Annotated in this window: 103 protein-coding genes, 3 tRNA genes and 1 pseudogene (2 of these 107 running past the window's edge); 58 read left to right on the top strand and 49 right to left on the bottom strand. The window is 68.9% G+C overall.

Annotation, left to right across the window (positions count from 1 at the left end; genetic code table 11):
- From CK500_RS09425 to CK500_RS09405, 5 genes are all read right to left on the bottom strand, one after another.
- Positions 1-249: the beginning of an SLC13 family permease gene (locus tag CK500_RS09425; protein ID WP_095636974.1), read on the bottom strand. Its footprint begins 1,593 nt before the window's first position; the window shows 249 of its 1,842 coding nt (coding positions 1-249); it begins with the start codon at positions 247-249; its stop codon lies beyond the left edge, outside the window.
- 54 nt (positions 250-303) lie between these two features.
- Positions 304-2,103, bottom strand: coding sequence for an oligoendopeptidase F (gene pepF, locus CK500_RS09420; RefSeq protein ID WP_095636973.1), 1,800 nt, complete (start codon positions 2,101-2,103; stop codon positions 304-306).
- A 73-nt stretch (positions 2,104-2,176) separates the two neighbouring features.
- Positions 2,177-2,659, bottom strand: coding sequence for a ribosomal protein S18-alanine N-acetyltransferase (gene rimI / locus CK500_RS09415; protein WP_095636972.1), 483 nt, complete (start codon positions 2,657-2,659; stop codon positions 2,177-2,179).
- A gap of 114 nt (positions 2,660-2,773) precedes the next feature.
- The gene (locus CK500_RS09410) at positions 2,774-4,375 is read right to left on the bottom strand and encodes a PAS domain-containing protein (RefSeq protein WP_095636971.1); all 1,602 of its coding nucleotides are present in this window, start codon (positions 4,373-4,375) and stop codon (positions 2,774-2,776) included.
- 135 nt (positions 4,376-4,510) lie between these two features.
- Positions 4,511-5,317, bottom strand: a complete 807-nt coding sequence (locus CK500_RS09405; RefSeq protein WP_095636970.1) for a TrmB family transcriptional regulator — start codon at positions 5,315-5,317, stop codon at positions 4,511-4,513.
- Positions 5,318-5,534: 217 nt separating this feature from the next.
- Between CK500_RS09405 and CK500_RS09400 the strand changes: the two genes are divergently transcribed.
- The 4 genes from CK500_RS09400 (at position 5,535) to CK500_RS09385 (ending at position 11,306) form a co-directional block, all read left to right on the top strand.
- Positions 5,535-7,319 carry a COG1361 S-layer family protein gene (locus CK500_RS09400; RefSeq protein WP_095636969.1) on the top strand — a complete coding sequence of 595 codons (1,785 nt, stop codon included), beginning with the start codon at positions 5,535-5,537 and terminating at the stop codon, positions 7,317-7,319.
- Entirely contained in the window at positions 7,320-9,998 is a 2,679-nt protein-coding gene (locus tag CK500_RS09395; RefSeq protein WP_095636968.1) for an efflux RND transporter permease subunit, read from the top strand.
- 27 nt (positions 9,999-10,025) lie between these two features.
- Positions 10,026-10,098: transfer RNA gene (locus CK500_RS09390), tRNA-Arg, on the top strand.
- Positions 10,099-10,268: 170 nt separating this feature from the next.
- The gene (locus tag CK500_RS09385; RefSeq protein WP_095636967.1) at positions 10,269-11,306 is read left to right on the top strand and encodes a restriction endonuclease; all 1,038 of its coding nucleotides are present in this window, start codon (positions 10,269-10,271) and stop codon (positions 11,304-11,306) included.
- 15 nt (positions 11,307-11,321) lie between these two features.
- On the opposite strand, the gene CK500_RS09380 is transcribed toward CK500_RS09385, so the two are convergent.
- Positions 11,322-12,191: a DNA adenine methylase gene (locus CK500_RS09380; RefSeq protein ID WP_095636966.1), complete on the bottom strand. Its 870-nt coding sequence runs from the start codon at positions 12,189-12,191 to the stop codon at positions 11,322-11,324.
- 443 nt (positions 12,192-12,634) lie between these two features.
- Between CK500_RS09380 and CK500_RS09375 the strand changes: the two genes are divergently transcribed.
- Both CK500_RS09375 and CK500_RS17205 read left to right on the top strand, forming a co-directional pair.
- Positions 12,635-13,585, top strand: a complete 951-nt coding sequence (locus CK500_RS09375) for an HTH domain-containing protein (protein WP_233139009.1) — start codon at positions 12,635-12,637, stop codon at positions 13,583-13,585.
- Positions 13,582-14,427 (top strand): DUF6036 family nucleotidyltransferase, encoded by an 846-nt coding sequence (locus CK500_RS17205; protein WP_158224037.1) that lies wholly within the window; start codon positions 13,582-13,584, stop codon positions 14,425-14,427. Before CK500_RS09375 ends, CK500_RS17205 begins: the two co-directional genes overlap by 4 nt.
- A gap of 70 nt (positions 14,428-14,497) precedes the next feature.
- On the opposite strand, the gene CK500_RS09365 is transcribed toward CK500_RS17205, so the two are convergent.
- On the bottom strand, positions 14,498-15,508 hold the full coding sequence (locus CK500_RS09365; RefSeq protein ID WP_095636964.1) for a tyrosine-type recombinase/integrase: 1,011 nt from the start codon (positions 15,506-15,508) through the stop codon (positions 14,498-14,500).
- 647 nt (positions 15,509-16,155) lie between these two features.
- On the opposite strand from CK500_RS09365, the gene CK500_RS16850 reads away from it, so the two are divergent.
- Together CK500_RS16850 and CK500_RS17855 are read left to right on the top strand one after the other, a co-directional pair.
- The gene (locus CK500_RS16850) at positions 16,156-16,878 is read left to right on the top strand and encodes a hypothetical protein (protein WP_144049540.1); all 723 of its coding nucleotides are present in this window, start codon (positions 16,156-16,158) and stop codon (positions 16,876-16,878) included.
- Between the two features lie 430 nt (positions 16,879-17,308).
- Positions 17,309-17,359 (top strand): annotated as a pseudogene (locus tag CK500_RS17855) (DUF7386 family protein); the annotation flags it as partial.
- Positions 17,360-17,365: 6 nt separating this feature from the next.
- On the opposite strand, the gene CK500_RS09350 reads toward CK500_RS17855, so the two are convergent.
- The gene (locus tag CK500_RS09350) at positions 17,366-17,833 is read right to left on the bottom strand and encodes a type IV pilin (RefSeq protein ID WP_233139004.1); all 468 of its coding nucleotides are present in this window, start codon (positions 17,831-17,833) and stop codon (positions 17,366-17,368) included.
- 486 nt (positions 17,834-18,319) lie between these two features.
- On the opposite strand from CK500_RS09350, the gene CK500_RS09340 reads away from it, so the two are divergent.
- A complete protein-coding gene (locus tag CK500_RS09340) occupies positions 18,320-19,750 on the top strand; it encodes a hypothetical protein (RefSeq protein WP_095636960.1) in 1,431 nt (476 codons plus the stop codon).
- 147 nt (positions 19,751-19,897) lie between these two features.
- Positions 19,898-21,259 (top strand): aspartate aminotransferase family protein, encoded by a 1,362-nt coding sequence (locus tag CK500_RS09335; RefSeq protein WP_095636959.1) that lies wholly within the window; start codon positions 19,898-19,900, stop codon positions 21,257-21,259.
- A 26-nt stretch (positions 21,260-21,285) separates the two neighbouring features.
- Here CK500_RS09335 and CK500_RS09330 read toward each other — a convergent pair whose 3' ends face one another.
- Together CK500_RS09330 and CK500_RS09325 are read right to left on the bottom strand one after the other, a co-directional pair.
- Positions 21,286-21,879, bottom strand: coding sequence for a type IV pilin (locus CK500_RS09330; RefSeq protein WP_095636958.1), 594 nt, complete (start codon positions 21,877-21,879; stop codon positions 21,286-21,288).
- Between the two features lie 175 nt (positions 21,880-22,054).
- Complete coding sequence (locus CK500_RS09325; protein WP_095636957.1) at positions 22,055-23,722, bottom strand: aldehyde ferredoxin oxidoreductase family protein; 1,668 nt, start codon at positions 23,720-23,722, stop codon at positions 22,055-22,057.
- Positions 23,723-23,852: 130 nt separating this feature from the next.
- Here CK500_RS09325 and CK500_RS09320 point away from each other — a divergent pair, with 130 nt between their 5' ends.
- Together CK500_RS09320 and gdhB are read left to right on the top strand one after the other, a co-directional pair.
- Positions 23,853-25,034, top strand: a complete 1,182-nt coding sequence (locus CK500_RS09320) for a M24 family metallopeptidase (protein WP_095636956.1) — start codon at positions 23,853-23,855, stop codon at positions 25,032-25,034.
- A gap of 183 nt (positions 25,035-25,217) precedes the next feature.
- On the top strand, positions 25,218-26,540 hold the full coding sequence (gene gdhB, locus CK500_RS09315) for a glutamate dehydrogenase GdhB (protein ID WP_095636955.1): 1,323 nt from the start codon (positions 25,218-25,220) through the stop codon (positions 26,538-26,540).
- A gap of 60 nt (positions 26,541-26,600) precedes the next feature.
- On the opposite strand, the gene CK500_RS09310 is transcribed toward gdhB, so the two are convergent.
- On the bottom strand, positions 26,601-27,605 hold the full coding sequence (locus CK500_RS09310; RefSeq protein ID WP_095636954.1) for an NAD(P)-dependent oxidoreductase: 1,005 nt from the start codon (positions 27,603-27,605) through the stop codon (positions 26,601-26,603).
- Positions 27,606-27,740: 135 nt separating this feature from the next.
- On the opposite strand from CK500_RS09310, the gene CK500_RS09305 reads away from it, so the two are divergent.
- Both CK500_RS09305 and ilvA read left to right on the top strand, forming a co-directional pair.
- Complete coding sequence (locus tag CK500_RS09305; RefSeq protein WP_095636953.1) at positions 27,741-29,066, top strand: amidohydrolase; 1,326 nt, start codon at positions 27,741-27,743, stop codon at positions 29,064-29,066.
- A complete protein-coding gene (gene ilvA, locus CK500_RS09300) occupies positions 29,059-30,333 on the top strand; it encodes a threonine ammonia-lyase (RefSeq protein ID WP_095636952.1) in 1,275 nt (424 codons plus the stop codon). The genes CK500_RS09305 and ilvA overlap by 8 nt, the downstream gene beginning before the upstream one ends.
- Before the next feature lie 110 nt (positions 30,334-30,443).
- Here ilvA and CK500_RS09295 read toward each other — a convergent pair whose 3' ends face one another.
- The 5 genes from CK500_RS09295 to CK500_RS09275 all read right to left on the bottom strand — a co-directional run bounded on the left by CK500_RS09295 (position 30,444) and on the right by CK500_RS09275 (position 37,246).
- The gene (locus tag CK500_RS09295; RefSeq protein ID WP_095636951.1) at positions 30,444-31,805 is read right to left on the bottom strand and encodes an aminotransferase class III-fold pyridoxal phosphate-dependent enzyme; all 1,362 of its coding nucleotides are present in this window, start codon (positions 31,803-31,805) and stop codon (positions 30,444-30,446) included.
- A 69-nt stretch (positions 31,806-31,874) separates the two neighbouring features.
- Positions 31,875-33,566, bottom strand: coding sequence for a BCCT family transporter (locus CK500_RS09290; RefSeq protein WP_198951538.1), 1,692 nt, complete (start codon positions 33,564-33,566; stop codon positions 31,875-31,877).
- A 419-nt stretch (positions 33,567-33,985) separates the two neighbouring features.
- Positions 33,986-34,633: a hypothetical protein gene (locus CK500_RS09285; protein ID WP_095636950.1), complete on the bottom strand. Its 648-nt coding sequence runs from the start codon at positions 34,631-34,633 to the stop codon at positions 33,986-33,988.
- 108 nt (positions 34,634-34,741) lie between these two features.
- Complete coding sequence (locus CK500_RS09280) at positions 34,742-36,022, bottom strand: amidohydrolase (RefSeq protein WP_095636949.1); 1,281 nt, start codon at positions 36,020-36,022, stop codon at positions 34,742-34,744.
- Positions 36,023-36,076: 54 nt separating this feature from the next.
- Positions 36,077-37,246 carry a hypothetical protein gene (locus tag CK500_RS09275; RefSeq protein WP_095636948.1) on the bottom strand — a complete coding sequence of 390 codons (1,170 nt, stop codon included), beginning with the start codon at positions 37,244-37,246 and terminating at the stop codon, positions 36,077-36,079.
- 98 nt (positions 37,247-37,344) lie between these two features.
- On the opposite strand from CK500_RS09275, the gene CK500_RS09270 reads away from it, so the two are divergent.
- The 3 genes from CK500_RS09270 (at position 37,345) to CK500_RS09260 (ending at position 39,626) form a co-directional block, all read left to right on the top strand.
- The gene (locus tag CK500_RS09270) at positions 37,345-38,151 is read left to right on the top strand and encodes a DUF7857 domain-containing protein (RefSeq protein WP_095636947.1); all 807 of its coding nucleotides are present in this window, start codon (positions 37,345-37,347) and stop codon (positions 38,149-38,151) included.
- The gene (locus CK500_RS09265; protein WP_095636946.1) at positions 38,148-38,798 is read left to right on the top strand and encodes a nucleotide-binding protein; all 651 of its coding nucleotides are present in this window, start codon (positions 38,148-38,150) and stop codon (positions 38,796-38,798) included. Before CK500_RS09270 ends, CK500_RS09265 begins: the two co-directional genes overlap by 4 nt.
- Before the next feature lie 108 nt (positions 38,799-38,906).
- Entirely contained in the window at positions 38,907-39,626 is a 720-nt protein-coding gene (locus CK500_RS09260) for a peptidase (RefSeq protein ID WP_095636945.1), read from the top strand.
- A 33-nt stretch (positions 39,627-39,659) separates the two neighbouring features.
- Here the strand turns inward: CK500_RS09260 and CK500_RS09255 are convergent, their stop codons facing one another.
- The gene (locus CK500_RS09255; RefSeq protein ID WP_095636944.1) at positions 39,660-39,977 is read right to left on the bottom strand and encodes a HalOD1 output domain-containing protein; all 318 of its coding nucleotides are present in this window, start codon (positions 39,975-39,977) and stop codon (positions 39,660-39,662) included.
- Positions 39,978-40,265: 288 nt separating this feature from the next.
- Between CK500_RS09255 and pheS the strand changes: the two genes are divergently transcribed.
- Positions 40,266-41,774 carry a phenylalanine--tRNA ligase subunit alpha gene (gene pheS / locus CK500_RS09250; RefSeq protein WP_095636943.1) on the top strand — a complete coding sequence of 503 codons (1,509 nt, stop codon included), beginning with the start codon at positions 40,266-40,268 and terminating at the stop codon, positions 41,772-41,774.
- Entirely contained in the window at positions 41,774-43,510 is a 1,737-nt protein-coding gene (gene pheT, locus CK500_RS09245; protein ID WP_095636942.1) for a phenylalanine--tRNA ligase subunit beta, read from the top strand. The genes pheS and pheT overlap by 1 nt, the downstream gene beginning before the upstream one ends.
- A gap of 380 nt (positions 43,511-43,890) precedes the next feature.
- Here the strand turns inward: pheT and CK500_RS09240 are convergent, their stop codons facing one another.
- Positions 43,891-45,024 (bottom strand): aminopeptidase, encoded by a 1,134-nt coding sequence (locus CK500_RS09240; RefSeq protein WP_095636941.1) that lies wholly within the window; start codon positions 45,022-45,024, stop codon positions 43,891-43,893.
- Between the two features lie 164 nt (positions 45,025-45,188).
- On the opposite strand from CK500_RS09240, the gene CK500_RS09235 reads away from it, so the two are divergent.
- Complete coding sequence (locus tag CK500_RS09235) at positions 45,189-45,857, top strand: DUF7119 family protein (RefSeq protein WP_095636940.1); 669 nt, start codon at positions 45,189-45,191, stop codon at positions 45,855-45,857.
- Here the strand turns inward: CK500_RS09235 and CK500_RS09230 are convergent.
- The gene (locus tag CK500_RS09230; RefSeq protein WP_095636939.1) at positions 45,830-47,221 is read right to left on the bottom strand and encodes a M20/M25/M40 family metallo-hydrolase; all 1,392 of its coding nucleotides are present in this window, start codon (positions 47,219-47,221) and stop codon (positions 45,830-45,832) included. The genes CK500_RS09235 and CK500_RS09230 overlap by 28 nt on opposite strands.
- 111 nt (positions 47,222-47,332) lie before the next feature.
- Here CK500_RS09230 and CK500_RS09225 point away from each other — a divergent pair.
- Positions 47,333-47,406, top strand: a tRNA-Lys gene (locus CK500_RS09225).
- 174 nt (positions 47,407-47,580) lie between these two features.
- Here the strand turns inward: CK500_RS09225 and CK500_RS09220 are convergent.
- From CK500_RS09220 to CK500_RS09190, 7 genes are all read right to left on the bottom strand, one after another.
- A complete protein-coding gene (locus tag CK500_RS09220) occupies positions 47,581-48,402 on the bottom strand; it encodes an alpha/beta fold hydrolase (RefSeq protein ID WP_095636938.1) in 822 nt (273 codons plus the stop codon).
- A 144-nt stretch (positions 48,403-48,546) separates the two neighbouring features.
- Positions 48,547-49,203 (bottom strand): lactate utilization protein, encoded by a 657-nt coding sequence (locus CK500_RS09215; protein ID WP_095636937.1) that lies wholly within the window; start codon positions 49,201-49,203, stop codon positions 48,547-48,549.
- A gap of 350 nt (positions 49,204-49,553) precedes the next feature.
- Positions 49,554-51,203: a thermosome subunit alpha gene (gene thsA / locus CK500_RS09210; protein WP_095636936.1), complete on the bottom strand. Its 1,650-nt coding sequence runs from the start codon at positions 51,201-51,203 to the stop codon at positions 49,554-49,556.
- A 706-nt stretch (positions 51,204-51,909) separates the two neighbouring features.
- Positions 51,910-52,452: a KH domain-containing protein gene (locus CK500_RS09205; RefSeq protein WP_095636935.1), complete on the bottom strand. Its 543-nt coding sequence runs from the start codon at positions 52,450-52,452 to the stop codon at positions 51,910-51,912.
- A gap of 100 nt (positions 52,453-52,552) precedes the next feature.
- On the bottom strand, positions 52,553-53,503 hold the full coding sequence (rio1, locus tag CK500_RS09200) for a serine/threonine-protein kinase Rio1 (protein ID WP_095636934.1): 951 nt from the start codon (positions 53,501-53,503) through the stop codon (positions 52,553-52,555).
- A gap of 97 nt (positions 53,504-53,600) precedes the next feature.
- Positions 53,601-54,152 (bottom strand): Holliday junction resolvase Hjc, encoded by a 552-nt coding sequence (hjc, locus tag CK500_RS09195; RefSeq protein ID WP_095636933.1) that lies wholly within the window; start codon positions 54,150-54,152, stop codon positions 53,601-53,603.
- Positions 54,153-54,332: 180 nt separating this feature from the next.
- The gene (locus CK500_RS09190; RefSeq protein WP_095636932.1) at positions 54,333-54,881 is read right to left on the bottom strand and encodes an NADPH-dependent FMN reductase; all 549 of its coding nucleotides are present in this window, start codon (positions 54,879-54,881) and stop codon (positions 54,333-54,335) included.
- Between the two features lie 130 nt (positions 54,882-55,011).
- Here CK500_RS09190 and CK500_RS09185 point away from each other — a divergent pair, with 130 nt between their 5' ends.
- From CK500_RS09185 to CK500_RS09165, 5 genes are all read left to right on the top strand, one after another.
- Positions 55,012-56,412, top strand: a complete 1,401-nt coding sequence (locus tag CK500_RS09185; protein ID WP_095636931.1) for a phosphoglucomutase/phosphomannomutase family protein — start codon at positions 55,012-55,014, stop codon at positions 56,410-56,412.
- Between the two features lie 137 nt (positions 56,413-56,549).
- Positions 56,550-56,921: a hypothetical protein gene (locus CK500_RS09180; protein WP_095636930.1), complete on the top strand. Its 372-nt coding sequence runs from the start codon at positions 56,550-56,552 to the stop codon at positions 56,919-56,921.
- A gap of 92 nt (positions 56,922-57,013) precedes the next feature.
- A complete protein-coding gene (locus CK500_RS09175) occupies positions 57,014-57,457 on the top strand; it encodes a hypothetical protein (protein WP_095636929.1) in 444 nt (147 codons plus the stop codon).
- A 29-nt stretch (positions 57,458-57,486) separates the two neighbouring features.
- The gene (locus tag CK500_RS09170; RefSeq protein WP_095636928.1) at positions 57,487-57,690 is read left to right on the top strand and encodes a hypothetical protein; all 204 of its coding nucleotides are present in this window, start codon (positions 57,487-57,489) and stop codon (positions 57,688-57,690) included.
- A gap of 189 nt (positions 57,691-57,879) precedes the next feature.
- Entirely contained in the window at positions 57,880-58,623 is a 744-nt protein-coding gene (locus CK500_RS09165) for a DNA polymerase sliding clamp (RefSeq protein WP_095636927.1), read from the top strand.
- A gap of 86 nt (positions 58,624-58,709) precedes the next feature.
- Here CK500_RS09165 and CK500_RS09160 read toward each other — a convergent pair whose 3' ends face one another.
- Entirely contained in the window at positions 58,710-59,159 is a 450-nt protein-coding gene (locus tag CK500_RS09160) for a zinc ribbon domain-containing protein (protein ID WP_095637064.1), read from the bottom strand.
- A 229-nt stretch (positions 59,160-59,388) separates the two neighbouring features.
- Here CK500_RS09160 and CK500_RS09155 point away from each other — a divergent pair, with 229 nt between their 5' ends.
- The 14 genes from CK500_RS09155 (at position 59,389) to CK500_RS09090 (ending at position 75,257) form a co-directional block, all read left to right on the top strand.
- The gene (locus CK500_RS09155) at positions 59,389-61,656 is read left to right on the top strand and encodes a BGTF surface domain-containing protein (protein ID WP_198951537.1); all 2,268 of its coding nucleotides are present in this window, start codon (positions 59,389-59,391) and stop codon (positions 61,654-61,656) included.
- 123 nt (positions 61,657-61,779) lie between these two features.
- Positions 61,780-62,136 carry a chemotaxis protein CheY gene (gene cheY, locus CK500_RS09150; RefSeq protein WP_008008138.1) on the top strand — a complete coding sequence of 119 codons (357 nt, stop codon included), beginning with the start codon at positions 61,780-61,782 and terminating at the stop codon, positions 62,134-62,136.
- Complete coding sequence (locus CK500_RS09145; protein ID WP_095636926.1) at positions 62,136-63,335, top strand: chemotaxis protein CheC; 1,200 nt, start codon at positions 62,136-62,138, stop codon at positions 63,333-63,335. Before cheY ends, CK500_RS09145 begins: the two co-directional genes overlap by 1 nt.
- Positions 63,332-63,850, top strand: coding sequence for a chemotaxis protein CheD (locus CK500_RS09140; protein ID WP_095636925.1), 519 nt, complete (start codon positions 63,332-63,334; stop codon positions 63,848-63,850). The genes CK500_RS09145 and CK500_RS09140 overlap by 4 nt, the downstream gene beginning before the upstream one ends.
- A gap of 115 nt (positions 63,851-63,965) precedes the next feature.
- Positions 63,966-65,795 carry a FlaD/FlaE family flagellar protein gene (locus tag CK500_RS09135; RefSeq protein WP_095636924.1) on the top strand — a complete coding sequence of 610 codons (1,830 nt, stop codon included), beginning with the start codon at positions 63,966-63,968 and terminating at the stop codon, positions 65,793-65,795.
- Positions 65,785-66,243: a flagellin gene (locus CK500_RS09130; RefSeq protein WP_095636923.1), complete on the top strand. Its 459-nt coding sequence runs from the start codon at positions 65,785-65,787 to the stop codon at positions 66,241-66,243. Before CK500_RS09135 ends, CK500_RS09130 begins: the two co-directional genes overlap by 11 nt.
- Positions 66,244-66,741, top strand: coding sequence for a flagellar protein G (locus CK500_RS09125; RefSeq protein ID WP_095636922.1), 498 nt, complete (start codon positions 66,244-66,246; stop codon positions 66,739-66,741).
- A gap of 1 nt (position 66,742) precedes the next feature.
- The gene (locus CK500_RS09120) at positions 66,743-67,492 is read left to right on the top strand and encodes an ATPase domain-containing protein (protein WP_095636921.1); all 750 of its coding nucleotides are present in this window, start codon (positions 66,743-66,745) and stop codon (positions 67,490-67,492) included.
- 76 nt (positions 67,493-67,568) lie between these two features.
- Positions 67,569-69,242: a type II/IV secretion system ATPase subunit gene (locus CK500_RS09115; RefSeq protein WP_095636920.1), complete on the top strand. Its 1,674-nt coding sequence runs from the start codon at positions 67,569-67,571 to the stop codon at positions 69,240-69,242.
- Positions 69,243-69,244: 2 nt separating this feature from the next.
- A complete protein-coding gene (gene flaJ, locus CK500_RS09110) occupies positions 69,245-70,981 on the top strand; it encodes an archaellar assembly protein FlaJ (protein WP_095636919.1) in 1,737 nt (578 codons plus the stop codon).
- An 81-nt stretch (positions 70,982-71,062) separates the two neighbouring features.
- Complete coding sequence (locus CK500_RS09105; protein WP_095636918.1) at positions 71,063-72,355, top strand: alanyl-tRNA editing protein; 1,293 nt, start codon at positions 71,063-71,065, stop codon at positions 72,353-72,355.
- The gene (locus CK500_RS09100) at positions 72,352-73,353 is read left to right on the top strand and encodes an AIR synthase family protein (RefSeq protein ID WP_095636917.1); all 1,002 of its coding nucleotides are present in this window, start codon (positions 72,352-72,354) and stop codon (positions 73,351-73,353) included. Before CK500_RS09105 ends, CK500_RS09100 begins: the two co-directional genes overlap by 4 nt.
- An 87-nt stretch (positions 73,354-73,440) precedes the next feature.
- Positions 73,441-74,601, top strand: coding sequence for an acyl-CoA dehydrogenase family protein (locus CK500_RS09095; protein WP_095636916.1), 1,161 nt, complete (start codon positions 73,441-73,443; stop codon positions 74,599-74,601).
- Positions 74,598-75,257, top strand: coding sequence for an HAD family hydrolase (locus CK500_RS09090; protein WP_095636915.1), 660 nt, complete (start codon positions 74,598-74,600; stop codon positions 75,255-75,257). The genes CK500_RS09095 and CK500_RS09090 overlap by 4 nt, the downstream gene beginning before the upstream one ends.
- Before the next feature lie 18 nt (positions 75,258-75,275).
- Here the strand turns inward: CK500_RS09090 and CK500_RS09085 are convergent, their stop codons facing one another.
- A complete protein-coding gene (locus tag CK500_RS09085; RefSeq protein WP_095636914.1) occupies positions 75,276-75,656 on the bottom strand; it encodes a DUF5822 domain-containing protein in 381 nt (126 codons plus the stop codon).
- Positions 75,657-75,832: 176 nt separating this feature from the next.
- Between CK500_RS09085 and panB the strand changes: the two genes are divergently transcribed.
- Positions 75,833-76,639 carry a 3-methyl-2-oxobutanoate hydroxymethyltransferase gene (panB, locus tag CK500_RS09080; RefSeq protein WP_095636913.1) on the top strand — a complete coding sequence of 269 codons (807 nt, stop codon included), beginning with the start codon at positions 75,833-75,835 and terminating at the stop codon, positions 76,637-76,639.
- Between the two features lie 27 nt (positions 76,640-76,666).
- Here the strand turns inward: panB and CK500_RS09075 are convergent, their stop codons facing one another.
- The 3 genes from CK500_RS09075 to CK500_RS09065 form a co-directional block, all read right to left on the bottom strand.
- The gene (locus CK500_RS09075) at positions 76,667-78,595 is read right to left on the bottom strand and encodes a sensor histidine kinase (RefSeq protein WP_095636912.1); all 1,929 of its coding nucleotides are present in this window, start codon (positions 78,593-78,595) and stop codon (positions 76,667-76,669) included.
- Between the two features lie 80 nt (positions 78,596-78,675).
- Positions 78,676-80,148 carry an MFS transporter gene (locus tag CK500_RS09070; RefSeq protein ID WP_394338253.1) on the bottom strand — a complete coding sequence of 491 codons (1,473 nt, stop codon included), beginning with the start codon at positions 80,146-80,148 and terminating at the stop codon, positions 78,676-78,678.
- Between the two features lie 74 nt (positions 80,149-80,222).
- Entirely contained in the window at positions 80,223-80,816 is a 594-nt protein-coding gene (locus CK500_RS09065) for a DUF7474 family protein (RefSeq protein WP_095636911.1), read from the bottom strand.
- A gap of 119 nt (positions 80,817-80,935) precedes the next feature.
- Here CK500_RS09065 and mdh point away from each other — a divergent pair, with 119 nt between their 5' ends.
- Positions 80,936-81,850, top strand: coding sequence for a malate dehydrogenase (mdh, locus tag CK500_RS09060; RefSeq protein ID WP_095636910.1), 915 nt, complete (start codon positions 80,936-80,938; stop codon positions 81,848-81,850).
- 511 nt (positions 81,851-82,361) lie between these two features.
- Entirely contained in the window at positions 82,362-82,634 is a 273-nt protein-coding gene (locus CK500_RS09055; RefSeq protein WP_095636909.1) for a glutaredoxin family protein, read from the top strand.
- A 74-nt stretch (positions 82,635-82,708) separates the two neighbouring features.
- Here CK500_RS09055 and CK500_RS09050 read toward each other — a convergent pair whose 3' ends face one another.
- Positions 82,709-84,394, bottom strand: coding sequence for an HVO_2922 family protein (locus tag CK500_RS09050; protein ID WP_095636908.1), 1,686 nt, complete (start codon positions 84,392-84,394; stop codon positions 82,709-82,711).
- Positions 84,395-84,537: 143 nt separating this feature from the next.
- Here CK500_RS09050 and CK500_RS09045 point away from each other — a divergent pair, with 143 nt between their 5' ends.
- The 3 genes from CK500_RS09045 (at position 84,538) to ligA (ending at position 88,991) form a co-directional block, all read left to right on the top strand.
- Positions 84,538-85,713: a metal-dependent hydrolase family protein gene (locus tag CK500_RS09045; protein ID WP_095636907.1), complete on the top strand. Its 1,176-nt coding sequence runs from the start codon at positions 84,538-84,540 to the stop codon at positions 85,711-85,713.
- Positions 85,714-85,768: 55 nt separating this feature from the next.
- Complete coding sequence (locus CK500_RS09040) at positions 85,769-86,476, top strand: hypothetical protein (RefSeq protein ID WP_095636906.1); 708 nt, start codon at positions 85,769-85,771, stop codon at positions 86,474-86,476.
- Positions 86,477-86,840: 364 nt separating this feature from the next.
- Complete coding sequence (gene ligA / locus CK500_RS09030; RefSeq protein ID WP_095636904.1) at positions 86,841-88,991, top strand: NAD-dependent DNA ligase LigA; 2,151 nt, start codon at positions 86,841-86,843, stop codon at positions 88,989-88,991.
- 66 nt (positions 88,992-89,057) lie between these two features.
- Here ligA and CK500_RS09025 read toward each other — a convergent pair whose 3' ends face one another.
- The gene (locus CK500_RS09025; RefSeq protein ID WP_095637061.1) at positions 89,058-90,473 is read right to left on the bottom strand and encodes a GntP family permease; all 1,416 of its coding nucleotides are present in this window, start codon (positions 90,471-90,473) and stop codon (positions 89,058-89,060) included.
- A 323-nt stretch (positions 90,474-90,796) separates the two neighbouring features.
- On the opposite strand from CK500_RS09025, the gene CK500_RS09020 reads away from it, so the two are divergent.
- Both CK500_RS09020 and CK500_RS09015 read left to right on the top strand, forming a co-directional pair.
- Positions 90,797-91,750, top strand: coding sequence for an ABC transporter ATP-binding protein (locus tag CK500_RS09020; protein ID WP_095636903.1), 954 nt, complete (start codon positions 90,797-90,799; stop codon positions 91,748-91,750).
- A complete protein-coding gene (locus tag CK500_RS09015) occupies positions 91,747-92,577 on the top strand; it encodes an ABC transporter permease (RefSeq protein ID WP_095636902.1) in 831 nt (276 codons plus the stop codon). The genes CK500_RS09020 and CK500_RS09015 overlap by 4 nt, the downstream gene beginning before the upstream one ends.
- Before the next feature lie 27 nt (positions 92,578-92,604).
- Here CK500_RS09015 and CK500_RS09010 read toward each other — a convergent pair whose 3' ends face one another.
- Positions 92,605-93,909 carry an O-acetylhomoserine aminocarboxypropyltransferase/cysteine synthase family protein gene (locus CK500_RS09010; protein ID WP_095636901.1) on the bottom strand — a complete coding sequence of 435 codons (1,305 nt, stop codon included), beginning with the start codon at positions 93,907-93,909 and terminating at the stop codon, positions 92,605-92,607.
- Between the two features lie 166 nt (positions 93,910-94,075).
- On the opposite strand from CK500_RS09010, the gene CK500_RS09005 reads away from it, so the two are divergent.
- A complete protein-coding gene (locus CK500_RS09005; protein ID WP_095636900.1) occupies positions 94,076-95,305 on the top strand; it encodes an SPFH domain-containing protein in 1,230 nt (409 codons plus the stop codon).
- Between the two features lie 64 nt (positions 95,306-95,369).
- Here CK500_RS09005 and CK500_RS09000 read toward each other — a convergent pair whose 3' ends face one another.
- The 3 genes from CK500_RS09000 to CK500_RS08990 all read right to left on the bottom strand — a co-directional run bounded on the left by CK500_RS09000 (position 95,370) and on the right by CK500_RS08990 (position 98,550).
- Positions 95,370-95,969, bottom strand: coding sequence for a hypothetical protein (locus CK500_RS09000; protein ID WP_095636899.1), 600 nt, complete (start codon positions 95,967-95,969; stop codon positions 95,370-95,372).
- Positions 95,970-96,064: 95 nt separating this feature from the next.
- Positions 96,065-96,595 carry a hypothetical protein gene (locus CK500_RS08995; protein WP_095636898.1) on the bottom strand — a complete coding sequence of 177 codons (531 nt, stop codon included), beginning with the start codon at positions 96,593-96,595 and terminating at the stop codon, positions 96,065-96,067.
- An 83-nt stretch (positions 96,596-96,678) separates the two neighbouring features.
- Positions 96,679-98,550, bottom strand: a complete 1,872-nt coding sequence (locus tag CK500_RS08990; RefSeq protein ID WP_095636897.1) for an ATP-binding protein — start codon at positions 98,548-98,550, stop codon at positions 96,679-96,681.
- A gap of 140 nt (positions 98,551-98,690) precedes the next feature.
- On the opposite strand from CK500_RS08990, the gene CK500_RS08985 reads away from it, so the two are divergent.
- Complete coding sequence (locus CK500_RS08985) at positions 98,691-98,939, top strand: hypothetical protein (protein WP_095636896.1); 249 nt, start codon at positions 98,691-98,693, stop codon at positions 98,937-98,939.
- 207 nt (positions 98,940-99,146) lie between these two features.
- Here the strand turns inward: CK500_RS08985 and CK500_RS08980 are convergent, their stop codons facing one another.
- The gene (locus tag CK500_RS08980; protein WP_095636895.1) at positions 99,147-99,470 is read right to left on the bottom strand and encodes a hypothetical protein; all 324 of its coding nucleotides are present in this window, start codon (positions 99,468-99,470) and stop codon (positions 99,147-99,149) included.
- Positions 99,470-101,014: an acyl-CoA carboxylase subunit beta gene (locus CK500_RS08975; protein WP_095636894.1), complete on the bottom strand. Its 1,545-nt coding sequence runs from the start codon at positions 101,012-101,014 to the stop codon at positions 99,470-99,472. Before CK500_RS08975 ends, CK500_RS08980 begins: the two co-directional genes overlap by 1 nt.
- A gap of 268 nt (positions 101,015-101,282) precedes the next feature.
- On the opposite strand from CK500_RS08975, the gene CK500_RS08970 reads away from it, so the two are divergent.
- The 4 genes from CK500_RS08970 to CK500_RS08955 all read left to right on the top strand — a co-directional run bounded on the left by CK500_RS08970 (position 101,283) and on the right by CK500_RS08955 (position 103,635).
- Entirely contained in the window at positions 101,283-101,921 is a 639-nt protein-coding gene (locus CK500_RS08970) for a 50S ribosomal protein L1 (RefSeq protein WP_095636893.1), read from the top strand.
- Positions 101,918-102,958, top strand: coding sequence for a 50S ribosomal protein L10 (locus CK500_RS08965; protein WP_095636892.1), 1,041 nt, complete (start codon positions 101,918-101,920; stop codon positions 102,956-102,958). The genes CK500_RS08970 and CK500_RS08965 overlap by 4 nt, the downstream gene beginning before the upstream one ends.
- Before the next feature lie 18 nt (positions 102,959-102,976).
- Positions 102,977-103,318 carry a 50S ribosomal protein P1 gene (gene rpl12p, locus CK500_RS08960; RefSeq protein ID WP_095636891.1) on the top strand — a complete coding sequence of 114 codons (342 nt, stop codon included), beginning with the start codon at positions 102,977-102,979 and terminating at the stop codon, positions 103,316-103,318.
- A gap of 125 nt (positions 103,319-103,443) precedes the next feature.
- On the top strand, positions 103,444-103,635 hold the full coding sequence (locus CK500_RS08955; protein ID WP_095636890.1) for a hypothetical protein: 192 nt from the start codon (positions 103,444-103,446) through the stop codon (positions 103,633-103,635).
- Here CK500_RS08955 and CK500_RS08950 read toward each other — a convergent pair.
- Entirely contained in the window at positions 103,616-104,140 is a 525-nt protein-coding gene (locus CK500_RS08950) for an SWIM zinc finger family protein (protein WP_095636889.1), read from the bottom strand. The genes CK500_RS08955 and CK500_RS08950 overlap by 20 nt on opposite strands.
- Before the next feature lie 324 nt (positions 104,141-104,464).
- On the opposite strand from CK500_RS08950, the gene CK500_RS08945 reads away from it, so the two are divergent.
- On the top strand, positions 104,465-104,683 hold the full coding sequence (locus tag CK500_RS08945) for a DUF7472 family protein (RefSeq protein WP_095636888.1): 219 nt from the start codon (positions 104,465-104,467) through the stop codon (positions 104,681-104,683).
- 24 nt (positions 104,684-104,707) lie between these two features.
- On the opposite strand, the gene CK500_RS08940 is transcribed toward CK500_RS08945, so the two are convergent.
- The 5 genes from CK500_RS08940 to CK500_RS08920 all read right to left on the bottom strand — a co-directional run bounded on the left by CK500_RS08940 (position 104,708) and on the right by CK500_RS08920 (position 108,803).
- A complete protein-coding gene (locus CK500_RS08940; RefSeq protein WP_095636887.1) occupies positions 104,708-105,895 on the bottom strand; it encodes a DNA primase in 1,188 nt (395 codons plus the stop codon).
- A gap of 49 nt (positions 105,896-105,944) precedes the next feature.
- Positions 105,945-106,418 (bottom strand): DUF5518 domain-containing protein, encoded by a 474-nt coding sequence (locus CK500_RS08935; protein ID WP_095636886.1) that lies wholly within the window; start codon positions 106,416-106,418, stop codon positions 105,945-105,947.
- 7 nt (positions 106,419-106,425) lie between these two features.
- Positions 106,426-107,106: an HVO_2922 family protein gene (locus CK500_RS08930; protein WP_095636885.1), complete on the bottom strand. Its 681-nt coding sequence runs from the start codon at positions 107,104-107,106 to the stop codon at positions 106,426-106,428.
- A gap of 80 nt (positions 107,107-107,186) precedes the next feature.
- Entirely contained in the window at positions 107,187-108,368 is a 1,182-nt protein-coding gene (locus CK500_RS08925) for a Fic family protein (protein ID WP_095636884.1), read from the bottom strand.
- Positions 108,369-108,729: 361 nt separating this feature from the next.
- Positions 108,730-108,803 (bottom strand) — tRNA-Val (locus CK500_RS08920).
- A 61-nt stretch (positions 108,804-108,864) separates the two neighbouring features.
- Here CK500_RS08920 and CK500_RS08915 point away from each other — a divergent pair.
- The 3 genes from CK500_RS08915 (at position 108,865) to CK500_RS08905 (ending at position 110,606) form a co-directional block, all read left to right on the top strand.
- Positions 108,865-109,344: a DUF192 domain-containing protein gene (locus tag CK500_RS08915; RefSeq protein WP_095636883.1), complete on the top strand. Its 480-nt coding sequence runs from the start codon at positions 108,865-108,867 to the stop codon at positions 109,342-109,344.
- A 59-nt stretch (positions 109,345-109,403) separates the two neighbouring features.
- Positions 109,404-109,823: an SHOCT domain-containing protein gene (locus CK500_RS08910; protein WP_095636882.1), complete on the top strand. Its 420-nt coding sequence runs from the start codon at positions 109,404-109,406 to the stop codon at positions 109,821-109,823.
- Between the two features lie 102 nt (positions 109,824-109,925).
- Positions 109,926-110,606 carry a hypothetical protein gene (locus CK500_RS08905; protein ID WP_095636881.1) on the top strand — a complete coding sequence of 227 codons (681 nt, stop codon included), beginning with the start codon at positions 109,926-109,928 and terminating at the stop codon, positions 110,604-110,606.
- A gap of 40 nt (positions 110,607-110,646) precedes the next feature.
- On the opposite strand, the gene CK500_RS08900 is transcribed toward CK500_RS08905, so the two are convergent.
- The 4 genes from CK500_RS08900 to CK500_RS08885 all read right to left on the bottom strand — a co-directional run.
- Positions 110,647-111,798 carry an ABC transporter ATP-binding protein gene (locus tag CK500_RS08900; protein WP_095636880.1) on the bottom strand — a complete coding sequence of 384 codons (1,152 nt, stop codon included), beginning with the start codon at positions 111,796-111,798 and terminating at the stop codon, positions 110,647-110,649.
- Positions 111,799-111,966: 168 nt separating this feature from the next.
- Complete coding sequence (locus tag CK500_RS08895; protein WP_095636879.1) at positions 111,967-112,914, bottom strand: carbohydrate ABC transporter permease; 948 nt, start codon at positions 112,912-112,914, stop codon at positions 111,967-111,969.
- Positions 112,911-113,933 (bottom strand): carbohydrate ABC transporter permease, encoded by a 1,023-nt coding sequence (locus tag CK500_RS08890; protein WP_394338252.1) that lies wholly within the window; start codon positions 113,931-113,933, stop codon positions 112,911-112,913. The genes CK500_RS08895 and CK500_RS08890 overlap by 4 nt, the downstream gene beginning before the upstream one ends.
- 30 nt (positions 113,934-113,963) lie before the next feature.
- A protein-coding gene (locus CK500_RS08885; protein WP_233139050.1) for an ABC transporter substrate-binding protein crosses the window boundary here: on the bottom strand, positions 113,964-114,464 show its 3' portion. The gene runs 657 nt beyond the window's last position; the window shows 501 of its 1,158 coding nt (coding positions 658-1,158); its start codon lies beyond the right edge, outside the window; it ends in the stop codon at positions 113,964-113,966.

Genomic DNA, 114,464 nt, shown 5'->3' with positions numbered 1-114,464 from the left:
CACGAGTCCGGTGGCTTGGACGCCCGCGCTGAGCATGTACATCGCGATGATCGTGACGGTCGCGGGGTTCGCGAACCCCGAAATCGCCGTCCGTGACCCGACACCGGTCCACGGCTCGAGGATCGCCAGCGTGGCGACGACGCCGATCGCGGTCACGTCGTTCGGAACCACCTCGGTGATAAACGCCGCCAACACGACGAGAATGAGGAGGAAGACGATGGCGGCTCCTGACACCTCGACGCCGAGCATACCGTGACGACTCGCGTCGGCGTCTTCACTATTTCCCCGAGGGGCCCTCGCCGCCTACTCCAGGTCGAGCAGCGCCGCGACCTCGTCGAGGTACTCGTCGTAAATCCCGACGGCCGACTCGATCGGGTCGGGCGAGGCCATGTCGATCCCCGCGAGCTCGACGACGTCGAGGGGGTAGTCGGAGCCGCCCGCCTTCAGCATCTCGCGGTAGTCGGCGGCGGCCGCCTCGCCCTCCTCTAAGACGCGCTCGACGATCGCCGCGGCGGCCGAGATCCCGGTCGCGTACTGGTAGACGTAGAAGTTGTAGTAAAAATGAGGGATCCGCTCCCACTCGCGCTCGATGCCGCCGGTCAGCTCCGCGGGCGCGTAGTAGTCGCCCTTGAGGTCGGCGTAGATCTCGTCGAAGGCGTCGGGCGTGAGCGCCTCGCCGGCCTCGACGCGCTCGTGGATGCGCTGCTCGAAGGCCGCGAACATCGTCTGGCGGAAGAGCGTCGAGCGGAAGCGTTCGAGGTACTCGTCGAGGACGTGGGTACGGAGCGCGTCGTCCTCGACCGTGTCGAGCAGGTGGTGGGTGAGCAGCGTCTCGTTGACGGTGGAGGCGATCTCGGCGACGAAGATCTCGTAGCTCGCGTCGTGCCACGGCTGCGCGTCGCCAGCCAGCTCCGAGTGCATCGAGTGGCCCAGCTCGTGGGCCAGCGTGAACATCGAGGAGATGTCGTCCTGGTAGTTCATCAGGATGAACGGCTGGGTGTCGTACGTCCCCGAGGAGAACGCGCCGGAGCGCTTCCCGCGGTTCTCGTACACGTCGACCCACCGCGAGTCGAGCCCCTCGGCCATCCGCTCCTGGTACGTCTCGCCGAGCGGCGCGACCGCCTCGATCACCCACTCGCGGGCCTGCTCGTACTCCACGTCGGGGCCCTGATCGCCCGTCAGCGACATGTAGAGGTCGTGGCTCTGCAGCTGGTCGACGCCGAGGGCCTCCGCCTTCAGCTCCGCGTGGCGGTGGAGCACGTCGAGGTTGTCGTCGACGCTGTCGACGAGGGTGTCGTACACCTCGACCGGGACGTTCGAGCCGTCGAGCGCGGCCTGCCGCGCGGAGTCGTAGCCGCGGATCTCGGCGCTCGTCGCGTGCTCGCGGACGGCCTTCTCTAAGGAGGTGCCCACGGTGTTGCGGACGCCCGCCCACTCGTCGTAGAACGTCTCGTGGACGCGCTCGCGGAACTCGCGGTCCGGGTTCTTCTGGAGCTTCGTGAAGTTCGCCTGCGTGATCTCGACCTCCTCGCCGTCGGGGTCCTCCACGACGCCGTAGGTCATGTCGGCGTTCGTCAGCATCGAGTAGATCTCGCTCGGGGCGTCGGTGACCTCCGACAGGTCCGCGAGCACCTCCTCGACCTCCGCCGAGCGCGTGTGTTCCTTCATCCGCAACACGTCGTCGAGGTAGTGCTCGTACTCGGCGAGGTCGGGCTCGTCGTCGACGAACGAGTCCACCGCCGCCTCGGAGAGCGACTGCAGCTCCGGTTCGAGGTAGGAGATCGCGCTCGACGCCTCGGAGCCGAGCGCCGACGCCTTCGCGGACATCGCCTGGTACTCCTGGTTCCGTGTGTCCTCGGCGCTGCGGAGCCGGGCGTACGTCGTCACCTGCTGAAGTTCGCGGAAGATCTCCTCGCGGAGTTCGAGCAGTTCGAGGAGCGTCGCGGCGTCGTCGGCGACCCGTCCCTCGTACGCCGCGAGCTCCTCGATCCGGTCCGAGACCGCCTCGTAGGCCGCCTCCCACGCCTCGTCGTCCGCGTAGATGCTCTCCAGATCCCACTTGTACGTCTCGTCGATGTCGGACCGCTCGGGAACCGAACTCATGTCGGTCCGGTCGGTCTCGCGGGCACTAAGCCTTGTCAAACCCCGCCCGGCGAGCCGCTTCGTCGCCCGGCGGTCAGCCGGCGTCGACCCCCGCGCTCCACTCCGCGAGGTCCACGACGAGCACGAGCGCGTCCTCGCCGTCCCGGTAGTAGTTCGAGACGCGGCGGATCGGGTCGAACCCCTCGTCCGCGTACAGCGAGCGCGCGGCCGCGTTGCTCTCGCGGACCTCCAGCCGCACGACGGCGACGCCGACGGCGCGGAGCCGCGCGAGCGCGGACCGGAGCAGGGTCCGCCCGATCCCCTGCTCGCGCGCCTCGGGGTGGACCGCCAGGTCCTTGACGTGGCCGATGTCGCGCCCGTGGTTCGGGGTCGAGTCCGCGACGACGTAGCCGACCACCGCCCCCTCCCGCTCCGCGACGAGGAACGCCGGCTCGTCGAGCAGCCGCTCGAAGGCGTCGTACGGCCACGGGTCCGAGAAGCACGCGCGCTCGATCCGCACCACGGCGAGGAGGTCGGCGCGGTCGACCGGCCGGACGGTGGCGTCGACGGGGGTCACGGGCCGGATTGGCGGGCGAGAGAAATAAACGCGACGGGACGGCCCGGCGTCGGCGCGCGGGTCAGCTCCGCGCCGCCCTCACGCCGCGCTGCCCTCACGCCGCGCCGCCCCTGCTCACCCGTCGATCCACGGCTCGCCCGCCTCGGCCGCGTCGGGGTCGGGGCCCCGGACCACGAAGCACGCGCCGTCCGGGACCGGCACGTCGTCGGGGGCCGCGGGCTCGGTGTCGTCGCCCCGGAGGCCGATCGCCCAGCCGTGCGACTCGACGACCTCGCGGACGATGTCGAGCCCGTATCCCGTCCCGTCTTCGCGGGTCGTGAAACCGGGGTCGAAGACGTCCTCGCGGTGCGCCGGGTCGATCCCGGGCCCGTCGTCGGCGACGAGGAATCCCCCGTCGGTCGCGGTCACGACCACGGTGAGTGGGAGGTCCTCCCCGCCGTCGGTCGTTCGGGCGTCGTTCGAGCCGCCGGGAACCGCGTGTTCCGTCGCGTTCCGGAACAGGTTCTCGAGCGCCTGCCGCAGGCGGCCGCGGTCGCCGCGAACCGTCGCGTCGGCGCCCACGACGAGCCTCGCCCGCTCGCATCCGGCGGTGTCCCACGCCTCGCGGGCGACGGCGCCGAGCGCGAACTCGGTCGGTTCGTCGATCCCCGAGCCCTGCCGGGCGAGCGTCAGCAGCTCCGAGACCAGCTGGTCGATCCGGTCGACGGCGCGCTCGCCGCGCTCTAAGGGCTCGGTGTCCTCTTTCAGCCGCGCCATCTCCATCGACCCCCGGATCACGGACAGCGGGTTCCGGAGGTCGTGCGAGACGATGCTGGCGAACCGGTCGAGCCGCTCGTTGCGGTCGGTGAGCCGGCGCTCGCGCGCCTTGCGCTCGCTCACGTCCCGCGAGTTGATGAGCAGGTCGCCGACCGCGGCGTCGGCCGGCAGCGACCGGGTTCGCGACTCCAGCCAGACCCAGTCGCCCTCGGCGGTGCGGTAGCGGTACTCCATCGTGGGGGTCGCGTCGGGGTCGTTGAGCGCGCGGTAGAAGCGCTCGGTCACGCGCTCGCGGTCGTCCGGGTGGACGTAGCCGAGCGGCGAGCGCCCCACGGTCGACCCCTGCTCGTAGCCGAGCACCTCCTCGACGGAGGGGCTCTCGTACCGGACCCGGCCGTCCGCGTCGACGACGGTGACCAGGTCGGTCCCGTACTCTAAGAACTCCCGGAACCGCTCCGGGAACCTCGTCTCCGCGTCGACGCGGCGCGCCGTGACGACGCGCCCGCCGAACTCGGGGGCCAGCTCCTCGTCGACGACGGACTCGACCCAGACGAATCCGCCGTTCGCGTGGCGGAGCCGGTGGGTGACGACGCGGTCGGTCGCGACCGCCGAGAGCGCGTCGGAGACGGGCTCGCGGTCGTTCGGGTGGACGCGCTCCAGCAGGTCCTCGCCGACGAGGGCCGCCCGATCGACCCCGAGCACCGCGGGCACCGAGGGGCCGGCGAACAGCACCTCGCCGTCGACCGCGACCGCCGCGACGAACCGGTCGGCGCCCGGGACGGACGGACCGGTCGACGCGGCGGAGTCGGACGATTCGGCCCCGTCGGCCCCGCTCCCCGCACCCGCGTCGCCGTTCCGGCCCGCCGGCGGGGGAGCGGACCCGTCGCCTGACCCGTCGCCCGATTCCCGTCGGTCGTCGCCGGGGGCGGTCGACGGGCGGTCGGTCGGGCGGAGGGTCACGGTGGTTCGGTCTCCCCTTCGGACGCGATCGGATAAAGCTGCGCCCCGAAATTATCGGAGAAGATAATTGGTGTCGGGGCCCGATTGCTTCGGGCGATATCCCGTCATCGGATCGGTGAGCCGTTCCGCCCGTTTTTAAACGTCCTCGACGATCTCGGCCGACTCCCACGCCTCGGCGAAGCCGTCGCTCACGCGGGTCGCGAAGCCGCGGTCGCGCAGGTCGAGCATGCCGAACAGCCGGTCCGGCGCGAGCGGGTCGGCGACCTCCAGGCACACCTCCTCGTCGTCGATGAGGTAGAAGTTCCCGTACACGTCGTCGGTCACGCGGAGCGCGAACGCCCCCTGCGCCATCGCGAGCACGGCGCGGTCCTCGTCGATCGCGGTCAGCGCCTCGTCGAACATCGCCGGCGACAGCAGCACCGAGACGTCAACGCCGCGCCGGATCGCGGAGAGCAGCCGGTCGAGGAGGACCGGCCCCTCGCGGTCCACCTCGAACTGCGAGGAGACCTCGGTGGCGACGACCACGAGCGACTCCGACGCGGCGTCGATCCGCTCGAAGAGGAGGTCGAGCGAGTCGTCGGCGCCGACCGCGGCGGTCCAGAACCGGTCGTCGGTCGTCTCCGCGTCGGCCAGCTGGTCGATCAGGTCGTCTTTCCCCGACTCGTACGTCTCGATCCGGCGCTCCAGCTCCCGGCGCTTCGCTCCGACGAGCCGGTCGACGGCGACCGCGGGCTCGACCGGCGCGTACCGCTTCGGCTCCCGGTCGCTCTGGACCCGGACGAGCCCGCGGGACTCCAGCCCCCCGAGCGCGTCGTAGATGCGCCCCTTCGGCACGTCGCTCTCGGCGGCGACGTCCGCGGCGGTCCCGGTGCCGAGCGCGAGCAGCCCGCGGTACGCTCGGTCCTCGTAGCTCGACAGCCCCAGGTCGCGAAGCGACTCCATGCGACGGGCTACGTCGAGTATATATAAATGAGTGGCGCTGAAACCGGAGCTAGTTTCGCCACGCCCGTCTCGATTTCGGGACTGAATCCGGATCGAGGCATCGAGGACCGGTATTCGTCTCCCGATCGGTTCGCGATCTATTTCTGAAAACTGATACGATGTTTTCTCAGGTTCCCGAAGGGTATTACGTCGGCGCGGCCTATCGCGGACAACCGATATGAGTCGCATCCGGAGGGTCGCGGTCGTCGCGCTGGTCTGCTGTCTGCTGGCGGCCGGCACCGCCTTGGTCGCCGCCAACGACACGGTCAGCGGCGATCCCGACATCGAGGCGTTCGCGCCGGAGACGGCGTTCGTGCCCGGCGAAGAGTCGACGCTGCAGGTGAGCCTGAACAACCGCGGTGACGTGGACGAAGAGGGGTTCGACGACCTCGAGACCGAGGTGGTGACCGCCCACGAGACCACCGCGCGGATCCTCACCGGCGACGAGACCGACCGCGAGGTCCCCTTCGACGTGCGGACCGGCGAGCAGACCGTCGGCGACGTGGGACGCGGCACGGCGGGACCGATCGACTTCACCGTCGTCCCCGACGAGGACGCGGAGCCGGGCGTGTACCGGGTCCCGATCGAGCTGGAGTACCGGAACGTCTACAACGCGGAGGACGACAACGGCGCGACCCTCCGCGACGAGCGCGTCGAGACCGAGACCGTGTTCGTCGACGTGGAGATCACCGACCGCGCGCAGTTCGCGGTCACCGCCGTCGATGGCGCGGTGCAGGCCGGCGACACCGGCGTGGTGAACGTGACGATGCGGAACGTGCAAAACGAGAGCGCCCGCGAGGCCTCGGTGACGGCGACGCCGGTCGACGCCGACCTCACCTTCGCCACCGACGCCGAGAGCACGGAGACGTACGTCGACGACTGGGCGCCTGGCGAGAACCGCACCTTCACCTACCGGCTCGACGCCGCGGCCGACGCGACGCCGCGGGCCTCGACGCTGGAGTTCGACGTGGAGTACCGCGACGCCGAGCGCGCCGACGCGACCGCCCGGACCGTCCGGACCGGCGTGACGCCCCTCTCGCGGCAGACGTTCGACATGACCGGGCTGAACAGCTCGCTGGAGGTCGGCAAGGACGGCTCGTTCACGGTCGAGGTCCGCAACGACGGCCCCCGGCCGGTGGAGAACGCGGTCGTCGCCTTCGACAACGAGGCACCGGCGCCGGAGGGCATCGGCGCGGAGACGGTCCCGGCCGACGAGAACGTCGTCCCCCGCGAGACGCGGGTGACCGTCGGCGACCTCGGGGTCGGCGAGACCGCGACGGCGACGTTCGACGCCGGGATCCGCAGCGACGCGACCCCGGGCAACCGGACGCTCAACCTCGCGGTGCGCTACCGCGGGCTCGACAACGACGTGGTCGTCTCCGACGCGTACGACGCCGTCGTCGACGTGCGCCCGGAACAGGAGGCGTTCGCCGTCTCGCCGGTCGCGCCGAGCGGCGACGACGCCGGCGAGGGCGGTAACGGGACCGACGCCGGCGGCGTCGCGGGGTCGGTCGAACCCGGCGGGACCGCCCGGTACGACGTGGTCGTCCGCAACACGGGCTCCGAGCCGGTCACGGACGTGCAGGCGAAGCTGTTCGTCGACGAGCCCATCTCCTCGGACGACGACGAGGCGTTCGTCACCTCGCTGGACCCGGGCGAGGAGACGACCCTCTCCTTCGAGGTGAGCGCCGACGGCGGCGCCGCGCGGAAGACCTACTCGGCCGCGGTCGACTTCCGGTACGACGACGCCGACGGCGACGAGCAGCTCTCCGACACCTACCGGCTCCCCGTCGTCGTCGCGACCGACGACGGCGGCAGCGTGCTCCGGTCCCCGGTCGGGATCGTCGCCCTGCTGAGCGCGCTCGCGCTCGGCGCCGCGGCGGTCTGGAAGCGCGGTCGGGTGAGCCGAGAACTCTCGCGGCTCCGCGACCGGGCCCGCGAGCGGTTCGGCGGCGACCGGTAGATGCCGGGGGTCGAGCGCCTCTTCCGGGCGATCACGGACCGTGTGGTCGACCGGCCGAAGCGGGTCGTCGTCGCCTGCCTGCTCGTCACGGCGCTTTTCGCGCCGGGGATGGCCCTGCTGGAGTCCGAGGCCGGCAGCGACCAGTTCACCGAGGGGATCGACGAGGCCGACGCGCTCGACCGGGTGAACGAACAGTTCGAGCCCGCGTTCGGCGGCGACGAGCCGACGACGCAGCTGATCCAGCGCGACGGCAACGTGCTCGACCGGCGCGGGCTGCTCGCGATGCTGGAGACCGCGGAGCGGCTGGAAGAGCGGGACGACCTCCGGGTGACCGAGGTGTCCGCACCGGCGATGGACGTGGCGACCGAGCTCGACGAGGACGTCGAGACCGCGGCCGACGCGCGCGACGCGGTCGAGCGCGCCAGCGAGGGGGAGATCGACGAGGCGGTCGCCGCGGCCGCCGAGGACCCCGCGTTCGACACGCTGCTCTCGGACGACTACAACCGGGAGTCGCAGACCGCGTCCGCCGCGCTCGGCGTCGTCACCCACTCGTTCCCCGCGTCGGCCGACGCCCAGGCGCTCCAGCTTGAGGCGCGCGACGTCGCCGAGCGCGGGCCGGGCGACGTCACCGCCTTCGGGGGCGGCATCGTCGACAACGAGTTCGCGCAGGTGATCTTCGACTCGCTCGCGATCGTCGTGCCGGCGGCGCTCGCCGTCATCCTCGGGCTCTTGGCGTACGCGTACCGGGACCCGTTCGACTTCGTGCTGGGCGGGGTCGCGCTGCTGATGACCGTCGTCTGGACGTTCGGGTTCACCGGCTACGCCGGCATCGCCTTCTCCGACGTGCTGATCGCGGTGCCCGTGCTCCTGCTCGCGATCGGGATCGACTTCGGGATCCACACGGTGAACCGCTACCGCGAGGAGCGAGCCGACGGCGTCGAGCCGACGACCGCGATGCGCGACGCGCTCGGCCAGCTGACGGTCGCGTACTCGATCATCGCGGGGACGACGATCATCGGCTTCCTCGCGAACCTGACCAGCGCGCTCGACCCCCTCCGGGAGTTCGGGCTCGTCGCCGGCATCGGCATCTGTTTCACCCTCGTCATCTTCGTCGGCTTCCTCCCGGCGGCGAAGCTGCTCGTCGACCGCTGGCGCGCGGAGCGCTCGCTCCCCGAGTTCGGCTCCCGCCCGCTCGGATCCGAGGACTCGGCGCTCGGGCGGCTGCTCCCGTCGCTGACCGCGATCTCTCGGCCGGCCCCCGCGGTCTTCCTCGCCGTCGTCCTCCTCCTGACCGCCGGCGCGGCCGGCTACGGCGCGGGCGTCGACACGACGTTCGACGACGACGACTTCCTGCCGCCGAGCGAGCAGCCCGGCTACGTCGACTACTTCCCCGCCCCGATGCAGCCCGGCGAGTACACCGCGACCGAGACGATCGACTTCCTCTCGGAGAACTTCGCCACCAGCGAGGACGACACCGTGACGATATACGTCGAGCGGCGGATGACCAGCGACGCGGCCCTCCGGAGCCTCGACCGCGCGGAGCGCGACCCGCCCGACACCTTCGTCGAGAGCGACGGCCGCGCCAGCGCCACCGGCGTCACCGACGCGATCGACGGCTACGCCGACCAGAACCCCGAGTTCGAGCGGCTCGTCGACGAGTCGGCGCTCGACGACGGCCCGCCGAACCGGAACCTCGACCGGATCTACGGCGAGCTGCGCGACTCGGGGTACGCCGGCTTCACCGGCGAGTACCTCGCGGACGACGACCGGTCGACGCGGGTGGTGTACGACGTGGAGTCGGACGCCTCCGACGCCGCGATCACCGCCGACGCCCGCGCGGTGGCCGACCGCTACCGCGGGGACGCCACCGCGACCGGCCAGATCGTCGTCTTCCAGGCCGTGAGCGAGACGATCTTCGAGTCGGCGATCGTCTCGCTGTCGGCCGCCCTGGGGCTCTCGGCGCTGCTGTTGATCGTCCTCTTCCGGCTGTTCCTCGACAGTCCGGCGCTCGGGCTCGTCACGCTCGTGCCGGTGGCGGTCACCGTCGCGGCGCTCACGGCGACGATGCGGCTGGCGGGGATCCCCTTCAACGCGCTCACCGCGACGATCCTCTCTATCACCATCGGGCTCGGGGTCGACTACACGGTCCACGTCGCCCACCGCTTCCACGACGAGTACGTCGAGTGCGGCGACGCCGACGCCGCGGTCGAGACCACCCTCCGCGGCACCGGCGGCGCGCTCACCGGAACCATGGCGACCACCGCGCTCGGGACGGGCGTGCTCGTGCTCGCGATCACTCCGATCCTCGGCCAGTTCGGCCTCCTGACCGCCGCGAGCATCTCGCTCGCCTACGTCGCCTCGCTCGTGGTGCTGCCGCCGGCGCTCGTCGTCTGGGCCGCCGCCGTGGAGCGCCGCCCCGACCTGCTGTGGGTCGGCCGGCTGGTCGGCGCGATCGGGTCCGGAAGCGAGGACGGTAGCGGCGCCGGCGCCCCCGACGGCGTCGACCGCGCCGCGGAGGACGCCCGCACCGACGGCGGGGTCGTCGGCGAGGGGGACCGCTTCGAGTGGCGCCCGCCCCTCGAGGCGTCCCCGCGAGACGACGGCGCCGCCCCGGATCGCACCGATCCCCCGTCGCCGGCCGATCCGGACGACCCGGACGACCGCAGTCAGAAGCGTTAAACGCTCGCCGCGGATACCCGGTCGTGAGGGCGCGTAGCTCAGCGGACAGAGCACTTGGTTCCGGACCAAGATGCCGCGGGTTCAAATCCCGTCGCGCCCGTTCCTTCGCTTCGCTCAGTCACGGGCGCGACTGACCCTCGCTCGTTCGCTCCGCTCACTCGCGAGGGTCCCGTCGCGCCCTTGCGTTTTTGTGTGTTTAACGGTACCTGTCCGACCGTGATTCTGTCCCGCAAGAGGATTTTTGTTCAGCCGTGAAAACCTCAAAGTTGAATGAGAGCATCGACGGCGAAAGAGGAACTGCTCGATAAGGGGTTACAGATTGATCACGAGCAGTTTGAACAGCTCTGTAAAATGGTGATCGAGCGTGCAGAGCCGACTCGTGAGCTTGAGCTAACACCGTTCCGCGGCGATGGTGGGATCGATATTCACGCTGTCATCGATCGAGAACTGTTCCACGCGAGACTCGGTGTACAAGCAAAACAATACGCTATCGGGAACACCGTCGGCGCTCGAACTCTCCGCGGATTTAAAGGCGCACTCTCAGAGCAACAGTATCACATCGGGACGGTGATCACGACATCCTCGTTCACGTCTGGAGCCGAGACGAGCGCAGACCAAGATTTCATCCGATTGATCGACGGTGACCGGCTCACGGATATCATGATCGAGAGCAGTATCGGCGTCGTTACAGACGGCGAATCATATGAACTCGATCCCACGTTCTGGAGTGCGTTCGAGAAGCCGGAGCGCACCGACACGATCCCGTCGCTAGAGGTACCACAGGCTGACAACTTTGACGTGATACGCACCGTCATCCGAGCGGTAGATACGGGTTCGGATATCAAGCCCGATATCGCGGCATACGTTCAAAAACAGATGGATACAGATACGTTCGATCCACGGCAAGCAGATTATTACGGTATCGCCGCGTGGCTTCTCCAGTTTCTCCACAAAGAACAGGAGATCGAAATCGACAACCGCACCATCCGTCGTTGGGGACTCACTCGGCTCGGCGAGGAATACGTCACACATCTCGATCGTGGCAATCGAGAATCCGCGGATGACCTTCTCACACAGCAGATCCGTGATGTCGAGATCATTTCCCGCGTATACGCTCAGCTAGAAGCAGACGGTACGCTTTTCCGACATGATATTACGGAGATTCTCGCCGCCGAAACAGATCTCTCGGATTCAACTACTCGTCGACGCGCTCGAACCGTCGGACAGTGGCTCGTCCGCCTCCCTGAGATCACTACAACCGGTCGAGGATCCGAGCAACAATACGTCCTATCTTCGACGCCACGTTAAGCGATCTTCGACGACTCATTCAGTAAAGTCAGAGAGAGTCTTTCGCCTTTGGTCATCCGGCGGAACGTTCGTGATGAGTACTTCCGAGACTTCCCCGCGACTGGTGGCATCACTATTTATCGCACGAGCGGCGTCTACGTAGCTGATCGAGAATACGTCGTGGTCTTCGTACAATTCCGTGACTGGGGGTGAATTCGAGAGGACCACGGAAACATTCATCTCGGTGAGTTCTATGACGATATCACGAAGTCGCCGTTGGTCCTCTCGGTCGAATCCGCCTGCCTGATATGAATTGAAATCCGCCGTTTTCGACACCGGTTCGTACGGCGGATCTAAATATACGAGATCACCAACTGAAGCCTCATCGACGACGTAGCTAAAATCCGTATTGAATACCGCCGTGTCTTGGAGAACACGTGATGCCTTCCGAATTCGCTGCTCTTGTATCCAATCTGGATTGGAATATCGTCCGAAAGAGACGTTGAATTCACCGTCACTGTTCTCTCGATACAATCCGTTGAAGCATGTCCGATTCAGGTATAATAGTAGGCTTGCCTCCCGAACTCGATCGTCCTGTGTGAGAGTCGACTGTGTAAGGAGCGCATTGAACTCGGAGCGAGCGTTGTAGTAGTATTCTTCCGTATGCTCATGCGTTTTGTTCTCGGTAATAAGGGCGTCCGGTTGGTCCCGAACGATCTCATAAAACGTTGTTAGCCGCGTGTTCAGATCGTTAATCGTTCCATCGTCAGGATCCTGATCGAAAAAGACAGCACCACCACCGACGAACGGCTCATGATACGCCTCATACGAGGTCGGAAACAACGCCGTGATTTCTGAGAGAAGCTGGCGCTTTCCACCCGCCCATTTCAATATCGGCTCCACCATTCAAGATAGAGTTCCTCGGTATTAGCAAAAAACTGTCTCGTTGGACCTCTCTCGTCTTCTGTCGTGTCTGGTAGAAGACTGTGTTCTCTCGTCCCCCAAACGCCTTTCTGATGAGTGGCGCCTTTCTGAGCCGTCGCCGTCCGTATACGACGACGGCGATCTCCGCGTTCTTCGAGTCAAATGGCTGTGAAGCCGATCTAGCTTCTCTGACCCGTTCACGAAGTCTCTCATAGCGCTGATTTAGAGGGTACTGAATAAAATACTCTGAATAATCATATTCTGAAATATCATATTTCGGAGTACCGGTGATCGAGAATTCTTCTAAATCAAAATTAGAGTAGATCCGAGATTAGTCAGATACGGTGCCAATTATATTAGAAAATCTACCTTTCGTCTCAAATCGCAAAACTGTTTTATAATATACTTGCGTTATTTGAGACAATATGATGTCGGAGAGTCACTTGCGGGTAATCTCTCAGCTCATAGATGGGGGTGACCCGGAAGTGAGTATCAGTACACTCGCTGACCAACTCGAGTGGAGTACCAGTCACGCCTCACGGGTTATCACCGAATTAGAAGCCTACGGCTGCGTCCAAACCAAACAAAGCGGTCGAGAAAAGCTGGTTTCTCTTACTGAAATCGAACCGATAGAGCAGCTCGAAGGACTCCTCACGGAATATCGCCATATGGACCTACCGGCACTCCTCGCCGGCTCCGGATTACAAATCCTCTATTATCTTGACCGAGGACGGACGGCTACCGAATTAGCCGAGCGAAGTGGCGTTAGTCGGGCAACAGTCTACCGCCGGTTAGATGATCTCCAGCTAGTCGGTGTCATCGGGAAATCGAAATCTCGGTATCGTCTCAACGAGCCATTCACCGTATTGGCCTCGATCGCACGAGGACTGTTCCATCAGAAGCATCGCCGTGAAACAAGAGAGCACGTCGTTGGACTCAATTTCCTCTGGGAAACACACGACGAGTATCTTTTTGCATGCGACAGCGACATCAGCACTGAAGGGTTTCATCTAACTGGACCAGCACTGTTCGGTGAGTTCGGCGTTCCACTGCTCACCCGCGACCGCCGCCACTACTTCCGGACAGATCGACTCACAGAGGTTGACCCTGTTGAGCTAGTATGCCATACTCTCTTAATCGATGATGGCTCTCGGTACCGAACGTACTGTCTGTTACTGATACAGAAACAGGATATCGATCGAACGGAACTACGAGAGCGCGCTGAACACTATCACCCTGAGGCGACGATCGATTTACGCACTATCGTCGACGGCCTCATTGAATACTTGGAGACCAGTGGAGAAACGACGGCTGAGCACCTCCCCGAATGGGAAGAGTTCAAGCAAACAGCTAGGGAGTATGAGGTCACTCTATGAGCTCTCGTGAACGATTCGGCCGTGGTTATATCGAGGCCGAACTTCAGAAGATCGCGGATCACCTCCGAACAGAGGTGGAGGCGTATCTCATCGGTGGTGGCGCGATGGCACTTCACCAGCCATCTCTCAAGGACACGACCAAGGACATCGATCTCGTTGTTGTAGATGAGACGGCCCTCAGCCGCCTGATGGGCGTACTCGACGAGCTCGGCTATGAGGAGGTCACCGATCTCGGTGACGAGTACGATCGGCTGGGCGCACGCCATTGCGTACGGAACGATGCCGGCTGCCAGTTCGACGTCTTTTATCGCCAGATTGCCGATAAGCTGTTCTTCAGCGACGGGATGCAAGCACGGAGCCAACAGTTTCTCTCTTCAGAGAGCTTCTCCGTCGGCCTCGTCTCGTTCGAGGATATCTTCCTGTTCAAAGCCGTCGCAGAGCGTCCGGACGACATCGGTGACATGGCTACGCTCGTCCAAACGGAACTCGACTTCGATGTCATATCAGACGAACTCGAACGCCAAGTAGAGCTCTTGGGTGGGGAGTTCTTCGTCACGGTTGTCTCTGCGTCTCTGGAGCGACTCGATGAGACCGAGGGCATCCAAACGCCACTTGATGATGTCGTTCGGGAGTACTATCAGCGGTACATGGAAGGATATGAGCTCCGAATACAGTTGGACGAGAAAGCACCCAGATCTGTAAGCGAACTAGCCGCTGAGTTGGGCGTTTCAGAAGAGGAGATCGAACGTCGATACGAGTATCTCGAGGAATACGGATTCGCTGAGCGAACTTCTGAGGGGATTCAAGATACTGGCAAGCACGACGAATTTACGCGATCGTAGGTATTGTCGATGTTGTTACCGACTACCCGCATCGGCTCGACGACAACAAGTGGCAGTCACTGAGTACGTCTTAGATGTTATCGAGGTACCCCCGTCGCTGCTCCATTTTCTCACGCTGACTCCGCCGGTCGTAGTGTTCGTCGAGAACACCTGCAGTCACGTTTGCACGGTCACTGACGATGTCTTTCGGAACATCACTGTTCAGATGGTGAGTGATGCCACCACGCCGAAGGGCGTGTGGACTGACGCTCGAGGGACAGTCGAAGGCGGCGGTATACACCATCGCCTCGCAACTCTCCGGATCGCGGTCGTGTGGACACTCTCCAGTAGAAACACAGGGCCTTGTGTATCTGTAACAATCTCCTCGGAGCGTCGATCGATGCGCACGCCCGTCTACCGTCGATACGAGTGGTCGCCTGCCGAACTCGTCGTCGACATCGGGTCTCCGATCTGCGATCCAGTCGTCAAGAACCTGGCACACGTCGTTCGATAACGCGATCAGCCGCTCTCCACCTTTTCCGTTCTTGATCGTCGTTCCCTCCCCAGGTCGATGGATGACAGCGATGTACTGCGCATCCGGGTCGTAGTCGTCGACGTCCAGCGAGTGGACTGCACCGGTTCGCATCATCGTGTGCCACATCAGCGTGAGAACGACGTGAGGACGCGAGGCATACTCGTACTTCGAGAGGTGGTCGAGAACCTCCTCAGCACGATCGGACTCGAGCATCACGTCACGGACGTTCTGCCCGTCTCGTAAGACGGGCGACCGGACCTTCGTATGGAGGTCGTCGACGACGGCGTCGATGCTCTCGAGCCACTTCACGAAGACGCGGAGCGTGTCCATCTGCGTCTTCTCGCTAGCGGGTGCGAGGTCACCGTCACGACGTCGCCAGAGGCGGTACTCGTGTAGCGTCCGTCCGCTGAGCACGTTCAGATTGTCTATCTCTTCCTCACCACACCAGCGAACGAAGTGACCGAGGCGAGAGCTGTGCGAGTACAGCGTTGCCTTGGAGACCTCGGCTTCCCGATCGGCGAGGTACAGTTCCACGGCTGTTTCCGGGTCGATTGGTTCGAGACTCATCGCTCTTGGGTGCGCGAATCGTAGTCAGAACCCCGATCTGAAGTCCCCGATTTCGGTCGGTACAGGCCCGAAAGGACGATCCGTTCTCAGTGTGAACTCGCGCCCGTCGCGCCCTCGCGATCGTCGATTTCTCACCGGGAGCGCGGCGTACGGCGCTCCGCGGATCGCGGACCGTCGCGGGCGAGTCGGGTTCGCAGCCGGCGACGCGGCTGGAACGGCACCGGATCGACGCGGGTCGCGATCCGGAGCGGCTCACGGAGGCGGTGGCGCACGACCGCGACGCGGCGGGCCCAACGATCTGGCCAGCGTGAGGTGCGTGGACGGGTGGTTGGATCCTCTGGTAGCGTGGCCCTCGTGAGTAGTAACTCTACTTCGACCCGCTTTCTGTGGTCGTTCTCGTCCTGATCGACTCGGATCGGAACATCGAGCAGGGTCGATCGCGACCGCAATACAAGGGGGATCTTGTCGTCGACCGACGGGATCGGATCGACTCTAGGAGGTCGGTTGGCAGCTAGGGAGGTGGTGAAGGGTGCAGTAGCTACGGTATCACACCGTTTTCGCGGCGGTTGTACGTGTGTGGCGCACCAAAATCTTGGACAACGTCTAATTTATCCAGCATTTATTAGAATAGAATATATTTCCAAGATATGGTTGTCATTCCGATCTTGGAATCCGCTGCTACTTGGCTGATGAATTGGGCTCCTGTAATTACTGGGGTCGGGTCTTTCGTCCTAACTGCGGGACTTGTATACCTTTATAAAATACAAACTGAGATACAAGAACAACAGAAATCGTTATCAGAAAGCTCTCATGAAGCTATTCTGAGAATTGAAGACTACGGCTTAGCATCACAATACGATATAACAGATATCCGGGAGGAAGCTGGGCTCGGAAGAGATGATAGTATCAATTCTGGCGTTGTGATTGTGAGACTATCAAATTTTGGCAAGGCAGCCGCAGATGATTTAAGAGCAGAATTATATTTTGACGGAGGTCAGTCCTATCTGAGTATCAACACAATATTGAGCTATGGAAGTCATTTTGATCCGCTCGCATTCACCGGAGAAGGTGGAGTAATTGGCGCAGAAGAAAAGGATGTCCGATTTCATAGCGAATTCTCTGTATCAAAAGACGAATTGCCGGAGAGATGGGATCTGGAGGGTAGTGAGCCAGATATGTTATCTCCGACAGAAGTAATGTGGCTGATACAGGATTCTGGAGAACAAGAAATAGAAGTTGGTCTGAAAATACACTACCGAGATGGAGTAGGGTACGGTGAGCCAAAGACATTGTTCCGCTCAAGAGTCGATTTGGGAGATATTCAGGATTTTAGATCAATTGAGCATGTGGGAGAGCCAATCTTTGATTAAAAGAGAGGTATACAGCACAATTCCGTGACTTAGTCTCCTCGCCAGGACTTGAGACCCCGGACTGTCAGACCGATAGTACGCCTCACCGGCATTCATCCAGTTAGTGATCTCCCAGTCCCGAGCGCGGATCGCCCGTGACGTCGCGACCGTAATCTCCCGCCCCTCCTCTTGTACCACACGAGCGCGTCCCACCGTCAACATCGGTAAGCGCCGCATGCTGGTCTCCCTAGAACTTGAACGTCGATCGGACGGAGTTCGGCATCGACTCGATCGACCCCGTCCGCCGTCGTCGACGGCGAGGGTATAAAAACGAATCCGGTCAGTCGATCGAGATCGACGTTGCGGTCGCGCACTTGGTAGAGAATGACGTGAGCATTCGCGAGGGACGTGCAAGTACGACTTCGAGACGGTTCAGCAGCGCTGTAACACGTCGGCTCTCGGGCTTCAGTATCGCACGCGAATAAAAAGCCGCTGGCGGTAACTCTGATTAGCTGAACGTCAGAGTCTGATCGCCGTCAATGGTTCCAAGTCCTTCAATTTCGGTAGTCCGATCAAGAAGGATGGAATCACTGGGCTTGTGGATGATCCGGATACGAACCTCCTCAGCATCAGTCCCACTTGTGGTGAAATCTGCAGAGGAAGTGTCACCAACTGAGAAACGACTCGGGAAGACAGACGTATTCTCTGCTGTATTGTCATTCGAATCTGTAACAACCACTCTCAGAGCATCCGTGTCAATCGAGTCACCACCGCTATGCTCGACCGAGAGTGTTGCAGTTGTGTCGTCCACAATAGAAATGTCTGCGTCGATCTGCGCTGTCGGCTGACTGTCTCCGAGCGAGTCACCGAGCCCGAGCACGAACGTCCCGATGACGGCGGCCAGTATGACGGTGATCGCGACCATCAGAATGACCCCGATCACGGGGCTCACGGCACGGTCGTCCGTGTTGAACATGTTGCTTGGTTTCATGGTTTGAACCCAGCGGTTCACCGAGGAACGTCGACTGAGGGGCTCTCAAGCCGGTATAGGCGACGTTGAAACCCCGAGCACGTTCCGATCGGTTGCTGGTTACCTCTACAAACGGAGACCAGACTTATGTACTTAGTGGCGGGAATATCACCGCCGAAAATTAGGCGAGACCCCTCAATCCAGCCGGTTGACACGTGATGGCCGCACGGCCCGCGCCCCGACCGCTCGCTCGCACCGACAGCGATCGGGTGTCCCCTGACCCGCGGCAGGAGGTCCTCGATCACCACCGCGTCCTCGAGTACGCGGCCAGCAAACCGAACGCGGGGCGGACTCGCGTCGGCAACGCATCGGTCCCGGCCGACCCGCGACCGTCGCGGTCCGTCACACCGATGGGGCCGTCGCCGCCGATCTCGGGCTCCCGATCAGCGAGTACGAATTTATATTCCCCCGGCGAATCCACGGGGACACGACATGGGATCCGGTCCGGCTTCGAACGACCGCGCCGACGTCGCGGGCGGTGACGAGGGAGCGACGCCCGCCACGGTCGAGGACCTCCTTTCGGACCTCCGCGATCTGATGGAGAGCACGTCCGACGCCGACACGCACGACGAGGTGTGGGACATCAAACACCTGCTGGCGGAGGCCCACGATCGGGGACTGATCGAGTCGGGAGTGCGGGACCTCGACGCGCGTGACGCCGCGGAGGCGTTCGTCGGGAGCGTCATCTTCGCCTCGCCGCTCCTCGTCGAGGACGGGATCTTCGACATCGCCGACTTCCTCTTCGCGTTCACGATCGCCGAGGTTCCGGTGTTCCTGATAGCGAACACGCTGTTCGTCGTGTTCATGACCTACGCGCTGCTCGAGTGGACCGGTCGGAACAAAGAGGAGACGCGGACGCTGTTCGGCGTCGTGCCGGTGCGCGTGTTTATGATCCTGACGGTCTCGTTCGTCGTCGCGACGGTCCTGATGACCGTCTGGGGCCGAGTGGACGGCTGGGGCTCACCGATCGAGGCGATCGCCCGCATCAACGTCATCTGGACGGTCGGATCGCTCGGTGCGGCGCTCGGGGACATCCTCTCCGACGGCGACCCCGCGCCGGTCGCCGCGTCGAGCGTGTCGAGCGCGTCGACGCGGGAGGCTCTCCGGGAGGGCGATCCGCGGGGGGACGATCCGCGGCGCGGCGATCCGCGGCGGGAAGCCGATCCCGTCGACGCCGCGGGGACGGCGGAGCGACCGGAGGACGTACAGCGCATGAGCGACGGCGCACTCGTCGACGCGCTTCACGAGGAGTTCGACGACCTCGAGGCGGTCGTCGACGACACCGCCGACCAGCGCGAAGTGACCCGGCTCAGAGAGGAGGCGATTCAGGCGACGATCGACGACGCGTTCGGAGACCGGATCCAGAAGTACACCTCGCGGGACATCGCGGAGGCGTTCGTGGGAAGCATCTTCTTCTCGATCCCGTTCCTCGTGGAGGACGGCGTCTTCGACGTGGCCGACTTCTTCCTCTCGTTCCGGATCGGCCTCGTCCCGATCTTCTTCCTCGTCAACACCGCCTTCGTCCTGGTGATGATCCTGGCGCTCGTCTACTGGGCGGGACCGCAGGACGTGCGGGTGTCGCGGCCGATCTTCGGGTTCATCCCCCGGCGACTGGTCGGGACCGCGCTGGTCTCGTTCCTGACCGCAGCGGCGCTGATGACGATGTGGGGGCGCGTGGGGAACTGGCAGGAGCCGGTCGTGGCGCTGGCCCGGATCAGCGTCGTCTGGACCGTCGCCTCCTTCGGCGGCGCCCTCGGCGACATCCTCCCCGGGGAGAGTTCCGGGGCCGACATCAACGACAACCTGGCCGCCCTCGGCGACCCTGCCGACAAGGACGCCGTCGACGAAGACGCCGGACGCTGACCGCCGCGGGCCGACCGGTCGCCCCGAACGGAGTCTCGAGACCGGTGATCGCCCCTCTCCGCGACCGATCGGAAACGGATTTCGTATACACTGTCATGGATTGCTGGTTGCACCAACCATATGTGGGCGTGTCGTATCGGTTGGGCCATGGCGGGACCGCCCATCCACGACTTGCACTTCGCGGAGGAGCCGAGCGTCGACCAAGTCCCCGGCCCGAACTCGCGCCGCCTCCTCGACAGACAGGAGGCGATCGACAGCAGCGCGGTCGCGTACCCGAACGACATTCCGCTCGCGTTCGAGGAGGGCAAGGGGGCGTCCCTGAAGGACGCGGACGGCAACCTGTTCCTCGACTTCTTCGCCGGCATCGGCGTGTACAACGTCGGCCACGCGAACCCGTACGTCAACGAGGGCGTCCACGAGCAGATCGACAAGCTCACCCACACCGTGGACTTCCCGACGGAGCCGCGCCTCGACCTCATCGACAAGCTCGACGAGATCGCGCCCGGGAGCCTCGCCGGCAACAGCCGCTTCGTCTTCGGCGGCCCCACCGGCAGCGACGCCGTCGAGGCGTCGATCAAGCTCGCGAAGTACAACACGGGCGGCAACGGGCTGCTCGCGTTCCGCAACTCCTACCACGGCGCGACGACCGGCGCGATGAGCATCACGTCGAACAAGAAGTTCAAGAAGCCGTACGCGCCGCTTTTACCCGACGTGGTGCACGCGCCCTTCCCGTACCCGTTCCGCGAAGGCCGCTCCCCCGAGGAGTCGGTCGACCGCGCGCTCGAAGAGGTCAGAGCGATCGTCGAGGAGCCGTACGGCGGCCTTACGGACCCGGCGGGCATCTTCGTCGAGCCCATCCAGGGTGAGGGCGGCGTCGTCGTCCCGCCCGAGGGGTTCCTCTCGGGGCTGCGCGAGATCGCCGACGAGAACGACCTCCCCTTGGTGTTCGACGAGATCCAGGTCGGCATGGGGCGCACCGGCGAGTGGTGGGCCTCCGAGCACTACGACGTGACGCCGGACGTGATGACGACCGCGAAGGCGCTCGGCGGCAACGGCCAGCCGCTCTCCGGGACGATGTACCACGAGGACCTCGACACGTGGGGGTCGGGCGACCACGCGGGCACCTACCGGGGGCACGTCCCCGCGATGGTCGGCGGCCTGCGCGCGATCGAGTACATCGAGTCGCACGACCTGCTCGACCACGCGACGGAGGTCGGCGCGTGGATCCGCGACCGCCTCCGCGACGCGGGCGAGGGCGATCCGGGGCTCGGCCAGGTCCGCGGCAAGGGCCTCTTCGTCGGCGCCGAGTTCGTCGACGCGGACGGCGAGCCCGACGACGACCGCGTCGACGCGATCCAAGAGTACTGCTACGAGCACGGCGTGCTCGTCTGGACGGCCGGCCAGTACGGCAACGTCGTGCGCCTGCTCCCGCCGCTCGTACTGACGCAGCGGCAGGCGGAGGTCGGCACGGAGATCATCGCGGACGCGATCGCGGCGACCGCGGAGTAGGGCCGCGCGACGGGGTCGGACACGCGTTACGCAAACGTCAGCGTTTCATCTGTGATGTCAATATCACTCGGGTTTCCGTTGAATATCCCGTACTCACCGGAGATGCCGATCTCTTCTCGGTAGAGAATCGAATTCGATGGCTCGTGTATCATCTGGAGTCGGACCCGGTCGTCCTCGGGATAGTTGTCCTCATCACCGGCCAACCGACACGCCACGTTGACGTCTGAACAGCTGAGACCATCCGGAATCGTCTCGCCGTCTTGGTTGTTATGGACTACCGTGAGCTCGACCGTTTCGCCTGATCTGAGCGATCTGTTGAGCGTTCCAGTAACCCGCTGGTCTCCGTGATCGAGGTAGACAACGATTTCGTCAGCCTCCACCGTCTCGCCTCCTCTGTTGGTGAGTTTGAGGTCCCAGCGAAACTCGTCGTAATCTGGTGCCGAAGCGGGTTCCTCCTCAAATGTCAAGTCGAGCGCAGCAAAGGTGGGCCTCTCTCCGAGATCGTCGACGATCCCAAACGCGAACACACCGATTACTCCCGCGAGAACAACAGTAATCGCGACAATTAGCACGACTCCGACGGCCGGCGTAACCGCGCGTTCGTCTCCCGGCGCATCCATTATTGATACTGTATTACCATGATTGAAATAACAATTGCGCCTCATCTCACACCGTCGACGGCGGAGACGATTCGGTACTCTCTCCTCCGTCTCACCGCACACGCTCCGTCGGAGGCGAGGCCGACGAGGACGCAACGGGATCCGGTGTGCCGTAGTCGGGCAGCGCGGACGGTCCCTACGCCGGCAGCGCCGCGTCGGGCACCGTCCCGTCGTCGTTCCACCCGCGGAGTTCGTAGTACGAGTTGATGGCGTCGTCGAGTCCGGGGAGCTCCTCTTCGTACGGGAGCCGATCGTCGTCGCCGTCGATCCCGCGCCGGTTGTTGAAGTGGCGCTCCAAGGTCACGGTCCGCGCGCCCGCCGCGAGCAGCTCCTCGAAGTCGGCGTCGAAGAGCAGCTCGTAGCGCTCGGGGGTCATGAAGTCCCGCGAGAACTTACAGACGACGCCGCTGTCGTTGAGCGCCATCAGGTTCTCGCGCTGCACGAGCCGCTCGGCCTTCCCCTCGAACCCTGCGGGCTCCATCGCCTCGTCCTCCTCGACGAGCGGGTACTCGACCGAGTAGAACGTCGCGTACATGTGGTCGGCGCCGCGGTTCGCGACCGCGTACGAGAGCGCCTGCCCGTGGAGCAGCCGCCCCTCGTGGGCCGCGAAGTCCATGTTCTTCACCGACCAGTTGCCGACGCCGAGATCGTCGTGGATCCGGCCGATCCCCTCCGCGAGCTGATCGCCCACGCCGTCGCGGTGGGCGGTCTTCTCGACGAGGTCCCAGACGAGCTCGCGGTTGCCGAACTCGCCTTCAGCGGCGAGGTACGCGGCGATCGTGTTGCCCGCGGAGATGGCGTCGAGCCCGTACTCGTCGCACAGCCGGTTCGACTCCATCACGTCGACGATGTCGTCGATCCCCGAGTTCGAACCGAACGCCATCGCCACCTCGAACTCCGGCCCCTCGGTCTCGACGCCGCGGGTCTCGTCGCGGGTCGGGAGCTTGCAGGCGAACGCGCAGGCCGAACAGGTCCCCTTCTTGTACTTCTTCTCCGCGACGGCGTCGCCGTTGATCCCATCGACGCCCGCGAAGGAGCGCTCGGAGAAGTAGTACGACGGGAGCCCGTCCATCTCGTTGGCCAGGTCCATCACGGCCACCGTCCCCTGCTCTTTCATGATGTGGTCCTCGGTGGCGGCCTCGCGGTGGATCTCGCCCGCGGTCGCCGGGATCTCGATCTCGGGCGCCGAGTCGCCGCCGAACGTGACGGCCTTGACGTTCTTCGAGCCGAGGACCGCGCCCAGCCCCCCGCGGCCGAACGCGCGCTCCTCGGTCGTCATCACCGACGCGAACCGGACCTCGTTCTCGCCCGCCGGGCCGATCACGGCCGTCCGGTCGCTGGAGATGTCGCGTTCGGCCTCCAGGTAGCCGGTCGTCTCCGAGACGGTCGCGCCGGCGAGCTCCGGCACGGCCTCGAACTCGACGCCGTCGTCGCGCACGTGGACGACCACCAGCTCGTCGCTCGCGCCGGCCAGCTCCACCGCCCCGTACCCCGTCGCCGCGAGGTGCCGGGAGACGAACCCGCCCGCGTTCGACGAGAGGAGCCCGTCCGTCAGCGGCGACACCGCGGTGCAGTTCGTCCGGCCCGTGAAGCTCATCTGGGAGGCCTGCATCGGTCCGGTGGTGAACACCGCCCGGTTCTCGGGACCGAGCGGGTCCGCGTCGAACGGGATCCGCTCGTGGGCGAGCCGGGTCGCCACGCCGCGCCCGCCGATATACCGCTCCTGAACCTCCGTGATGTCGGTTTCCGTCGTCGTCCGCTCGCCCACGTCGATCGACAGCAACGGTCCGGTACTGTGTAGCATGTGCGAGTGTCCGCGGGGGCGGTACAAAAATCCCGGCCGAAGAGGCCAAACTGTACACAGTATGTGTTTTCAATATACACGATAAATTTATACTGCTGCTGGATAATCGCCTTCGTAGACACCTGTTGTCATGCCACGGGAACACATCTTCGACGAGTCCGAGTACGAGCGCCGGGTGGCCCGGACGCGGGAGCGGCTGCGCGAGCGCGACCTCGACGCGATCGTGGTCGCCGACCCGGCGAACATGAACTACCTGACCGGCTACGACGGCTGGTCCTTCTACGTCCACCAGGCGGTCGTGGTCACGCCCGACCGCGACGAGCCGGTGTGGATCGGGCGCGACATGGACGGCGACGGCGCGCGGGCGACGACGCACCTCTCCGACGACAGCATCCGCGCGTACAGCGACGACCACGTCCACTCGCCGCACGACCTCCACCCGATGGACTACGTCGCGGGCGTCCTCGACGAGCTGGGCGTCGCGGACGGGCGCATCGGGCTGGAGATGGACGCCGCCTACTTCACCGCGAAGTCGTACACGCGCCTGCAGGGGAACCTCCCGGACGCCGAGTTCGAGGACGCGACCCTGCTCGTCGGCTGGCTCCGGATCAAGAAGTCGGACCAGGAGCTGGAGTACATGCGGCAGGCCGCGCGCATCTCCGAGAACGCGATGCAGGCCGGCCTCGACGCCGTCGGCGAGGGCGTTCCGGAGTACGAGGTCGCCGGCGCCATCTACCAGCAGCTGATCGACGGGACTGACGAGTTCGGCGGCGACTACCCGGCTATCGTCCCCCTGATGCCGTCGGGCGACCACACCGGCACCCCCCACCTCACGTGGACGGATCGGGAGTTCGAGGACGGCGACCCGGTGATCATCGAGCTCTCCGGCTGCCGGCACCGCTACCACTCGCCGCTGGCCCGGACCACCTTCGTGGGCGACCCGCCGGCCGAACTGCAGGAGACCGCCGACATCGTCGTCGAGGGGTTGGAGGCGGCACTCGACGCCGCGGCGCCCGGCGTGAAATGCGAGACCGTCGAGAAGGCGTGGCGGACCACCATCGAGCAGTACGGGCTCGAGAAGGAGGACCGCATCGGCTACTCGATGGGGCTCGGCTACCCGCCGGACTGGGGCGAGCACACCGCGAGCATCCGCCCGGGCGACGAGACCGTCCTCGAGGAGGACATGACGTTCCACATGATCCCCGGCATCTGGACCGACGAGATCGGCATGGAGATCAGCGAGACGTTCCGCGTCACGTCCACCGGCGCGGAGACGCTCGCCGAGTTCCCCCGCGAGCTGTTCACGGCCTGACCGTCGGCGTCGGGGGTACCAGCCCCGCGCCGACTGTGCGGCCACGACGCTGACCACTGCTGCGCTGACCACCGCCGCGCTGACCACCGCCGCGCTGACCACCGCCGCGCTGACCACCGCCGCGCTGACCACCGCCGTACCACCGCTGCGCCGACCACCACCACACTACGGCCGACACCCACTATGAGCACGACACCCACCGCCGACGACGAAGCGACAGACGAAACGCCCGACGAAGCGACCACCGCGGCGACCGACGAAACGTCCGAATCAACGCTCGCCACCGCGCGCAAACAGCTCGAGCGCGCGGCGACCAACGTCGACGTCGACCCGGCGATCGTGGAGCGCCTCAAACACCCCACGCGGGTCCAGCAGGTCTCCGTCCCGCTCGAACGCGACGACGGCACCGTCGACGTGTTCACCGGCTACCGGGCCCAGCACGACGACGTCCGCGGCCCGTACAAGGGCGGGCTCCGCTACCACCCGGAGGTCTCCGCCGCCGAGTGCACCGGGCTCTCGATGTGGATGACCTGGAAGTGCGCCGTGATGGACCTCCCGTTCGGCGGCGGAAAGGGCGGGATCGCGGTCGATCCCAAGTCGCTGAGCGAGGACGAGCACGAGCGACTCACCCGGCGCTTCGCCGAGGAGCTGCGCGACGTGGTCGGGCCGACGAAGGACGTGCCCGCGCCGGACATGGGGACCGACGCCCAGACGATGGCGTGGTTCATGGACGCCTACTCGATGCAACAGGGCGAGACGATCCCCGGCGTCGTCACCGGGAAACCCCCCGTCATCGGCGGGTCGTACGGCCGCGAGGCGGCGCCGGGACGGTCGACGGCGATCGCCGCGCGGGAGGCGGTCGACCACTACGACCGCGACCTCGCGGAGACGACCGTCGCGGTCCAGGGGTTCGGGTCCGTCGGCGCCAACGCGGCCCGACTGCTCGACGACTGGGGCGCGACCGTCGTCGCCGTCAGCGACGTGAACGGCGCGATCTACGACCCCGACGGGCTCGACACCCGGGACGTTCCCACGCACGAGGAGGAGCCCGAGGCGGTGCTCTCCCACGAGGCCCCGGCGACGCTGTCGAACGAGGAGGTCCTCGAACTCGACGTCGACGTGCTGATCCCCGCGGCCGTCGGCAACGTGATCACCGCGGACAACGCCGATGACATCGCCGCGGACATCGTCGTCGAGGGCGCAAACGGGCCAACGACGTTCGCCGCCGACGAGATCTTAGCAGAGCGCGGCGTGGCGGTGATCCCGGACATCCTCGCGAACGCGGGCGGCGTCACCGTCTCGTACTTCGAGTGGCTCCAGGACATCAACCGGCGGACGTGGTCGCTCGAACGCGTCAACGAGGAGCTCGAAGAGCAGATGCTGGAGGCGTGGGAGAACGTGCGCGACGAGGTCGTCGACAGCGACCTGACGTGGCGGGACGCCGCCTACGTCGTCGCGCTCTCGCGGATCGCCGAGGCGAAGGGCGCGCGCGGCCTCTGGCCCTGAGCGGCGCGTCGGGCCGACGACGGCAACCGTCTGATCAGTCGTTCGAACCCGGCGGTCCGATCAGTCGTCGTCCGGCGTGACGACCGCGTTCTCCAGCTCCTCGCCCGCGTCGAGCGCCGCGACGTTGTCCGCGACGATGTCGGCCAGCCGGTCCCAGTGTTTGGGCGTGTGACCGCCGGTGTGCGGGGTGATGAGGCAGTTCTCCAGGTCCCAGAGGACGTGGTCCGACGGGAGCGGCTCGGGGTCGGTCACGTCGAGGGCGGCACCGCGGATCCCCTCGGTCTGGAGCGCGGCGACGAGCGCGTCGGTGTCGACGAGCCCGCCGCGAGCCGCGTTCACGACGACCGCGTTCGGCGGGAGCGTCGCCAGCTCCGCCTCCCCGACCAACCCGCGAGTCAGGTCGTTGAGGGGGCACGCGAGCACGACGTAGTCGCTCCGCGCGAACGCCTCGTGGACGTCGTCGTCGTCGAAGCCCAGCACCTCGTCGGTCGGCCCGCCCTTCTCCGGCGTGTAGCGGATCCCGATCGTCTCGACCTCGAAGCCGGCGAGCCGCTGGACGACCGCCTGCCCGATCGACCCGAGCCCCACGACCGTCACCGTGCTGTCGGTGAACTCGCGCGACTGGAAGTGGCGCCACTCGCCGTTCGCCTTCCGGCGGAACCCCTCGTGGAGGTTCCGCGCGAACACGAGCATGTTGGCGATCGTCTGCTCGGCGATGCCCGGCGCGTGGATCCCGCCCGCGTTCGTCACGGCCACGCCGTGCTCCCGGAGCGCGTCGGTCGGGACGTGGTCGGTGCCGGCGAAGGTACAGGCGAACAGCTCCAGCCGGTCGGCGCGGTCGAGCAGATCGGCGTCGAGCGTGATGCCGGTCACCGCGCGGGCCCTCGGCACGAGCTCGCGCTCCTCCGCGGGCGTCCGGGCGAGCGCGACCGTCCGGTCCGGGAGCCGCTCGCGGAGCGCGTCCGCGTACGACGCCATCGACAGGCCTTCGGTCCCCTCTCGCAACACGACCACGTCGGGATCGGCCGGCTGCTGTCCGTCGGAGTCTGCGGGCTGTTGTGTCATGGGTATGCGCGCGTCGAGACGACGCGTTGGCCGATCAATGCGAGGGGGGTGCCTTATCCTTTTGTGTATCTCACGTACACGACAATCGTGTACAATGGACTACTGTTAAGACGGTCGAGTGAGAGAGCCACTCGCATGAACGAACCGATCCGCGATCGGCTCGCCAGCGTCCGCCGACGATTCCACCGCCACCCGGAGCCCGCGTGGCGCGAGTTCCTCACGACGGCGACGCTCGTCGAGGAGATCCGGTCGATCGGCGTCGACGAGCTCGCGGTCGGACCGGACGCGTACGACCCGGCCGACCGCATGGCCGTCCCGGAGACGGAGCTCGGCCCGTGGATCGACCGCGCCCGCGAGCACGGCGCGGACGAGGAGCTGCTCGACCGCATGGCCGGCGGCAACACCGGCGCCGTCGCGGTGCTCGACCGCGGCGACGGCCCCGCGATCGGGCTCCGCGTCGACATCGACGGCCTGTTCATCGAGGAGTCGACCGACCCCGACCACGACCCCGTCGACGAGGGGTTCCGCTCGGAGATCGACGGGACGATGCACGCCTGCGGCCACGACGCCCACATGACGTGGGGGCTGGCGGTCCTCGAGGCGATCGCCGAGAGCGACTTCGGCGGGCGGCTGGTCGTCTTCTTCCAGCCCGCCGAGGAGACCGGCGGCGGCGGCCGGCCGATGGCCGAGAGCCGCTTCGCGGACGACCTCGACTACCTGCTCGCGGTCCACGTCGGCTTAGATCACCCGACCGGCGAGGTCGTCGCCGGGATCGAGAAGCCGCTGGCGATGGCGCACCTCGACGCGACGATCGAGGGCACGTCGGCGCACGCCGGCAAGGCCCCGAACGAGGGCGACAACGCGATGCAGGCGATGGGGACGGCGATCGTGAACGCCTACGGGATCGCCCGCCACGCCGACGGGATGACCCGGGTCAACGTCGGGAAGGCCGAGGCCGGCACCGCGAGCAACGTCATCGCCGAGCGCGCGCGCATGGAGGCCGAGGTGCGCGGCGAGACGACCGAGCTGATGGAGTTCATGAAACGCGAGTTCGAGCGCGTCATGCGCGGCGCCGCGACGATGCACGGCTGCCGCGCGACCGTCGACCTGGTGAGCGAGTCGCCGCGCGCGGACAGCGACCCGGAGCTCCAGGCGCTGGTGAGCAACGTCGCCGAGGGGGTCGACGGGATCGACGCCGTGCTCCCGGCGGCGGACTTCGGCGCGAGCGAGGACGCGACGTTCCTGATGGAGCGCGTCCAGGGGGACGGCGGCCTGGCGACGTACCTCATCGTGGGCACGGACCACCCGACGAGCCACCACACCCCGACGTTCGACGTGGACGAGCGGAGCCTCCGGCACGGCGTGGACGTGCTCGTGGGCGCGGTCCGCGACCTCGAACGGAGACATCCCGTTCCGCAGGTGGAGGACCCGGCGGCCGACCGCCAGAGCGCCGATGACTGACGGGGATTCCGCGAGTGACGAGGCCGAACGGGGTCCGGCCCTCACGGTCGACGACATCGAGGCCGCCCGCCGCCGGCTCGCGAACGTCGTCCACCGGACGCCGCTCGACACCTCGCGGACCTTCGCCGACATGAGCGGGGCCGCGTCGCTTGGGCTCAAGCTCGAACAGCTCCAGCGGACCGGCTCGTTCAAGATCCGCGGGGCCTACAACGCGATGGCGCAGCTCTCGCCGGCCGAGCGCGAGACCGGGGTGATCGCCGCCAGCGCGGGCAACCACGCGCAGGGCGTGGCCCTCGCGGGCGACCTGCTCGGGATCGACACGACGATCGTCGTCCCCGAGGTGACCCCGGCGGCGAAGATCGCGGCGACGCGGGAGTACGGGGCGACCGTGCTCGTCGAGGGCGACATCTACGAGCGCTCCTACGAACACGCCCTGGAGCGCGCCGAAGAGACCGGCGAGACGTTCGTCCACCCCTTCGACGACGCGGCCGTCGTCGCCGGACAGGGGACGGTCGGGCTCGAACTGCTGGCGCAGTACCCCGCGATGGACACCGTGCTCGTCTCGATCGGCGGCGGCGGGCTCATCTCCGGTATCGGGACGGCGACGGCGGCCGCGGACCGGGAGGTCCGTGTCGTCGGCGTTCAGCCCGAGGGGGCGGCCCACGCCGGACCGTCGCTGGAGGCCGGTGAGATCCGACCGCTCGACGGCGTGGACACGGTCGCCGAGGGGATCGCCGACACGCGCATGCTGGAGACCACGTTCGCGATCGCGAGCGAGGTCGTCGACGACGTGGTGACCGTCTCCGATCGCGAGATCGCCGCGGCCGTGACGCTGCTGGCCGAACGCCAGAAGACGGTCGCCGAGGGCGCCGGCGCCGCGCCGCTCGCCGCCGCCCTCTCGGACCGGCTGGACCTCGCCGACGCCAACCCGGCCGTCGTCGTCTCGGGCGGCAACGCGAACCTCACCGATCACGCCGAGCTCGCGCGCACCGGGCTGTTCGAGCTCGGGCGCTACGCCGAGGCGCGGCTCGCGCTCGCGTCGTGGCCGGCGCGAGTCGGCGAGGTCGTGGAGGCGGTGACCGCCGAAGGCGCCGAACTCGACGCCCTCGAGCGCGCGCGCCGCACGGCGGCCGATCACCCAAACCGCACGCCGGTGACGATCGGGATCGAAGGGCGCGGCCCCGATCACCTCGACGCGGTGTTGACGGCGGTCTCGGCGCTCGACGGGGTCTCCGTGGTCGAACGGTCGGTGCGAGACGACGGCTGAGTCGTCGTTCGAAAACGGACCGCGTCGTCGTCGGAAAAGGACTGCGTCGTCTCGAAAACGGGACCGCGTCGACCGTCGAAACCGGCGAGCGAACGCCCGCCCCCGGCCGTTCAGTTCGCCGGCGCGCTCGCGCTGACGGCGTCGATCGCGTCGAGGAAGATCCCGGTGCCGAGCGCGATCTCGCGTTCGGTCGCGTCGAGCGGCGGGAGCAGCCGGATCGTCTTCTTCCCGCAGCCGAGCGTCAGGAGCCCGCGGTCGAGGGCGGCCTCCACGGCCGCGGAGCGGCGCTCGGGCGTGTCAAACTCCACCGCGAGCATCAGCCCCTTGCCGCGGACGTCGACGACGGTGTCGGGCGCGTCGTCGCGGAGGAGCTCCCGCGCCTGCCGCCCGCGACGGGTCGCGTTGGCCAGCAGGTCGTGCTCCTGGATCGCCTCCAGCGTGAACGTCCCCATCATCGAGCCGAGGACGTCGCCGCCGCCGAACGTCGAGCCGAGCCGGTTCTTCTCCGAGGGGAACACGTCCGACCGGGAGATCGTCGCGCCGACGCGAAGGGCCTTCGCGCTCGCGATCACGTCCGGCTCGATGGCGTAGTGGTCCGCCGCCCACATCTCGCCGGTCCGGCCGACGCCCGACTGGATCTCGTCGACGACGAGCGGGATGTCGTACTCCTCGGTGACGGCCGCGACCTCCTCCATGAACGCCTCGCTCGGGAAGCGGTAGCCGCCGACGCCCTGGACCGGCTCCAGCGTCAGGAAGGCGATCTCGTCGGGGTCGACGTGGCCGCCCTCGGGCGCGAGCATGTTCCGGAGCCGCGAGCCGCCGCCCGCGAAGAAGCCGCAGTCGCAGCTCGCGGCGTCGCAGCCGCGGTCCGCGCAGAACGGTACCGTCTCGATGCCGCTGATCTCGGGGTAGTGGCGGGTGTACACGTCCTTCGACTTCGTCAGCGAGAGGGTCCCGAGCGTGCGGCCGTGGAAGCTCCCCTCGAACGCCACGCCGTACTTCGCCGGCGCGCGGTGGTCGTGCGTGATCTTCATCGCGTTCTCCATCGCCTCCGCGCCCGAGTTCGAGAGGAACACGGTGTCCATCCCGTAGTGGCCGGACACCTCGGTCAGCTTCTCCATGAGGTGGCTCGATCCGGGGAACGAGGCGTCCTCCGGCGTCGCCCCCGAGCCGAAGTACATGTCTTGGCCGGCGATCTTCATCGGCTCGACGAGGTCGAACTCCCGGAGCTTCGAGAGCACCTTCTCGTTGTTGTACCCGAGCGGCGCGGCGCCGATGTGACAGGTGAAATCGAGGAGGACGTTGCCGTCGACGTCCGTGACGAAGGGACCGTCCGCCTCGCGGGTCACGTCCCAGACGAACTCGTGGGAGTACTCGCTGGGTGCGGCGTTCTCCTGGTGGAATTCGACCCAACGCCGCGCGTTCGGGCCGGGGAGTGCGTCCGCGGTGGGTTCCGCCGTGTCCCTATCCATACACGGATAATGTGTACAACGTACATTAAAACTTGTTATAAATCGGTTCGCCCCGGGAACGCGAGCCCGTCAGTCGTCGTCCGAGCCGGCGGCCTGTCCGGACCGCGAGTCCGCCTCGTCGCTCCGGCCGTACAGCACCGTCTCGTCCTGTAAGAGCACCTGGTCGTAGTGCTTGCCGAAGTCCCTGATCAGCGCCACCATCGCGAGGAAGCAGACGAAGGCGAACGGCGTGCCGGTGATGATCGCCGCCTGCTGGAGCGTGTTCGCGCTGCCGCTGCCGCCCAGGATCATCAGGATCGCCGCGGTCATCCCGAGGACGACGCCCCAGAAGACCCGATTGATGTTCGACGGCTTCGCCTTCCCGCCGGTGGTCATCATCGAGACGGCGAGCGTCGAGGAGTCCGCCGACGTGACGAAGAACGTCGTCACGAGGATCATGAACGCGTAGATCAACACCGACCCGACCGGGAGGCTGACGGACGCCCCACCGAGGTTCAGCGTGAAGTTCAGCGCCTCGAAGAGGATGAATCCGGACACCTCCGCTCCGGCCTCGCCCGACATCACCGCGCCGAAGTCGGCGATCCCGTTGTGCTGCGCCCAGACAGCGGTGCCGCCGACGAAGGTGAACCACGGGATGGTGGCGCCGGAGGTCGCGACGATCCCCGTGAACGCCACCTCGCGGACGGTCCGTCCCTTCGAGATCCGGGCGATGAACAGCCCCGCGAACGGCGACCACGAGAGCGCCCACGCCCAGTAGAACACCGTCCACGCGTTCATCCAGCCGGTCGCGCTGGCGTCGCCGCCGCCCATCGGCCCGGCGCCGGTGAAGAGGCTCATCGAGACGAACTCGGTTATCATCCCGCCGAACGCCTGCGTGCCGAGCAGCACGAGGAACAGCGTCGGGCCCACGACGAACGTCACGAGCATGAGCGCGACGAACAGGATCATGTTGAAGTTCGACAGCCGCCGGATCCCCTTGTCGACCCCGAGCACCATCGAGGTCGTGAACAGCAGGGTCATCATGGTGACGACGAGCAGGATCCCCAGATCGCCCATGTTGATCCCCCACTGGTAGTCGAGGCCGGTGACGAACTGGCTCCCGATGAACCCGAGCGACGTGGCGACGCCGCCGATCGTCGCGAAGACGGCGAGGATGTCGACGACCTTCGCGGCCGGACCGTCGAGGTTGTCGGCGCCGAGGATCGGCGTGAGCGCCGAGGAGACGCGCAGCGGAACGTCCTCGTAGTTGTACGCGAAGTAGCCGATCGCGATCCCCATGATCGTGAACACCGCGAGCTGCGGCAGCGCCCAGTGGAACAGCGTCTGCTGGACGGCGACCGTCATCGCCTCGGCCGTTCCCCCTTCGACGCCGCTGAACAGCGGCGAGGGGTTGTCGTAGTAGAACAGCGCCTCGGTCGGCCCCCAGAACACGACGCCGGCCGCGAAACCGGCGGAATACAGCATCGCGAAGAAGGAGAGGAAGCTGTACTCAGGCGGCTCGTCGCCGAGCTTGATCCCGCCCCACGGCCCCACGATCAGGAACAGGAGGAACAGCACGATCAGGAAGACGATCAACAGCAGCGCCCAGTTGAACGCGCCGAGCAGCTGGTCGTTGAGCGACGAGATCCCGTTCTCGACGGTCGACGGGCTGATGAAGAACGCGGCGATCACGCCCAGCGTTATCAGGGCGCCGAACGCGAAGACGATCGGGTCGATCTCCTCGCGGAACTCCGCGATCACGCCCGACTCGGAGCCGCTCATCAGGTGACACCTCCGCGACGGCGACGACTACTTGACCCACGCTGCCTCCGCCCGCCGAGTACCATGCCACGTGCTGGCATGCACGGTGGATCGAAATTATACACAATAAGTGTTTCTCAAGGAGCCGGTTTCTACTCGGATTATGTATTGTGTATGGATGATCAACGCAATTCGTGTCTTGGTTCGGATGCGACGGGATACACACCGATAGCCGCAGTGTAGTAGACGATCAGCGAGAAACGAGCGACAATCCTTCAATCATTCCACCGAACGACGTGCTATCCGACCGTTCTCGATCCGCCTCCGCGCTACTCCCGCGCCACCGCCGCCGCGGGGGATCGGCGCCCGCGTGTCCGCGCGTCATCGATATTCGTTACCGCGCGGAGCGGCGACCTCGGCCGTTTCGGCCCGCCGGTCCGCTAGTTCGTCAGCTCTTCGAGCGTGCGCTCGTGGGAGGCGGCGCTCTCCGTCAGCTTCTCGGCGAACTCGTCGACGCGGTCTTTGATCTCCTCGCCGGCCTCCTCCGGCGAGAACGACTCCGACATGGTCAGCAGGCGGACGAACGCGCGGAGCTCCTCGTCGGTGAGCTCCGCGAACTCGTCGTTTTCGAGCTTCCCGACCACCTCGTCGACGTCGATCTGGCCGACCGGCTCGACGTTGAACTCCACGTTGACCATCCGGTAGTTCGACCCCGCGAGCCGCTGTTCCGCCTTCCCGACGCCCTCCGAGAGCATGTCCTTGAACGGCGTGTGGTACCCCATCGTGCCGAGGTGGAGGAACGCGAGCATGTCCGTGATCCCCTGCGTGTACGCCTCGCGGTCCTCGTCGTCCGGGTCGAACACCGTCTCCCGGTCGCGCTCTTCCAGGCATTCGAAGAGGATGCTGAAGTCTAAGATCGCGTTCCGGACGCGGCGTCGGATCCGGTTCCGCTTCTGCTTCCGGGAGTGATCCGTGTAGTCCGTCTTTCGTCCGAGCAGAAAGTCACGGTCGGAGGGCGTGAGAATTCCGCGAGGCCGGTCCGACTCGGCAGCCGCCTCCAGCGACTCCGGCACGTCGTTCTGGCTCATGGCCGATATAGCGGGTGCCACCGGATTAACAGTACTGATCGCCCCAACCGACGCCGCCGACCGAGCCGGATTTCGCGGCCCCGCTCCCGCCTCGCGGCCCCGCTCCCGCTACGGCCGGCGTCGCGACAGCTCGACGAACGCGTCCGACAGCAGCCCGACGCCGATCGCGAGGCTCTCCTCGTCGACGTCGAAGGTGGGCGTGTGGTGGCTCGTCGGGTGGTCCGTGCCGACCAAGACGTACGAGGCCAGCCCGCCGGCGTCCTGCACCCGCCCCATCAGATAGGTGCCGTCCTCGCTCACGCCGAACTCCTCGGACGGGATCACGCGCTCGACCCCGTCGACGTCCCACGCCACGTTCCCGACGAGCTCCCGGAGCGCCGGGTGGCTGTCGACGCACGGCGACTCGCTGATCACGCGCGGCGTCACGTCGCAGTCGTGGAGCTCCGCGGCGGCGTACAGCACCCGTTCGAGCTCGGTGCGCGCGTACGTCATCAACGCGGTCGTCTCGCCGCGCACCTCGGCCTCGATCGTCACCTCCTCGGCGATGACGTTGCTTGCGGAGCCGCCCTCGATGCGGCCGACGTTCACCCGCGTCGCGCCGTCGCGGTGGCGGGCGATCCCGTACGCGTTCTGGATCGCGACTGCGGCGGCCTGCATGGCGTTCGCCCCCTCGTTCGGCGCCTTCCCGGCGTGCGCGCTCGCCCCCTCGAAGGTGGCCGTCAGGTGCGCCATCGCCAGCGGGCTCTCCACGCCGGCGACGATCTCGCCGGTGGGGTGGCCGAGCCCGACGTGGAGCGCGAACAGGTAGTCGACGCCGTCGAGGTGGCCGCTCTCGGCCATCGCCTTGCCGCCGCCAGAGATCTCCTCGGCCGGCTGGAAGAACACCTTGAGCGTCCCCTCGAAGTCGCTATCTTTGACCGCCTCCAGCGTGCCGAGCGCGATCGCGAGGTGCGCGTCGTGACCGCAGGCGTGCATGTACCCGTCGTGTTCGGACCGGAACCCCTCCGCCGCCGGCCGGTGGTCGCTCTCGTCCGACTCCCGGATCGAGATCGCGTCGAGGTCGACGCGGAGCCCGATGCACGGGCCGTCGCCCTGCGAGAGCGTCGCGACGACGCCCGTGTGCCCGCCCGCGGTGCATTCGAGCAGGTCCTCGTCGACCCCGGCGCGACGGGCGCGGTCGATCCACGGCCGGATCTCGTCGTCGTCCGGGACGGCCATGCGCTCGCCGGTCGCGAGCGCGTCGCGGCCGACCGCGATCTCGTCGACGCCGATCCGCTCCAGCTCCTCGACGACGCGGGCGGTCGTCCGAAACTCGCGCCATCCGGGCTCCGGGTGGCGGTGGAACGCCCGTCGAAGTTCGGTCAGTGTGGATCGCGCGTCGTGGGGCATCTGTCCGAAGGGGAAGCGGTCAGGCTACTTAACCGTAGCCGATGACTCACCGCGTCAGTCGTCCCCGCCCCCGACGACGATCCACGGCTTCGCGTCCGGGTCGTAGTCGGCGATCGCGCCGCTGTGGCTGCGCGTCTCGGGGGCGAGGACGCCGACGTGTTTCAGCTGCTGGACGAAGTTGAACAGGACGTTGGTGCGTATCACGTCGGTCCAGACGCCCCGGTCCCGGTAGAGCCGGGAAGTCTCGCCGCGCTCGATCAGCTCCCGGGCGCGGGCCGCGCCGCGGGTCGTACAGAACGCGCTCAGGAAGACGTTCGGGTACTCGCGGACCAGCCGCTCGACGAGATCGAGGAAGTGGACCCGCGGCCCCTCCTTCCGGAGCGCGTCGAGCAGCAGCCCGAACTCGGGGTGTCTGACGAACGAGTTCTTCAGCAGGACCGCGAGCGGGGGGTGGACCTCGGCGACCGTGCGTCGCCCCACGTCCTCCTTCGTCAGGCGGAGGTCGTCGAGGTCCTCGACCCCGTAGCCGCGGAGCACCGTCGCGGCCAGCTCCCCCTGCTCGGTCAGCTCGTGCGGCGAGCCGGCCGTGACCAGTCCGAGCGTCTGCGCGCTCGCGACGGTCTCGCCGCCGGCGCCGAACCCGTACTCGTCGGCGATCGCGTCGACGATCTCGTCGCGGGCGCGGGGGCCGTCCCGGTCGAGCGCGACGACCGGCGCGAAGTAGTTCAAGGGCTGCGCGAGGCTCAGCGTCGTAACGTCGCCGCCGAATTCGTCCCCGCGGAGCCGCAGGGAGAGCTGCCCCTCCACGTCCGTGACCTCCGCGGTCGACTCCGCGCTCGGCGGCGAGCGCCACGCGGTCGCGCCGTCGTCGTCGACGCCGATGACGCCGATCCCCTTCGACCGGAGCAGGTCGGCGTGCGGCCGCACGGCGTCGCCGTGGCCGGCGAGGTAGGACACGTGCGCGCCCTGCTGGTAGGTGAGCGCCTGCCCGATTCCCCGCAGGAGGTTCGAAGAGCCCTTCACCTCGATCGCGAACACGCGGTTCGCGTCGGTGAAGCCGAGCACGTCGGGGTACCGCCCGCGGATCGCGATCCGGTGACGGCGACAGCGGTCGAGCACGTCCGCGTACGCGTCGGCATGCGCCTCGGGAACGTGGACCAGCGGCTCGTAGTTCCGCTCGTCGAGCGCGGTCACCACCCGGTCGAACACCGCCGGCTCGTCCATGTCGGACGCGACTCGCCCGCAGCTAATAAGCGATTCTCCCGTCGCGCCCGCCGGTCTTCCGCCCCGCAGTTTAAGTGCGATACCGCGGCACCCGCCGTATGGACTTCGCGTGGGACGTCGATCGGGAAGGGGACGTGTCGCTCGTCCGGTGTCGCGTGCGCAACGACGACGCCGTCCCGCGGCGCGTCCGGGTCGAGAGCCGGCTCGACGCGCCCGTGCTCCCGCCTCGGCGGGGCGGCGTCCCGGAGGACGGGTGGGACGAGTCGGGCGCGACGCTTCGTCTCGATCCCGGCGAACGGCGGGCGCTCGGCTTCGCGGCCCGGGCTCCCCCGACCGAGCCGCCGGTCGAGATCGCCGAGGTGGCGGCGGTCGATCCGACGGAGCGGTCTGGGGACACGGACCCCGGCGAGGGCGACGAATCGACCGCGTCGGCGACGGCCGCCGCCCTTCGGCGGCTCGGAGACCACCGTCCGCCGAGGGACGCGGTCGCAGACGGCTCTGACCGCCTCGCCGACGCGGATCCGGTGGTGGCGACCGGATCCGCCGGCGACGGCGGCGGGGAGCCAGAGCCCGGACCCGCCGTCGCTGACGGGGCCGAACCGGAGCCCGACCCCACCGCTCCCGCGCCGCCGGGAGCGACGACGGAGTGGTTCGACGCGGTCGACGCCCGACTGAACGCGGTCGAGGAACGGATCGACCGGGCGGAGCGGCTGACCGACGCCGACCTGGCGACCGCAACGGAGGCGGTCGCGGAGGCCGACGGCGTCGACGGGCTTTCCGGGCTCGACGAGAGTGTCGCCGCGGACGCCGACCGGCTCCGCGAGCTGAGCGACCGCGCGTCGGCGCTCGCGGCGCGCGCGGAGGCGACCGACGCGCCGATCGAGGCGCTGGAGCAACTCGCGTGATCCTCGCGGTCGCCGGCGGAAAGGGCGGCGTCGGGAAGACGACGCTCGCGTACAACGTCGCCGCCGCGCTCGACGCGGTCGTCGTCGACGCCGACCTCGGGATGGCGGACCTCCCCGGCGGGCGCGGCCCGGACCTCCACGACGCGCTCGCGGGCGCGGCCGACCCGCGCGAGACGCTGCGGGCCGGCCCGGTCGACGTCGTCCCCTGCGGCCGGACCCTCGCCGGCGCGCGGGCGGCAGACCTCCGCCGGCTCGAGTCCGCGGTGGCGGCGATCGAGCGGGAGCGCGGCACCGTCGTGCTCGACTGTCCCGCGGGGCGTCGCGCGGACGCCGGCGTCCCGCTCGCGGTCGCGGACGCCTGCCTGCTCGTCGTGTCGCCGCGGGCGTTCGCGCTGGCCGACGCGATCCGGACGCGGGCGCTCGCCCGCGAACTCGACGCCGGGCTCGTCGGCTGCGCGGTCAACCGGGTGACGGAGGAGCCGCCGACCGACGCGATCGCCGACGCGCTCGGCGCGCCGGCGTCCGTCGTCCCCGCGGACCCGCGGGTCGGTCGCTCGGTCGCCGAGGAGCGACCGGTCGTCGACGCCGCGCCGGACAGCGCCGCGGCGGAGGCGGTCCGCGAACTCGCTCGGCGGGTTCCCCGCTGACGGGGGCGGGCCCGCGGCGCCCTCCCTTCCTTTCCTTTCTTTCCCTTCCCCTCCCCGGCGACCCGCGAACTCCCGCCTTTTTACCGCTCGGGGACGGACCCGCGGACGATGCTCACGCCCGTCTTCCTCGTCGGCGTCGCCGCCGTGGCGTTTCTCGCCGTCGAGATCGGGCCCCTGTACGCGGTCGACCGGTTCCGCGACCTCCGGGAGCCGACCGACGCCGAGCGCGGCCGCCTCGACTACCTTCGCGAGACGGCCGGGCTTGACGTGGATCGGGTCGCGATCGAGCGCCGCAGCGCGGACGGGGCCGAAGGGGAAACCGGCGACGACGCCGGCGAGAACGCCGGATCCATCGAGGTCGCGGTCCGCGGGCCGCCCCGCCGGCGCGTGCTGTTCCTCTCCGAGGCGGTGCTCGACGACCTGGACGACGACGTCGCGATCGGCCTTCTCGCCGCCGAGGCCGGCCGCGTCGAGACGTACTACGGGGAGTTCCGGGCCGTCGCGGTCGCGGCGGTCGTCGGCGTGCTGGCCGCGATCGTCACCGCGACGGTCCCGTTCGACGCGGGGTTCGCGTCGCTCGTCGCCGTCGGGCTCGCCGCGTTCTGGGTCGGCCGGCGGGTGCAGTACGCGGCCGACGACCGGGCCGCGGACGCGGTCGGCGCGGACCGGGTCGCCGACGCGTTCGAGCGCGCGGCGGCGCTCCGCGGGGTCGAGCCGGCGACCGGCGACTGGTCGACGTGGTTCGAGGTACAGCCCCCGCTCGGCGATCGGATCGCGGCGCTGCGGGAGCGCGACGGGGCGGAGAACGCGTCGGAGGACGCTTCGTAAGTCCGCCTCTCGACGAGCCCGGGGTCGGTATCGCTATCGCGCGCGCTCGGCGACGACCGCCGTCGCGTCGACGGTGACCTCGTAGCCGGCGACGGAGAGGGTGACGTCGATGTCGCCTCCGTGACGGCTGGCCACGAGCGCGTCCAGTGCGTCCAAATCCACGTGATCGTAGAGGACGATCCCCGCCTCGTCGGCCAGATCGACCGGCTCGACGCCGGCGGCGCCGGCGACGGCCTCGACGACGGCGCGGCTCGGCGCCGGACCGTCGTCGCCGTGCTCGACGCGGACCGTCTCCGAGACCGTTCCCGAGTCCGCTCCGTGCCCCCGCGATCCCGCCGGTGCGCTGCTCATGCTCGTTTCGGCGTCGAACTCACATATAACTCTCCGGGCTCGTTTATCGTCGCTGAAATTTGGCCGGGCGAAACGACTATTACCGTTCGCTTGCCACGCGACACCATGGCACTCGAACGCGCCGGAGCGGGCATCGCCACCGGAGCCGACGGCGACGCGTTCGGGTTCTTTTTCGCCTGATCCGCGCGCGGCGGATCCGCCCCGCGGCGGGGCGGTGAAACCGGGCGGATCGGCGGCGACGTGCCGGAACCGTTACCAACCAGCCAGACGCGTATACAGACAACTCGAATGCGACTCCCGGAACGACAGCTCGCGGTCCTCGAGGCCGCGAGCGCGACGGACGAACGGACGATAGACGAGATCGCGGCGGAGACCGGACTGAAGCCCGAGACGGTCACCGGCGCGGCCTTCGACCTTCGCGACGAGGGACTCCTCTCCGTCGTCGAGACCGCCGCCGAGACGCTCGGCCTCACCGACGAGGGCCGGCGGTACGTCGACGACGACCTCCCCGAGACGCGGCTCTACCGCGCCGGGCTCGCGCTCGGCGCCGACGAGGCCGCGGTCTCGATGGGGCGGGTCATCGGCGAGGCCGACCTCGACGGGCCCGAGGTCGACATCGCGCTCTCGAACTTCGCGCGCAAGGGACTCGGCTCGATCGACTCGGGCGAGCTCCGGATCGCCGCCGACGCCGACCCGGACGCCGACCGGGAGGCGGCCGCGCTCGCGGCGCTCGCCGACGGCGACGACCCGGCGGTCGACGACGCGGTCCTCGACCAGCTCGACTCCCGCGGGCTCGTGGACCGCGGCGAGTCGGTCACCCGGTCGGTGACGCTCACCGACGACGGCGTCGACGCCCTGATGACGGGCGTTGAGGCGACCGAGACCGTCTCGGAGCTCACCCCGGAGCTGCTCGCCAGCGGCGAGTGGCGCGACGTGGAGTTCTCCGAGTACAACGTCGAGGCCGACGCGCCGACGGCGCAGGGCGGCCGGAAACACGTCCTCCGCCGCACCGCCGACCGCGTGAAGGACGTTTTAGTCGGCATGGGGTTCCAGGAGATGGAGGGCCCCCACGCCGACAGCGACTTCTGGATCAACGACTGCCTGTTCATGCCGCAGGACCATCCGGCGCGGACCCACTGGGACCGGTTCGCGCTGGACGTGCCGCCGATGGAGGGGATCCCGGACGAGCTGATGGCCCGCGTCGAGGCGGCCCACCGCGACGGCTGGGGGATCGACGGCGACGGCTACCACTCGCCGTGGTCCAAGGACTTCGCCCGCGAGGTCGCCCTCCGCGGACACACCACCTCGCTGTCGATGCGGTACCTCTCCGGGATCGCGGGCGCCGAGCTCGAACCGCCGCAGCGCTACTTCTCCGTCGAGAAGGTGTACCGCAACGACACGCTCGACCCGACGCACTTACTGGAGTTCTTCCAGATCGAGGGGTGGGTGATGGCCGAGGACCTCTCGGTGCGCGACCTGATGGGCACCTTCGAGGAGTTCTACCGGCAGTTCGGGATCACGGACATCCGCTTTAAGCCGCACTACAACCCGTACACGGAGCCCTCCTTCGAGCTGTTCGGCGAACACCCGGAGACGGGCGAGGAGATCGAGATCGGGAACTCCGGCGTCTTCCGCGAGGAGGTCACCGGCCCGCTCGGCGTCGACTGCGACGTGATGGCGTGGGGGCTCGCCTTGGAGCGGCTCGCGATGCTCACGACGGGCGCGGAGGACATCCGCGACCTCCACGGGACGCTGGCAGACATCGAGTTCCTGCGCGACGCGGAGGTGAGCTACTGATGCCCGTCGTCGACATCGACACCGACGAGCTGCGCGGATTGACGGGTCGCACCGACACGAGCGACGAGGAGTTCAAGGAGGACCTGTTCGGGCTCGGCTTAGAGTTCGAGGGGGAGACCGACGACGGCCTCCTCCAGTTCGAGTTCGCGCCCGACCGGCTCGACCGGCTCTCGGTCGAGGGCGTCGCGCGCTCGCTGCGCTACCACTACGGCGACGACCGCGGCGTCTACGTGCCCGACACGAACGACCCCGAGTGGACGATCGAGGTCGACGAGTCGGTCCCCGACGAGCGCCCGTACGTCACTGGTGCCGTGGTCCGCGGTGTCGACCTCGACGAGGGGGCCTTGGAGTCGCTGATCCAGCTGCAGGAGAAGCTCCACGCGACGATGGGGCGCGGCCGCGCGAAGGGCGCGATCGGCATCCACGACCTCGCGATGGTCAAGGGCGCGCCCTTACAGGAGGGCGCGGAGCCGTCGATCACCTACCGCGGCGTCGACCCCGACGGCGACACGTTCGTCCCGCTCGATTCGAACGACGAGCTGACGCCGAACGAGGTGCTCGACGAGCACGCCACCGGAGAGACGTACGCCGACCTCGTCGAGGACCTCGACCGGTACCCCGCGATCTACGACGAGCTCGGCCTCTTCTCGTTCCCGCCCGTCATCAACGGGAAGCGGACCGAGGTGACGACGGGCTCCCGCGAGCTGTTCGTCGAGCTCACCGGCACCGACCAATGGACGATCGACCGGATGTGCAACATCATCTGTTACGCCCTCTCGGCCCGCGGCGCGACGATCGAGGAGGTCGAGGTGAACTACGCCGACGGCGCGACGCACCCGAGCGAGTACGGCGCGGAGCTGGTCCGTCCGAACTTCGACACCGACGAGAAGGCGGTCGGCCACGACCGGATCGAGACGCTCCTCGGCGTCGACTTCGAGCCCGAGGAGGTCGTCGACTGCTTCGAGCGCGCCGGCCTCGACGCCTCCTACACCCTCGACGAGGACGTGACCTACGAGGTCGAAATTCCCCCGTACCGCGTCGACGTGCTCCACCCCCTCGACCTGGTCGACGACGTGGGCCGCGCGTACGGCTTCGACAACCTGGAGCCGCGCTACCCCGACGTGGGGACGGTCGGCGGGCGCCACGAGCGCTCCCGGCTGGAGGACGCGGTCCGGACGAGCCTCGTCGGCCTCGGCTTCGAGGATCTCCTGAACTTCCACATGACGAGCGGGACCGAGAACTACGACCGGATGAACCTGGGGTCCGGAAGCGACGCCTTCGGCGGCGGCGACCCCGTCGAGATCACGGAGCCGTACAGCGAGGAGTACACCCAGCTCCGCACGTGGGCGACTCCCTCGCTGCTGATGCTGCTGGAGCGGAACACCCACAACGCCTACCCGCAGGACGTCGCGGAGGTCGGCTTCGCGGCCGAGCGCGACGAGACCGAGGACACCAACGTCGCCGAGCGCCGCCACGTCGCCGGCGCGGTCGCCCGGCGCGACGCCTCCTACGAGGCCGCCAAGGGCCGCTTACAGGCGCTGTGCGACGACTTCGGCGCCGAGCTGGAGACGCCGCGCACGGAGCACCCCTCGTTCATCGACGGCCGGACCGCCGCGGTCGTGATCGACGGCGAGGAAGTCGGCGTGATCGGTGAGATCCATCCCGCCGTGCTCGTCGAACACGACCTGGAGGTGCCCGTCGCCGCCTTCGAGTTCCACCTTAACGCGCTGCAGTAATTCGGAGTCGGTCTTTACACTGCCGTCAGGCGTTTATACGGCGTTGACTCCAGATCGACGGTGAGGATCTCCAAAGCCCCAGTCGCGCTCGGCTCCCACAGCTCGCTGTGCTCCTCAGTCGCTCGCGTTGCTCGCTCCTTGCGGTGCTTACGTCGCTGGGGTTCGCCGAGCGCGACTGCCCCTTTGAGTCCCACCCGACCGCACGGCACCGCAGCCTCAGGCCTCCCCAGCCTCGTCGCTCGCTCGGGGCTCCCTTCGGTCGCCCCCTCGCGTCGCGACTCCCTCGCGCGTGCTTCTCGGCCGCGGGGCGGCCTCGAAGGCACGCGCCACCGCACCGTTTGTCGTTTATATACCGTCTCTCCGCCGCCGAGCCTCCCCGATCAGCCCTCGAAGCCGTCCTCCCACCGGAACGTCCCGTTCCGCTGGACGACCTCACCGTCGATCTCCAGCCGGGAGTCCGCGCTCACGTCGCTGATCATGTCGACGTGGACCGCGCTGTCGTTGCCGGACTCGCCCTCCGGCAGGCAGGCGTCGTAGGCGCGGCCGACCGCGAGGTGGATCGTGTCGCCCATCTTCTCGTCGAAGAGGATCGAGTCGGTGAACCGGTCGATCCCGCGGTTCATCCCGATGCCGAGCTCGCCGAGCCGCCGGGCGCCGGCGTCGGTGTCGAGCACGCTCGCGAGCGCGTCCTCGCCGGCGCCGGCCGAGAAGTCGACGACCTCGCCGTCCTCGAAGACGAGGTGCACGTCCCGGACGCGGGTCGCGTCGATCGTCATCGGCACGTCGAAGAACGCCTCCCCCTCGGTGTCGTAGGGCGCGGTGAACACCTCGCCGGAGGGGAGGTTGTGGGAGTCGTACGCCACGGAGGCGGCGGAGTTGACCGCGGTGCGGCCCGCGATCGACATCGTGATGTCCGTGTCGGGCGCGTCGTCGCGCTCGGTGACGATCCGTACCTCGTCGCCCCGATCGAGGGCGTCTTTCATCGCCGCCATCTCGTCGGCGAGCGCCTCCCAGTCGCGGAGCACCGCGTCGTAGACGAACTCTTGGTACTCCTCGTAGGCCATCCCGGCCTGCTGGGCGAGCGAGCGCGTGGGATGGACCGTCGACACCCAGTCGGTGTCCATCCGCGCCTCGCGCACGCCCCGCCGCGCTTTCGCGTACGCCTGCCGCGTCTCGCTTTCCACGTCCGCGGTCGCGGTGGTGTTGCGCCCGCCGCCGATCCGGAGGTAGGCGTCCGCGGCCTCGAACAGCGCGCGCTCGACGGCCGGGTCGTCGTCGAAGGAGGGGACGTCGCCGTCGGCCCCCGCCTCGGCGCCTTTCAGGTACGCCCGCGACAGCTCCGCCGACCCGTACAGCGTCGTGACGTTGGCCCCTCGCTCGCCGAGCGCCTCAGCGACCGCGACGCCGAGGTCGTGGGCGTCCTCGGCGACGCTCACGACCACGTCGTCGCCGGCCTCGACCCGCGCGCTCCAGTCGACGAGCACTTCCGCGTGTTCGCGTACGCGTTCGTCCATGCCGTGAGGTGTCGGTCCCCCGGTAAAAATCCCTCCTCGTCGGCCGCACGCGCCGGGACGCGGTCCCGACCGCCCGCCGAACCGGCCGTCTCGGCCGTCGCCGTCGTCAGCGAAACCTGCCCCGGTGCCGGCCGCTTATGTGCGCGCACCCGAAGTGGTAGGACATGAACGAGGAGTCACCCGCGGACAGACGCTCTCCCGTCGGCGAGCCCGTCGTCCGGGCGGACCCGGAGGTCACGGGCGAGCGCGCCGCCGAGGCGGTGGGGTTCGACCCCGACGACCCCGAGAGCGTCGCCGAAGCGGCCGAGACGGTCGCCCGCTTCGCGGCCGGCGACGTTGGCGACGACGACCACGTGCTGATGCTCCGGGGGGCGGCCGCCTGCGCCGCGCTGGTCCGCGGCGTCGGCTCGTACAAGGCGGCCGCCGAGCGCGCCGGCGACGGCGTCTCGGTGGCGTTCATCCGCAAGTGGGCCCGCGTCCACGACCTCCCGCAGGCGATCCGCCGGCAGGTCGCGAGCGGGCAGATTGCACCGAGCGCGGCGAAACACGTCGCGCGCCTCGGCGGGACCGACCGCTACCTGCTGGCCTGGGCGACGATCGACGGCGACCTCACGGTCCGGGAGGTGCGCTCCATCGCCTCCGCCGTCAACGACGGCGAGGACGTCGAGGCCGCGGTCCGCGAGGCGGGCGTCGAGCTCGGCCGCGTCGAGATCGGGCTCCCGCTCGACGCCTACGTGGAGCTCAGGCGCCGCGCCTCGAACCGGAACGTCGACCCCGGCGACCTCGTCGCGGAGGCGCTCGCCGACTACTTCTCCGAGTCTGACGCGGCGTAATCTCCCGATCTGGCCGCGGAGTGTCCCTCCGGTCCGGCCGCGTACCCCGCCGCGAACCGGCCGACCGCGGCCGCGATCGCCTCGCGCCCCCGTTCGACCTCCTCCCACGCGATCGTCTCGTCCGGGTAGTGCGCCTCCGTGATCGTGCCGGGACCGAACAGGACCGTCGGGATCCCCGCCGCGACGTAGTGTCTGGAGTCGGCGCCGTAGGTCGCGCCGGTCGGCTCCGCGTCGGGGAGGCCGGCGTCGGCGATCCCGGCGCGGACCGCCTCGACGATCGGCTCGTCGACGGCGATCTCCGCGGGCTCGAACTGCACCGAGAACCGCTCGAACGACGGCGGGTGCTCGCGGAGCCACGGGTCGTCGTCGGCCACCTCTGCGAGTCGCTCGCGGAACGTCTCCTCCACCTCGTCGACCGTCTCGCCGGGCGCCACGCCGATCCGGAACTCCGCGGAGAGCGTCGCCGGCACCGTCGACGCCCACGAGCCGGCCTCGACCGTCCCGCAGACGACGGGCCACGGGACCGGGAACTCGCCGTACAGGGGATGGTCGACCGCCTCGCCGCGCTCCGTCTCCAGCTCCGTGAACGCCTCCCGGATCGCCTCGAACCGCGGGAGCACGTCCTCGCCGCGCCAGCGCGTGGCGGCGTGCGCGCTCCGCCCGGTCAGCTCCAGCCGCGCCATCAGCGACCCCTCGCAGGCGACCACGGGACGCAGCTCGGTCGGCTCCGCGACGATCGCGGCGTCGCGCTCGAAGGGGTAGGGGTTCGCGAGCGCCGCGGTCGCGGCCCCGTACCCGCCGTCCTCCTCGCCGGCGACCGCCTCGACGACGACCCGGAGCCCCGCGTCCGGGAGGTCGATCGCGCCGGCCGCGACCGCCTCTCGCACGTCGACGGCCGCGCCGACGCACGCCGCGACCCCCGACTTCATGTCCGCCGCGCCGCGGGCCGTGAGGGTCTCGCCGCGCTCGTCGCCTGCGATCCCCTCCTCGGCCTCTCCCCACGCCGGTTCGAACGGATCGATCGACCACTCGGCGGGCTCGGCCGGCACCACGTCGATGTGACCGTTCAGGACGACCGTGGGGGCGTCGTCGGTCGCGTCCTCGCCGTCGCCTCCTCCTTCCTCGGTCCCGCCGAGTTCGAGCACGCCGGCGACGCTCCGGCGGCCCGCCACGTCGGACTCGTCGAGGTCGTCCGGGAAGGAGGGGTGGTCGGCGAGCAGGTCCGGGTCGGCGTCCCACGCGTACGTCTCGAAGCCGAGCGCGTCGAGCTCGCCTTCGACGAAGTCGGCGGCGGCCGCCTCCTCGCCGGCCGTGGAGGCGAACCGGCAGAGGTCGGCGGCGAACGCGCGCATGTCGAAGTCCATGCCGTCGGCGACGGCGGGGGCTCGGAAACCGTTTCGGATCGACGGGCGATCGCCCCGCCGCACGCGGTTTCTAAACGTTTATCCGTGGTCTCGCCGTACGGATTCCTGTCTGGGCCGGTAGCTCAGTTAGGGAGAGCGTCCGGCTTTTAACCGGACGGTCGGGGGTTCGAATCCCTCCCGGCCCGTTTTCCTGCGACCAACGGGAGCAGTGAAAACGCCAGAGGGATTCGAACCAGGGAGCACGCAGCGCCGAGCGGAGCGAGGCGACCGTGCGAGTGGGGTTCGAATCCCTCCCGGCCCGCTGTACCGCCGCGAGCAAACTGTGAGCCGCGAGGCCGCCGACCGCGTCGAGGCCGCGGTCACCGCGTCTCGCCGACCCACTCCAACGCCGCCCGCCGGCGGTCGAGCAGCGTCCCGAGGTGATCGGCGTCGACGGTCTCCAGCGTCCCGCCGCTTTCCTGGACGAGCGACCGAACCGGCGGAAGCGGCGTGTTCTCGTCGCCCGTGCCGTGCCAGGCGCGGAGGGGGACGCCCGACGGGTTGGGATCGAGCGTCGCGCTCGCGAACGACCGGTTTTCGCGCTCGACCGCGCGGGCGCCGCGGTCGAGGGCCTCGTGAAAGTCGGCCGCGACCGCCTCGGCGACCGCGTCGGATACGGTCCGGCCCGTGTACTGCGAGACGACCGCGTTCGGCCCGGAGACCGACGCGAACGCCTTCGAGAGGCGGAACATCGCGCGCAGCGCGAACGGGACCGACGCCAGCGTGGCGAGGGCGTTCTCGGCCGGGGGGACGACGGTGCTGATCAGGCCGACTCGGGTCACTCGATCGTCGGCCGCGGCCGCGAGCGCGAACGGACCGCCGCCGGAGAAGCCGAGCGCGCCGGCCAGGTCGATCGATTCCGCGTCGAGGAGCTCGGTCACGTCCGCCGCCCACTCTTCTCTCGACCACTCGCTCGGTGGCGGCGACGACCGACCGTATCCCGGCCGATCGGGGACGAGGAGCCGGACGCCGGCCTCGGTCGCGGGCGCCGACAACAGCGCTCCGAACAGCCGCGACCCCGGCGTGCCGTGGTGAACGACGACCGGGTGACCGTCCGGGTCGCCGCCGGTCGCGTACGAGAGGGTACGTCCGTCGGAGAGGGTACACGCGTCCGTCCGGAGATCGGTTGGGCGGGGCGTCATGATGGGACCTACGCGCCGCTTCTCGGAGGGGCGGCAAACGGGTTGCGGTCTCGCGGCCTCGACGCCGCGAACCGCGGCGCTCACGGCGGTGAAAACCGGGGGAAAGGGGAGCGTGTCGCCGTCGACCGACGGCGTATTCGTGTTTCAGTACCCGAGCTGTTCGCGCACGAGGACGACCGTCGTCCGGCCCTCCTCGGTCTCGCGGCGGTAGATGAGCTGCTTGGCGATCGCCGACTCGACGCCGTACGCCTCCTGCGCGCGCTCGTTCTCGAGCGGGTACGCGACGGACTCGAGGCGGTCGAGCGCGTCGTCGAGCGAGGGGACGATCTTGTTCGTCCCGGAGACGATGACGACGTTGCCCGCGGCGAACGGGTACGCGCCGATCCGGCTGCCCGAGAGGTCGGCGGCGACGAGCTCGCCGGTCTGCGCGATCGCGTTGATGCCGCCGAGGAAGTAGTCGGCCGTCTGTGACTCCCGTCGCGCGGTCTGTCGCTCGTCGTCGTCGTCGATGCTCCAGATCTGGTCGGGGAGGCTCTCCCATTCGTGGTCGCCCTCGCCGAGCAGGTCGTCGAACCCGATCTCCTCGAGCGTCGTCGAGTGCCCGTTCATCACGGAGACGCCCGCCGGAATCTGCGACTGGACCGCCTCCAACGCCTCGTCGGCGTCGTCGACGACGACCACGTCGAAGCCGCGCTCCTCGAGGCTTTCGACCGTCGCCTCGACCGTCTCCTCGTCCGGAAGCTCGTCTAGTTCCGCGTCGATCTCGGCGTCGTCTGCGTAGTCGGCTTTCTGCTGTGGCATGGTGAACGTGAGAACCTCGTCTACCGATCGGAGGGCCGGGAGCCACTTAATCGCTCGCGGACACCGCTGTCCGGTGGTTACGCGGGTGTTACCCTCGTGTCGCCGCCGACGAATGTGCGGGTCGATACCGATGATCGCGGTCGATCGACGAGCGCGTCGCTCTCCGGTCGAGTCGTCGATAAAAATCGCGTGTCGTCGGGGCCCGAAGGGGCGCGCGACGGTCGGTCGGAAGGCGGTTCGGTGAAGCGGCTGCGGTCGGGATCAGGGGGCGTGTGAGTTCTCGCCGAACTTCACACCTCGCGGGTCGCGTGCGCTCCCCGCTCGGTATCGAGGTTCTTTCAGAACCTCGCTTACATCGCGCCGCCCATGCCGCCCATGCCGCCCATGCCGCCCATGCCGCCGGGCGCGCCGCCGGGACCGCCCTCGTCGCCGCCGTCGTCGGAGCCGCCGCCCTTGAGGTCGCCGGCCGCGATGACGTCGTCGATGCGGAGGATCATGACGGCCGCCTCGGTGGCGGACTCGATGGCCTGGGTCTTGACGCGGAGCGGCTCCACGACGCCTTCGGCCTCCATGTCGATCACGTCGCCCGTGTAGGCGTCGAGACCGGCGCCGAACTCGCCGCCGTCGTGGCGGGAGCGGAGGTCGACCAGCGAGTCGATGGGGTCGAGACCCGCGTTCTCGGCGAGGGTGCGCGGGATGACTTCCAGCGCGTCGGCGAACGCCTCGACGGCGAGCTGCTCGCGGCCGCCGACGGAGTCGGCGAAGTCGCGAAGCTGCAGCGCGAGCTCGGCCTCGGGGGCGCCGCCGCCGGGCAGCACCTTCCCGTCGAGCAGCGTCGTGCGGACGACGCCGAGCGAGTCGTCGATGGCGCGCTCGACCTCGTCGACGACGTGTTCGGTGCCGCCGCGGAGGATGAGCGTGACGGACTTCGCCTCTTCGACGTCCTCGACGAAGATGCGCTCGTCGCCGCCGATGTCCTTCTGGGCGACGGAGCCGGCGAAGCCGAGGTCGTCCTCCTCGATGTCGTCGAGGTTGGAGACGACGCGGCCGCCGGTCGCGCGGGCGAGGCGCTTCAGGTCGTCGGACTTCGCGCGGCGGACGGCGAGGATGCCTTCCTGCGCGAGGTAGTGCTGGGCCATGTCGTCGATGCCGTCACCGACGAAGACGACGTCGGCGCCGATGTCGACGAGGTGGTCGACCATCTCGCGGAGCTGCTCCTCTTCCTGGTCGAGGAACTGCTGGAGCTGGTCGGGGTCCGTGACGTTGACCTCGGCGTCGATCTCCGTCTCCTTGACCTCGATAGCGCCGTCGAACAGCGCCACGTCGGCGTCCTCGACCGCGAAGGGCATGTTCTCGTCGACGCGCTCCTTGTCGACGATGACGCCCTCGACGAGCTCGGACTTGTCGATCGAGCTGCCGACGACCTTCTCGACGGAGACGTTCTCCGTGTCGATGCCGTCCTCGTCTTTGACCGCGAGCACGGAGTCGACGACGAGCTCGGCGAGCAGGTCCTTGGAGTTCTCGGCGCCCTTGCCCGTCATCGCCGTCTCGGCGATCTGGACGAGGGTGTCGTAGTCGTCCTCGGAGACGTCGATGGCCTCGTCCTCGATGATCTCCTTGGCCTTCTCGGCGGCCTGACGGTACCCCTGCGCGAGGGTCGTCGCGTGGATGTCCTGGTCGAGGAGCTCCTCGGCCTGATCGAGGAGTTCACCGGCGACCACGACCGCGGAGGTGGTGCCGTCGCCGACCTCCTCCTCCTGCGTCTCGGAGACCTCGACGATCATGTTGGCCGCCGGGTGGTCGATGTCCATCTCCTTCAGGATGGTGACGCCGTCGTTCGTGACGACGACGGACCCGCCGGAGTCGACGAGCATCTTGTCCATCCCTTTCGGGCCGAGCGTGGTGCGGACGGACTCCGCGACCGCCTTGCCGGCCGTGATGTTCATGTTCTGAGCGTCCTTCCCGGAGGTACGCTGCGACTCCTCGGAAAGTACGATCATGGGCTGATTGCCCATCCGCTGGCGCTGTGACATTACAGCCATTGATTGATTGTGATTCTATATAAATGTGTCGTTCAGTTCGTGCGAAACCGCAACACGGTGGGGGAGTATCGGACGGTATGCGGTGCGTTCACATAGCCCTTTTTATAGAACTCTAGATCAACTGCTGGACGCAAGATGCTTATAAACGGACCGCGGTGGCGCGTGCCTGCGAGCGGCGCGAAGCGCCGCGAGACAGCACGCGCGAGGGACGCCGCGAGCGACGCGGGCGACCGGAGGGAGCCCCGAGCGAGCGGCGAGGCTGGGGAGGTGTGAGGTGCGGTTGCTGTGCGGGGTGGGACTCGAAGGGGCAGTCGCGAGGCGGGCGCAGGCGACGCAAGCACCGCAGCGAAGGAGCGGTAGCGACCGAGTGAGGAGCGTGGTTCGAGACGCCTCCGGCGTCTCGTCATCGCCAGAAATCGGAGATTTCTGGCTAGCAGTCAGAACGCTTCGCGTTCTGACGACATCACGAAAGGCGCTTCGCGCCTTTCGAACGACAGCGAGCGTGCGCCCGCCTCGTGACTGGGGCTTTGGGGAGTTCGCCGTCGATCTGTGGTCAGGTGTTTATAAGTGAGCGCCTGGGGCTTTGGAGGAGTTCTCTACATCACAAATAAAAGCAATATAAACAAAAAGCGACGCCGCCCGCAAGACCGAGAAACTCTGCCGATTACTGCGGCGCGTTGAAGCTCACGTCGTCGTCGAGCTCGTTCGACATGCGCTCTAGGTACGAGTACACCGCGCCGTGGGGGGCCCCGTCCAGCAGCATCCCGACGGCCCGCCGAACGACCTCGATCTCCTCCGGCTGACCGACGGCGCCCACGGTGGAACCGTAGACAACGACGTTCGCGCCCGACAGCTCCTCGATGAGCTCCCGCGTGCGCCCGTTCTCGCCGATGATCCGGCCCTTCTTGCGCTGGAGGTCGTTGTCGTTGCGGGTGTGCTCGGACAGGTCGATCAAATCGAGCGTCCGGAGGTCGTGGTCGAGGATCGAAAGCGCCGTCTCCGGCTTGAAGCCGCGCCCGATCGCCTTAATGATGTCCGGCGCCACCATCGCGGCCACCGGGTCGTCGCGCTCCTCGATGGCGACGCTGCCCGACTCCGAGTCGATGTCGAGCCGCACGTTCGCCCGCTCTTCGATCTCCCGCATCGTCTCGCCGCCGGCGCCGATGACGACGCCGATACGGTCCTGCGGAACCGTCACGTGTTGCATACGCCGAACTACCCGCCCGAGCCTTTTAAGCGTGTTCCGCCGTCGGCGGTGTGCGCCTCAGTACCGGGCGGTTGCGGCCTGCTCGCGGGGGTTCCGCCCCTCACGTCTCGTCGGGAGAGCCGTCGGGTGCCTCTCCGCTCGGGTCCGGTTCCGGCTCCGTCACGTACGCGCGGAGGTCGTCGGGGTCGACGTCGATCCCCTCCCGCGTGAAGAAGGCCGCCACGTTCTCGCAGTCGCGCGCTAAGAACTCCCCGGCGTTCGGGTGGTGGACCGTCACGGCCTGGCCCAGGTCGATGATCACCAGCTCGCCGTCGTGGATGATCATGTTGTACTCGGAGAGGTCGCCGTGGATCAGCCCGGCGCGGTAGAGCCGGCGCATGTACTCGCGGACGACCTCGTAGGCGGTCTCGGGGTTCTCCACGTCGACCTCGTTCAGCCGTCGCGCCCGGTCCTCGGCGTGCCCGACGAGCTCCATCACGAGGACGTTCCGCTGGACCGCGATCGGTTCGGGCACCCGCACGCCCGCCTTGCGCGCGCGTTCGAGGTTCGCGAACTCCTTGCGCGTCCACGCCAGCACGACCGCCTTCTTGTCGCTCGCGATCCCCTCGAAGCGGGGGTCGCCCTCGAGGTACTCGCGCATGTGCCGGAAGTTCGAGGAATTGATCCGGTACACCTTCACCGCGACCTCGCGCTCGGGCGTGACCCCCTCGGGGCCGCCGCCCGCGGCCGCCGACCCCGGCTCGGGACGCTCGCCCGCCTGCCCGCCGAGCGCCTCGAAGACGCTCGCCTCTTTCCCGGTCGACACCGGCCCACCGAAGGCGTCGACGTAGCCGTCCTGCACGAGCTTGTAGATGGCCGCCAGCGTCGCGTCGTCGAACACCGACTCCTGGAGTTTGAACTGCTCGGTGTCTTTGATCCGCTTGCGGAACTCGTCGAACTCCCGGTCCTGTCGGCGGGCGATCCGGTCCGCCTCCGTGTCGGAGACGTCCAGCTGTTCCCACTCGTCACCGGGCTGATCGTCGGGTTCGAGCAGGACGAACTCCTCGCTCATTCGCGTCGATGTTCGACGCGACGAGGGATAAGCGAGGGGGTCCGCGGTTCCCGCCGACCGCCGCGGACCGCGGCTGCCGGGACCGCGGTCGTCGTCCTCACAGCACGTCGAGCGCGTCTTCGACCGGCATGTGGCCGTCCCGGACCGCCTCCAGAATCCCTCGGCGCTCCTCCGTCTCGGGATCGATCGGATCCTCGCCGCTGTCACCCTCTTCCCCGACCTCGCCGAGCGTCACCTTCTCGGTCTCGCCGACGAACTCGGGGAAGTCGGTGCCGTCCGCGAGCGCCGTCTCCTTTTTCACCCGGTACGACCCGGCGTCGGTGGTGTACAGGTCGCCGGGGTGGAAGAAGTACCAGTCCTCGCGGTCGAACCGCACCGCGATCCGGGCCTTCGCGCCGAAGTTCCGCGCGAAGAAGAGGAGCGCCTCCACCTCCTCGCCGGTGAGGTAGATGGGGTCGCCCGCGCTCGACTTCGCCTCGATCGCGTAGAACGTCTCGCCGTCGCCCGCGAGCACGTCTGGCAGCTCCCGCTCCGTCGCGGCGCCGCTGGCCGGGGCGCGCATCACGGCGAACCCCGCCTCGTCCAAGGCGTTCACCAGCTCGCGCTCGCGGCGGTCCCCCTTCCGGTTAGCGGACACGGTCGTCGTCACCCGGTTCGGTCATGGACGCCGTAGGCGTGAGGCGTTCAAAAGCCCGGCGGGTCGCGCGGCCCCCGATCCGTGGCCTGGGGCCGCCTCACTCGCCGGAGGCCTCCTCACTCGCCCGGGACCGCCTCACTCGCCCGGGGCCGCCTCACTCGCCCGGGGCCGCCTCACTCGCCCGGGACCGCCTCACTCCCGCAGCCGCTCCGCGTGCTCGACGACGACCCGCCCCAGCGTCTCCGTGCGCCGCCGGATGTCGTCGTCGGTGATCCGCGGTCCGGCGTCGGCGTCGCCCGTCTCGACGACCGACGAGGCGCCCCGGATCCCGACCTCGTGCGGGACCGTCCACGCGTGGACGTTCCGGAACGTCGACCGGAGGTGTTCGAGCGTCCCGCCGTACGACCCCCCGCCCGCGGTCGCGAGCAGTCCGACGGCGGTGTTCGCGTACTCGTCGGAGCCGCAGAAGTCGTGGAAGTTCTTGAACGTCGAGGAGTACGAGCCGCGGTAGACGGGGGTGCCGGCGAGCACGCCGTCGGCCTCGCGGACGCGCCGTGTCAGCGCCTCGCTGTCGCCCTGTCCGTCCTCGTCCGGGTGATACAGCGGGAGGTCGACCGCGCCCAGATCGATCAGGTCGGTCTCGGCGCCGGCGTCCGCCGCGGCGTCGAGCGCGACGCTGAGCGCCGCCCGCGTGGTGCTCGCCGTTCGGCGGCTGCCGGACACCGCCACGATTCGGGTCATGCCTCCGCTTCGCGTGCCGGGCGCAAAAGCGCGGCGAGTCCGGCGACGGCCGGAGCCGACGGGAGCCGACAACCGACTCCGTCCGAGGAGGACACCGGTCATTATTGTCCTCGCCGCCGACGTGGTCGACATGGATCAGATTGCCTTCGGCACGGACGGCTGGCGGGCCACCCTCGACACGTTCACCGACGAGCGCGTGCGGATCGTGGGGCAGGCGGTCGCCGACCACCTTGAGACGGCCGGCCGCGACGAGCCGGTCGCGGTCGGTTACGACGCCCGGGAGACCTCGGAGGGGTTCGCGGAGAGCCTCGCGGAGGTCATCTCCGGCAACGGCTTCGACGTGCTCCTCCCCGAGCGCGATGCGCCGACGCCCGTCATCGCGCACGCCATCGTCGACCGCGGGCTCGCCGGCGCCTGCATGATCACCGCCTCGCACAACCCGCCCGAGTACAACGGCGTGAAGTTCATCCCTGACGACGGCGCGCCCGCGCTCCCCGAGGTCACCGAGGACATCGAGGAGCGGCTCGCGGAGCCCGACCTGCTGCCCGCGGCCGAGCGCGGCGAGGTGTCGCGGGTCGACCTCGTGAGCGACCACGCCGACGCGGCCCGCGCGGTCGTCGGCGCCGCGACCGGAGGGGCGGGGATCGACCTCGACGGCGTCACGGTCGCGTACGACGCGATGCACGGGAGCGGACGGGGGGTCACCGACGCGCTCCTCGAGTCGGCCGGCGCCGAGGTCGTCCGGCTGCGCTGCGAGCGCGACGTGACCTTCGGCGGCGACTCCCCGGAGCCGTCGGCCGAGCACCTCGGCGAACTCACCGCTCGCGTCACCGATCCCGACAGCGACGTGGACCTGGGGATCGCCAACGACGGCGACGCGGACCGGATCGCGGTCGTCACGCCCGAGCGCGGCGTGCTCAACGCGAACCTCTTCTACGCCGCCTGCTACGACCGGCTCCTGGAGCACGACTCCGGGCCCGCGGTCCGAACCGTCTCCACGACGTTCCTCGTCGACCGCATCGCGGAGGCGCACGGCGAGGAGGTGTACGAGACCCCCGTCGGGTTCAAGTGGGTCGCCGAGGCGATGGGCGAGCGCGACGCGCTGTTCGGCGGCGAGGAGTCGGGGGGGTTCACCCTCCGCGGCCACGTCCGCGAGAAGGACGGCGTGCTGATGGCGCTTTTGGCCGCGAACACCCACGCCGCGGAGCCGTTCGACGACCGCGTCGACCGCCTGCTGGACGAGCACGGGGCGATCGCCTCCGGGCGGGTGTCGCTCGACTGCCCCGACGACCGCAAGGCGGCCGTCCTCGACGACCTGGAGGACCACATCCCCGAGTCGGTCGCCGGGCACGGCGTCGCGAAGGTGGTCACCCTCGACGGCTTCAAGCTCCTCTTGGAGAACGGCTCGTGGCTGCTCGTCCGTCCCTCGGGAACGGAGCCGAAGCTCCGGGTGTACGCCGAGGCCGACTCGGAGGCGGCGGTCGACGACCTGCTCGCCGAGGGCCGCGAGATCGTCGACCCGCTGATCTGAGCGGTTTCGGAGCACCGGGCGGCGTCCGGGAGACCGACCGCTCGACGACTTTCAGTTCCGCCTTGCATTCGGCTCGAATACTTATGAATTAACTCCGTATCGTCGCGTGCGGTCGCCGAGTCGGCCGCAGTCGTTCCATGTCCGACGAGATCCCCGCACCCCCGACGCTCAACGAACCGACCGGTGCACCGATCGACGAGCCGAGCGCGACCCGCGGAGCGAACTCGCCTCGGAACCCACGAGACAACAGCGATCGAGACGAGAACGGCCGAGACGAGAGCGGCCGAGACGACGACCGCCCCCGCGACGGCGTCGACCCTCCCGAGGAGGGGGAGCGCGATCGGTCGGGCCCCGATCGGTCGGAACGCGACCGGGCCAAGACCGACCCGTCCGAGACCGACGACGAGTGCGACCCCGAGTCGGTCGAATACCGGATCGAGCGCCTCCGACTGTTGCGGATCGTGGTCACGCTCGCGGTCGTCGTCGCCCGGCTGATCCGGTCGTTTTGAGCGTTTCCGTGCCGGTCCGATCGGGTGCCTTTTTAGGTGATTCGCCGTTATCCAATGCCATGTCAGACAGGGCTGTGGAGGTGAGCGGCTGAATGGCAGCCCTTGCTCTTACCGTCCTCGAAATCGCCGCGATCTCGGTCCCGCTGATCGCGATCGTCGTCTATCAGCTTTTCAATTCCGACCTAGCCGACCAGATGCAAGACGACGTCTTGGAGTACGTCGCTCAACTCCTCATCGGAACCGGATTCCTGTTTCTGATCAGTATCGTGGCAGCGCTTCGATGGGCATTGGGCCTCTCGCTCTCCGATCCCGCGTTCATCGCCGTCACCACACTGTCGTTTGGGCTGTCTGCTCTCACCGTCTCTGTGCTCGTACTACCGATGAACCTGCTGGCGATCACGAGGAAGGACGGGGGACAACAGACTCTCTCGGATACGGCCACCAGCTCCGATAAGACAGAGGAAGATTTAGGAGCCCAGCGGAAGGAGTTAACAGACGAGAACGACCCCGAACGGGAACCAAACGACGAAACGTAGCGGTTTCCGCTCGACGAGTTCGAGAGACCATGGCAACGAGAGCCCTGAATAGACAGGATGTCGATCGGCTGTTCAAAGGCGTCACCGCAGCCATCATCAGCCTCGGCGTCGGGATGTTTCTCCTGGTGGCGGCCGCAATCTCAGGAAGCGGCATTTTCAACCTGATCGGGTACGCCGCACTCCTGTTCGCGTTCCTCTCGCTCGCGTGGATGAGCTGGCCGGCGTTCAAATAACTCATCCGCAAGGCGGATCCGAGATATCGGGCCGTACACTGATGTCATCGGGTCTGATCTCCCGATCTTGTGATCTCGTCGTCGGAAACGACTCGGCGGTCGTCGCCCGGCTGATCCGGTCGCTTTGAGCGTTTCCGTGCCGGTCCGATCGGGTGCCTTTTTAGGTGATACCGCCCTAGCCGAACGTATATGTTCAAGGCCATCGTGGGCGCGTCGACGCTACAGGACGCGCTCGATTCGGTGAGCGTGTTGGTCGACGAGTGCAAGATCCGCCTCAACGAGGAGGAGCTCTCCATCCGCGCCGTCGACCCCGCCAACGTCGGCATGGTCGACCTCACCCTCGAAGCCGCGGCGTTCGAGTCCTACGAGGCCGACGGCGGCGTCATCGGCGTCAACCTCGCCCGCCTCGAAGACATCGCCGGCATGGCCAACTCCGGCGACCTGATCCACCTCGAGCTCGACGAGGAGACCCGCAAGCTCCACATCGAGATCGACGGGCTCTCGTACACCCTCGCGCTCATCGACCCCGACTCCATCCGCCAGGAGCCGGACATCCCCGACCTCGACCTCGCCTCCGAGATCGTCGTCGAGGGCGCGCAGATCGACCGCGGGATCAAGGCCGCCGACATGGTCTCGGACCACATCCGCCTGCGCGTCGACGAGACCGACGAGGCGTTCTTCATCGAGGCGGAGGGCGACACCGACGACGTCGACCTGCGGCTCGACCGCGAGGACCTCATCGCGCTCACCGCCGGCCCCGCCGACTCGCTGTTCAGCCTCGACTACCTCAAGGACATGAACAAGGCGATCCCCTCCGACGCCGAGGTCACCGTCGAGCTCGGTGAGGAGTTCCCCGTCAAGCTCCACTACGGGTTCGCCGAGGGGCTCGGCCATGTGACCTTCATGCTCGCCCCGCGCATCCAGAGCGACTGAAACGTCGAACTCCGAGTTTTGGAACCGTTACGGGCTGAACCGGTCGCAGAACGTCACAATTCGCCGACCCTCCTGCCCGACGAACCTCACAACAGCACGAGCAGCGCGACGCCGAGGAGCGCCAAGACCGCGTACAGCCCGGCCATCACCTCGCGTTTCAACGGGCTCCCGAGCGGTTCCGCGGTCAGCCGACGGACGGGCGGTAAGATCGCGATTCCGGCGAGGACGAGGAGGAAGGCCCCGATCTCCGGGATCAGCGTGAGCGCGACGACGGTGGTCCCGTACCCGGCGACGTAACACCCCCGGCGCCAGAGCTGCTCGCGGTCGGTGAGCTCTTCTGTCGGGACGAATCCGGATCCGCCGCCGTCGTCCCCGGCGTTGTCGCCGCCGCCCGAGCCGCCCCCTGTCTGCTGGGCCTGCCGCCGCACGTACTCGTCGAGTTCCTCGGCGGCGTCTTCCGTCTGCGGGGCGCCGCACTCGACGCAGTAGCGGGCCTCGTCGTCGAGCGACGAGTCACACCGGGGGCAGGTCTTCATCTCCATCGGAACGGCACCGCGGGCGGACTTAACTCTTCGGAGCTTTCCCGACGGCCCGACCCCGACTCCGTCAGCCGATTCGTTCCGCGGTCCGCCCGTGACGGGACGTTCCGGTTCTCCGACGCGATAATCGGGAGGGTACGCTTTAGTCGCTGAGATCCCGAGGACGTACCAACTGACGGCGGACCGTCCGCGCGATTCGGTCCGTCACGACGACACGAACACCACGATGACCTCCAGACTTTCACCGGACGACGCGGAGACGGACACGGCGGGGACGCCCCGCGCTCGACTCTCGGATCTCCGCGTCGTGTTCGTCGCGCTCGCGGTGCTCCTCTCGTTTCTCGGCGCGGGGGCCACGGGTCCCGCCGCGGCGACGCTCGCGGGAGGGGACGCGACGGGGATCGGTGACCCGGCGTCGGCCGGCGGGGACGAGGTTTCCCCGGCGATCGCGACCGAATCGGACGGGGTCGTGAGTAGGGAGATCGACGGCTCGTTCGTCCGACCGACGTACACCGGAACTGCGGGAGATCCGGTCGAGATCAGGTACAGTAACGTCGACGACAGCGCGTACCTGTTGATCGGTGGCAACCGCCTCACCGACTCCGGGGAGACGGTCGGGTTCGTCGACGTGGTTAGGGTGAGCGGCACGGGATCGACGACGATCAACACGCGCCTCCTCGGGACGAACCAGAGCAATGTCGAGAGCTGTGGCGCTCCCGATGTCGACTGCGACCTCCGGTTCGAAAACGAGGACGGCGATGTGATCGCGAAGAACCTCTCGGAGCTGCCCGGGGCGACCGGCGCCGGCGGGCTCGCCCGCCCGCTCGTCCCGCAGCGGTACCGGCTCGCGATCACGAACGGGACGTTCGTCGTCCGCGACTCCGGCGCCGTGGACCCATTCGAAGTGTCCTCGGAGTCCGACCTCGTGTTACGGAAGCCGACGTTCAACGACAGCGTCGAGGCCTTCACGACCGCGGACAGCGAGGTGACAACCGACGGCGAGGGCGGGACCGAGTCGCTCGGCGCGCTCAGGGACAACGGGCTGGACCGCGCGGCGGTGACGAAGGGCGACCGGGTCGTGCTCGGCTTCGAGTCGACCGGGATCTGGGGCGCCCTGTCGCACTTCGCCGAGCGGCGGTCGGGCGAGTCGATCGAGTCCGGAACCCAGATCAATCACACCGCTCTCGCCGCCCTCCTCGAAGCGGAGGAGGGGGTCTCGCTACGAGTCCGGCAGACGAACCCCGGCCGAAACGAGCGCGCGGCGGAGCTCGACCTCGCGAACGCCGACCCGGACGACGTCTCGCTCTACCTCGCGGAGGCCGAGTCGCTCGAACGCGGCGACAGCGATCGGGCGCCCGGCCGGTTCTACCTCGTGATCGACACGAGCGACGGGGGACCGTTCACCGACGACCCCGAGCCGGGCGACGAGTTCGCGGTCGAGTTCGCGCTGGAGGGAACCGAGGGCGATCAGTACGGGTTCCGCGACGGCGAGGGAGCGCCCGACGCGTTCGAGCCGAAGTCGATCGCGGACGACCGGCTGTCCGAGCAGTACCCGTACCACGAGAGCGCCGACGGTCGCGTGAGCGCCGAGGCGTCGTTCAGCGTCCGCGAGCGCTATCTCCGGTACGACCACGCCACCGCCGACGGCGACCTCCTCGTCGAGGCCGACAACGGGACCATCGCCGGGACGACCTCGATCCTCCCCGTGACCGACCTGTCGGCGACGATCGTCAGGGACGACGACGGCTCGCCGTCGCGGACCGAGTCGGAGCTGGCGATCGCGGATGGGAACTTCTCGGTCGACAGCGGGCTCACGAACGTGACGCCGGGGACGCGAGCGACCTACCGGCTCTATCGGGGACAGTCGCTGCAGGACAGCCGGACGATCGTCGTCGTCGACGACGCGGAAAACCCCGCCCGCCTGCGGCTGGGAGCGGAGACGACGACGAACCTCACGGTGACCCGGGGCGACTCGCTGTCGAACCTCTCCGCGACGGTGCGAAACGTCGGGCAGCTCCGGACCCGGGAGCGGCTGTCGCTCGACGTCGCCGACGGGGAGATCGTCGAGGAGCGCCACGTCACGGTCGATCCGGGGGCCCCGAACGAGGAGACGTTCGGCGAAATCGACGCCGACCTGGAGCCGGGCGAGTACCCGTACGTGCTCGCGATCGACGGCCAGCGCGTGGAGGGAACGCTGACCGTGGAGGCGGACCCGTCGGTGACGCGCGTCGACGAGCCCGGCGCCGAGGAGGAGGGGTCGGCGGCGGCCGACGGAGCGGCCGGAGACGGGGAAAGCGATGAAGGGGACGGCGAGGCGAGCGGCGACGAGTCGGACGACGGCGGGTCGGAAGGCGGGCCTTCCGAGACGGGGGGCGACGACGAGGCGCCCGACGGCGAGCCGGCGACGCTGCTCCCCTTCGGAATCGGGACGCGGGAGACGTTCGGCGGGACGGTCCTCGTGGGCGCGACGTATCTGCTCGGCCACTGGGTCTGAGCCCCTCGGCCACTGGGTCTGGCGGGCTCGAGTCCTCGGTGACTCGTTCCGCCGTATCGGTTCTCAGCGCTGAGAACCGCGGGGGAGTCGTTAAGTGACCGCTGTCCCGCCTTCCAGATAACCATGGCAACGCGCGTGCTTATCGCGGACGATTCGGAGTTTATGCGGAACCTCCTCCGGGAGATCCTCGAAGGGGAGTTCGAGATCGTCGGCGAGGCCGAAAACGGCGTGGAGGCGGTCAACATGTACGAAGAACACGGGCCGGACCTCGTGATGATGGACATCGTGATGCCGATCCGAGACGGCATCGAGGCGACGACGGAGATCCTCGAGGAGAACCCGGAGGCGACGGTGATCATGTGCACCAGCGTCGGGCAGGAGGAGAAGATGAAGGCGGCCATCAAGGCCGGCGCCGAGGGGTACATCACGAAGCCGTTCCAGAAGCCGAACGTGCTCGACGCCATCGGATCGGCGGTATAATGCGCGTCGACGTCCGGGCGCTCGGCGCCTGCAACCGGTTGGCTGAGCGGGGGGCCGGACAGGCCGCCGGCGCGCTCACCGACCTGACGGGCACCGACCTCTCCGTGGAGGTCACGGGCGCCAGCGTCGCCAGCGGCGAGGACCTCGCCGAGGCGTTCGCCGGCCGGGAGTCGATCGGCGTGAGCGTCGGGCTCCGCGGCGGGCTGGAGGGCGAGGCGGTCCTCGCGTTCGACGCGGACAACGTCGACGCCCTGCTCTCGCTTCTCCCCGGCGGGTCGTCGATGGGCCGCAGCGCGGTGACGGAGGTCGGCAACATCGCGCTCGGCGGCTTCCTCGACGGTTGGGCGAACTACCTCGGGAAGGCGATCGACATGACGCCGCCCCGGTACTTCGAGGCCGACGGCGCCGCCGTCCTCCCCGACGGGGCGCTCGCCGGTGACGGCGTGTTCCTCTTCGAGAGCCGGCTCGACGCGACGACGACGGACTTGGACTTCTCGATCTACATGCTCCCCGACTCCGGGCAGTTCCGCGACCTCGTCGTCGGCAAGACCGCACCGGCCGCCGCGCCGGGCGCGGACGGCGAGGCGGGCAACGACGGCGCCGACAGCACCGCGGTCCCCTACGAGTCGCTGTCGACGTTCGCGTCGCTGGCGAAGCGGGGCTCCGCGAACGCCGCCGACAACATCGCGATGATGACGGGGCTCGACACGAGCGTCGACGTGAGCCGGCTGCGGTTCGTCCCGCTCGCCGACGTGCCCGCAGAGGTGGGCGTCGAGCCGCACGCCGGGACCGTCTTCGAGCTGCAGGGGGAGCCGAGCGGCTACCTCGCGATCCTCTTCGAGGAGGAGTCCGCGGCGAAGATCGCGGCCTCGATGCTCCCCAGCGAGCCGGACGAGCCGCTCGGCGGGATGGCCGAGAACGCGCTCTGCGAGCTCGGCAACGTGATGACGAGCGGATTCATCGACGGCTGGGCGAACGTGCTCGGCACCTCGATCACCCACTCGCCCCCGGAGTTCGTCCACGACATCGGCTCGGCCACGATCAGCCCGCTGGTCGCGAAGCTGAGCCGGCGGCAGGACTACGGGTTCGTGATCGACGCCGCGATCCAGACCGAGGGGATCCAGACGCGGTGTGACGTGTACGCGCTCCCGGACGAGCGCGAACTGGCGCGGGCGCTCGAACGGCTCTCGGAGCCGTGAGTCACCCGCCGTCGTCTCGCGAGCGAACGCACTCTCCCGCCCCCGACGCCGGCCGGATCAAGGTCGGGGTCAGCGACCTGTCGGTCGCGACCGGCGGTGAGACCCTGACGACGAGCGGTCTCGGCTCGTGCGTCGCCGTGGCGCTCGTCGATCGGTCGGCCGGCGTCCGCGGGCTGTTACACGCGATGTTGCCGAACGGAACCGGGAGCGACACCGGCATCGAGCGACCGGGGAAGTACGTCGACACCGGGATCGAGACGCTGATCGCCGAGCTGGAGGACGCCGGCGCGTCCGCCGGCCGGCTCGAAGCGCGCGTCGCCGGCGGCGCGGAGATGCTCGATCTCACGGACGCGGTCGGGCCCCGAAACGTCGCGCGCGCCGAGCAGTGCCTCGACGCGGCCGGGATCCCGGTGGTCGAGCGCGCCGTCGGCGACGGCGTCGGGCGGACCGTCCGGTTCAGGGCGGACGGCCGACTGGTCGTCCGCGCCGCTGACGGGTTCGAGCGGACCCTCTGACCCGTCTCGCTCGAAAGCGGCCGCACCGTCGCCGGATCTCCGGCGACCGGATGCCTTCTCACGGCTGATATTTTGAGGGGTGAATTGAAGTGTGTTCTGGGGGTGGTACACGGTAATGGGCCTCGAACTACCGGTGTGGGGAGCTCCAACGGCCGCATGGATAGTCGCCACGCTGGGGCTCGTCGGTGCGAGCGTCCTCGACAGATTCCTCGACGATGACGGCTCCGACGACGACGATTCCGGGGGCATGGGCGGCGACGACGACCCCTTCGGCGGCGGAGGGATGGGCGGCGGCGGCGGTGGCGGAATGGGCGGCGGGATGGGCGGCGGCGACGACTTCGACGACTTCGACGGGATGGACGAGTGGGACGACGAGTTCGACGACGGCGGCGGTGGCGGCGGCGGAGCGAACACCGACGAACTCGAAAAGCGGCTCGACGACCTGGAGAACGAGGTCGCCTCGCTCTCTTCGACCGTCTCGACCGTCCGATCGGAGAACGAGGAGATCTCGGCCGCCGTCGACGACATCGAGGAGGACGTGCGGAACCTCCTCGACATCTACGAGATGGTCACCCGCGGCATCAACCCGTTCGTCGACGACTCCAGCGGCTTCGACGGGGTCGACGGCGGCGGCGAGGGCTCGTTCGGCCTCTTCGACGACGACGAGGGGGAGGACGCGGGCGACGACGACCTCGACGAAGACGTCGCGAACGCGGACGCCGACGGGTTCTTCGACGACGACCTGCTCGACGACGACTTCGAGGACGATGACGACGACGAGCTCGCCGAGCTGGACGAGGAACCGGGCGACGAGCACACGGACGACGGCGACCCCGCCGACGCCGCGTCCGAGACCGCGGCGGCGGACGACGGAGACGACATGAACGACGATGGAAAGAGTTTCAGCGAGCTGAAAGAGGAGTACGACGCCGGGGAGGCCGACTGGGCCGACGAGGACGGCGCCGAAACGGACGCGGGCGCGGAGGAGGACCCGTTCGACGACGGAGGTGACTCCTTCGAGGAGGAGCTCGGCGACGAGCCGGACCCGTTCGACGACGGCGCCGACGACGGCGTCGACTTCGACGACGGGATGGACTCGTTCGACGACGAGCCCGTCGACGACGGGCCGGCGACGAACGGCCACGCGCCGGAGCCGGAGCCCGAGCCGGAGCCGGAACCCGAACCGGAACCCGACCGCTCGCGCGGCCAGCAGCCCGGCGGCGACCCCGCCGAGGCGAACGGCGGCGGCTTCGAGTACGTCCAGCAGGACGACCTCTCGGGGACCCGCGGCAAGCCGTACCTCACGGAGCTGCCCGGCGACTACGTGGGTGACCTCCTCGTGATGGAGTGGCTGGAGTTCCTCGTCTCCGAGAGCGACGTCACCGACGCGGTGCGGGCGATCAACTACTACGAGCGCATCGAGTGGGTCGGTCCCGAGGCGGCCGCGCGGCTCCGCGACTTCCTCTCCGGGTTCGGTACGATCGACCGCAACCTCGTCGACCGGCCGGGGACCGACCGGCTGGTCCGCGAGCACCACACCCGCAGCCTCCGGTACGTGACCCAGCTCAACGGGACGAGCGGCCACCTCCTGCTGCTCGACCGCTGGGACGACCTGGCCGGCGGATCGCTGGTCGGCGGCGGTCCGCCGCGGGCCGGGTCCGGCGGTCGCGGCGGCTACGGGCGACGCGAGGGCGGCCGCGACCGCCGCGCGCCCGACCGCTCCGACGACCGCCGCAACGGCCACCGCGAGCGGCGCGCGAGCGAGAACGGACACGACGGCGGCGCGGAGCGCGACGGGCAGGCGGAGCGCCGGGGCGGCCGCGAAGACCGCCGGGGCTCCGAGGGCCGCGAGCGCAACGGCGGCTCCCCGCGGCCGATGAACGACCCGAACCCGCGTTCCGACCGCGCCGACCCGGCCGACGGAGGGTGGGGCGATGGGCGTTAGCGTCTCCGCGTCGACGGCCATCATCGTCGCGGGGCTGTTCTTCGCGTTCACGACGTTCTACCCCGTCGCGGCCAACGGCTTCGACCGCGTCGGCGACGCGCAACACGGGATGAACGAGCGCGCGCTCGAGCGACAGAACACCGAGTTCGCCGTGACGAACGCGACGTTCGACGGGACGACCCTCACCGTCAACGCCACCAACGACGGCTCCCTCGGGCTCGTCGCCGGCGACGCGACGCTGGTCGTCGACAACGAATACGTCGACGTGGGCGGGCCGAACGCGACCACGACCGTCGACGGCGACGGCGACACCGAGCTGTGGCTCGGCGGCGAGACGCTCACCATCGAGGTCGACGAGACCGACCTCTCGACCGAGGTCACGGGCGAGACCCGCGTCGTCCTCGTCGTCGAGTCCGGCGTCCGCGACGCCGCGGAGGTGAGCGCGTAGATGGCCAGCGTCCCCGTCTCGCACCTCATCCTGTTCATCGCGAGCCTCGTGATCGCCGCCGGCGTGGTCGGCACGATCACCACGGGGGTCGACCGCGTGAGCTCCGCCGTCGACGACGCCGGGCTCGACGCGACCGAGCAGCTCCGGACCGACGTGACGATCATCTCCGACGCGAACGCGGGGGTGTACAACGCGAGCGGCGACCAGAACGTGACCCTCTTGATAAAGAACACCGGCACCTATCGGCTCGCGCCCGACGGCTCGGGCCTCGACGTCGTCTTCGACGGCCAGTACGTCCGGCCGGACGCGATCGACGGCGAGCTCGTCTCCGCCGACGGCGCGACCGCGTGGAGCCGCGGCGACGTGTTGCGGCTCACGATCGACACGAACGCGCTCGGCGACACGAACGACGGGCTCGACGACGGCGACCACCGCGTGTTCGTCACCGCCAGCGGCGACGAGGAGCTGTTCCAGTTCCGCGTGGAGGGGGGTAACTGAGATGCCCCGCGACAACCTCCTCTCCCTCGGCCTCGGCGAGCGCGACCGGCTGAACAAGGAGCTCGGCGGCGGGATCCCCCGCGGTAGCATCGTCCTCATGGAGGGCGACTACGGCGCCGGGAAAAGCGCCATCTCCCAGCGGTTCGCCTACGGGCTCGTCGAGGAGGGCGCGTCGGTGACGATGATGTCGACCGAGCTCACCGTCCGCGGGTTCATCGACCAGATGCACTCGCTGGAGTACGACATGGTGAAGCCCCTCTTACAGGAGGAACTGCTCTTCCTCCACGCCGACTTCGACTCCGGCGGGGCGTTCTCCGACGACGACGGGGAGCGCAAGGAGCTGCTCAAGCGCCTGATGAACGCGGAGGCGATGTGGAACTCCGACGTGGTGTTCCTCGACACGTTCGACGCCATCTTCCGGAACGACCCCACCTTCGAGGCGCTCGTCCGGAAGAACGAGGAGCGACAGGCGGCCCTGGAGATCATCTCCTTCTTCCGCGAGATCATCTCGCAGGGGAAGGTGGTGGTGCTCACCGTCGACCCCTCGGCCGTCGACGACGACGCGATCGGTCCGTTCCGGTCGATCGCCGACGTGTTCCTCGAGCTGGAGATGATCGAGGTCGGCAACGACATCCGCCGCCAGATCAACGTGAAGCGCTTCGCGGGGATGGGCGAACAGGTCGGCGACACGATCGGGTTCTCCGTCCGGTCGGGAACCGGAATCGTCATCGAGAGCCGGAGCGTCGCCTGAACACATGAGCGAGCCGACGCACAGCCGTCCCGCCGACCGGGACGCGACCGATCAGACAGGAGACACGGAGTAGACCATGACCGAACACGGCACAGCGAAACCGTCGGAAGAGCTCCGGAAGGCCGCGATGCGGCGCCCGCACCTCCGCGAGCACCTGCGGGAGTTCAAACAGATCACCGGGGAGTTCCCGCAGTTTATCGAGGAGCCGAAAGACGAGTACGAGTCGAACCGCCCCAACGTCATCTATCCCGTGGGCGGGCCGATCTACAGCCACATCTACGGCGACCTCGGGCAGGACACCAAGTACTACGCCATCGAACCGGAGGTCTCCGGCCCGCAGGCGGAGGTCCTCAACGAGGTGAAGAGCCGGCTCCTCACGGTGAGCGGCCAGCACAGCGCCCCCGACTCGGAGGCCGAGTACGACGACCTCATCGAGGAGCTGTTAGAGGAGGTCACCCACATCGACGAGCAGAACCAGGGGTTCCGCGGCAGCCTCTCGAAGGTGCTCAACATGGGGAAGCTGTCGGTCACCGAGGAGACCTACGAGAACATCCGGTACCGGCTCAACCGCGACATCGTCGGGCTCGGACCGCTGGAGCCGGTGATGCGCGACCCGGCCAACGAGGACATTCACGTCATCGGCCCCAAGGAGTGCCACGTCGACCACGGCACCTACGGGATGCTCGAGACGACCGTCGACTTCGGGACGCCCCAGGAGTTCGACAACTGGCTGCGCAACATGGGCGAGCGGATCGGCGACCCCCTCTCCGACTCCGACCCCATCGTCGACTCCACGCTGCCCGACGGGTCGCGTATCAACATCATCTACTCCGACGACGTGTCGCTGAAGGGCTCCTCGCTCACGATCCGGCAGGGCGAGGAGGTGCCGCTGTCGATCAACCAGATCACCAACTGGGGGACGCTGTCCCCGCAGCTCGCGGCGTACCTCTGGCTCTGTCTGGAGAACGAACAGACCGTGTTCGTGGTCGGGGAGACGGCGTCCGGGAAGACGACGACGCTGAACGCCATCCTCTCGTACATCCCGGACGACTCGAAGATCTACACCGCGGAGGACACCGCCGAGGTCATCCCGCCGCACAACACCTGGCAGCAGCTGTTGACCCGCGAGGGCGGCGGCGAGGGCTCCTCCGACGTGGACATGTTCGACCTGGTCGCCGCCGCGCTGCGGTCGCGCCCCGACTACATCATCGTGGGGGAGGTCCGTGGCGCCGAGGGGCGCATGGCGTTCCAGGCGGCCCAGACGGGCCACCCGGTCATGCTGACGTTCCACGCCTCGGACATCGTCTCGATGATCCAGCGGTTCACCTCCGAGCCGATCAACGTCCCGGAGACGTTCATGGACAACGCCGACGTGGCGCTGTTCCAGAACCGGGTGAAGCAGGGCGATAAGGTCCTCCGTCGGGTGACGAGCGTCCAGGAGATCGAGGGGTACTCCAAGGAGATGGAGGGGGTCGTCACCCGCGAGGTGTTCAGCTGGGACCCCGTCGAAGACGAGATCGTCTTCCAGGGGATGAACAACTCCTACGTGCTCGAAGAGCAGATCGCGACGCTGCTGGGGTACGCCGACACCCGTGACATCTACGACGACCTGGAGTTCCGCGCCGAGCTGATCGAGCGGATGATCCAGGAGGACATCCTGGGCTACCACGAGGTGAACGACGCGATCAACTCCTTCCAGCGCGACGGCGTCGAGGGGCTCCCCTTCGACATGCACCGGAACGTCAGATAGCCATGGCGGTGAAGGAGGTCGGAAACGGGCTCGCGACGGCCGCGCAGCTGACCTCGGACGTGCTGGAGTCGTACGAGAAGCTCGACATCTCGAAGCGCAAGTACGTCGGGCTCGTGTTGATCCCGGCTGTCCTCGTCTTCCTCGCGAGCGTCGTCGGGCTGTTCGTCCTCCCGCTCCCGTTCGCCGCGCGGGTCCCCGTCCCGATGTTCGGCGGGCTCGTGTTAGTCGCGGCGGTGATCTACCCGAAGATCTACCTCTCCAGTCTGGAGACCAAGATCGACAACCAGCTGCACCTCGTGATGACGCACATGACCGTGCTGTCGACGACGAACATCGACCGCATGGAGGTGTTCCGGACGCTGGCGAAAGAGGAGGAGTACGGCGTCGCCGCCGAGGAGATAAACCGGGTCGTCCACCTCGTCGACACCTGGAACCAGAGCCTCGACGACGCGTGTCGCCGGCGGGCCGAGGAGGTCCCCTCGGACGCGATGGCCGACTTCTTCGACCGGCTCGGCTACACGATGGGCGCGGGTCAGTCGCTGGAGGAGTTCCTCGTCTCGGAGCAGGACGTCATGCTCGCGAAGTACGAGACGGTGTACGAGTCCTCACTGTCGAACCTGGAGGTGATGAAGGACCTGTACATGTCGATGATCCTCTCGATGACGTTCGCGCTGGTCTTCGCGATCGTCCTCCCCATCCTGACCGGGAACGACCCGACCGCGACCGTGGCGGCGGTCATCGTCCTCTTCGTCTTCGTCCAGCTCGGCTTCTACGCGATGATCCGGGCGACCTCCCCGTACGACCCGATCTGGTTCCACCCGGACGAGCGCGCCCCCGGCGACCTGAAGCTGTGGGCGTCCCTCGGAATCGGGGGCGGCCTCTCCTTCCTCATCATCGGGATCACGGCCGCCGGGATGTTCGGGTACGGCCCGGGGCTCCCCGGGCTCCTCTTTTTCATGGACGACGTGCGGCTCCCGCTGTACCTCGCGGTGCCCATCTCGCCGCTCTTCATCACCGGCGTGATCCTGCGGCAGGAGGAGCAGGCGATCACGGCCCGCGACGGGGAGTTCCCCTCGTTCATCCGGGCGCTCGGCGCGACCGAGAGCGCCAAGCAGTCGACGACCACCGACGTGTTGACCACGCTGCGCGACAAGAACTTCGGGGACCTCTCGCCGTCGATAGAGCGGCTCTACCGCCGGCTCAACATGCGGATCAGCACCGAGGGGGCGTGGAAGGCGTTCACCTACGACACGCGGTCGTACCTCATCCAGAAGTTCTCGGAGATGTACCTCGTCGGCCGGCAGATGGGCGGGGACCCGAAGATGCTCGGCGAGCTGATCTCGAAGAACATGAACGCCGTCAACCAGCTCCGCGAGCAGCGGCGGCAGGCGGCGATGACCTTCATCGGCCTGCTGTACGGGATCACGGCGGCGGCGACGTTCGCCTTCTTCATCGGGCTGGAGATCGTCGCCATCCTCGCCGAGCTCACGTCCGACTTCCAGCTCGACCAGATGGACATCGGGCAGATCGTCTACCCCGGGGCGTACGACATCCCGCTGATCGAGTACCTGCTGCTCACGGTCGTGCTGTTCAACGCGGCCCTCTCCTCGCAGATGATCCGCCGGATCGACGGCGGCAACCCCGCGAACGGCTACATTCACTTCGTCCTGCTGACGTGGCTCGGCGCGGCGACCGCGGTCGCGACGCGGACGCTGGTCAACGCGATCCTCTCGATCTGACCGGCGCGCCGGTCCGGGGGTCGGGTCCGTCGGGGCGACGAGGCGCCCACCTATTTATCCGACCGCCTCCACGCACCGTCAATGACTGCGTCACGCGCGCCGGCGGAGCCCGACGTCCGGGAGTTCGAGGCGACGGTCGAATCGGTCGACGGCCGGGAGGTCGTGCTGAGCGAGACGTACTTCTACGCCGAGTCGGGTGGCCAGCCGGCGGACCGGGGGACGATCGACGGGATTCTCGTCGCGGACGTGGTCGAGCGCGACGGCGACGTGGTCCACGTCCTCGACGCGGACGCCGAGGCGCTCCCCGAGGCCGGCGAGACCGTCTCGGCGGTCGTCGACGACGCGTTCCGGACCTACTGCGCGCGCGCACACACCGCCTCGCACGTGCTCTACGGCGCGGCGCGCCGGACCTGCGAGGAGCTCGGCTACGCCGGCTTCGACATCTCGGAGACGAAGGTGCGCGTCGACCTGACGACCGCGGAGCCCCTCGACGACGGGGACCTCGTCGAGTTGGAGCGGCTCGCCAACCGCGCCGTCTGGGACTCGCTGCCGGTGTCGTGGGAGACGCTGCCCGAGGACGAGGCCCGCGCGCTCGACGGGATCGCGTTCAACACGAAGACCGAGGAGGGCGCGATGAGCGGGAGCGAGGCCGTTCGCGTCGTGACGGTCGGCGAGCGCGGCGGGGAGCGCGACGGTGACGGCTCGGACGGTTCGGCCGCGCCGACGTGGGACGTGGCCGCCTGCGGCGGGACCCACGTCCGGAACACGAGCGAGATCGGCCCCGTCTCCGTGCTCGACCGGTCGAACCCCGGCGAGGGCGTGACGCGCGTGGAGTTCGCGGTGGGACCGACCGCGATCGACCACGAGGCCGCGGTCCACGCCGCCGCGCTCGACGCGGCGACCGCCCTCGACGCGCGGGTCGGCGAGCTCCCGGACGCGGTCGACCGGCTCCGCGAGCGCGCCGACCGGCTGGAGGCCGACCTGCAGGCCGCCACCGCCGACCTGCTCGCCGCGCGCCTGCGGGAGTTCCCGACGGGCGAGGCCGACGCGGACGGCGCGACGTGGGCGGTCGGAACCGTCGACGACGCCGACCCGAACGACCTGCGCGAGCCGGCCCAGCGCGTCCTCGCCGCCGATGGCTCGCCGGACGCGATCGCCGCGGTCGGGACCGGCGACGCGCCGTTCGTGGTCGTCGCGGTCGCGGACGAGGCGATCGGCGAGGAAGACGACGACGGCTCCCCCGACGCCGGCGATGTCGTGGCTGCCGTCACCGACGAGTTCGGCGGCGGGGGCGGCGGCGGTCCGACCTTCGCGCAGGGCGGCGGGCTCGACGCCGACCCCGAGGCCGTTGTCGCGTGGCTCCGCGACCGATGACCGGCAAGCTCGGGCCCGAGGCGCTCGCCGAGGTGCTCGCGGCGACCGGCGCCGACGACGCCGCGGTCGACGCGGGCCCCGCCTACGGCGAGGACGCGGCCGCGATCGACCTCGACGGCGCCGACTCCACCCTCGTCGTCGCCGCGGACCCGCTGTCGCTCGCGGCGGACGCGGTCGGCGAGCTGGCGGTCCACGTCGCCTGCAACGACGTGGCCGCGAGCGGCGCGGACCCGCGGTGGCTCACCCACACGCTCTTCCTCCCCGACGACGACCCGGATCGCCGGCGGACCGTCACGGATCAGGTCGACGCGACCGCCCGGGAGCTGGGCGTCGCGATCGTCGGCGGCCACACCGAGGTGCTGCCGTCGCTGGAGCGTCCGCTCTGCTCGATGACCGCGCTCGGCACCACGGACCGGTTCGTGTCGAGCGGCGGGGCCGAGCCGGGCGACCGGCTCCTGCTCACGAAGGGCGCCGGGATCGAGGCGACGGCGATCCTCGCGACCGACTTCCGGGAGGCGTGCGCCGAGGCCGGCGTTCCCGAGGCGACCCTCGACGCAGCCGCTGGGTTCCTCGACGAGGTGAGCGTCGTCCCGGACGCCGCGGCCGTCCGCGACGCCGCGAGCGCGATGCACGACCCCACCGAGGGCGGCCTGCTGACCGCGCTGGCCGAGACGGCGTCGGCCAGCGGGACGGTCGTGTCCGTCGAGCGCGACCGGGTCCCGGTTCGACCCGAAACGGAGGCCTGCTGTGACGCCCTCGGGGTCGACCCGCTGGCGACGTTCGGCTCCGGCGCGCTGCTCGCGGCGGTGCCTCCCGAGCGCGTCGCCGAGGCGACCGACGCGCTGGCGGCCGTCGGGATCGCGGTCGGCGAGATTGGGGAGGTGCGGGCGGCAGGGGACGACGGAAGCGGTTCCGACCCCGGCGCCGGGACCGTCCTCCTCGACGGCGACCGGATCGACGAGGCGCCGCGCGACGAACTGTACCCGTTATGGGAGTAGCGGGCGGCACGCGAGGAGGCCGCGGCGCGCGAGCGACACGACCCCCCGATCGCCCACCTTTTTGAGCGTGAGATCGAACCGAACGGTATGACTGGCGCACGCGTCGGCTCGTCGCTCACCGACGAACAGGAGGCGATCCGCGACCTCGTCCGAGAGTTCGCGGCCGAGGAGGTCCGACCGGGGGCCGGCGAGGCCGACGAGGCCGAGTCGTTCCCGGAGGACGTGTGGGACGGGCTCGCCGAACTCGGCCTGACCGGGCTGACGGTCCCCGAGGAGTACGGCGGCTTCGGCGCCGACGAGACGACCTACGCGATCGTCAACGAGGAGCTCGCGTACGGCCACCTCGCGGTGGCGACGGCCCTCTCCGTCCACTGTCTCGCCACCTCGTGTATCGCCGAGTTCGGCACGGAGGCCCAGCGGGAGCGCTGGCTCCCGGAGATGGCGGAGTCGGGCCGGCCCGTGGGGATGTTCTGTCTCTCCGAGCCGCACGCCGGCTCGAACCCGGCGGAGATGTCGACCACCGCCGAGTACGACCCGGAGACGGACGAGTACGTCCTGAACGGCGAGAAGCAGTGGATCACGAACGGGAAGCGCGGGGGCGTGGCGATCGTCTTCGCGAAGACTGACAGCGATGATGAGCGATCGATCACCCAGTTCCTCGTCCCTGCCGATACCGAGGGGTTCGAGGTCGGGAAGAAGGAGGAGAAGCTCGGGCTCCGCGCCTCGGACACGACCGGCATCAGCTTCGACGACTGCCGGATCCCGGCGGAAAACCGGCTCACGGAGGAGGGGAAGGGGCTCTCGGCCGCCTTCCGCACGCTCACTGGCGGTCGGATCGGGATCGCGTCGCAGGCGGTCGGGCTGGCGCAGGCGGCCTTCGACGAGGCGAAGGCGTACGCCGCGGAGCGCGAGCAGTTCGGCGGCCCGATCGACGACATCCAGACGATCCGCCACAAGTTCGCGGAGATGGCGACCGACATCTCGGCGGCCCGCCTGCTGGTCCGCGAGGCGTGCCGGCAGGCGGAGGCCGGCGAGGACAACCGCGTCGCGGCCTCGCAGGCGAAGTACCGCGCCAGCGAGACCGCGATGTCGGTGACCAACGAGGCCGTCCAGATCCACGGCGGGTACGGCTACACGACCGAGTTCGACGTGGAGCGGTTCTACCGCGACGCGAAGATCACGGAGATCTACGAGGGGACGACGGAGATCCAGAAGACGATCATCGCGCGGGGGGTGTTGGGCGAGTGACGGGCGGAGACGGGCGATCCGGTGTCGCCGACGACCGCCGCCGATCCGCCGCGGCCGACGGCGGCCCCGTCCCGAGCGTCGACCGACCCGTCGACCTCGCCGCGTACGACGCCGTCGTCTACGACCTCGACGGGACGCTCGTCGAGCTCGCGGTCGACTGGGCCGCGGTCGCGGAGTCGGTCCTCGACGTGTACGCCGCGAACGCGATGATACCGCCGACGGAGGAGCTGTGGGGCCTGCTCGGGGCCGCCGACGACTACGGGATCCGCGACGAGGTCGAGGAGGCCATCGCGGCCCACGAGCGGGCCGGCGCGCGCGACTCGGCGCTGCTCCCGCTCGGCGGGCGACTGATCGAGGCCCTCGACGGCGGGAACGCCGGGCCGCCCGCGGGCGTCTGCTCGCTCAACTGCGAGGAGGCCTGCCGGGTCGCCGTGGAGACCCACGGGCTCGGGGACGCGCTCGACCCGGACGCGATCGTCGGGCGGGACACGGTCGAGACGTACAAACCGGCTCCGGAGTCGGTGCTCGCGGCGGTCGAGCGGCTCGGCGCCGAGCCGGCGCGCGCGCTGTTCGTCGGCGACTCGCGGCGCGACGCCGTGGCGGCGGAGCGCGCGGGCGTCCCCTTCGCGTGGGCCGCGGACCTGCTCGACCAGTAAAGAGGGAGGACCGAGCGCTCAGGCGTCCCGCGGACCGATCTCGTCGGCGTCTTCCGACTTGACAGCCTCGGGGTCGTCGTCGGTCTCGCCGGCATCGTCGTAGTCGTCTCCGGCGTCGGCGCTCTCGGAACCGCCGCTGTCGTCTCCCGATTTCTCCACTCCCCCGTCTCCCGCGTCGGTGCGCCGCGCGTACACCGCGACGGCGACGGCGGTGACGAACCAGATGGGGGCGCCGACCCGGACGGCGAAGGCCGCGCGGGCCCCCCACGAGTCGAGGGTGACGAACGCGGAGAGGACCGCGACGACCGGCGCGCCCACCAGAATGGTGACGACGAACGTCGTCTGCATCACCCAGCCGTAGTCGATCCCCTCGTACTCGGCGCGTTCGACGGGTTGCACGACCGGTCGTCGGTGGCGGACGTGCAAATCGGTGACGGTCCGCGCGGGCGGAGCGAACGGAGCTGGTGGTCCGGGAGAGCGGAGGGTCGATCCGTCGAAGGGGAAGGGCCGATCCGTCGGGTTCCGATCTTCCGGATTCCGGCGATTTTAACCGGTCGCACGGGCGTGTTCGAGGTATGACCACGACGCGGGGACTCCGGGACCGCGACGAGCCGATCACGATGCTGACCGCCTACGACGCCCCGACCGCGGCGGTCGTCGACGAGGCGGGGATCGACGTCATCCTCGTCGGCGACAGCATGGGCAACGCGGTCCTCGGGTACGACTCGACGCTCCCGGTGACGATGGCGGAGGTCGAGAGCCGGACCGCGGCGGTCGCCCGCGCGACCGAGGACGCGCTGGTCGTCGCCGACATGCCGTTCCTCTCGTTCGGCGTCGACGAGGCGGAGTCGGTGCGCAACGCCGGCGAACTCCTGAAGGAGGCGAACGCCGACGCGGTGAAGATCGAGAGCGGCCCCCACACGGTCGAGATGACGCGTCGAATGACGGACATCGGCATCCCGGTGATGGCGCACCTCGGCTTGACCCCCCAGCACGTCAACCGCCTCGGCGGCTACGCCCGGCAGGGGACCGATCAGGACGCCGCCGAGGAGATCGTCGAGCTGGCGGGAGCACACGCCGAGGCCGGCGCGTTCGCGCTCGTGTTGGAGCACGTCCCCGCCAACCTCGCGGGCGCGGTGACGGAGGCGCTCGACATTCCGACGATCGGCATCGGCGCCGGCCCCGACTGCGACGGGCAGGTGCTCGTGATCAACGACGCGGTCGGGCTCGGCCAGTGGTCGCCGCCCTTCTCCCGGCAGTTCGGCGACGTCCGCGGCGAGATGCTCGACGCGGTCGAGCGGTACAAGGAGGCGGTGGCGAGCGGCGAGTTCCCGGCCGAGGAGCACTCGCACGTCGAGTCCGACCTCGACGACCTGTACTGAGCCGGTTCCGCCGTGGCCGGCTCGGCGTCAGTCGTCGTCTACGACCGGGATCGACACCGTCACGCGCGTTCCGCGCGGCTCGCGGTCGGCGTAGTCGACCTCGGAGCCGATCGCCGCGGCGCCCCACTCGACGACCCAGAGGCCGAGCCCCGAGCCGTGTTCGAGCGCGGTCTCCCGACCGGACTCGACCGCCTCGACCTCGTGGTCGGGGATGCCGGGACCGTCGTCCTCGACGACGAGGACGAACCGGTCGTCGCCCCCCTCGCCGTCGCCGCTGTCGCCGTCGCCTTCGTTTTTGTCTTCGCCGCCGTCGCCGCCCCCTCCTCCGCCGACCCCCCGACGCAGCGACACCCGTATCCACGGGCCGCCGTCCCCGCGTTCGGTCCCCTCGCCGTCGTGGTGGTCGAGCGCGTTCTCAACGGTGTTCTCGACGATCGCCCGGAGCGCGTCCTCCCTGACGCGCGTGGTCCAGTCCCCCTCGCCGAGCGCCGACTCGACGGTCGCGTCGGGCGCGCGGTCGCGGGCGTCGCGGACCGCGGACGCGACGAGCTCGTCGACCGCGACCGGGCTCGCGTCGGCGTCGGAGACGAGGCGTTCGACGGTGCCGGCCTTCTCGCCGAGCGCGGCCAGCGCGCCCGCGCGACGCTCGATCGCGTCCGCCATTCGGACCAGCTCGTCGTCCTCGAGGCGGTCGCGGAGGATCTCGCCGTAGCCGCGGACGACCCCGGCGTCGTTGCGGAGGTTGTGGCGCAGGATGCGGTTGAGTACCTCCAGCTGCTGGCGGCGGCGCTCGCGCTCGGTGATGTCCGAGAGGACGACCGTGTACCCGACGTGGGTCCCGTTCGGGTCGGTCAGCCGCGAGGTCGACACCGCGTAGGTGCGCCGACCGGCCCCGGTCGCGGCGTCGATCTCGACCGTCTCGCGGGAGCCGCCGTCGGGTTCGGTGTCGCCGTCGGATTCGGCGTCGTCGTCGGGTTCGGCGTCGTCGTCGGGTTCGGCGTCGTCGTCGAGATCGGGACCATCGCCGTCGGCACCGTCCTCCGAGTTGTCGCCACCGGAGCCGCTCCCGACGCGGACCGGCAGGTCAAGGAACTCCGCGAGGGGACGGTCGCGGGCGGTCTCGGCGTCGACGCCCAGAACCGCCTCGGCCGCCGGGTTGAGCCGGACGACTCGTCGGTCGAGCGCGAGCGCGACGATGGGGTCCGTCAGGTCGTCGATCGCGGTGCGCTCGGCGGCGCGGCTGGTCGTCGGATTGCGGTCGAACATCTCCGCGCGGTCGAACGCGTACGCGTCCAGCAGCATGTGCGGGACGAACATCAGCGGCGCGAGCTGGAGCTGCGGGACCGGTCCGAGCTCCAGCGTCCACGCGACCAGGGCGAACCCCGGCGGCAGCGAGCTCAGCGCGACCGCGGCGCTCTCTCGCCGGTAGAGGGGGCCGTAGCTGAGCAGGGTGTCGACCAGCAGGAAGACGGCGCTGGCGACGAGCACGGTCTCGACGGCCACGACGAGGTACGCCCACGGGCCGAGCGCGTACGACACGGTCGCGACGCCGAAGACCGGATCGAAGCCGAGCCCGGTCCAGAACCCGCCGTGGATCGGATTGGTGACGATGACCGCGGTCGAGAGGGCGCCGAAGCCGACGATACCCGCGAACAGCCGGCTGCGAACCACGTCGCTGCGCCCGGTGTACGCCAGCGCGAAGCCGAGGAAGGCGATCCCGGTCCAGACGATCCCGAGCCACATCGTCGCCTCTAACGCCCTTCGGACGGCGAGGTCGTCGACGAGCAGTCCGACCCCGTAGGAGCAACACCACGTCGCCTGCGCGGCGAACACGCCGAGGAACCAGTCGACGCCGGGGCGACCCCGGTGTTCGCGGATCGCCAGCGCGAGGCCGATCGCCCCCGCCCCGCCGGCGAGCGAGCCGACGGCGGGCCACGCGGGGACGGCGTCGAGCATGTGTCGGTCAGGAGGGCGAGCCGCGAGGTAAAACTATCGCGCTGCGGCGGCGCTGTCCGCGTTCACTCCGCCGACTGCGCTCACTCCGCCGACCGCTCGGAGTCCGCCGCCCGTCCGAGCCCCGCCGACCGGCCGAACGCGACGGCCACGGGGACGAGGAGGAGCGCGCCGATCAGGAACGGGGACGCGACGGCGACGGTGTAGAGGACGGCCATCAGCGGCGGGCCGACGGTCCGCCCGAGGCTCGAGGCGCCCTGCGTCACCCCGAAGGCGGCCCCCTGTTCCGCGTCGCCGGCGGAGGTCGAGACGAGCGTCGCCAGCGAGACGTTCACGAGGGCGTTCCCCAGCGAGAGCGCGGCGAGCGCGACGAGCAGCGCGACGAGCGGGAGCGTGAGCCACGCCGGGCCGCCGAGGGCGACGCCGCCGGCCGTCCGGTCGACGAGCCCGGTCGCGGGGATCGCGACGAGCGCGGCCGCGAGGACGACCGACCCGGCCGCGACGAGCGTCCGCGAGGGGACGACCCGCGAGAGCCGGCCGACGAGCACGCCCTGGTTCACCGCGCCGAGGACGCCGACGTAGGTGAGCAGGAACGCTGCCGCGGTCGCGTCGTAGCCGAACGCGTCGGCGACGTACGGGATGAACATCACCTGCACGCCCGCGAACGCGACGGCGACGACGAAGTACGTGACCGTCAGGGGACGGAGCGTCACCGAGGTGAGCGCGTCGCGGAACTGCCCGATCGCGGTGGTGCGACCCGCCCGGTTCCCCGCCGTTCCCTCCGCCGGACGCGTCCGCGTCGGCTCTTCGAGGAAGGCGAACCCGACGGCGACGGCGAGGAAGCTCATCCCCGCCGCCGCGAAGCTCGGGAGCGAGTAGGCGGTGGCGGGGACGAACGCCGGGAGGAGGGCGTCGGCGCGGGCGACCACGGGGTCGGCGGCGAGCAGGCCGCCGATCGCCGGGCCGAAGACGAAGCCGAGCCCGAACGCGGCCCCGACCAGCCCGAGTGCGCCCGCCCGCCGGTCCCGCGGGGTGATGTCGGCGACGTACGCCTGCGCGGCGGCGATGTTCCCGCCCATCGCTCCGGCGAGGGTCCGGGAGCCGAACAGCGCCGCCAGCGCGGCGACGGTCCCGAGGCGCGCGCCCGCCTCGCCGGCGTAGCCGAAGGCGACCCACGCGACGCCGGCGGCCGCGAGCGACGCGAGCAGCACGGGACGGCGGCCGATCCGGTCCGAGAGCCGGCCGAGCGTGGGCGCCGCGAGGAACTGCGCGAGCGAGTACGACGCCGCGAGCAGCCCGATGAAGGCGTCGCTGACGCCGAACGACCGCACGTAGAAGGGGAGGATCGGGATCACGATTCCGAAGCCGACCAGATCGATGAAGACGACGCCGATCACCACGGCGAGCGCCCGTCTCGGGTTGGCCACGGTCGGGGACCGCGGCGGGTCGCCGCTCTCGCCGTCGTCGCCCGCGCCGTCGCTGTCCCCTGTCGGGATCTCGGCGACGGCCTCGGTCCCGTCCCCGATCGACGCGGCGCCGGCCTCCGGATGCGTCACGCCGGTGAGTCGCCGCGCGGGAACTTAAAAGGCGGTCGCGCGAGCGCCGCGGTCGAGACGGGAGCGGGCGCGGCCTACAGGTGGCGCTCGATCACGCGCTTCGCGGCCTGTCCCTTCTCCTTCCAGCCGTAGCCCTCGTCGTACACGTGGCGCTTGGCGTCGACGAGCTCCTCGGGCGTCGACTCCTCGAAGCCGCCGCGGTCCCACGCGCCGGATTCGCGGAGCCAGTCGATCACGTTCTCGCGGGTCTCGGGCCACGAGAGCCCGACCATCTCGTACCACGCGACCATCGCGAAGACGGCGTTGTCGTGGCAGCCGGGGACGGAGCCGTGCTCGTAGACGGTCCGCATCGGGTCGCGGGTGGGCTCGGAGACGCGCTCCTTGAACTCCGCCGCGGTGAGCAGGCGGAGCCGGTCGCCGTCCTCGACGACGCGTTGTTCGCGTTCCAAGGCGCCGAGCGCGGCCTTGTGGAGGCCGCTCCACTCGCCGTGGACCGCCTCGCGGAGCGTCGACTCGGCCATCCCGTCCGGCTCGGCGGTGAGGACGGTCAACAGGTCCGTGTACGCCTTCTCGATGGTCGGCCAGCTCACGCCCTCGAAGTCGCAGTCGGCGTCGTGGAGGCTGTTGGTCGTTCGACAGCCGGGACACGGGTAGCGGAACGTCGGCACTGAGTGGGTGTGCGCGGCCGCCGGAGTTAGGGTTTTCGCGACGCGCTCCGCCGCACGGGCGTGTAGGTTCGTGAGGTTCCGAAACGTTTACTCGCCGCCCCGCCCCGACTTCACACGGTATGACAAAGGTCAGCGTTATCGGTGCGGCGGGGACCGTCGGCGCCGCGGCCGGGTACAACCTCGCGCTGCGCGACGTGGTCGACGAGCTCGTCTTCGTCGACATCCCGGACCAGCGCGAGACGACGATCGGGCAGGCGGCCGACGCGAACCACGGCGTCGCCTACGACTCGAACACGACCGTCCGGCAGGGCGAGTACGCGGACACCGCCGGCTCCGACGTGGTCGTGATCACGGCCGGGATCCCGCGCAAGGAGGGCCAGACCCGGATCGACCTGGCCGGCGACAACGCGCCGATCATGGAGGACATCGGCGCCTCGCTCGCCGAGCACAACGACGACTTCGTCACCGTCACCACCTCGAACCCGGTGGACCTCCTCAACCGCCACCTGTACGAGGCGGGCGACCGCGACCGCCACAAGGTGGTCGGGTTCGGCGGGCGGCTCGACTCCGCGCGCTTCCGCTACGTCCTCTCGCAGCGCTTCGACGCGCCCGTGAAGAACGTCGAGGCGACGATCCTCGGCGAGCACGGCGACGCGCAGGCCCCCGTCTTCTCGAAGGTGCGCGTGAACGGCCGCGACCCGAGCTTCGACGCCGACGAGAAGGAGGCGATCCTCGAGGACCTCCAGGAGTCCGCGATGGACGTGATCAGCCGCAAGGGCGCCACGCAGTGGGGGCCGGCCACCGGGGTCGCGCACACCGTCGAGGCCATCCTGAACGACACCGGCGAGGTGCTCCCCTGCTCGGTCGTGCTCGACGGCGAGTTCGGCTACGAGGACACCGCGCTCGGCGTCCCGGCGAAGCTCGGATCCGACGGCGTCGAGGAGGTCGTCGAGTGGGACCTCGACGAGTACGAGTCGGAACTGCTCGACGAGGCCGCAGAGAAGCTCTCCGAGCAGTACGACAAGATCGCTTAAAAGGCAGATCGGCGATCTCCGGTCGTCGACGGCACCGCGATCGCAACACCTCCGATTTTTCCGTGACGCCGGCCGAGATCCGTGACAGCGGTGAGTAAACCATTTATAAGCCGATGTGCGGTGGCGCGTGCCTCCGAGGCCGCCTCGCGGCCGAGGAGCACGCGCGAGGGAGTCGCTGGCTCCCGGAGCGAAGCGGAGGGCGCCAGCGACGAGGTTGGGGAGGTGTGAGGTGCGGTCGCTGTAGCGGGGTGGGACTCAAAGGGGCAGCCGCGAGGACGAAGGCGCGCGACGTAAGGACCGCAAGGAGCGAACGGAGTGACCGACTGAGGACCGCAGCGAGCGTACCGAGCCGTCGCGGCTGGGGCTTTGGAGGCGTTCACCGCCGATCCGCCGCCAGCGCCGACTTATAAGCGAGCGACTAGAGCTTTGGAAGCGTTCCCCACACCACCAGCAACACCCACGAATCCGATTGATCGAAAGCGACTCGACGCTCCCGATCCAACCCCCATTTATGAGCGACACGGACGCCTCGGAGGCCGTCCCCGTCACGGTGTACACCCGCGAGGACTGTTCGCTGTGCGAGGTCGCCCGCGAGACCATCGAGTCGACCGCCGCCGACCTCGACGTGGCGATCGACCTCGACATGGTCGACGTCGACGAGGACCCCGAACTGGCCGAGGAGTACGGTGAGCGCGTCCCCTACGTGCTGATAGACGGTCACCCGGCGTTCAAGTACGAGGTCGACGAGCGGGATCTGCGGCTGAAGCTCTTGGCGGCGTCCTGATCGCCTGTTAAAACATCCTGATCGACTTTTAAAAGAACGCGAAAACCGCGCCGGCGACCCCGGCAAGCGTCGACTTACTCGCCCGATTCGCCCGAGACCGTCTCCGCTTCCGCGCCGGGCGCGTTCCGCTTCACCGTCGTGACGCCCTCGACCGCGTTCGACCGGGAGGCGTACCCCTGCCCGGAGTCGGCGACGATGTTGCCGTTGCGGTGGCGGAGCCGCCAGCGCCACTCCTCGCCGGCGTCCTCGTAGATCTCGAAGGCGGCGCTGCCGACCTCTAACACGTCGGCGTCGGGACCGTACTCGCGGACGCGCTCGACCGCGTCCCGCGCGTTCGACTCGGAGGCGTACCCCTCGCCGGAGTCGGCGATGATGTTCCCGTTGTCGTGGCGGAGCCGCCAGCGGTGCTCGTCGGCGGCGTCCTCGTAGATCTCGAAGGTCGCCTTGCTCCCGCCCTCGCTCTCCTCGCCGTCGGCGTCGAGACCCGCCTCGGCGGCGTTCGACCGCACGCTGTCGAGCCCCTGCCGGGCTTTCGACCGGGAGGAGTACCCCTCGCCGGAGTCGGCGAGCACGTTCCCGTTCTCGTGGATGAGCCGCCAGCGCCACTCGCCGCCCGCGTCGCGGAACACCTCGAAGGCGGCCGGGTCGACGCGGAGGTAGTCCGCGGCGGCGACGTGCTCGCGGACGCGGCCGAGCGCGCGCTTCGCGTTCGACTTGGAGGAGTAGCCCTCCCCGGAGTCGCCGAGCACGTTCCCGTTGTCGTGGCGGAGCCGCCAGCGCCACTCGGCGCCCGCGTCCTCGTACAGCTCGAAGGTCGCCTTGCTCGCGATCTCCTCGTCCTCGCTCGGGACGGCGACCTCCGGGTCCGCGGCGTCCTCGGGCTCAGGACCGTCGTCGTCGGCGATCGCCTCGGCCTCGTCGACCGGGGTCTCGATCCGGAGGATCCCCGCGCCGAGCGCGTTCCGCCGGACGCTGTGGAGTCCCTTCTGGGCCTTGCCCCGGCTGCTGTACCCCTGTCCGGCGGTCGCGATCACGTTGCCGTTGCGGTGGCGGAGCCGCCAGCGCGGCTTGCCGCCCGCGTCCTCGAACAGCTCGAACCGCGCCTTGCTCTCCCGCAGCGCCGCGGTCTCCGCGCGGGCCGCGTCGAGCGCCGACTCCGTCTCCGACAGCTCCTCGTTGGCCGCCGCGAGATCGGATTCCGTCGACTCCAGCTCCGACTCGGCCGCCGCCAACTCCTCGCGGGTCGACTCCAGCTCCGCGCTCGTCTCGTCGCGCTCGGCGGTCGCGGCCGCCGTCTCGGTCTGCATCCGCTCGTAGTCCTCGCGGACCGGATCGGTGATGAGCGGCACGACCGTCCCGGCGAGCCCGATGAGCCCGAGACCGACCCCGTACACGGCGATCACGGTCGCATCGCCGGAGGCGGTGAACCAGCCGTCCGGGAAGATGTTCACGAACCAGACCACGCCGAGGACGCTGACCGCCGTCCCGAGGTAGCCGAGGTACGTCCCCGCTTTGCGGAGCGGGAAGCGAATCACCGCGCCGAGCATGACGAACGGCGGAGCCAGCGCCGCGAGCGCGTACGCGAGCCCGCGGGTGGTCGTCGCCGATTCGGTGAGGAAAAACAGGACGACTCCGGCCAGTCCGAGCAACACGCCGAACCCGAACAGCCAGAACCCGTTTACCTCGTCGTTGGTCGTCGGAGTCCCGATTCGCCGCGCGTACAGTCCGCCGGGTGACCCGGATTGTCTGTCGCTTGCCATGGCCGGGAAGTCGACGCCCTGTTAATTATAGGTATGGGTGCGTGACACGAACCGGTCCGTGACGCGGTACCGGTCCCCTAATTCTCCCGCGACGGACTACCGCGACCCGAGCGTTTACGGGCCGAACGCTCTCTCGTGGGGGTATGCACGTGATCCGAGGCGGACGAGTCGTCGACGCCGACGGGGTCCGCGAGGCCGACGTCGCGGTCGCCGACGGCGAGATCGTCGCTGCCGGGCCCGACGCGGTCGAGGCGATCGGCGGCGAAGACGAAGTGGACTCCGAGACGAACGCGAGCGGTTCGGCGGTCGCGCCGGGCCTGATCGACGCGCACGTCCACGTGATGATGGACGGGCGGCCCGACGTGGCCACCGCGGTCTCCGACAGCGACTACACCGCGAGCTACCGGGCGACCGGTAACCTCCGAGACGCCCTCGAAGCGGGGGTCACGACGGTCCGCGACCTGGGGAGCCGCGGGACGCTCGCGCTCGACGCCGCGGACGCGGTCGCGAACGGCGACATCACCGGCCCGCGCGTCCTCGCGTGCGGCCGCAACGTGATCATGACCGGCGGCCACGGCAACTGGTTCGGGCGCGAAGCTGACGGGTCAAGCGAGGTCCGAAAGGCGGCCCGCGAACAGCTGCAGGCCGGCGCGGACGTGCTCAAGTGCATGGCGACCGGCGGCGTGCTCACCGAGGGCGCAGTGACGGGCGCCCCGGAGCTCACCCCCGAGGAGCTGGCGGCCTTTACCGACGCCGCCGCGCCGACCGACACGCCCACCGCGGCCCACGCCCACGGCGAGGAGGGGATCAAGAACGCGGTCGAGGCCGGGATCACGAGCATCGAGCACGGCACCTTCATGGACCGCGAGGCCGCCGAGATGATGGCCGAGCGCGGGACCTACTGGGTGCCGACCGCGAGCGCGCTCCGCGGGATCGTCGACCACGGGACCGAGGCCGGGATCCCGGAAGACGCCGTCGACAAGGCCGAGGACGCGGCCGACCGCTTCGACGACGCGTGGGACCGCGCGCTCGACGCGGGCGTCCCGATCGCGATGGGGACCGACGCCGGCACCCCGTTCAACTTCTTCGCGGACATTCCGCGGGAGCTGGAGTACATGGTCGATTACGGGCTCTCGCCGGAGGGCGCGCTGGCGGCCGCCACCGTCAACGCCGCCGACCTGCTCGGGCTCGACGACGTGGGTCGGATCGAGGAGAGGTACCGCGCCGACCTCGTCGTCCTCGACGCCGACCCCACCGAGGACGTGACGGCGTGGCAAGAGCCCGAGGCGGTGTTCGCCGCGGGCGAGCGGGTTGCGTAGGGCGCGACCCCGAGCCGCCACAAAGCATTCACCCGCCGCTTTGCACTGTCGGTGTATGGCGCCCGATCGGCGGCGCGCGCTGCGACTGGCCGGTGCGTGTCTGCTCGGAATCCCGTCGGCTGGCTGTCTGTCGACCGCCGATCCGGTGGCTTCGGAGGATTCGGAGCGATCGGAACCTCCGGGTGATTCGGAGGCCTCGGAGCCCGGCTACGATCAGTGTCACTTGGTCAGAATCGAGTATCACCGGCTCCCAGGAGACGTTCGGACCGAAATCGACGCCGCCCTCGAAAACGGGGACTACCGATCGGAGTCGCTGCGCTTCGACGACGCGGTCGACGCTTCGTACTCGTACGTCGTTATCGACGACACCCCCTACGACCCCCGTGTTGAGGACGTCGACAGCGAGGCGAAGACCCTCATGCTCACCGAGGTCGATTCGGTCAGGAAACCGGATCCGCCGAGTTTCACGGTCAGAAACACCGCCGACCGCGAACACGAGGTGCGTATCGAGTTGGCGGGCGAGGAGCCCCTCGTCGACGAGACCGTCACGATCGAGTCCCACGACTTTCGGAAGTACCACCCGACCGACGAGTTCGGGAGCTACGAGCTAACCGTCGAGACGCTGACCGGTTCCGAGGAGACGCGTCGGTTCGACTTCGTCGTCGACGACTTTCGGACGGAAGCGGAAGTCACGATAACCGACGACGAGGTACACGTCTCGCAGGGAGTGATCGACTACGCGCCGTGTGAATGGGACGGCTGAGTTCCACGGTAGGGATCGGCGTCGACGCAGCCTACGCCGGCGGCTCCACGTCGTCCTCCGAGAACCCGTGAAAACACCGGAAACAGCGGTACTTCTTCTCGATCCTCCCGCTCGTCCGTCGAGGGGAGCCGTGCAGCCGCCTCTCGATAACGAGATACGCGCTCCCGCAGTTCGGACAGGAGGGCGTTCGGAACACGCGCTCGGTTCGCATCGGGCCGAATTAAAACCCCGCGACGGGGCCGAGAGTCTCGATCTCGAACCGACGGCGAACTGACGGCGAATCGACCGAAAACTGACGGCGAGCCGACGGCGAACCGGCTCCCGAACGGTCGCTTTTAACCAGAGCCGCCGCAAGGATCGGGCGATGACGAGCGCGCACTCCGGGTCGTCGCCCCGGCACGCGGACCCGGACGAGAACCCCTACGTGGAGTCGCCGCTGACCGACTTCGAGCCGGTCGCGGAGCTCTCCGAGCCCGAGGCCGCCGAGCAGGCGTCGCTGCTCCGCGCGGCGGTCCGCGAGCACGACTACCGGTACTACGTGGAGGCGGACCCCCTGATCCCCGACGAGACGTACGACCGGCTGTTCGCCCGGCTCGAGGAACTGGAGGACGCGTTCGACCTCTCGACCGAGAACTCGCCGACCCGGCGGGTCGGCGGCGAACCGCTCGATGAACTGGAGACGGTCGAGCACGTCGCGCCGATGCGCTCCATCGACAACGCGACCGAGGCCGACGCGGTCCGCGAGTTCGACGAGCGCGTCCGGCGCGGGCTCGACGCCGAGGGGTTCGACCCGGACGCGGTCGAGTACGTCTGCGAGCCGAAGTTTGACGGGCTCTCCGTCGAGGTGGTCTACGAGGACGGGGAGTACGTCCGCGCCGCCACCCGCGGCGACGGGCGAGAGGGGGACGACGTGACCGAGCAGGTCCGGACGATCCGGTCCGTCCCCGGGAAGCTGCGCGGCGACGCGCCGGCCCGGCTCGCGGTCCGCGGGGAGGCGTACATGCCCCGCGACGCGTTCGCGGCGTACAACGAGGAGCTGATGGAGCGCGGCGAGGAGCCGTTCGCGAACCCCCGAAACGCCGCCGCCGGCACCCTCCGCCAGCTCGACCCCTCGGTCGTCGCGGAGCGCCCCCTCGAGGTGTTCTTCTTCGACGTGCTGGGGTGGGAAAACGACGGAGAGGGCTCGTCTGTGGAGCGCCCCGACACCCACTGGGCGGAGTTCGACGCGTTCGACGCGTTCGGGCTCCGCCGCACCGATCGGGTCGAGCGCGTCGACGACATCGAGGGCGCGCTCGACTACCGCGACCGGCTCATGGCCGACCGCGAGGACCTGAACTTCGCGATCGACGGGGTCGTCATCTCGGTGGACGACCGCGCCCACCGCGAGGCGCTCGGCTCGACCGCGCGGGCGCCGCGCTGGGCGTTCGCGTACAAGTTCCCGCCCCGCACCGCGACGACGACTGTGGAGGGCGTCACGGTGCAGGTGGGGCGGACGGGCCGACTGACTCCCGTCGCGGAGCTGGAGCCGGTCGAGGTGGGCGGCGTCACCGTCTCGCGGGCGACCCTGCACAACCCGGCCGAGATCGAGGCGCTCGGGGTGAACGTCGGCGACCGCGTGCGGATCTACCGCGCCGGCGACGTGATCCCCTACGTCCCCGAGGTGGTCGAGAAGCGGTCCGAGGGGACCTACGCCTTCCCCGAGACCTGCCCGGTCTGTGACGCCCCCGTCGAGCGCGACGGCCCGCTCGCGTTCTGTACCGGCGGGCTCGGCTGTCCGGCGCAGCTGGAGCGGGCGGTCGAACACTGGGCGCGACGGGACGCGCTCGACATTGAGGGGCTCGGCCCCGAACGGGTCGAGCAGCTCCGCGAGGCCGGCCTCGTGGCGTCGCTGCCGGACTTATACGACCTCACCGTCGACGACCTCGCCGCGCTGGAGGGGTGGGGCGAGACGAGCGCCGAGAACCTGATCGCGGAGCTCGACGCCACCCGCGACCCGCCGCTCGACGACTTCCTCGCCGGCCTCGGGATCCCCGACGTGGGCGCGACGACGGCCCGCGCGCTGGCGGCGCACTTCGGTGGCCTCGACGCGGTCCTCGACGCCGACGAGGGGGCGCTCCGCGAGGTCGACGACGTCGGCCCCGAGGTGGCCGAGTCGATCCGGACGTTCCTCGACGCCGACGAGAACCGGGCGGCGATCGAGGGGCTCCGCGAGCGCGGGGTCGACCCCGAACCGGTCGAGGTCGAGACCGGCGACGCGCTCGACGGGCTGACGTTCGTGTTCACGGGGTCGCTGTCGACGACCCGGAGCGAGGCGCAGGCGCACGTGGAGGCCCACGGCGCCGACGCCACGTCGAGCGTCTCGGGCAACACCGACTACCTCGTCGCCGGGGAGAGTCCGGGACGGTCGAAGCGCGACGACGCCGACGCCAAGGGCGTGCCGGTCGTCGACGAGGCGGAGTTCGCCGACCTGCTCGGCGAGCGCGGGGTGGCGTGGCCGCCCGAGGGCGACGAGTAGACCGGTAGCGACGAGTAGCGGCGGAATCTCCCTCGGCGTCTTAAAAGAAAAACCGAACCGCTCGCGTCAGACGAGCGGGAAGATCGTCGAGACGATCAGCACCGTCACGAGTCCCGTCACCGAGATGATCGTCGTGAGGGCGGTCCACGTCTTCAGCGTCTCCGTCTTGGTGAGCCCTCCGATCTCGCTGACGAGCCAGAAGCCGGAGTCGTTGAACCACGAGAAGATGTTCCCGCCCGCGCCGATGACCATCACGAGGTAGGCCGGGTTGACGGTCAACTGCCCGGTGAGCGGCGCCATGATCCCGGCGGCGGTCAACATCGCGGCCGTGGCGGACCCCTGCGCGATGCGGACGATCGCGGCGATGAGCCACGCCGTGACGAGCAGGCCGATGCCCACTTCCTGGAGCGCGTTAGCCAGGTAGTCACCGATTCCGGAGGCCGCGAGCAGCGCGCCGAACGCCCCCCCGGCCGCCGTGATCGCGGCGATGTTCCCGCCGCTTTTCAGGGCCTCGGTGAGTTCATCGCTCCACTCGCTCTGGCTCATATCGTCGTAGCGGTAGAACGTGTACGCGGCCGCGAGCGCGGCGATCGTCAGCGCGACGTTCTTGTTCCCGAGGAAGTCGGTGATCGGCTGCAGCGAGGCGAGGAACGGGTACAGTTCCTGGAACGTGTTGACGAACGTCGACGACCCGATCAGCAGGACTGCGAGCAGGATCGGCGCCAGCGACTCGAGCACGCCCGGCAGCTCGCTGGTCGGCCGGTCGGCGACCTCCTGTAGCTCCTCCGTCGAGGTCGCCATCGTGTCCCGCAGCGGGATGTCGAGCCGGCTGTTGATCCAGCGACCGTAGACGAGCCCGGACACGATCGCCGCCGGAATGGCAGTCACCAGCCCGATGACGATCGTCATGAACAGGTTGCTTCCGATCTGGTCGGCGACCGCGAGCGGGCCGGGCGTGGGCGGGACGAACACGTGCGTCGTCGCGGCCCCCGCGCCGACGACGACGATGAACAGCGTGTAGTCGCGGCCGACGCGGGCCCGCATCGACCGGGCGAGCGGCGCCATGAGGTAGAACACGCTGTCGAAGAACACGGGAACCGCGAGCACCGAACTGCTCCCGAGCAGCGAGATGTCGGAGTTGCTCTCGCCGAGCACCCCTTGGAACCCGCGAACGATCCGCTGGGCCGCACCGCTTTCCAACATTCCTTTGCCGATGATCGCGGCCATCAGGATGGGTATCCCGATCCCCGCCATGCCGTCCCCGAACGCGGTCGCTACCTGGCTGCCGGCGTCGGCGGCGGCGAAGTCCGCGACGAAGATCGTGTTCACCACGCCGACGAGGAACGCCGAGATGATCAGCCCGATAAACGCCGGGAGATCCAGCCACACGAGCATCGCGACGACGAGTATCAGCCCGATTATGAATGTTAGTAGTGGACTGTGCGAGAAATGAACAGTTGCTTGCAACGGTGTCGGTATCATCCCGCCGAACATCCCCTAGATAAATAATTAAAATTTTCGAAGCCGAGAAATAGCTCCGTAGTCTCCTGATTTGCGAGTGCCGAAGCGGATCTCCGCTTTTGCCGGCGTGTACGTGCCGTGAGCCGAGAGTACAGTCAAATATGCGATAATTATTATTTATAATCAATTTTATGATGGTTTCTCTCGATCTCCTGTCCCGCTCGGTGACGCGTGTCGCTCTCGCCCGGCGTGCGCTGCTGTCGCCTCCGACACGCCGCCACTCCCGTCGCGACTCGCAGTCACGACCCACAACCCTTTATCTGACGACGCGGCAACGGGGCGGTATGACCGCCATCGAACTGCGGGGCGTGACGAAGGAGTTCGCCGACGTCACGGCCGTTCGCGGCCTCGATCTCTCCGTCGAGGAGGGCGAGGTGTACGGATTCCTCGGCCCGAACGGCGCCGGCAAGTCGACGACCATCGACATGGTGCTCGACCTCGTCCGGCCGACCGAGGGGACGGTGCGCGTGCTCGGACGGGACGCCACCGCCGAGGGCGTCGCGATCCGCCGACGCACCGGCGTGCTTCCCGACGGGTTCGCGGTGTACGACCGGCTCTCGGGGCGCAAACACGTCGAGTTCGCGGTCCGATCGAAGGAGGCGGACGACGACCCGGACGCCCTCCTCGACCGCGTGGGGCTCCTCGGCGACGCCGACCGCAAGGCCGGCGGCTACTCGAAGGGGATGCGCCAGCGACTCGCGCTCGCGATGGCGCTCGCGGGCGACCCCGACCTCCTCATCCTCGACGAGCCTTCCTCCGGGCTGGACCCGGCTGGCGCGAAGGAGATGCGGGAGATCGTCCGCGCCGAGGCCGACCGCGGCGCGACGGTCTTCTTCTCCTCGCACATCCTCGAACAGGTCGAGGCCGTCTGCGACCGCGTCGGAATCTTGCGCGACGGCGAACTCGTCGCCGAGGACTCCGTGGAGGGGCTCCGCGAGGCCGTCGGCGGCGAGGAGACGCTTGAGATCGCGATCGAGGGCGACGGCGACGAGAGCGCGACCGACGCGGTCCGCGACGTCGACGGCGTGAGCCGCGTCGACCGCGACGGCGACGTCCTCGTCGTGAGCTGCGCCGACGGGGCGAAGACGCGAGTCATCGGCGCCCTGGAGGACGCCGGGGTCGCCGTCGCCGACTTCCACACGCGAGAGGCGTCGCTGGAGGACCTCTTCTTAGCGTACACCGAGGGCGACGCGCCGAGTGAACGCGCCGGCGAGGCGCCCGAGGAGGTGAGCCGATGAGCCTCGTCGCCATCGCGGAGAAGGACTTCCAGGAGGCGGTGCGGTCCCGTGGAATGCTGATCCTCGTGGCGCTGTTCTCGCTTCTCGTCGCGATCTTCGCGTACGTCGTCAGGCCGACCGGCCAGGGCGAACAGTTCGCGACCGAGGCCCTCTTGAGCTTCGCCGTCGGCCCCTTCCTCGTGACGACGCTCGTCCCGCTCGTCGGCGTCGTCGTCGGGTACAACGCCGTCAGCGGCGAGCGCGAGTCCGGCTCGCTGAAGCTGCTCCTGTCGCTGCCGCACTCCAGGGCCGACGTGGTCTTCGGGAAGGTGATCGGACGGGGCGGCGCGCTCGCGCTCGCGGTTCTCGCCGGATTTCTGCTGCCGGGGCTCGTGCTGTTCGCGCTCGCACAGACCGGGGCGCTCGCGACGTTCAACGTCGGCGCGTTCCTCGGCTACACCGTTTTCGCCGCGGTCCTCGGGATCGTCTTCGTCGCCATCACGGTCGGCTGTTCGGCGGCCGCGACGACGCAGCGCCGCGCGCTGATCGGCGGGGTCGCTATCTTCGTCCTGTTCGTGGTGCTGTGGGGCTTCGTCACCGGGCAGCTTCTCGACGCCGCGAGCGGGCTGATCGACCCGCTTCCGGTCTCCCAACGACAGGTCCGCGTGTTCCTGCGGGTCGCGAACCCGATCTCCGGTGTCGAACTGCTTTCCAGCGCGTTCCTCGGGGAGCAGCTATTCTCGGGCGAGACCGTCAACCGACAGATCTCGGCGGTGTCGATGCTCGTGTTCTGGACGATCGCGCCGCCGCTTGCCGGGCTCTGGAAGTTCGACGGCGACGACTTATAAGAGCCGACGGCCGCTCTCCGCGTCGGACTACGCCGACGCGCGCTCGATCGCCGCTTCGAGGTCGGCGACGATGTCGGCCGGGTCCTCGATGCCGACGGAGAGCCGCACCATGTCGCCCGTGACGCCGGCCGACTCCTGTTCCTCCTCGGTGAGCTGCTGGTGGGTCGTCGACGCCGGGTGGATGATGAGCGTCTTGGCGTCGCCGACGTTCGCGAGCAGGGAGGCGAGGTCGGCCTCCTCGACCGTCCCCTTCGCGGCCTCGTAGCCGCCCTCCAGCCCGAAGGTGATCATGCCGCCGTAGCCGCCCTCCAGGTACTCGCTGGCCTCCTCGTGGGTCTCGTGGCTCTCCAGACCGGGGTAGTTCACCCACGCCACGTCCTCGTGCTCCTCGAGGTACTCTGCGACGATGCCGGCGTTCTCGCAGTGACGGTCCATCCGAAGCGGGAGCGACTCGGTCTGCTGGAGGGTGTTCCAGGCGTCGAACGGCGACTGCTGGTCGCCCAGGTCGCGGAGCCCGCGGGTGACCGCCGCGAAGGTGAACGCGGCGTCGCCGAACGCGTCGACGAAGTTGATCCCGTGGTACGCGGGGTTGTCCTGCGCGATCTCGGGGTACTTCTCGGCGTGTTCTCCCCAGGGGAACGAGCCGCCGTCGACGACGACCCCGCCGACGGTGGTTCCGTTGCCGGTGAGCCACTTCGTCGTCGACTCCCAGACGAGGTCCGCGCCGTGCTCCAGCGGCCGGCAGAGGTAGGGCGTCGCGAACGTGTTGTCGACGAACAGCGGGACGCCGTGGTCGTGGGCGATGTCGGCGATCCGCTCGATGTCGGGCGTGACCAAGGCCGGGTTGCCGATGGTTTCGAGGTGGACGTAGGCGGTGTCCTCGTCGATCGCGTCGGCGTACCCCTCGTAGTCGAGCGGGTCGACGAACCGCGTCGTGATCCCGCGCCGCTCGACGGAGTGGGTGAGGTAGGTGTAGGTGCCGCCGTACAGCGCCGACGACGAGACGATGTTGTCCCCGGCGGACGCGAGCAGGAACGTCGTCACGTCGAGCGCGGCCATCCCGGAGGCGGTCGCGACCGCGCCGACGCCGCCCTCCAGCGAGGCGATCCGCTCTTCGAGGGCGGCGTTGGTCGGGTTCATCAGCCGGGAGTAGACGTTTCCGGCCTCTTCCAACCCGAACAGCCGGGCGGCGTGGTCGGCGTCCTCGAACTCGTAGGAGGTCGTCTGGTAGATGGGCGTCGCGCGGGCGCCGGTCGCCGGGTCCGCGCTCGATCCCGCGTGGACGCTTCGCGTGTCGAACTCGTGGTCGCCGTCGTCCTCGTCTGTTGGCATGGCTCGGCATGCGCGCGCCGTGCGCTTAAAGCCGCCCGGACGTTGCGGGCGTTTCCGGTATCTTGGAGGCAGATTTCGGGGCGGAACTCCGCGAACTCCGTCCGATCTCCACCGGAAACGAGGGGCTCGTGCCAACCGTTAACAGCGTCGGGCCGTAACTGAGGCCATGGGAACACAAGGTCCGCGCAGTACCGCCTTCAAGATGGGGGAGGCGACGAGCTCAATCCCCGAGGGCGTCTGGCAGTACACGGCGCTCGCGGGCGCGCTCCTCGTCGGCTTCGCCCTCCTCAGTCAGAGCCTCGTCTACGGGGTCGCGGCGCTCGCGGTGTTGGTGGCGGCGGTCACGGTCGTCAGCGCGGTCGAGATCGTCGACGCCTACGACAAGGAGGCGCTCACGGTGTTCGGCGAGTTCCGCAAGCTGCTCGAGCCGGGCGTCCACCTCATCCCGCCGTTCGTCTCCCGCACGTACGCGTTCGACATGCGGACGCAGACGATCGACGTGCCGAGCCAGTCGGCGATCACGCGGGACAACTCGCCGGTGACGGCGGACGCGGTCGTCTACATCAAGGTGATGGACGCCAAGAAGGCCTTCCTCGAAGTGGACGACTACAAAAACGCCGTCTCGAACCTCGCGCAGACGACCCTCCGCGCCGTCCTCGGCGACATGGAGCTCGACGACACGCTCTCCCGGCGCGACCAGATCAACGACCGCATCAACGAGGAGTTGGACGAGCCGACCGACGAGTGGGGGATCCGCGTCGAGGCGGTCGAGGTCCGCGAGGTGAGCCCCTCACAGGAGGTCCAGCGCGCGATGGAGCAACAGACGGGCGCGGAGCGTCGCCGCCGCGCGATGATCCTCGAAGCGCAGGGGGAACGCCGCTCGGCGATCGAGCAGGCGGAGGGTGACAAGCAGTCGAACATCATCCGCGCGCAGGGGGAAAAGCAGAGCCAGATCCTCGAAGCGCAGGGGGACGCGATCTCGACGGTCTTGCGGGCCCGCTCGGCCGAGTCGATGGGCGAACGCGCCATCATCGAGCGCGGCATGGAGACCTTAGAAGAGATCGGCAAGGGCGAGTCCACGACCTTCGTGCTCCCGCAGGAACTGACGAGTCTGGTCGGCCGCTACGGCAAGGCGCTGTCCGGCTCCGACGTGCAACAGATGGAGGGGTTAGAGGGGAAGGAGTTCGACGAGGAGACGGAGAAGCTGCTCGGGCTGGAGGACATCGAGAGCGCCCTCGAACAGCTCGACACGGTGGCCGACAGCGACCTCCGCACCGACGAGACGCGCGACGCGGACGCGGCCCGCGATGTCGACCTCGCCCGTCAGGAGGGGGAGACGCGGGAGGCCGACCGCGACATCGAACTGGAGGCCGAAAGCGAGCGGCCGAGCGACTGAGCGCCGACCGCTTCCTCTTTCTGACCCGACGCCACGGGCTGATTCACGGGCGCCACGGGCCGATTCACGGGCGCCACGTCGCCGGATCGATCGCCCAGAGCGCGCCTACTGCGAGGGCGCCGGCGACGCCGCCGCCGACGAGCGCGAGCGGCGAGTCGGACGCGGCGGCGACCGCGACGAGCAGCAGCGCCGCACCGACGAGCAGGGTGACCGTGTCCTCCGTGGTCGCCGCGCGGACCACGGGCGCGATCGCCGCTCCGACGACGGCGCCGGCCGCGATCGTGCCCGGCCACCCGCCGACTGCGGCCGCCAGCGCCTCCGCCTCGGCGAACGCGGGGAGGACCGCGGCGGGCGCGGCGACGATTCCGGACGCGACCGCGAAGGCGACGACCGCTCCGAGGGCGGGCGCGAGGAGGGTCGCCCGCGCGGAGAGATCGGCGCCGGCGAGCGCGGCCCCGCCGGCGACCAGAAGCACGGAACCGACCGCGAGGAGCGCCGGCGCGGCGAGCCCGGAGACCGGCGAGGGAGCGATGCGCGCCACGTCGGCCGACGCGGCCGCCGACTCGGGGACGACCGTGGGCGCGATATCGGCCGCGAACGCGAACGCGACGACGGCGACGACGAGCAGCGTGGACCCGACGAGGCGGCGACGAAGGGATGTCATACCGACGGAAGACCGCCGAGCCACTAAACGATCGCGGGACGCGAGACGGGCCGGGCGATCGGCCGCGTCCAGACGGGAGAGTCGCGGCGCCCGCCTCAGACGGTCACCCCGGCGCGGTCGCCGTCGATCGAGACGACGACGCGCTCGGGCGGCCCCCGCTCGTCCGTCAGCCGCAGGAGGAGGGTCTTGACGACGGGGTCGTCGGTCTCGACCTCGCCGCGGACCCCCGCCACGTCGACGGCGACGCGGAGGGAACGGTCCCCGGTGCGGCTGACCGAGCCGAGCCGGAGCTCGACCTCGGGCGCGGTGAGGCGCTGTGCGGCGACGAGCACCGACCCGCCGCCGTCGTCGACGAACGAGGTCTCCTCGACGAACGCCGTCGTCTCCGGCTGACCGGGTCGGACCGCCGCCTTCGCCGTCGATTTCGACCGGAAAGAGGCGGCGTGCGTCAGCAGTCCCTCGGGGAGCGAGCGCACGCTCTGTCCCTCGACGAGCGGGTCGCCGTCGACGTAGCGGCTCCGGACGGCCAGATCCCGCGGCGTCGACGCCGCGAGGTCCCGGAGCCGATCGGTACAGCCCGCGCTGGCGACGGCACAGAGTCCGGCCACCACCGCGCGGCGCTTCATGTGACCCGTTCCGACGGTCGCAGATAAAAACCCCGGCGTCGCGGATTTCGCCGCGTGAGAATCGGCGTCGGGGCGTCGGCGCCCTACTCCAAGACGATCAACACGTCGCCCATGTCGACGCTGTCGCCCTCGCCGACGCGGACGCTCGCGACGGTGCCGCCGCGCTCGGCGACCACGTCGTTCTCCATCTTCATCGCTTCGAGCACGCAGACCACGTCGCCCGCGGCGACCTCGTCGCCCTCGTCGACGTCGACCGAGAGGATCGTCCCCTGCATCTCCGCCTCGATCGCCTCGCCGCCCTCGGCCACGTCGACCGCGTCATCGTCCCCGTCGTCGTCGGTCGCCTGCGGGGGGCGCTGCTGGCCGCCGCCCCCGCCCGCGCCGCCCCCAGGCACCTGGATCGCGGGCGCGCCGCGCTCCTCCAGCTCCACCTCGAAGCGCTTGCCGTTCACCTCGACGGTGAACTCGCGTTCGGACACCTCCTCGTCGTCGCCGCCCGCGGACGACTCGGTGCCCCACTTCTCCTGTGCCTCCGCGATCAGCTCGTCGTCGAGCTCCTCGTCGAGGTACTTCGTGGTGTGGGTGCCGTCGACGAAGCGGTCGTCGTCGAGCATGAGCCGGTGGAACGGGACGATGGTGACGACGCCCTCGAGGTCGTACTCCGCGAGCGCGCGCTTCGACCGGGCGAGACACTCCTCGCGGTCCGGCGCCCACACGATCAGCTTCGCGATCATCGAGTCGTAGTCGGTGACGAGCTCGTCGCCCTGCCGGAGCGCGTCGTCGACGCGGACGCCGATCCCGCCCGGCGGGTCGTACGTGTCGAGCCGGCCCTCGTTGGCGGGCTGGAACTCCTTCGCGGCGTTCTCGGCGTTGATCCGGAACTCGATCGCGTGGCCATCCAGATCCACGTCGTCCTGCGAGACGGACAGGCCCTCGCCGCTGGCGACCCGGAGCTGCTCTTTCACGATGTCGATCCCGGTCAGCTCCTCCGTGACGGTGTGTTCGACCTGAATGCGGGTGTTGACTTCGAGGAAGTAGAAGGGGGTGTCCGGCCCGAGCGGCTCCGAGGGGTCGCGGTCGATGTCCTCCTCGACGAGGAACTCGACCGTGCCGGCGTTGGTGTAGTCGGCGGCGGCGACGCCGCGACGGGCGGCCTCGCCGATCTTCTCGCGCAGCTCGTCGGAGAGCGCGGGGGAGGGGCCCTCCTCGATCACCTTCTGGTGGCGGCGCTGGAGCGAGCAGTCGCGCTCGCCGAGGTGGACCACGTCGCTCTCGTCGGCCGGTCCCTCGCCGTCCTCGCCGGCGTCCGCGACGATCTGTACCTCGACGTGGCGGGGGGTCTCCAGGTACCGTTCGAGGTAGACGGAGTCGTTCGAGAAGTACGCCTCGCCCTCGCGTTTCGCGGACTCGAGCGCATCCTCGGCCTCGTCGGCGCTCTCGACGACCTTCATCCCGCGACCGCCGCCGCCGCCCTCGGCCTTGATCGCGACGGGGTAGCCGTGCTCGTCGCCGAACTCGGTGACGGCCGCCACGTCGGTGACGGGCTCGGTCGTGCCGGGGACGATGGGCACGTCGGCGTCGTCCATCACGCGGCGGGCGTGGGTCTTCTCCCCGAGCCGCTCCATCGCGTCGCTGGCGGGGCCGACCCACGTGATCCCGTCGGCGGCCTCGACGCGGGCCGCGAAGTCGGCGTTCTCGGCGAGGAAGCCGTATCCGGGGTGGATCGCGTCGGCGCCGGCCTTCCGCGCGGCGTCGACGACCGCCTCGCCGTCGAGGTACGAGTCGGCGGCGCGGGCGGGCCCGACGTTGTACGCCTCGTCCGCGTACCGGACGTGGCCGCCGTGTTTGTCGGCGTCGCTGTAGACCGCGACGGTGTCGACACCCAGCTCCGCACAGGCGCGCATCACCCGAACCGCGATCTCGCCGCGGTTCGCGACCAGAACCTTGTCGAACATTCTTACACGGTTATTCCACCATAACCCACCTCATTCTATCGGTCCGCGACGACGATCGGTGACGACGATCGTCGTACCGCGTCCGCGAACCCCGCGACTCCCCGAGACGGTTAAGGGCCTGCCGGCCGCCATACTCGGACATGCTCTCGGCCGGAAACCCCTACGTGTTGCCGTCCGTGCTGGTCGCGGCGGGCGCGTACCTCGCCGCGACGCTCCTGACGGACGCCTCGCTGCTGGTCCGGATCGGCCTCCTCGCCGTCCTCGCGGGCGTCGTCCCGATCGTCCTCAACCGCCTCCTCGGCGGCGGCTCGGCGGACGAGTGGCGCGACGACCCGATCGAGGACCCCGGAGACGGCGGCGCCGACGCCGACGAGTCGCGCGAGGCGTGACCCGGCGGCGGTAGCTGTCGGCGGTCGCCGTCGACGGCGGCTGTCAGCAGTCGCTGTCGATCGTAGCTGTCAACCCCAGACATATACGCGATCGGACGTATCTTCCGACGCGCCCTGCGACGGGTTCGCATGGCGGCCGAACCGCCGAGGCCCACTGAGGGCCGCCGGATCGACCGGGTTCGCCGCCGGGGGAATGCGCGCTCCGACTCAGAACCGGTCGGCGCGGCCGGCCGCGGTCCACGGGTCGGTCGGCGCGTCGACGGGCACGCGGACGGACCGATTCTGCAGCCGATCGACCCGACCGGCGAACGACCAGCGCTCGCCCTCCCAGTCCGGCTCGCCGTCCGCGGCGGCGGCCGCGGCGGCGGCGCGCTCGCCGTCTCGGAGGTGGGCCGCGACCGCGGCGGCGATGGCGGCCGCCTCCGCGTCGCCGGCGTCGTCCGGGATTGACAGGCGATCGAGGGCGGCGTCCGCGTCGCCGTCGGTGTCGGCGGACGGCGCGTCGTCGGCGCGGGGGGCGTCGGCCGCCATCAGATCGGGATGTTGCCGTGTTTCTTCTCGGGCGCGTCCGAGCGCTTCCCCTTCAGCATCGTCAGGTCGTCGATCAGCCGCGCGCGGGTCTCCGCGGGCTCGATCACGTCGTCGACGAAGCCGCGGTCGGCGGCGGTGTACGGGTTCGCGAACTCCTCGCGGTACTCGTCGATGAGCTCCTGGCGCCGCGCGTCGGGATCGTCGGCCTCCGCCAGCTCCTCGCGATAGAGGACGTTGACGGCGCCCTTCGGCCCCATCACCGCGATCTCGGCGGTCGGCCACGCGTAGTTCACGTCGCCGCCGATGTGTTTCGACGACATCACGCAGTAGGCCCCGCCGTACGCCTTTCGGGTGATGACGGTGAGGAGCGGGACGGTCGCCTCCGAGAAGGCGTACAGCAGCTTCGCGCCGTGGCGGATGATCCCGTTGTGCTCCTGGTCGGTTCCGGGCATGAATCCGGGCACGTCTTCGAAGGTGAGGATGGGGATGTTGAAGGCGTCACAGAAGCGGACGAACCGCGCGCCCTTCTGGCTCGACTCGATGTCGAGCGTGCCGGCGTTCACCCGGGGGTTGTTGGCGACGACCCCGATCGAGTGGCCGTCGAGGCGGGCGAAGCCGACGACGATGTTCTTCGCGAAGTTCTCTTGGACCTCGAAGAAGGACCCCTCGTCGACGACGCTGCCGACGACCTCCTTCATGTCGTACGGCTTCCGGGGGGCGTTCGGGACGATGTCGGCCAGCTCCTCGTCGGCGCGCTCCGGGTCGTCCCACGGCTCGACGCGGGGCGGGTCCTCGACGTTGTTCGCGGGGAGGTACGAGAGCAGCCGCGCGATGTTATCGAGCGCCTCCTCCTCGCTCTCCTCGGCGAAGTGCGCGACGCCGGAGGTCGAGGTGTGGGTCACCGCGCCGCCGAGCTCCTCGAAGCTCACCTCCTCGCCCGTGACGGTCTCGATGACGTCCGGGCCGGTGATGAACATGTGCGAGGTGTCCTTGACCATGAACGTGAAGTCCGTGATCGCGGGGGAGTACACCGCGCCGCCCGCACACGGGCCCATGATCGCCGAGATCTGCGGGATCACGCCGGACGCCTCCGTGTTGCGCCGGAAGATCTCCGCGAAGCCGCCGAGCGCCCCGACGCCCTCCTGAATCCGGGCGCCCGCGGAGTCGTTGAGGCCGACGACGGGCGCGCCCACGTCCATCGCCTTGTCCATCACCTTGCACACCTTCTCGGCGAACACCTCGCCGAGCGAGCCGCCGAAGACGGTGAAGTCGTGGGCGAAGACGAACGTCTTCCGCCCGTTCACCTCGCCGTACCCCGTGACGACGCCGTCGCCCGGGATCTGCTGTTCCTCCATCCCGAACTTGTGGTTCCGGTGGGTGCGGAATCGGTCGAACTCGTGGAAGGTCCCGTCGTCGAGGAAGTAGTCGATGCGCTCGCGCGCGGTCATTTTGCCCTTCTCGTGTTGGGACTCGATCCGCTCTTCGCCGCCCCCGAGCGCGGCCCGCTCGCGGCGCTCGCGGAGGTCCTCGATGCGGTCGTCCATCGTCACGCCGGACCACCCTGAATCATTACCTCGTGGGTCGGCGAGCGGCATCAAAAGGGTTCCCCTACGCGACGTTCTCGAGTTCGACGCCCGTCGAATCGCCCGGTGGAGGGTCGGTGCGCGAACCGCCCGCACGGCCCCTGTCTCCGGTTCACACCCCGACCGGCGGTTCGACGCTTTTAAACCTCCGATGAACCACTTTCCGGTGAGACAGGCTTCGCCTGTTTCACTGACCCGTAGGAGCGACCTGCGTACTACGGAGGTGAAAATGGCAGACACAATACAAGAGGCCGTAACCCTCGCACTCGACGATGCGCCCGAGCGGAACTTCCGCGAGACCGTGGACATCGCGATCAACCTGCGAGACCTCGACCTCAACGATCCGTCGAACCGAATCGACGAGTCCGTCGTGCTGCCGGCTGGAACGGGGCAGGAGACACAGATCGTCGTCTTCGCGGAGGGCGAAACCGCCGTCCGCGCAGAGGAGGTCGCTGACGAAGTGCTCGACAGCGACGACCTCGAAGACTTAGGAGACGACGACGACCGCGCAAAGGACCTGGCCGACGAGACCGACTTCTTCGTCGCGGAGGCCAACCTGATGCAGGACATCGGTCGGTACCTCGGTACCGTCCTCGGTCCGCGCGGGAAGATGCCTACCCCACTACAGCCGGACGACGACGTCGTCGACACAGTCAACCGGATGAAAAACACCGTGCAGCTCCGGTCGCGAGACCGGCGCACGTTCCACACCCGCGTCGGCGCCGAAGACATGGGCCCCGACGCGATCTCGGACAACATCGACGTCATCATCCGGCGGCTCGAAGCGAGCCTCGAGAAGGGGCCGCTCAACATCGACGGGATCTACGTGAAGACCACGATGGGTCCCGCCAAGGAGGTGCCCGTATGAGCTCGGTCCGCAAGACCGAGACGATCCCGCAGTGGAAACAGGAGGAGGTCGACGAGCTCGTCGACTTCATCGAGTCGTTCAACTCCGTCGGGATCGTCGGCGTCGCCGGCATCCCGAGCCGCCAGCTCCAGGCCATGCGCCGCGAGCTCCACGGCTCCGCGGACGTCCGGATGAGCCGCAACACGCTCACCGTCCGCGCGCTCGAAGAGGTGAACGACGGCGTCGAAGAGCTGACCCAGTACGTCTCGGGTCAGGTCGCGCTCATCGGCACGAACGACAACCCGTTCGGCCTCTTCAAGCAGCTGGAAGCCTCGAAGACCCCCGCCCCGATCAACGCGGGCGAGGTGGCCCCCAACGACGTCGTCATCCCCGAGGGTGACACGGGCGTCGACCCGGGGCCGTTCGTCGGCGAGCTCCAGACCGTCGGCGCGGCCGCGCGCATCCAGGACGGCTCGATCATGGTCACCGAGGACTCGAAGGTCCTCTCCGAGGGCGAGGTCGTCGACGACGACCTCGCGAACGTCCTGACCGAGCTCGGCATCGAGCCGAAGGAAGTCGGGCTCGACCTCAAGGGCGTCTACTCCGACGGCGTCCTGTTCGAGCCGGACGAGCTCGAGATCGACGTCGACGAGTACGAGGCGGACATCCGCTCGGCGGCCGCCGCCGCGCGGAACCTCTCCGTCAACGCCGCGTACCCGACGGCCGCCACCGCCGGCACCCTTCTCGCGAAGGCGTCCGGCGAGGCGAAGTCCGTCGGGCTGTTCGCGGAGATCGAGAGCCCGGACGTCGTGCCCGACCTCATCGGGAAGGCCGACGCCCAGCTCCGCGCGCTCGCGGCTCAGATCGACGACGAGGAGGCGCTCCCCGAGGAGCTGCAGGGCGTCGAAGCCGCCCCGGCTCCGGAGACGGACGACGCCGACGAGGAGGAACAGGCGGAGGAAGAAGACGACTCGGACGACGCTGAGGCGGCCGACGACGACGCCGACGACGACGACGGCGACGACGGCGGCGAGGGTCTCGGCGCGATGTTCGGATAACACCACGAGGACACACCAATGGAATACGTTTACGCTGCGCTCATCCTGAACGAGACTGGCGAAGAGATCAACGAAGAAAACGTCACCGGCGTGCTCGAAGCCGCCGGCGTCGACGTCGAGGAATCCCGCGTCAAGGCGCTCGTCGCCGCGCTGGAGGACGTCGACATCGAGGAGGCCATCGAGACGGCCGCCGCGGCCCCGGCCGCCGGCGCCGCCTCGGGCGGCTCCCCGGACGCCGCGGACGCCGACGAGGCCGACGAGGGCGACGACGAGGACGAAGAGGAGGCCGCCGAGGAAGCGGCGGACGACGACGAGGAAGACGGCGACGGCGGCGAAGGTCTCGGCGAGCTCTTCGGCTAACGCCGGACGAGCGAGACTCCGACCGCGTCGACCGACTCTTCAACGCCGATTTTTATCGAGACCCGCTATCCGGAGTGATAACGCCGTCCGCGAGTTTATATATCGATCTCGGATACGGAGACGTGATGAAGATCGTCGACGGCGACAAGGTCGAGTGCGATCGGTGCGAGTCGGTGTTCCCGATCGGAGACGTCTCGCTGCTCGAGAAGGAGACGAACCGCGACTACGAGCGGGTCCTGTGCGAGGACTGCCTGGGCGCCGTCGGCGTCCCGAAGGGGTACACGCTCCGCCGCGACATCAGTCACTTGGCCGGGTGAGCCGCGACGCGGGGAACCCGTACCTGTCGCAGTCGCCGACGCTCCGCCCCGGGCGGATCGACGCCGCGTACACCGCCTCGACGACGGGCTCGTGGGCCCCGTAGTCGGCGTTCGTGGGGTACTCGGCGATGACTCGCCCCTCGTCGGTCCGGTAGGCGTCGGCCCGTTCTGTCGTGACCTCCACGACGACGAGCCGCTTCCCCGTCTCGCGGTCGCGGACGACCGCGCCCGGGTCGAACGCGTGTCGCTCACAGAGGTGCGCGCCGCCGGCGTCGAACGGGACGAACGTCTCCGCGCCGCAGACCGCGCAGGCGCCGACGCGCTCGTCCGGCGCGGGGACGACCCCCGAGGTCACCTCCATCGCGACGCGGCGGAGGTGCTTACAGCGCGAGCCGCGGATCGCGTGGTCCGGGCAGGTGCATGTGCCGGCGTCGAGCGCGACCACGTAGGTCCCGCCGTCGGTCTCGACGACGTAGCGCCGGTCGCGGAGCGCGCGGACCGTCATCTCCTCTACGGCGGCACGGGCGGATCGGTCATCGTTCCCGTCCTCGCTGCCCGGCGGCGACGGCGGCGACGACGCCGAGGACGGCGATCGCGACGGAGTCGGTTCGGGGGCTGCTGACGCGGGTGTGTTTCGGGTGTGCGTCATAGTTGGCGGCGAGGGGGTCCCTCGCTTCGCGTCGAGATAGGTGCCGAAAACGGATAAGATCGGCGCCAAAACGGACTCAGAACCGGGATTTCGCGGTTGAACCCGCCACACCGACTCTGTTCCGCCGACCGCGGCGCCCTCATCGAAGTCCTTTTTTAGCGGCGACGGAAACTCGCGGACATGGAAATCGACGCGGAGCTCCGTCGGCAGATCGCGGTCTCGCTGTCGGCGGCGGCGGTCTTCGTCGCCGGACTGGTCGGGATCGGGGTTGCGTTCGGCGGTTCCGAGGGGCTCCCGGAGACCGGTGCGATCGCCCTCGTCGCGCTGCTCGCCGGGTTCGTCCTGTTGATGGCGCTCGTCGGCGCGTACCTCATCCGGGCGAACGACGACGACGAGTAGACGGCTACTCGCCTCCGGCGACGACTATTGGCTTTCGGCTTCCGTCGCGTCCGCGTTCTCCTCCCGCCAGTCGGCGATCTCGTCGGCCTCGGTCACGCGCCGCTCGTAGTACGCGAGCGGGTCGGCGGCGACCTGCATGTGGTCCTCCTCGTTGTGACAGATCCCGTAGTTCGCCAGCGTCTCGCACGTCGGCGGCGGGTACTGGCTCCCTCGGTCGTCGCTGAGGTACTCGGTCTGGTACCGGATCCCCTCGGCGTCGAGGCTCGTGTCGGCGCAGAACGCGACCACCTCGTCGGGGCTCATGCCGATCCCGACGAGGAACGCCATCAGCGCGAACGCCTCCGGCGGGGAGAGCTCGGTGCCGCGCTCGGCCTTCTCGATCAGGTTCCGCATGCAGGGCGGGAACAGGTCGGGCGCGACCACGTCGACGGGGCCGGCGTAGGTGCGCTCCGAGAGCAGCCGCTTGAGGTCCGCGACGCCCGACTCGAGCTCCGCGGCGATCCCCTCGCCGGCGGCGAGCTCGAACGGGAGCCCCTCCCGGACCCGGTCCTCGACGGCGGCCTCGAGCGCGTCCAACAGCTCCTCGCGGGAGACGCGCACCTCGCCGTCGGCGAGCGCGCGGTTGACGAGCCGCCACGACTCGCCCCACGAGGGCGACGTGAGCCGGAGGTACGGCCCCACGGCGATCCAGTAGTGCTCGGGGTCGCGGCCGGTCCCGGAGGCGGCGCCGGCCGCGGCCGCACCGCCGGTTCCTCCGCTCCCGCCGGCTCCCGCAGCCGGTCGGGGTGGCTCCGCTCGCACCGCGTCCGCGAGGTCGAACTCCGCGAGCACGTCGTCGAGGGCGACGGTCGGGGTCGACACCGACCGCAGCTCGTCGTCGGTCGCGAGGTCCCCGCGGATCCGGTCGATCGCGGTCGCGGCCTCGGCGGCGGCGTACTTCTCGATGGCGGGCTCGGAGTCTAAAAGCGAGACGAGGATCCGCGCGATCGGGTACGAGAGCAGTTCGGCCTGCGCGTCGTAGGCCGACTCGGCGGGGAACTCGCCGCTCTCGGAGGCGACGGTTCCGTCCATCAGGGCGCGCTCCACGCGCTCGCGGGCGCGCTCGACCGCCGGCGCGTCGGCCGCGACGAGCTCCGGTAGCGACACCGCGGCGTCGGCGACCGCCTCGCGGGCGGCCGCGAAGAACGGGTACTTGGCGTCGAGCGCGTCCATGTCCGGGCCGAGGTAGCAACGGGCGGCGAATAAGCGGTGCGGTCCGCGGCTACAGTCTCCCCCGGAGGTAGTGACCGAGATAGCCGCCGACGATCCCGGACCCGAGGGTGTAGGTGGCCGCGAGACCGACCACCAACAGCGCGACGATCCCGAACTCCGCGGGCGCCCCGGCGATCCCGAGGAAGAACAGCAGGAAGGCCACCACGGCCGCGAACGGCAGCGTCATCACGACGCCGGCGACCGTGCCTGTCTTGAGCGCGTCCGCCGGCCGGCCGCCGCAGAGGTAGCCGGCGACCGCGCCGCCGAGCACGGTGGCGAAGGGAACGAACGACAGGACCGAGCCGGCGATCCCGCCGACGAGCCCGTACACGAGCACGTCGACCAGCTCCGCGGGCGCGTCGTCGCCGGGCGCGAGGAAGTCGTTCGAGGCGGGTTCACTCGTGTCCGTCGCGGGCGCGTCGACGGAGGCGATCCCGTCGTCCGAGGGGGTGTCGTCGGTGGAGGGCGTGTCGTCGGGGACCATCGGCCGATTACTCCTCTTCTTCCGTTTCGTCGCCCGATTCGTCGTCCGGCTCCTCGACGGCGGCGCCGGGCGCGTTCGACTTCACGCTGTTGAGGCCCTGTTTCGCCTTCTGTTTGGAGGCGTACCCCTGTCCGCCGTCGGCGATGACGTTCCCGTTGGCGTGGCGGAGCCGCCAGCGGTACTCGTCCGCCTTGTCGCGGAACAGCTCGAAGGTCGCGTCGCTGCCCCCCTCCTCCGGCGCCTCCTCGTCGCGGGAGACGTCGACGACGTGGGCGCCGGGGGCGTTCCGCTGGACGCTCTCGATGCCGGACTCGGCGTCGCGCTTGTCCGAGTACCCCTCGCCGCCGTCGGCGATGATGTTCCCGTTGTCGTGGACGAGCCGCCAGCGCCAGTCGCCGGCGCTGTCCGCGTACAGTTCGAAGGTCGCCTTGCTCGCGGCGGCCTCGTCGTCGATCTCGCCCTCCGCCTCCGGCCATTCCATCTCGACCTCGAAGTGGACCGTCCCGTCCTCGCGTTCGAGCTCGATCTCGACCTCCTGTTCCGCCGCGGGGTCGACGGTCACGGTGCCGGCGTCGTCGACCGGGACCGGTTCCCCGCGCCCGAGTGCCCGCGCGATGCGCCGGAAGTAGGTTGCGAGCGCCTGTCGGCTCCGAGATTTCCGCGACTCGTGAACGGTTTCTTCGGGCATGCGGGACCTACGTCACGGCGAGCGCACAAAACGCTATGGCCGGTTTGCAACTGATCGGTGAACGGCTGAGCGGATCTGTACTAGTAGGTCTGCGGTGGTCGTTCGAGGATCTCGAAAATCTCTCTCGCCCGATACTCCTTGTTCCGTGCTTTCCCGGTAACTTCTTCGAGAACGCCGTCTTCCTCTAGGGCGGCAATTGCGCGAGACGCCGTCGAGTGGTCGACGTCGAACGATTTTGCGACGGTCTTGGTCGTCAGGTAGGGCCGTTCGAAGAGCTTGCAGGCGAGCCGATTTTTCGTGTAGGCGACACCACCGTACTCGTTCTCGTACCGCCGTCGAAGCTCGTCGAGCGCGAGCGTGCGCGTGACGGATTCCTCGGCCTGTTTGGCGATCCCCTCGACGAAAAACGCGAGCCACGCCTCCCACTCGCCGTCCGTCCGTACCGCCGTCATCCGGTCGACGTAGGTCGGCTTGTTCCGGTTGAAGTACTCGCTCAGGTAGAGGTTCGGGCGTTGCAGGTAGCCGTGATCGTACAGGTGCAGCGTGATCAGGAGGCGTCCGAGCCGACCGTTTCCGTCGCCGTAGGGGTGGATCGTCTCGAACTGGTAGTGAAAGAGCGCGATATCGATGAGGGGATGATACCGCCCCCCCGTCCGGTAGTACGTCATCAGCGCGTCCATGAGTCCATCGACGACGCCCGGTACTGGGGGAAGGAAGTCCCCGAGGTGGTTCGGGCGCGTCTTGTACTCTCCGACGGTCTCGGTGTCGACGCGGTCGTCGGGGACCCCACTGAGAAGCGTCTCGTGGAGCGCGTGTAGCAGGTCGACGCTGAGCGATTCGCCGTCGTCTATCGCTCGAATACCGTCCTCGACGGCTCGCTCGTAGTTCAGCACCTCACGCGTGTCCTTCGTGGTCTTCGACGACGAGCGGGACGCGAGCGCGTTGGCGTCTACCGAATCGTCGAGAGCGCGTGTTTCGAGACTGTAGAGGGCGTTGTAGTCGATATCTGCCCCCTCGATCTCGGCGGATTCCATCGCTTCCTTCCGCAAGAGAGACGTGTAGAGGAGGGGCGGGAAGTCGAGTTCGCGACTGATCCCGCTGAGCTGGCCCAGCCAGAACGTGGCGTCCGCGAGCGTCTCGTAGAACCGATCGGTGAGATCCAGCTCCCGTGACGGCGGAAGCGGCTCGGGCTTGTAGTAGGAGTCACGCCCGTACGAGACGAGCGTTCCGGGGGCCGTATCTCCTAAATCACGCTCCCTCATGCATCCGAGCGCACATCGGTCGGATTATGGATGAATCTATCGCTCTCATATGCAATCAACGCGTATCAGAGAACGCTGAGCTGGTATTCGAGTAGTATATATTCAATCACTCTGTGGCTCAACCCCGGGTGGAGTATGACTGAGATCACGGAGAGTTCGAACTCATTCACTTCGCTCGCTCCGTTCCCTGGTTCGAATCCGCCCTCAAACAGGTATGTCGCTGCCGCTCGCGGGTTGCTCGCGACAGCGACAGTGGGCTCGGGCGGGTTCGAACTCGATGGCGAGACTCGCTTCGCTCGTCTCGCGTAGTTCGAACCGCGCCCGCCACACCTGCGGCTCGCGGATTGCTCGCCGCAGGAAGTGGGCTCGGGCGGGTTCGAACCGCCGATCTCAGCCTTGTAAAGGCCGCGTCATAACCAGCTAGACCACGAGCCCTCACCGGTTCAAACCCGCTCGGAGCGGAAAACGGTTTCTTTCTGCGGTCCGAGGATCGACCGTGAACCGCCGTCTCCTCGCGATCGCCGGCGCCTCCGCCGCCATCGCCCTCCTCCTCGTCGCCGCGATCGCGGCGAACCCGACTCTCCTAATCGCGGGCTACGACACCGTGACCGTCGAGGCGGTCGACGGCGAGACGGGCGAGTCGCTCGCGGTCGTGGAGGCGCGCGTCGCCGACGGCCTCGCGAAGCAGTACGTCGGCCTCTCCGAGACCGACGAGCTCGCGGCCGACGAGGGGATGCTGTTCGTCCACGACGAGACGGCCGAGCGCGGGTACGTGATGCGGGGAATGTCGTTCGGACTCGACATCGTCTTCGTCGCGCCGAACGGCACCGTCACCGAGGTCCACGAGGCGGCGCCCGAGTCGCGCCCGTACACCCGCTATTCGGGAACCGGCCGATACGTCCTCGAAGTGCCGCGGGGGTGGAGCGAGCGCAACGGCGTCGGCCCGGGCGACCGGCTCCGCTTCGAACTCGACTGAGATCGCGCCCGCCGCTTCGCGACGAAACCGATTTGCCACTCGCGGGCGTCGACCGACGTATGACCGGTCTCCCCCGCCGGATCGCGTGGAACGTCCGCCACCGCTGGCGGCGGATGTTCGCGCTCCTCGTCGTCGGCGCCGGCGTCGCGGCCCCGCTCGTCACCGGGCTCTGGTGGTCGCTGCCGCTCGTCTGGTTCTTCGGGCTGTTCGTGGCGCTGCCCGTTCTCCACACGCTGACGAAGCCGCTGCCGGACGATGGCGACGAGGGCGGCGACGCGGACGCCCCCGACGACCCCGCCCTCCGCGCGCTCCGCGAGCGCTACGCCCGCGGCGAGATCGACGAGCGCGAGTTCGAGCGCAAGCTCGACCGCCTGCTGGAGACGGAAGACGCCGAGACCGCCGACCGCGGCGACGCCGACGACATCGCCGAGCGCGTCCGCGACGGGCTCCGACGCGAAGTCGAGCGGGTCCGCGAGTGAGCGCGACGTGCCCGGGCGTGGACCCTCTGCGAGCGCTCCGACTGCGGGCGATCCGACCCGCGACCGTCATCGTTTTGCGCGGCGCCGGCGAGAGGATCTGACGTGTTCCTCGACGCGCTCCGGTACCCGCTCGCGGACCGAACGCGGCTCGACGGCACCGCGAAGTGCCTCGCCACCCTCCTGCTGTGCGGGGCGCTGGTCCGGTTCGCGGCGCGCCTCTGGCCCGACTGGTCGCTGGCCGCGCCGCTCGCGCTCGCCGTCGTCCCCCTCCTCGCGTGGCTCGGCCTCCTCGGGGGCGTCCTCGCGGGCGACGGGTTCCCGCCGCTGGCGACGGGTTCCACGGCCCGGATCGCCGGCCGGCTGTTCGGCGTCGCCGCCGTCTACCTCCTCCCCGCGGGCGTCACCGTGGTCGCCGCCGGCTACGTCGTCGCGAGCGGGACGGTCCCGGACGCGCTCGGCGGCGTGACCCTCGCGACCCTCGCGACCGCCGCGCTGCTCGTCACGGTCGCCTGCGGCTACCTCTTCCCGGCGGCGGCCGTCGTGAGCGTTCGGGAGGGGCTCCGCGCCGGCCTCCGGCGGGACGCCCTCCGCGGCACGGCGTCGAGCACGTACTTCCTCGCGTGGGTCGGCGCGACCGTGCTCGTCGTCGTCGCGTGGAGCGCGCTCGCGGCGACGGCCGCGCGGAGCGTCGCCGCGCTCCTCGCGCTCGGCTGGTGCGCCTACGCCCACGTCGCCGCCGCGGCGCTCCTCGCCGAGGGGGTCGATCGGACCGCCTACTGGTGAGGCGGCTCGGAAAAAGCGACGAACTCGGGTCCGCGTCCGGTCAGGCGAGGTCGACCTGGTCGGCGGCGTCCTCCATCGACCGGTTGTGGAGCGCCTCGCCCGTGGCCCGGTCGAAGAGGTGGATCGCGTCTTCCGGAATCCGCGCGACCACCGAGTCACCCTCGCTGACGCGCGTGAACCCGTCGATCGTCGCGACGAGCGTCTCCGCGGACTCGGGGTCTGCGTCGGGGTCGAAGTGGAGGTACACCGTGTTCTCGTCGCCCATCGGCTCGACGACGTCGACGGTCATCTCGAACTCGTGCGCGTCGCTCTTCCCCTCGACGAGCTCGACCGCCTCGGGCCGGATCCCGAAGACGAGGTCGGTCGTCTCCCCGAGGTCCGACCGCACGTCGTCGCCGACGGGGTACTCGAAGACGTCGCCGACCAGCCGGTCGCCGTCGAGCCTCACGTCGAAGAAGTTCATCGAGGGCTCGCCGAGGAAGCTCGCGACGAACTGGTTGGCCGGCTCATGGTAACACTTCAGCGGCTCGGCGATCTGCTGTAGCTCGCCCCCGTCGAGGATGGCGATCCGGTCGCCCATCGTCATCGCCTCGGTCTGGTCGTGGGTGACGTACACCGTCGTGACGCCGAGGTCGTCCTGAAGCCGCTGGAGCTCCGTGCGCATCTCTGCGCGGAGCTTCGCGTCGAGGTTGCTGAGCGGCTCGTCCATCAGGAACACCTCGGGGTCGCGGACGATCGCGCGGCCGAGCGCGACGCGCTGCTGTTGGCCCCCGGAGAGGTCCTTCGGCTTCCGGTTCAGGAGCTCACCGATGTCGAGCAGCTCTCCCGTCTCCGTGACCATCCGGGCGATCTCGTCGTCCGGGAGGTCGGTCGACTCCTCGAGTCCGAACGACATGTTCTCCCGAACGCTCATGTGCGGGTAGAGCGCGTACGACTGGAACACCATTGCGATGTCCCGGTCCTGGGACTTCACGTCGTTGACGACCCGGTCGTCGATGCTGAGCGTGCCATCGGTGATCGTCTCCAAGCCGGCGATCATCCGCAGCGTCGTGGACTTTCCACAGCCCGACGGACCGACGACGACGAGGAACTCCCCGTCGTCGATCGACATCGAGATGTCGTCGACGGCGACGACCTCCTCGTCGCCGTCCTGAAACGTCTTCGTTACCGAATCGAGTTCAAGCGTTGCCATGTCTTTGAGTTGTGGTCGCTGTCGAGTAGTCGTTTGCGCGTCGCGCCGACTCCCGTCTCGGGGCGTCGGCGGCCCCGCCCGGGATCCGCGTGCGGACCACGGTGTCGTCGCACACCGTCCGCGTGCGGACCGCGGTGTCGTCGCACGCCATCCGCATGCGCGTACGGGTCACGCCGCCACCCCCTCGGCGAATTCGTCGCCGAAGAGGATGTACACCGCGAGCGTCGGGAGCGCCGCGAAGAACGCCCCGGCCATCCGGAGCGCGAAGTCTTGCCCCTCCATCGAGGTCCCGAGCCCGGCGAGGATCAGCACGACCGGGGCCGCGGGGCTCGACTCCGTCGAGACGATCACCAGCGTGAACAGCAGGTCGTTCCAGATCTGCGTGAACTGGTAGATGAGCACCACGGCGAACATCGGCCCGGAAAGCGGCAGGACGATCCGCCGGTAGACGCGGCGCAGCGACGCGCCGTCGAGGCGGGCCGACTCCATCATCTCGTCGCTCATCGTCTTGTAGTACGTCCGGAACAGGAGCGTACAGATCGGGATCCCGTAGGCGACGTGGGTGATCACGAGCTCCACGATCCCGACGTAGTCGTCGTCGATCCCGAGCGCCCAGACGAACGAGAGCGCGTCGCCGAGCTGGACCCACTGCGACCAGAACTGGGTCAGCGGAACCAGCACCGCCTGGTACGGGATGAAGATCCCCGCGATGATGAGCGCGAGCACCAGCGCCTTGTACGACGCCTTCCAGTTCGGAATCGTCAGTCCGTACGCCGTGACGCTCCCGATGAGCGCCGAGATGATCGTCGCCGGCACGGCGTACAGGAGGCTGTTCCCCATGCCGCGCAGCAGGGCGTCGATCGCCGTCCGCCACTTCTCGAACGTGAACCCGGACGCTCCCGGCGGAGCGAACGGGGCCGTCTCGATGATGGCGGTGCCGGTCTTGAACGAGGTGACCAGTCCCGACTCGATGGGGACGAGGTAAAACCCCGCGGCCAAGACCAACACGACGTACAGCGCGAGGTCTTCGACAGTCAGCCGATCGAGAGTCCGACGGATTCCCGTCGCTCTCGCCGTCGCGCCGCTTCCGTCGGTTCGGAGTTCGTCGTCGGTCATAGGTTGTTCCTCCGGTATTCGTAGACGAGGTAGGGGCCGATGACCGCGAGCGCCATCCCGAAGAGGACGATCGCGATGGCCGCGCCGTACGCCCACTGCGAGTTGGAGTACGCCTCGCGGACCATCTTCGTCGCGAGGATGTCGGCGCCGTTCGGCGGCCGGTACCCCCCCACGAGCGAGTAGAGGAAGTCGAAGGCCTTCATGCCGAACACCATCAGCACCACGGCGGCGCTGATCGTCGCGCCCTTCAGCTGCGGAATGATCACGCGCCAGTACATCTTCAGTGTCGACGCGCCGTCGACCTTGGCCGCCTCGTAGTGCTCGTCCGGAATCGCGCGGAGCCCGGCGAGGTACACGACCATCGCGTACCCCGAGAACTGCCACATCAGTGCGAAGATGACGGCGTAGAGGACGACGGCCTGGTTACCGAGCCAGCTCACCGGTCCGAGGCCGAACACGCCGATGACGCTGTTGGCGATCCCGTTGTTGTAGTTGTAGATCCACAGCCAGAACTGCGCGGTCACGACGAACGAGAGGCTCATCGGCAGGAGGTAGATCGTCCGGAACGTGTTCTCGAACCGGATCCCCCTGTCGATGAGGATCGCGAGCACGAGGCCGACCGCGAGCGTCCCCGCCGTGAACGCGATCAACAGGATGAGCGTGTTGACTGCGGCGTCGATGAAGCCGGAGTCCGCGAGCGCACGCGTGTACATCTCGAAGTCGAGGTCCGAGTAGTCCGGTGCGTTCGCGAACCCCTGGTAGTCGGTCAGCGAGATGAGGAGGTTCCAGATGACCGCGCCGTAGACGAACAGCCCCATCAGCAGGAACGGCGGGAGCCAGAATATCGACGACTCGGCGAAGTCGCTCCCGAAGCGGTCGTCGACCGCGGCGCTGAGCCGCGCTATCGGTCCCGGATCGTCACCCGAGCCGGCGTTCGCCGCAGCGCCGTCGCTCACGACGCCGCCGTCGGTGCGAGGCTCGTCTCCGTCGCCCGAGGTCGGGCTGATCGCGCGGTGCAATCGTCGGTAAAAATCGAGCATCTGGTGGACTTAGTTCGACACCGCGTCCAGGAACCCGGACGTCGCCGCGTCGACGTTGTACGGCCCGGTGAACTCCGAGGAGATGACCTCGTTGAGCGCCGTCATCGTCTGCGAGGTGACGCCGAGTCCGTGCTGGAGGTTCGGCGGGCGGTACTCCGCGTTCGCGAAGTCCTCGGCCGTCTCCTGGAGGTACGGACCGAACTCGTCCATGCTCACGTCCGTCCGCGTCGGGATCGACCCCTTGTACTGGTTGAACGCGATCTGGGCCTCCTCGCTGCCGGCGAACGCCGACCAGGTCTTCGAGGCCTCGGGCGTCGGGTTGTCCGCCGGGTAGAGGAACGAGTCGAAGTGCAGGGTGTACATCCCCTCCGTCCCGGGGAACGTCTTGAAGCCCCAGTCGTCCTCGTAGTCGAAGTCCTCCGCGTTCCGGAAGGCGCCCGCCGCCCAGTTACCCTGGTGGATGAAGGCGGCCTCGCCGTTGATGATCTTCTGGTTCGACTGCGTCAGGTT

The sequence above is a fragment of the Halorubrum salipaludis genome, assembly GCF_002286985.1.
Taxonomy (GTDB): Archaea; Halobacteriota; Halobacteria; order Halobacteriales; family Haloferacaceae; genus Halorubrum; species Halorubrum salipaludis.
The sequence above is the reverse complement of the archived record's forward strand: the minus strand, read 5'-3'. Positions and strand labels throughout refer to the sequence as shown.

Coding starts and splice junctions, on each gene's coding strand:
- pepF (WP_095636973.1), bottom strand. CDS start 2,103: ATGAGTTCGGTTCCCGAGCGGTCCGACATCGACGAGACGTACAAGTGG.
- CK500_RS09405 (WP_095636970.1), bottom strand. CDS start 5,317: ATGGAGTCGCTTCGCGACCTGGGGCTGTCGAGCTACGAGGACCGAGCG.
- CK500_RS09400 (WP_095636969.1), top strand. CDS start 5,535: ATGAGTCGCATCCGGAGGGTCGCGGTCGTCGCGCTGGTCTGCTGTCTG.
- CK500_RS09395 (WP_095636968.1), top strand. CDS start 7,320: ATGCCGGGGGTCGAGCGCCTCTTCCGGGCGATCACGGACCGTGTGGTC.
- CK500_RS09385 (WP_095636967.1), top strand. CDS start 10,269: ATGAGAGCATCGACGGCGAAAGAGGAACTGCTCGATAAGGGGTTACAG.
- CK500_RS09380 (WP_095636966.1), bottom strand. CDS start 12,191: ATGGTGGAGCCGATATTGAAATGGGCGGGTGGAAAGCGCCAGCTTCTC.
- CK500_RS09375 (WP_233139009.1), top strand. CDS start 12,635: ATGATGTCGGAGAGTCACTTGCGGGTAATCTCTCAGCTCATAGATGGG.
- CK500_RS17205 (WP_158224037.1), top strand. CDS start 13,582: ATGAGCTCTCGTGAACGATTCGGCCGTGGTTATATCGAGGCCGAACTT.
- CK500_RS09365 (WP_095636964.1), bottom strand. CDS start 15,508: ATGAGTCTCGAACCAATCGACCCGGAAACAGCCGTGGAACTGTACCTC.
- CK500_RS16850 (WP_144049540.1), top strand. CDS start 16,156: ATGGTTGTCATTCCGATCTTGGAATCCGCTGCTACTTGGCTGATGAAT.
- CK500_RS09350 (WP_233139004.1), bottom strand. CDS start 17,833: ATGTTCAACACGGACGACCGTGCCGTGAGCCCCGTGATCGGGGTCATT.
- CK500_RS09340 (WP_095636960.1), top strand. CDS start 18,320: ATGGGATCCGGTCCGGCTTCGAACGACCGCGCCGACGTCGCGGGCGGT.
- CK500_RS09335 (WP_095636959.1), top strand. CDS start 19,898: ATGGCGGGACCGCCCATCCACGACTTGCACTTCGCGGAGGAGCCGAGC.
- CK500_RS09330 (WP_095636958.1), bottom strand. CDS start 21,879: ATGGATGCGCCGGGAGACGAACGCGCGGTTACGCCGGCCGTCGGAGTC.
- CK500_RS09325 (WP_095636957.1), bottom strand. CDS start 23,722: ATGCTACACAGTACCGGACCGTTGCTGTCGATCGACGTGGGCGAGCGG.
- CK500_RS09320 (WP_095636956.1), top strand. CDS start 23,853: ATGCCACGGGAACACATCTTCGACGAGTCCGAGTACGAGCGCCGGGTG.
- gdhB (WP_095636955.1), top strand. CDS start 25,218: ATGAGCACGACACCCACCGCCGACGACGAAGCGACAGACGAAACGCCC.
- CK500_RS09310 (WP_095636954.1), bottom strand. CDS start 27,605: ATGACACAACAGCCCGCAGACTCCGACGGACAGCAGCCGGCCGATCCC.
- CK500_RS09305 (WP_095636953.1), top strand. CDS start 27,741: ATGAACGAACCGATCCGCGATCGGCTCGCCAGCGTCCGCCGACGATTC.
- ilvA (WP_095636952.1), top strand. CDS start 29,059: ATGACTGACGGGGATTCCGCGAGTGACGAGGCCGAACGGGGTCCGGCC.
- CK500_RS09295 (WP_095636951.1), bottom strand. CDS start 31,805: ATGGATAGGGACACGGCGGAACCCACCGCGGACGCACTCCCCGGCCCG.
- CK500_RS09290 (WP_198951538.1), bottom strand. CDS start 33,566: ATGAGCGGCTCCGAGTCGGGCGTGATCGCGGAGTTCCGCGAGGAGATC.
- CK500_RS09285 (WP_095636950.1), bottom strand. CDS start 34,633: ATGAGCCAGAACGACGTGCCGGAGTCGCTGGAGGCGGCTGCCGAGTCG.
- CK500_RS09280 (WP_095636949.1), bottom strand. CDS start 36,022: ATGCCCCACGACGCGCGATCCACACTGACCGAACTTCGACGGGCGTTC.
- CK500_RS09275 (WP_095636948.1), bottom strand. CDS start 37,246: ATGGACGAGCCGGCGGTGTTCGACCGGGTGGTGACCGCGCTCGACGAG.
- CK500_RS09270 (WP_095636947.1), top strand. CDS start 37,345: ATGGACTTCGCGTGGGACGTCGATCGGGAAGGGGACGTGTCGCTCGTC.
- CK500_RS09260 (WP_095636945.1), top strand. CDS start 38,907: ATGCTCACGCCCGTCTTCCTCGTCGGCGTCGCCGCCGTGGCGTTTCTC.
- CK500_RS09255 (WP_095636944.1), bottom strand. CDS start 39,977: ATGAGCAGCGCACCGGCGGGATCGCGGGGGCACGGAGCGGACTCGGGA.
- pheS (WP_095636943.1), top strand. CDS start 40,266: ATGCGACTCCCGGAACGACAGCTCGCGGTCCTCGAGGCCGCGAGCGCG.
- pheT (WP_095636942.1), top strand. CDS start 41,774: ATGCCCGTCGTCGACATCGACACCGACGAGCTGCGCGGATTGACGGGT.
- CK500_RS09240 (WP_095636941.1), bottom strand. CDS start 45,024: ATGGACGAACGCGTACGCGAACACGCGGAAGTGCTCGTCGACTGGAGC.
- CK500_RS09235 (WP_095636940.1), top strand. CDS start 45,189: ATGAACGAGGAGTCACCCGCGGACAGACGCTCTCCCGTCGGCGAGCCC.
- CK500_RS09230 (WP_095636939.1), bottom strand. CDS start 47,221: ATGGACTTCGACATGCGCGCGTTCGCCGCCGACCTCTGCCGGTTCGCC.
- CK500_RS09220 (WP_095636938.1), bottom strand. CDS start 48,402: ATGACGCCCCGCCCAACCGATCTCCGGACGGACGCGTGTACCCTCTCC.
- CK500_RS09215 (WP_095636937.1), bottom strand. CDS start 49,203: ATGCCACAGCAGAAAGCCGACTACGCAGACGACGCCGAGATCGACGCG.
- thsA (WP_095636936.1), bottom strand. CDS start 51,203: ATGATCGTACTTTCCGAGGAGTCGCAGCGTACCTCCGGGAAGGACGCT.
- CK500_RS09205 (WP_095636935.1), bottom strand. CDS start 52,452: ATGCAACACGTGACGGTTCCGCAGGACCGTATCGGCGTCGTCATCGGC.
- rio1 (WP_095636934.1), bottom strand. CDS start 53,503: ATGAGCGAGGAGTTCGTCCTGCTCGAACCCGACGATCAGCCCGGTGAC.
- CK500_RS09190 (WP_095636932.1), bottom strand. CDS start 54,881: ATGACCCGAATCGTGGCGGTGTCCGGCAGCCGCCGAACGGCGAGCACC.
- CK500_RS09185 (WP_095636931.1), top strand. CDS start 55,012: ATGGATCAGATTGCCTTCGGCACGGACGGCTGGCGGGCCACCCTCGAC.
- CK500_RS09180 (WP_095636930.1), top strand. CDS start 56,550: ATGTCCGACGAGATCCCCGCACCCCCGACGCTCAACGAACCGACCGGT.
- CK500_RS09175 (WP_095636929.1), top strand. CDS start 57,014: ATGGCAGCCCTTGCTCTTACCGTCCTCGAAATCGCCGCGATCTCGGTC.
- CK500_RS09170 (WP_095636928.1), top strand. CDS start 57,487: ATGGCAACGAGAGCCCTGAATAGACAGGATGTCGATCGGCTGTTCAAA.
- CK500_RS09165 (WP_095636927.1), top strand. CDS start 57,880: ATGTTCAAGGCCATCGTGGGCGCGTCGACGCTACAGGACGCGCTCGAT.
- CK500_RS09160 (WP_095637064.1), bottom strand. CDS start 59,159: ATGAAGACCTGCCCCCGGTGTGACTCGTCGCTCGACGACGAGGCCCGC.
- CK500_RS09155 (WP_198951537.1), top strand. CDS start 59,389: ATGACCTCCAGACTTTCACCGGACGACGCGGAGACGGACACGGCGGGG.
- cheY (WP_008008138.1), top strand. CDS start 61,780: ATGGCAACGCGCGTGCTTATCGCGGACGATTCGGAGTTTATGCGGAAC.
- CK500_RS09145 (WP_095636926.1), top strand. CDS start 62,136: ATGCGCGTCGACGTCCGGGCGCTCGGCGCCTGCAACCGGTTGGCTGAG.
- CK500_RS09135 (WP_095636924.1), top strand. CDS start 63,966: ATGGGCCTCGAACTACCGGTGTGGGGAGCTCCAACGGCCGCATGGATA.
- CK500_RS09130 (WP_095636923.1), top strand. CDS start 65,785: ATGGGCGTTAGCGTCTCCGCGTCGACGGCCATCATCGTCGCGGGGCTG.
- CK500_RS09125 (WP_095636922.1), top strand. CDS start 66,244: ATGGCCAGCGTCCCCGTCTCGCACCTCATCCTGTTCATCGCGAGCCTC.
- CK500_RS09120 (WP_095636921.1), top strand. CDS start 66,743: ATGCCCCGCGACAACCTCCTCTCCCTCGGCCTCGGCGAGCGCGACCGG.
- CK500_RS09115 (WP_095636920.1), top strand. CDS start 67,569: ATGACCGAACACGGCACAGCGAAACCGTCGGAAGAGCTCCGGAAGGCC.
- flaJ (WP_095636919.1), top strand. CDS start 69,245: ATGGCGGTGAAGGAGGTCGGAAACGGGCTCGCGACGGCCGCGCAGCTG.
- CK500_RS09105 (WP_095636918.1), top strand. CDS start 71,063: ATGACTGCGTCACGCGCGCCGGCGGAGCCCGACGTCCGGGAGTTCGAG.
- CK500_RS09100 (WP_095636917.1), top strand. CDS start 72,352: ATGACCGGCAAGCTCGGGCCCGAGGCGCTCGCCGAGGTGCTCGCGGCG.
- CK500_RS09095 (WP_095636916.1), top strand. CDS start 73,441: ATGACTGGCGCACGCGTCGGCTCGTCGCTCACCGACGAACAGGAGGCG.
- panB (WP_095636913.1), top strand. CDS start 75,833: ATGACCACGACGCGGGGACTCCGGGACCGCGACGAGCCGATCACGATG.
- CK500_RS09075 (WP_095636912.1), bottom strand. CDS start 78,595: ATGCTCGACGCCGTCCCCGCGTGGCCCGCCGTCGGCTCGCTCGCCGGC.
- mdh (WP_095636910.1), top strand. CDS start 80,936: ATGACAAAGGTCAGCGTTATCGGTGCGGCGGGGACCGTCGGCGCCGCG.
- CK500_RS09055 (WP_095636909.1), top strand. CDS start 82,362: ATGAGCGACACGGACGCCTCGGAGGCCGTCCCCGTCACGGTGTACACC.
- CK500_RS09050 (WP_095636908.1), bottom strand. CDS start 84,394: ATGGCAAGCGACAGACAATCCGGGTCACCCGGCGGACTGTACGCGCGG.
- CK500_RS09045 (WP_095636907.1), top strand. CDS start 84,538: ATGCACGTGATCCGAGGCGGACGAGTCGTCGACGCCGACGGGGTCCGC.
- CK500_RS09040 (WP_095636906.1), top strand. CDS start 85,769: ATGGCGCCCGATCGGCGGCGCGCGCTGCGACTGGCCGGTGCGTGTCTG.
- ligA (WP_095636904.1), top strand. CDS start 86,841: ATGACGAGCGCGCACTCCGGGTCGTCGCCCCGGCACGCGGACCCGGAC.
- CK500_RS09025 (WP_095637061.1), bottom strand. CDS start 90,473: ATGATACCGACACCGTTGCAAGCAACTGTTCATTTCTCGCACAGTCCA.
- CK500_RS09020 (WP_095636903.1), top strand. CDS start 90,797: ATGACCGCCATCGAACTGCGGGGCGTGACGAAGGAGTTCGCCGACGTC.
- CK500_RS09015 (WP_095636902.1), top strand. CDS start 91,747: ATGAGCCTCGTCGCCATCGCGGAGAAGGACTTCCAGGAGGCGGTGCGG.
- CK500_RS09010 (WP_095636901.1), bottom strand. CDS start 93,909: ATGCCAACAGACGAGGACGACGGCGACCACGAGTTCGACACGCGAAGC.
- CK500_RS09005 (WP_095636900.1), top strand. CDS start 94,076: ATGGGAACACAAGGTCCGCGCAGTACCGCCTTCAAGATGGGGGAGGCG.
- CK500_RS09000 (WP_095636899.1), bottom strand. CDS start 95,969: ATGACATCCCTTCGTCGCCGCCTCGTCGGGTCCACGCTGCTCGTCGTC.
- CK500_RS08995 (WP_095636898.1), bottom strand. CDS start 96,595: ATGAAGCGCCGCGCGGTGGTGGCCGGACTCTGTGCCGTCGCCAGCGCG.
- CK500_RS08990 (WP_095636897.1), bottom strand. CDS start 98,550: ATGTTCGACAAGGTTCTGGTCGCGAACCGCGGCGAGATCGCGGTTCGG.
- CK500_RS08985 (WP_095636896.1), top strand. CDS start 98,691: ATGCTCTCGGCCGGAAACCCCTACGTGTTGCCGTCCGTGCTGGTCGCG.
- CK500_RS08980 (WP_095636895.1), bottom strand. CDS start 99,470: ATGGCGGCCGACGCCCCCCGCGCCGACGACGCGCCGTCCGCCGACACC.
- CK500_RS08975 (WP_095636894.1), bottom strand. CDS start 101,014: ATGGACGACCGCATCGAGGACCTCCGCGAGCGCCGCGAGCGGGCCGCG.
- CK500_RS08970 (WP_095636893.1), top strand. CDS start 101,283: ATGGCAGACACAATACAAGAGGCCGTAACCCTCGCACTCGACGATGCG.
- CK500_RS08965 (WP_095636892.1), top strand. CDS start 101,918: ATGAGCTCGGTCCGCAAGACCGAGACGATCCCGCAGTGGAAACAGGAG.
- rpl12p (WP_095636891.1), top strand. CDS start 102,977: ATGGAATACGTTTACGCTGCGCTCATCCTGAACGAGACTGGCGAAGAG.
- CK500_RS08955 (WP_095636890.1), top strand. CDS start 103,444: ATGAAGATCGTCGACGGCGACAAGGTCGAGTGCGATCGGTGCGAGTCG.
- CK500_RS08950 (WP_095636889.1), bottom strand. CDS start 104,140: ATGACGGTCCGCGCGCTCCGCGACCGGCGCTACGTCGTCGAGACCGAC.
- CK500_RS08945 (WP_095636888.1), top strand. CDS start 104,465: ATGGAAATCGACGCGGAGCTCCGTCGGCAGATCGCGGTCTCGCTGTCG.
- CK500_RS08940 (WP_095636887.1), bottom strand. CDS start 105,895: ATGGACGCGCTCGACGCCAAGTACCCGTTCTTCGCGGCCGCCCGCGAG.
- CK500_RS08935 (WP_095636886.1), bottom strand. CDS start 106,418: ATGGTCCCCGACGACACGCCCTCCACCGACGACACCCCCTCGGACGAC.
- CK500_RS08930 (WP_095636885.1), bottom strand. CDS start 107,106: ATGCCCGAAGAAACCGTTCACGAGTCGCGGAAATCTCGGAGCCGACAG.
- CK500_RS08925 (WP_095636884.1), bottom strand. CDS start 108,368: ATGAGGGAGCGTGATTTAGGAGATACGGCCCCCGGAACGCTCGTCTCG.
- CK500_RS08910 (WP_095636882.1), top strand. CDS start 109,404: ATGACCGGTCTCCCCCGCCGGATCGCGTGGAACGTCCGCCACCGCTGG.
- CK500_RS08900 (WP_095636880.1), bottom strand. CDS start 111,798: ATGGCAACGCTTGAACTCGATTCGGTAACGAAGACGTTTCAGGACGGC.
- CK500_RS08895 (WP_095636879.1), bottom strand. CDS start 112,914: ATGACCGACGACGAACTCCGAACCGACGGAAGCGGCGCGACGGCGAGA.